This is a genomic window from Kitasatospora sp. NPDC094019, assembly GCF_044764505.1.
Classification (GTDB): Bacteria; Actinomycetota; Actinomycetes; order Streptomycetales; family Streptomycetaceae; genus Kitasatospora.
This window is the reverse complement of record NZ_JBIWIF010000010.1, coordinates 286341-368457: the sequence shown is the minus strand read 5'-3', so window position 1 is coordinate 368457 and position 82117 is coordinate 286341. Positions and strand designations below refer to the sequence as shown.

Below are 82117 nucleotides of genomic sequence, written 5' to 3'. Positions count from 1 at the left end.
CGCTGTTGAGTTCTCAAGGAACGGACGCTTCCTTCAGGCGGCTTTCACACCGGCCCTCCGGGCGCTTCGTTCTTTCGTGTTCCAAGCTTATCAGATGCTTTTCGCTCCGTTTTCCGGAGTTTCATTCATCGGATTTCCCGAACTGGCCGGGATCGCTTTCTTGCGACGTCCTCCACATTAGCGCATTCCGAGAGTTACTCGAAATTCATGCTCCGAGCGACACGCACTCGATGGGATGGCCGTTTCAGCGACTCGTTCAACACTAGTCCACCTGGAGGACACCGTCAAACATCAGGGGTGGGATCCGGCTGGATCCCACCCCTGAGAGTCGAAGCCACAGGTCAGCGGCGTCGGGTTTCGGTCACTCGGCCAGCTCGGCGGCGGCCAGGTTCCGCTTCCCGCGACGCAGGACCAGCCAGCGGCCGTGCAGCAGATCGGCCTCGGCCGGCACTGCCTCCTCGTCCGTCACCTTGACGTTGTTGAGGTAGGCACCACCCTCCTTGATCGTCCGGCGCGCGGCCGAACGGCTCGCGGAGAGACCGACGGCGACCAGCAGGTCGACGATCGACTGGAGTTCGGTGACCGCGGCCTTGGGGACCTCGGCCAGCGCCGCCGCCAGGGTCGGCGCCTCCAGGTCGGCCAGCTCGCCCTGACCGAACAGCGCCTTGGACGCGGCGACCGCGCGCTCGTACTGCTCGGCACCGTGCACCAGTGTGGTCAGCTCCTCGGCCAGCGCGCGCTGGGCGAGGCGGGCGGCGGGGCGCTCGGTGGTCTCGCGCTCCAGCTCCTCGACCTCCTCCTTCGAGCGGAAGCTGAAGATCCGCAGGAAGTTGGGGACGTCCCGGTCGTCCGCGTTGAGCCAGAACTGGTAGAAGGCGTACGGGGTGGTCAGCTCGGGGTCGAGCCAGACCGTGCCGGACTCCGTCTTGCCGAACTTGGTGCCGTCCGCCTTGACGATCAGCGGCGTCGCCAGCGCGTGCACCGACTTGCCGTCCGCCTTGCGGATCAGGTCGGTGCCGGCCGTGAGGTTGCCCCACTGGTCGCTGCCGCCGGTCTGCAGGCTGCAGCCGTATCGGCGGTTCAGCTCCAGGTAGTCCATGCCCTGGAGGATCTGGTAGCTGAACTCGGTGTAGCTGATGCCGGCGTCCGAGTTGAGCCGTCGGGCGACGGCCTCCTTGGCGATCATGTTGTTGACGCGGAAGTACTTGCCCACGTCGCGCAGCAGGCTGATCGCGGACATCCCGGAGGTCCAGTCCAGGTTGTTGACCATGCGCGCCGCGTACGGGCCGTCGAAGTCGAGGAACCGCGAGATCTGCCCGCGCAGGCGCTCGACCCAGGCGGCCACCGTCCCGGGGTCGTTGAGCACGCGCTCGGCGGTGGGCTTCGGGTCACCGATCAGACCGGTGGCCCCGCCGACCAGGCCGAGCGGAAGGTGCCCCGCCTGCTGGATGCGGCGCATGGTGAGGATCTGGACCAGGTTGCCGAGGTGCAGGCTGGGGGCCGTCGGGTCGAAGCCGCAATAGAACGTGACCGGGCCGTCCGCGAACGCCTTGCGCAGTGCGTCCTCGTCGGTGGACAGGGCGATCAGCCCACGCCACCGCAGCTCGTCGACGATGTCCGTCACGGTCACGCTTCTCCTTCGATCGGGCGCCCGCCCGGTGCGGGCCCGGTTCGGCCCGGCCCGGGTGTGCGGGACGGCTCCAGCTCCGTAGAGCCTACGCGGTCCCTGCCAACGAGTTTTCGTCGCACCGGCGCGGACGCGCCGGACGGGTCCGATTCCCGTCGCTCCCGGTCCGGCCGGTTCCGGTGCCCGTCCGCCCCGTCGTGGGCATGCCCCTCCACGACACCGGAAATTCCGTTGTTCGACGGCCCTGTGCCCCTTCAGAGTGGTCCCACCGCCGCGCGGCGGCAGTGACGTGTGTGGAGACGGTCGTGCCGCCGTGGCACGCCCGCGGAAGGGTGGCCGAGGTGCGCAGCACGCTGGTTCTGAACGCAAGCTACGAACCGCTGACGACGGTGTCGCTCCAGCGCGCCGTGGTCCTGGTACTCCAGGACAAGGCCGTGGTCGAGCAGGCGCACCCACTGCGCACCGTGCGCGGGACGGGGGTGACGGTACCGGTGCCGCGGGTGATCAGACTCCAGCGGTACGTCCGGGTGCCGTTCCGACAACAGGCTCCGTGGTCACGCCGCGGGGTGCTCGTCCGGGACCAGCACCTGTGCGCCTACTGCGGGCGGCGCGCCACCACGGTGGACCACCTGCAGCCCAGGTCGCGCGGGGGGACGGACACCTGGATGAACACGGTGGCCGCCTGTTCCGACGACAACCAGCGCAAGGCCGACCGGACGCCGGAGCAAGCGGGGATGAAGCTGCTCCGCCGGCCGTTCGTACCGACGCCGCAGGCCACGCTGATGATGGCGCTGGGCCTGCGCGGCGCCGACCTCCGGGAGCTGGCCGCCTGGCTGCCGGCCCAGGTGGTCGCGGCGGCCGCGCCCTCGGCCGCCTGAGGCGGCACCCGGAACAGGGGGGGAGCGGGGGACTCGGCCGCGCATCGACGGGGGGAAGTCGGTGCGCGGCCGGGCACGGCCGTGAGAGGCCCGCGGCTACTGCTGGGCCCGGTAGGCGGTCGCGGTGCCGAAGTTGGTCGAGTGCTCGGGGACGGCGACGACCCGGCCGCCTCCGATCAGTACCCGCCCGGAGACCAGCAGCGAGCCCGTGCCGGGCGGGAAGTTGCCGCCGACCGTCTGGCGCCCGTCGCCCAGGGCGAAGCGGCTGAGGTGGGCCGGCTGGTCGAGGCGCTCGTCGACCGCGAGCACCAGCGCGCCGCCGTCGACGGCGACCGCCCGGGCCGCGCCCTTCTCGCGCGCGGTGGTGCGCCAACGCTGCTTGCCGCTGTCCAGGTCGTAGCCGACCACCGCGACGGAGCCGCCGGCACCGTTCGCCGGGGCGACCGTGGTGATCATCGTGCGGTCCTGGAAGAAGGCCCCCGGCGCGGCCGAGAACATCCCGTGGGCGGCGTCGAGCCGGCCTCCGGCGCCGGCGACCGGGATCTCGGTGGCGGGGTCGCCGTTGGCGCCCCAGGCGAGGACCCGGTCGTCCTCGGGCTTCTCGCCGGTGGTGAGCACCACCGGCGGCTCGACCGAGAGCACGGTCGCGGTCCTCGGCCGGTTGTCGAGGGGACGCGACCAGGTGACCTTGCCGTCGACGGCGTTCAGCGCGACGGCCTGGTCCACGGGGGTGGAGTCGGCGCAGGAGCTGGCGACCAGGACGGTGCCGCCGGACGCGCCGCCGGAGAGGGTGCAGAACTTGCCCTGCCCGGTGTACTGCCAGAGGTCGGTGCCGCCGGTGGCCTCCCAGGCGACGGCGTGGCTGTCGCCGACCGCGATCACCTTGTCGTCGGTGACGCCGACGGTCGCGCCGTAGGCGCCCTTGGCGTCGGAGAGCGACTTGGTCCAGGCCGTCCGGCCGGTGCCGGTGTCGACCGCCGCGACCAGGGAGCACGGGCTCTTGGGGTCGGCCCGGGGCCGGAACAGCACGGCGCCGAGGCCGGTCAGGTTGACGGTCGGGGAGAGGCCGCAGGGCACGGCCCCGGCGGCGGGCGGCTCCAGCGACCAGGTCGCCCGGCCGTCGGTGAGGTCGTAGGCGCGGACGCCGGTCGCGTCGGCGCGGACCACGGCACCGGCGAGCAGCCAGCTGCCGACCAGGGTGTCGTCACCGCCGGGCTGGGCGGTGACGGCCCCGGCGGCCCAGGTCCGGGTGTGCGCGACGGTGAAGCCGGGCTCGCCGCCGGTTGCGTTGTCGGCGGAACCGCCGCCCTCCAGGCCGACCATGAGGCCGGCCGCGACCAGGACGCCGAGGGCGGCCACACCCGCCCCGGTGCGCACCAGCAGGGCGCGACGGCCGGGGGTGTGCTCGGCGGCGACGACGGCGCCCGCGGCGGCCCTGGCCCTGGCCGCGAGGCCGGACCGGCCGGCGGTGCGGTCCGCCCGCCGCGACGCGGGCGCCGGCTCGGGCTCGGGCTCGGGCTCGGACGCGGGCCCGGTGAAGGGCTCCGGCTCCGGCTCCGGCTCCAGCCGCACATAGCCGTCGGCGGAGTACTCGGCCCCGACGGGGGCGTACAGCTCCGCGCTGTTCGGCTGCTGCGGAACGACGACGTAGGGCGCGTACTGCTGGTGCTGGTCCGGGCCGCCGTCGGCGGGGCCCTCGGCCCACGGCGGCTGCGGGACGTGGCTGTGGCCGTACCCGGCCCGGGAGGTGTACGGGTCCTGGACGGCGTAGCCCTGCTCGCCGTAGCCCTGGTCCGCGTATGCCTGCTGCCCGTACTCCCCCGGCCAGGCGTGCTGGGCCGCGTACCCGGAATGGGCCTGCCCCGTCCCCTCGGGGTACGCCGAGTACCCGGCGTGGTCGACATGCTGGGGGTACTGCGGCTGCTCGGGGTGTCCGCCGGACCACTCCTGGGGCGCCTGCTGCGGGTACCACTGCTGCGGGTGGCCGTCGCCGAGAGGGTCCTGAGCCATCCGTTCCGTCCCTCCCGACCGTCTGCGCTGCGGCAGTCAGCATCTCACGCCCCCGGAGCGGGGCGGAGCGGACGGTTCCGGTGTGCCCGGAGGGCCCTGAACGCACCGGTCCAGCGGTCCGACGACCTGCCGCTCCGCCGCTCTCCGCCGCTCTCCGCGCTACCCCGCGGACTCGGCGGCCAGGGCGGCGTCGATCCGGGCGGCGAGGTCGAGGTCGAGAGCGGTGAGGCCGCCGGCGCTGTGGGTGGAGAGGACGAAGCGCAGGGTGCGCCAGCGGATGTCGATGTCCGGATGGTGGTCCATCGCCTCGGCGGCCTCGGCGACGGCCGCGACGACCCGGATCCCGGCCGGGAAGTCGGGGGCGTCGGCGGTCCGGACGATGCTGTCGCCCTCGCGCGTCCAGTGCGGCAGCGCCGCCAGCCCGGCGGTGATCCTGTCCTCGGTCAGCCGTTCGCGGCTCATCGGCTCTCCTGTCCTGTCGCCGGCGGCCGGTCGGTCGTCAGCCCGTCCGTCGGGGACGGGCGACCAGTTCGCCGCCGCAGTTCGGGCAGGCCCCGGCCATCTCCTCGGTGCACGGCCCGCAGAACGTGCACTCGTAGGAACATATAGAGGCCGGGCCGTCCGGCGTCAGCGACACCTCGCAGCGCTCGCAGATCGTGCGCATCTCCAGGGCCACGGCGGAGTCCCTCCGGTCAGGTGGCGAGCAGCTTGACGACGGCCACCAGGCCGACGACGACGATGACGGCGCGCAGTGCCTGCGGCGGGAGCCGGCGGCCCACCTTGGCCCCGACCATGCCGCCCACCAGCGAGCCGACCGCGATCAGTCCGGCGGCGGTCCAGTTCACGGTCGAGGTGAAGAGGAAGAACAGCGCCGCGACACCGTTGACGATCAGCGCGAGGGCGTTCTTCACGCCGTTGATCCGCTGCAGGTCCTCCTGGAGCATCATGCCCATCAGGGCCAGCAGCAGAACGCCCTGCGCCGCGCCGAAGTAGCCGCCGTAGACGCCGGTGAGGAAGATCCCGACGAGCAGCAGCGGGCCGCCGTGCGGGTCGCCGTCGGGGCGGCGGCGGGCGGCGACGGCCTTGGCGACCCGGGGTTGCAGCACCACGAGGACGAGGGCGAGCAGGATCAGCACCGGGACGATCGCGTCGAAGGCGGCACTGGGCAGGGCGATCAGCAGGTAGGCGCCGAGGACGCCGCCGAGCAGGGAGGCGGTGCCGAAACGGGCGAGCCGGGCGCCCTGGTCGGCCAGCTCGCGCCGGTAGCCGAGCACGCCGCTGGCCGAGCCGGGGACCAGGCCGAAGGCGTTGGAGACGTTGGCGGTGACCGGCGGGAGTCCGACGGCGAGCAGGACGGGAAAGGTGATGAGGGTGCCGGAGCCGACGATCACATTGATCATCCCCGCGCCGACGCCCGCCACCAGGACGGCGATCGCCTCCCAGACCGTCATGAGCCACCTCCCGTTGGGGTCCTGTCGCCGTGATCATGCCGGACGGACGGGTACCGGGACCAGCCTCTCCCAGGATTCGGGACGTAGGACACACCGGGGGCGAACAGCCCCGAGGGCCCGCCCCCGTGCGGTACGGGTGACGGGCCCTCGGCGGAGCGACGGGCAGGCCGCGCGGGCTACTGCTCGGGGTCGTTCTTGCGGTACTCCCGGAGCGGGTCGATCCGGGGACGCGCGGCGCCCTTGGTGTCGGTGTCCAGCGGACGCGGGCCGGCTGCCGGGTCGATCGGCACCTGGGCGGCGGCGGGCGGCGCGGCCGGGGCCGCGGTGGGGGCGGCCATCGCGCTGCCGTTGGCCCCGCCGTTGCCGGGCAGACCGGTGAAGGCGCCGCCGATGCCCTTGAGCGCGTCGCCGATCTCGCTCGGGATGATCCAGAGCTTGTTGGCGTCGCCCTTGGCCAGCTCGGGCAGGGTCTGCAGGTACTGGTAGGCCAGCAGCTTCTGGTCCGCGTCGCCCTCGTGGATCGCCTCGAAGACGGTCCGGATGGCGGCGGCCTCACCGTCGGCGCGCAGCACGGCGGCCTGCGCCTCACCCTCGGCCTTGAGCACCTCGGCCTGCTTCTCGCCCTCGGCGCGCAGGATCTGGGACTGCCGGTTGCCCTCGGCGGTGAGGATCGCGGCGCGCTTGTCCCGCTCGGCGCGCATCTGCTTCTCCATCGAGTCCTGGATCGAGGTCGGCGGCTCGATGGCCTTCAGCTCGACCCGGTTGACCCGGATGCCCCACTTGCCGGTGGCCTCGTCGAGGACGCCGCGCAGGCCGGCGTTGATGACCTCGCGCGAGGTCAGGGTGGATTCGAGGTCCATCGAGCCGATGATGTTGCGCAGCGTGGTGACGGTGAGCTGCTCGATGGCCTGGATGTAGCTGGCGACCTCGTAGGTGGCCGCCCGCGCGTCGGTGACCTGGTAGTAGATCACCGTGTCGATGTTGACCACCAGGTTGTCCTGGGTGATCACCGGCTGCGGCGGGAACGGCACGACCTGCTCGCGCAGGTCGATCCGGTTGCGGACCCGGTCGATGAACGGGACGACGATGTTCAGGCCGGCGTTGAGCGTCCGGGTGTAGCGGCCGAAGCGCTCCACGATCGCGGCGCTGGCCTGCGGGATGACCTGAATCGTCTTGATCAGCGCGATGAAGGCCACCACGACCAGGACGACCAGGACGATAAGGACGGGTTCCACTGACTCTCCCCTAGACGACCAGGGCGGTCGCGCCCTGGATTTCGACGACGTCGACCTGCTCCCCCGGCTGGTACACCTGCTCGGGGTGGAGCGCGCGGGCCGACCAGATCTCGCCGTTGAGCTTGATCCGCCCGCCCTCCCCGTCGACCTTCTCCGCGACGACCGCGGTGGCGCCCTTCAGCGCCTCGATGCCCATTCTGATCTGCGGGCCCTTCCGCAGCGCCCGGTAGGCGATCGGGCGGACGACGACCAGTTGCGCGACCGAGACCGCGACGAAGGTCAGCACCTGCCACACCACGTCGGCGCCCAGACCGGCGACGCCGGCCGCGAAGAGCGCGCCGACGGCGAACATGGCGAGCTCCGGCATCGTGGTGATCACCAACGGTATGCCGAGGCCGACGGCGACCAGAAGCCACCAGATCCAGCTGTCCACGTGTCCATCCTAGGGAGGGAAGGGCCTATGAGGCGGTCAGTTCCCGCAGGTGGAGGGGCGGAAACCGGTCGCACGTGCGACCGGTTCCGGATCGGCCGAGTTCAGCGGAGTTCAGTGGCCCCGGTCGCGGCCCGGGCCGGGCGCGGAAGGGCCCGCCCCGGCCGGTTCGGCCGAGCCCGGTTCAGCCGAGCGGCAGCCCCTGGGCGGACCAGCGGTCGCCGTGGCGCTCCAGGGTCAGCGGGAGGCCGAAGCACTTGGAGAGGTTTCGGGCGGTGAGCTCGGTCTCGATCGGTCCGGCGGTGAGCACCTTGCCCTGACGGATCATCAGGACGTGCGTGAAGCCGGGGGCGATCTCCTCGACGTGGTGGGTGACCATCGCCATGGCCGGCGCGAACTCGTCCTGGGCCAGGGCGCCGAGGCGGCGGACGAGGTCCTCGCGGCCGCCGAGGTCCAGGCCGGCCGCGGGCTCGTCGAGCAGCAACAGCTCGGGGTCGGTCATCAGGGCGCGGGCGATCAGGGTGCGCTTGCGCTCGCCCTCGGAGAGGGTGCCGAAGCGGCGGTCGGTCATGCCGACCATGCCGAGGCGGTCGAGCAGGGCGAGCGCGCGGGACTCGTCGGCCTGCTCGTAGGACTCCTGCCAGGTGACGGTCATGCCGTACGCGGCGGTGAGCACCGTCTGCAGCACGGTCTGCTCGGCGGGCAGCTTGTCGAACATGGCCGCGCCGGCCAGGCCGATCCGCGAGCGGAGCTCGAAGACGTCGATCTCGCCGAGCTTCTCGCCGAGGACGCTGACCTTGCCGGAGGTCGGGAACAGGTACGAGGAGGCGATCTGCAGCAGGGTGGTCTTGCCCGCGCCGTTCGGGCCGAGGATGACCCAGCGCTCGCCCTCGGAGATGGACCACGAGACCTGGTCGACCAGCGCGCGCCCCTCCCGGACCACGGAAACGTCCACCAGCTCCAGCACGTCGCTCATGCCCACGCCTTCCCCAAAAACAGATATACGGCCGTCGGTGCGAGCGGCGTCCCGCCCCGGCGGCCGGTGGGCACGGAGTGGGTGCGCCGCACGCGCATGGGCAAACCTACGCCACCCGGGTGTCCACCGATTCCGTAGGCTGGCCGGATGCTCGCCACACCTGCCGACAATCCGTACGAAGAGCCCCGTTCGGGGCGGCTGGCCGCCTGGGGCAACGCTCTGCTGGCCGGACTGGTGCCGCCCGACGACGCCGCCGCGGCGGTCCTGGGGGCCGACGAGAGCCACCGGGTGACCGGTCTGCCCGGGGACGGCCCGGACGACCGGCACGGGCTCACCTGGGCGCTGGGACGGCTGCGGGTGCTCGGGGCGAAGGGCCTGCGGCTGGCCCTGCCGTCGGCCGGGCACCCGCTGGGCCTGACCGGTCCGGCACCGTTCAACGCGCGCGCGCTGACGGCCGGGGAGGCCGTGCTGGCGGTCGGGGTGCCGCTGGGGCTGGTGCCCGAGGTGGAGGTGTTCGGCCCGCCCGGGGACCGGTCGGCGACCGTCCTGTGGCGCTGCGCCGAGGTGAACGACGCGCCGCCGGCCGATGTGCCCTCGCTGCACGAGGCCGAGTTCGAGCTGGCCGACGGGCTGCGCCGGGCCACCGTGCTGCTGACCCGGCTGGACGTGGCCGGGGCCGGTCCGGAGGCGCTGCGGGCGCTGGAGGCGTACCGACGGCGCGGGCACGCCGAGCTGCTGGCGCCCGGGTACCCGCCCCGGGCGGTGCGGGTGCTGGAGTCGGCCCGGCAGGTGGCGGCGCTGCTCTCGATCGCCTCCGGCGGCCACGGCGCGGCGGTGAGCGCCTCCGAGATGGCGGCCCGGCAGGAGGCGCTGGCGCCGCTGTGGCGCACGGCCCGCCGGGCCCAGGTGGCGGCGTACAACGCGCTGGTGGACGAGCGGGAGCGGTAGCCGCGTCCCCGTGGTGGGGCGGGACGCGCCGGGCGCCCCGGCGCGTCCCGCCCTACCGCGTCTCGCCGTGCCGGACGGCCCAGAGCGCGGCCTGGGTACGGTCGGCGAGGTCCAGCTTCATCAGGATGTTGGAGACGTGGGTCTTCACCGTCTTCTCGGACAGGTGCAGGCTGCGCGCGATCTCCCGGTTGGAGCGGCCGTCGGAGATGTGACCGAGCACCTCGCGCTCGCGCTCGGTGAGGGTGCCGCCGCGGCCCTGCGGCGGGCGCGGGCCGTCGTCGGCGAGCAGGGCCTCGGCCAGCTCCGGCTGGAGCAGGACGTGGCCGGCGTGGACCGAGCGGATCGCGCCGGCCAGGGCCTCCGGGTCGACGTCCTTGTAGACGTACCCGGCGGCGCCGGCCCGCAGCGCGGGGACCATGGTGCGGTGCTCGGTGAAGCTGGTGACGATGAGGATCCGGGCCCGGCTGCCCTCCTCCTTGAGCGTGCGCAGCGCCTCGATGCCGTCGACACCGGGCATCTTGAGGTCCATCAGGACCACGTCGGGGTCGAGCGCGCGCGCCTGGTCGACGCCTTCGGCGCCGTCGGCGGCCTCGCCGACCACCTCGATGTCGTCCTGCACCTCCAGGAAGGTGCGCAGGCCGCGGCGGACCACCTGGTGGTCGTCGACCAGCAGGACGCGGATCGCGGACAGGGTGTCAGGCACCGGGGACCTCCATCTCGACGATCGTGCCCGTTCCGGGGGCCGAGTCCAGGGTGAGCCGGCCGCCGACGGCGGCGGCGCGGTCGCGCATCGAGGCCAGGCCGAGGTGGCGGCCGGCCCGTCGGACGGCTCCGGGGTCGAAGCCCCGGCCGTTGTCGCTGACCCTCAGCACGGCGCCGCGCCCGGGCGTTCCGGCCAGGGTGACGGTGACGCGACCGGCACCGGAGTGGCGCAGCGCGTTGTGCAGGGCCTCCTGGGCGACCCGCAGCAGGGCGGCCTCCTGGGCCTGCGGGAGGGCGCGGACGCGGTCGGCGGCGAAGGCGATGTCGGCGCTGTGGGCGCGGTCGAGGACCTGCACCTGGGAGGCCAGGGTGGCGCTCAGGCCGTCCTCCTCCAGCGCGGCGGGGCGCAGTTCGACGACGACGGCGCGCAGTTCGTCGGCGGCCTCGGCGGCGAGCCGGGCGACCTCGGCGAGTTCGGCGCGGGCGCGGGCCGGGTCGCGGTCGACGAGCTTGGCGGCGGCCTTGGCGGTGAGGCGCAGCGAGAAGAGCTTCTGCGAGACGGCGTCGTGCAGGTCGTGGGCGATCCGGGCGCGCTCGCCGGCCAGGGTGAGTTCGCGGCTGCGCTCGTAGAGGCGGGCGTTGGTCAGGGCCAGCGCGGCGTGCGCGGCCAGTATCCGCAGCAGTTCCTCGTCGTGGTCGGTGAAGCCGCCGCCGCCGCGCTTGTCGGCGAGGTAGATGACGCCGAGCACTTCGGGCTCGTCCTCGTCGTGGTCGGCGTCGACGATGGGCATGCCGAGGAAGGCGCCGAGTTCGGGGTGGGCCTCGGGCCAGCCGCCGAAGGCGGGGGCGCGGCGGACGTCGTCGAGCCGGATCGGGCCGGTCTCGTGGAGCATCGCGGCGAGCACGCCGTGCTGCCGGGGCAGCGGGCCGATCGCCCGCCACTGCTCGTCGGTGACGCCGTCGACGACGAACTGGGCGAAGCCGCCGTGGTCGTCGGGGACGCCGAGGGCGGCGTACTCGGCGCCGAGCAGCCGGCGGGCGGAGGCGGTGATCCGGCGCAGGACCTCGCGCACCTCCAGGTGGCGGCTCATCCCGAGCAGGGCCTGGCTGACGGCCTCGATGCCGGCCAGGCAGGGTTCGCAGGCGGGCAGGGTGCCGTCCGGCGGCGGGCCGACCGGGATCCGGTCGGCGGGCAGCAGTCCGGCGTGCCGGTGGTCGCTTGGCACGGTGGGCATGACGCCAACCTACCGCCGCCCCCGGGGCCGGCGCGTCGGTCCCCGGCCGGGTGGGGCGCAGGTCCAGCGACCTAGGTCGTGCGCTCCGGACGGGCGCGGGGACGGGGCGAGGACGGGGCCGGGGACGGGGCGGGAAACGCCGCGGGGGCGGCCCGCCCCGGTCGGGGTGGGCCGCCCCCGTGGTGGCGGCGGTGCCGGGCGTCAGCCCTTCTGCATGACCTCGGGCTCGTGCCGGCGCTGGAGCCGGGTGACGATGATGCCGAGGACGACCGACATCAGGATGAGCATCCCGGCGTCGAACCAGAACTGGCCCGAGTTGTGGCCCCAGAGCGCGTCGTACTCGGGGTTCTGGAAGTCCTTGTTCCAGGGGCCGAGCAGGTGCGACAGGTCGAGCGTGGTGGCGACCATGCCGGTGCCCCAGCGGGCCGGCATCAGCCAGGCGAACTGCTCCAGGCCGGGCTTGGAGAAGATCTGGAACAGGCAGCCGGTGAAGACGACCTGGATGATCGCGAACATCACCAGCAGCGGCATGGTCTTCTCGGCGGTCTTGACCAGGGCGGAGATCACCAGGCCGAACATCATCGAGGCGAAGCTCAGCAGGATCAGGCCGAAGCTCATCTCCAGGATCGGCAGGTCCTTGATCACCAGGCCGTGCGCGGGCAGCTTGCGCGGCAGGAAGCCGACGGCGGAGATGATCGCGCCCTGGATCACGCTGAAGAAGCCCAGCACGATGATCTTGGACATCATGTACGCCGAGCGGGACAGGCCGGTGGCCCGTTCCCGTTCGTAGATCGCCCGTTCCTTGATCAGCTCGCGGACCGAGTTGGCCGCACCGGAGAAGCAGGCGCCGATCGCCAGGATCAGCATGATCGTCGCGGCGCCGCTGTTCAGGCCGAGCTGCGACTTGGGGTTCGGCGCCAGCCCCGGTTCGTTGGGGATCAGCACGCTGACCGCGCCGAGCACGGCCGGCAGCAGCACCGACAGCGCCAGGAAGCCGCGGTCGGAGGCGAGCACCGAGGCGTAGCGGCGGATCAGCGTCCACAGCTGCGAGGCCCAGCTCTGCGGCTTCGGCGGGCGGACCGCCTCCTGGACGATCTGCGCGGACTGCACCGCGCCGGACTCCACGTCCGCCGAGTACTGCTGGTGGTGCACCGAGCTGCGGTAGCGGCCGGCCCAGTCGTGGTCCGGGTAGTTCTCGAACGCCTGGAAGACATCGGCCCAGGTCTCGTAGCCGAAGAAGTGCAGCGCCTCGTCCGGCGGGCCGAAGTAGGCCACCGAACCGCCCGGCGCCATCACCAGCAGCCGGTCGCAGAGCGCGAGTTCGGCCACCGAGTGGGTGACGACCAGGATCGTGCGGCCGTCGTCGGCGAGGCCGCGCAGCATCTGCATGACCTCGCGGTCCATGCCCGGGTCGAGGCCCGAGGTGGGCTCGTCCAGGAAGATCAGCGAGGGCTTGGTGAGCAGCTCCAGGGCGACCGAGACGCGCTTCTGCTGGCCGCCGGAGAGGGCGGTGATCCGGTTGTCCGCGCGCTTGTCGAGCCGCAGCTCGTAGAGCACCTCGTCGATCCGCGCCTCGCGCTCGCGCGGCTCGGTGTCGCCGGGGAAGCGCAGCCGGGCCGCGTACTTGAGGCCGGTGCGGACGGTCAGCTCCTTGTGCAGGATCTCCGACTGCGGCACCAGGCCGATGCGCGAACGCAGCTCGGCGAACTGCTTGTAGAGGTTGCGGCCGTCGTAGAGCACGTCGCCGCGGTCGGCCGGGCGGTAGCCGGTGAGGGCGCGCAGCAGGGTCGACTTGCCGGAGCCGGACGGGCCGATGACGGCGACCAGGGACTTCTCCGGGACGCCGAAGCTGACGTCGTTGAGCAGGACCTTCTTGCCGCCCTTGAAGTCGACCTCGACGGTCAGGTGGCGGGCGGAGAAGGAGACGGCGCCGGTGTCGACGAACTCCTGCAGCTGGTCGCCGACCAGCACGAAGCTGGAGTGGCCGACCGTCAACCGGTCCTGCGGGCCGATCAGCTGGCGCTCGACCCGCTGGCCGTTGAGGAAGATGCCGTTGTGGCTGCCGAGGTCGACGATCTCGTACCGGCCGTCGGGCAGCTGGCGCAGCTCGGCGTGGTGGCGGGAGACCTGGAGGTCGGAGACGACGATGTCGTTGTCCAGCGCGCGACCGATCCGCATGGTGTTCATGCCGGCGGTCAGGTTGCGGATGATCGTCGGCTGCGGGCCGCCGTCGTGCGCGGCGGGCGCCTGCTGCGGGAACCCCTGGGCGGCGTGCTGCCCCGGGAAGCCCTGCTGCTGCGGGAAGTGCTGCGGCTGGACCTGCGGCTGGGCCTGGGGCTCCGGCTGCCACTGCTGCTGCGGCGGGTAGGGCTGCTGCTGTTGCTGCGGCGCCGGGGGCTGCCACTGCTGCTGGGGAGCGGCGCTCCGGCTGGTGGCGGCCTCGTGCCAGGCCGGCTGGGCGGCCTGCTGGGCGGTCGGCGCGGAGAACGCGAGCCTGGGGCCGTTCTCGGCGTTGCCGAGGTTGACCACGGCTCCCGGGAACAGCTGTGCCTGCATGGTGCGGGCACCACCCGTGAAGGTGCCGTTGGTGCTGCCGTGGTCGTCCAGCTGCCAACCGGCCCCGTTGAAGGAGATGGTGGCGTGCTGCCAGGACACCCGCGCGTCGTCGAACTGGAAGTCCGACTGCGGATTGCGACCGATGGTGTAGGACCGCCCGGGTTCCATGACCCGCTGCTGTCCGTTGATCTCGATGACGAGTTGCGGCACTCTCGCCTGCCCCGCTCTCTCGGTTCCCCCGATGGTGCGCCCCGGCCAGGTGGGGCGAAATGATCGTGAATCTGACGGGGGAATCATTCCAGCCCGCCGGGCACGGGTGAAAGCCGCCCCCGCGGACTGTGACCAGGCGGCAACGATTCACGGACCGCCCTTGTACGACCGGACGGCGGACCGGACAGCGCCGCGCCACCGGTTCGGTCCCGCGACCGGTGGCCACCGGTCCGGTCCGCGGGGACCGGACCGGCGGGCTCGTCCACGAACCGGACGGGTGCCGTCGCGGTGTCCGGCGCCGGGTAGCGTGGGAGGCACCATGAACGCATCGCCCTTGGCCGCCGAGCCGTTCCCCGCCCCGCAGCCCCGGACCGAGGACGGGCGCACCCTGCTCGTCAAGGTGTTCGGCAAGGACCGCCCCGGCATCACCGCCGGGCTCTTCGCCACCCTGGCCGGGTTCGGCGTGGAGGTCGTCGACATCGAGCAGGTGGTCACCCGTGGCCGGATAACGCTGTGCGCCCTGGTCTCCGCCCCCGCCGTACGGGGCGCCGAGGGCGACCTGCGGGCCGTGGTGCACCGCTGGGCCGAGGAGCAGAAGCTCCAGGCCGAGATCATCTCCGGCATCGGCGACAACCGGCCGCGGCGCGAGGGCCGCTCCCACGTCACCGTGCTGGGCCACCCGCTGACCGCCTCCGCCGTCGCCGCGCTCACCGCGCGGATCACGGCCGCGGACGGCAACATCGACCGTGTCTTCCGGCTCGCCAAGTACCCGGTGACCGCTGTCGAACTGGCCGTCTCGGGTGTGGCCACCGACCGGCTGCGGGCCGAACTGGCCCAGGAGGCGGCCACCCAGCGGGTGGACGTCGCGGTGGTGGCGGCCGGGCTGGAGCGGCGGGCCAAGCGGCTGATCGTGATGGACGTCGACTCGACGCTGATCCAGGACGAGGTGATCGAGCTGTTCGCGGCCCACGCGGGCTGCGAGGAGGAGGTCGCCGCGGTGACGGCCGCGGCGATGCGCGGCGAGCTGGACTTCGCGGAGTCGCTGCGCGCCCGGGTCGCGCTGCTGGCCGGGCTGGACGCGGCGGTGACCGAGAAGGTGCGCGCGGAGGTCCGGTTCACCCCGGGCGCCCGCACCCTGATCCGCACCCTGCAGCGGCTGGGCTTCCAGGTCGCGGTGGTGTCCGGCGGCTTCACCCAGGTCACCGACCACCTGGTGGAGCAGCTGGGCCTGGACTTCGCGGCGGCGAACACCCTGGAGGTGGTGGACGGGAAGTTCACCGGCCGGGTGGTGGGCGAGATCGTCGACCGGGCGGGCAAGGCGCGCTGGCTGGAGCGGTTCGCCGCGCAGGCCAAGGTGCCGCTGGAGCAGACGGTGGCCATCGGCGACGGCGCCAACGACCTGGACATGCTGAACGCGGCCGGGCTGGGCGTGGCGTTCAACGCCAAGCCGGTGGTGCGGGAGGCCGCGGACACCGCGGTGAACGTGCCGTTCCTGGACACCGTGCTGTACCTGCTCGGGATCACCCGCGAGGAGGTCGAGGCGGCCGACGTGGTGGACGCGCTGGACCACCCGGAGGCCGACGCGCGGGGCTGACGGCACGCGGGGCCGACCGGACGCACCGAGGGGCGCGTGGACCAGGTCCGCGCGCCCCTCGTCGTGGGTCACCGTCGTCGGTCACCTTGACCCGGTCACCCGTCGCGGGTCACCCGGGTCCGGTCACCCGCCGTCGCTCCGGGCCGCCGCACGCCGCTCAGTCCTGCGGCGTGTAGTACGAGACCAGCTCGCCCACACCCGGCTCGACGTTCTTCCACGGGCCGGAGAAGCTGAGCACCGCGACGGCCGCGGTCGGGAAGCCGCCGAGCCGCAGCCGCTCCAGCGCGTCCCGGTCGCCCTCGTCACCGGCCAGCACCTGGGTCAGGCCCAGCACGCCCGGGTTGTGGCCGACCAGGACCAGGTCGTCGTACTCCTCCGGGGTCTCCTGGAGGACGGTGATGATCTCGCCGGGGCTGGCGTCGTAGACCCGGTCCTCGTAGACCGTCCGCCGCACCCGCTTCGGCAGCTCGTGCGCGGCGAGCTTCCAGGTCTCGCGGGTGCGCAGGGCGGTGGAGCAGAGCACGTAGTCGGGGTTGATGCCGGAGTCGGCCAGCCAGCGGCCGGCTTCCGGGGCCTGGTGGCGGCCCCGGTCGGCCAGCGGCCGCTCGTGGTCGTCGACGCCGTCCGGCCAGTCGGCCTTGGCATGGCGGAGAACGATGATCCTGCGGGGCGTGTCGGCGCTCATACCCAGCAAGCTTGGCAGAAAAGCCGGCCGCGGGCGCGATGCTGCCCGATGGCGCCACCCCCGGGGTCGGGGAGTGCCATCATGCGGGGTTCACCGGGGTGTCGCCCCGGGGTCAGCCGATGTTCCGGGCGACGATCGCGACGATCACCAGCAGGACGACGATGCCGCCGATGATCGCGGCGAGCTGGCCGAGCTTCTTGTGGCCGTCGGTGGGGTTCGGTTCGAGAACGGGCATGCCCGGATTCTCCCACCCCGCACACGCCCGTCCCCCACCGGGACCCGGCCCCGTCCCCGTCGGCCCTGTCCCCGCCGGGCCGGCGGGGACAGGGCAGGGGACCCGTCAGGCCGCGCCGGCCCCGGAGGCCGTCGCCACGGCCTCGTCCTCGATGTGCCGGGCCCGGGCCGCCCGCAGACCGAACAGCATCTGCGGCACCAGCAGCACCGCCAGGAAGCCCAGCGGCAGGTACCACTCGCCGGTGGCCTGGTAGAGCCGGCCGATCAGGATCGGGCCCGGGATCGAGATCAGGTAGCCGACGCCCTGGGCGAAGGCCGACAGCTGGGCCACCCCGCCGGCGGTCCGGGCCCGCAGGCCGATCATGGTCAGTACCAGCGGGAAGGCGCAGTTGGACAGGCCCACCAGGACCGCCCACAGCCACGGCGCACCGGCCGGGGCCACCGCCAGCCCGGTGTAGCCGGCGATGCCGAAGGCCGCCAGGACCACCACGAAGAGCCGCTGGTCACCGCGCCGGGCGGCCAGGTTGGGCAGCACGAAGGACACCGGCACGCCGATCACCATGGTCAGCGCCAGGAGCACGCCCGAGGTGCCCGAGGAGACCCCGGCGTCCTGGAAGATCGTCGGCAGCCAGCCCATCACCACGTACGCGCCGGTGGCCTGGAAGCCGAAGAAGATCGCCAGCGCCCAGGCGGTGCGGCTGCGGGTGATCGGCAGCCGCACCGCGGCCGCCGCGCCGGCCACCGCGCCGGCGGACTCCCGCCGCCGGCCGAGCAGCACCGGGATCCAGAGCAGCAGGGCGACGGCGCCGAGCCCGGCCCAGACCCCGAGGCCGAGCCGCCAGTCGCCGCCGAGCCCCTTGGTCAGCGGGACGGTGACGGCGGCGGCCAGCGCGGTGCCGGCCGAGAGCGCCATCGAGTAGAGGCCGATCATCGGCCCGACCTTCTCCGGGAAGTAGCGCTTGATCACCACCGGGATCAGCACGTTGGAGACGGCCACACCGGCCAGCGCGAGCGCGGTGAGCAGCAGGAAGACCGCGGTGCCACCGGCGAAGGAACGGGCCAGCACGCCCGCGGTGATCGCGCCCATGCCCGCGGTCACCACCGCGACCGGGCCGAGCCGCCGGGCCAGCCCGGGCGCGGCGAAGCCGAACAGGGCGAAGCAGAGCGAGGGGACGGCGGTGAGCAGACCGGCGACGGTCGGGCTCATTCCGAGGTCGGTGCGGACCTGGTCCAGCAGCGGCCCGAGGCTGGTCACCACCGGGCGGAGGTTGAACGCGGCGGCGGCGATCGCGAGGGCGAACAGCCAGCCGAGGTGGCGACTTCTGGGCGGGCCGGGCCGCTCGCTCTGCGGCCGGGCGGCGCCCCGGGGGTCGACCCGGGTGGAAGCGGTGACGGGATCTGCGGTGTCTGCTGCGGACGACATGCGGGCCATCATAGAATGATGGGATGAATTAGCGCATCCTCGAATTGGCATGATGGCCCGACCCACCCGACCCAAGGAGTCCCCCGTGGCGCTGTCCTCGCCGAAGCGCACCCCGCTGTCCGACCAGGTGATCGCCCAGCTGCGCGCCCAGATCACCTCCGGGGAGTGGCCCGTCGGCTCGCGCATCCCCACCGAGGCCGCCCTGGTCGAACAGCTGGGTGTGGCCCGCAACACCGTGCGCGAGGCCGTCCGCGCCCTCGCCCACAACGGACTGCTCGACATCCGCCAGGGCTCCGGCACCTACGTCCTCGCCGCCAGCGAACTCGCCGGCGTCATGCACCGCCGCTTCGCCGACGCCGACCGGGCCCAGGTCGCCGAACTGCGCACCACCCTGGAGACCGCCGCCGCCGGCCTCGCCGCCGCCCGCCGCACCGACCGCGACCTCGACCTCATGGACGCCGCCCTCGCCCGCCGCGAGGACGCCTGGCGCTCCGGCAACGCCGAGGACTTCGTCCAGGCCGACGCCGCCTTCCACCAGTCCGTCGTCGCCGCCGCCCACAACGACGTGCTCGCCGCCCTCTACGCCGACCTGGGCGAGGTCACCCGGGCCCTGCTGCGCCACGACGTCGGCCCCGAGCTCGTCCCCGAGCGCTACCTCGGCCACGACGACATCATCGACGCCGTCCGCGCCCGCGACGCCCAGCGCGCCTCCCGCGAGGCCGGCCGCGCCATCGGCGCCTGCGACCGGGACGGCTGACCGGGACCGCCGACCGGGCCGCGGGCACCGGGGCCCCGGACACCGGGGCCGGGGCGGCCCCGGCTCCGGTGTCCGCACCCGCACGCGCCTTGCGGGAGCCCGCTTTTGGCGTGCTAACGTCCCCAGAAAATTCGCGAACGGCCGGTCTCCGGCCGGGTGTGGACCACAACGGGGAGAAGTGATGGCGGATCCGGACCTGAAGCCGAGCCAGGGACCGGGCGGGGGGCCCACCAAGGTGTCGACGGGCGCGCTGGACAAGGCGGCCACCTCGCTCGACGGCATCGCGACCGACAGCACCGCGGCCGGGAAGACCGCCGACGAGTCGACCGAGGCCGCCGCCGGCAAGCTGAGCGGCTGGGACACCGCCGCCGCCCTGCGCGGAGCGGTCAAGGAGTGGCACGAGCAGGTCTCGCAGCTCAACGGCCGGCTCAACCAGGAAGCCGGCATGATGCGGCAGACCCACACCAACTACCTGAACGTCGAACACGGCATCGCCTCGTCGTTCGGCGGGAACGGCACGCCGTTCGCCACGAACGGAGTGGGCGGATGAGCCTGCTCGGCTTCGAGGACGTCATGAAGGCGGACCCGTCCGCGATGGCCAGGGCCGTCGCCGACTGGACCGAGATGGCCCGCAAGTACCAGGGCGTCCAGCAGCGGCTGGAGAGCGAGGTCCTCTCCGTCACCGGCGGCCAGGGCCTCTGGTTCGGCTCCACCGCCTCGGCCGCCAACCTGCACGTCACCGTCACCCGGCAGCAGAGCGTCGACGCGCAGACCGAGGCCAAGGCCGTCGCCTCGATCATCAAGGACGCCCAGGGCGACTTCGAGTCCGCGCAGAAGAAGCTCAGGCAGACCGTCACCGACGCCCAGGCCGACGGCATGAAGGTGACCGGCACCGGCAACGTCCTGTTCGACGTCGGCGCCCTCTCCCAGGAGGAGCGCGACTACTACCACCACGACCCGGACTACCGGCAGTCCCGGCAGGAGGCCGCCGGCCAGTGGTCCCGGAAGATCACGATCTTCCTGGAGGAGGCGACCGCCGCCGACCAGCGGGCCGCCCTCCAACTGCGCCGCGCCGCCAAGGTCGGCGACACCTCGAACCAGTTCAACGGCCAGGCCGTCGGCGGCGGCGACGAGGCCGACGGCCGCCGCGCCGCCGAACTCGCGGCCCGGCTCAAGGACGGCAAGACCCTCAGCCCGGAGGAGCTCGCCGAGCTCAACAACCTGATGAAGGCGAACTCCGGCAGCCCCGTCTACGGCCAGACCCTGCTCAACACGCTCGGCCCCGAGGGCACCCTGCTGCTCGCCGACGAGCTGGAGGTCCGGCTCAACAAGCCCGACGGCAAGCTCAAGGGCGAGTACGGCGAACTGCAGACCAACCTCGCCAACACCATCGCCGGCGCCACCCGGGACCCGAACAGCAAGTTCTACCAGGACTTCCGCAAGGGCCTCCAGGAAGCCGGCGTCAAGAACATCAACGCCGGCCACTTCGGCGGCAAGAGCGAACCGGTCTACGGCTACCAGACCCTCGCCACGCTGCTCCAGCACGGCAACGCCGGCTACGGCAAGGAGTTCCTGAACGACCTCGGCACCGACATCGTCGCCGCCGAGCGCAAGGACAAGAACCGCTGGTCCGCGCACCAGTTCAACGGCCCGCGCCCGGACCTCGTGTACGACCCCGTGGACGGCGTGCTCAAGCTGATGGGCCAGAACCCGGACGCCGCCACCCTGTTCCTGGACCCGAAGTCGCCCGGCGCCGAGGACCGCCTCAAGTACCTGCTGCGCGACCGCGAGTGGCCCACCACGTACATGAACCCCCTGTACGGCGCGCCGATCGTCGACAAGGCCACCCATCAGGAGGGCCTCGCCGCCGCCCTGGAGGCCGCCGCCACCGGCGACGTCCCCGGCGACGGCACCCACACCGGCGGCCCCCACACCCCGGCCCAGGCGCGGGTGATGCAGGGCGCGATCGACGCCCTGGACGGGGACGGCAAGGGCAGCGAGATCCACGACGACCTGAAGATGCCGCTCGCCAACGCGCTGTCGGACTATGTGGAGGACACGCACCTGATCCTCAGCGAGGATGTCAGTAACGTTCAGCACGACGGTGCCTGGGAGAAGAACGGCGAGGGCCACCTCGGCGGCAGCTCCGACCACCTCGTCCGGGTGATGCGCGGCGTCGCCGACGACCCGGAGGCGTACGCCACGCTGTACGCCGCCGAACGAGCCAAGGCCGCCGATGCTCTGGCCGTCCTCCCCGCCGATCCGCAGCACGCCCCGGAGGACCGGGACATCCCGGCCCGGCAGGTCGGCACGGCACTCGGCGCCTACGACGCGATCCGGACCTCCGTCATCCTGGACGAGAAGGACGACCGGATGGACTGGGCCGAGAAGACCGGTGACTTCGCCTCCACGATGAACGGCACCGTGTCCGGGTTCATCCCCGAGGTCGGAGACATCGCGGGCGGCCTCGTCGACCTCGGCATCTCCGAGTGGACCGACAACATCAAGGAGGACGCCCAGAACGCGGGCAACTCCAAATCCGCCGACGCTCACTACGCCGCACTCACCCAGGGCAAGGCCATGGCGGCGGGCTGGGGCGACGCACATCACGCCGACCCGAAGACGACCAGCGTGGTGGCCCAGGAACTGGGCACCGGCCACACCACCGGTCATGCGAACGCCATGAGCGCCCTCGGACGGAACGGCCAGAAGTGAAGCTTTCCCGACGTACCCGGGCCGTCGTCGCGGGCGTGCTGGTCCTCGCCCTCGGCGCGGGCGGCTTCGCGATCTGGCGCTGGACCAACCTGTTCCTCCCGGGCCGGCTCTGCGACGGCGCCGTCGCGGCCAAGGACGTCCAGCAGGTCCTGGGCAGCGGCAGGATCGAGGTCGTGCAGAGCCGCCTGCCGAAGGACCGCACCGACCCGGAAGGCCGTTGCGTGATCCGGGTCAGGGGCGGCGCCGACCTCACCCTCCAGACCCACGGTGTCCAACGCGCCGACGACCGCAGTCCCGTCGATCCCGCGATGTCGCAGCCGGACCGGGGGCCGCTCGGCGCGTTCGGCAACGACACCGGCTGGCTGGTGCTCCCGGCAGGCTGCCGGAAGGCTCCCGGAAGTACGGACGCCTTCCCGGACCGGACTGCCGACATCCTCGGTGCGGACGTGCGCCATCGCGGCAAGCACGACCTCATGTGGCAGGACCAGCCGTCCAAGGAGACGCCGGACCGGGAGGCCCGCGCCACCCTCGCGCGGCTCGCCGCCGACTTCGGTTCGGCCCTCGCCAAGTCGTCAGGCTGCGGCCCCGCCGACGTACCGGACATGCACCTCACCGCGCCCGGCCCGGCTGTCACTCCGGCGACCGACGGGCAGCTCTGCGGCCTTCCGGGCGTCGGGACCGGCCGGAATCTGCCGGAACTCGCCCAGCGGGTCAGCGATCCGGCGGCGCCACTGCAGTCCTGCTGGGTCTACAGCCAGATCATGTCCGAGCCCGCGCTCCGCTTCACCGTCACCGCCGACAGCCGCTATCCGACCTTCGTCGCCAGGCGGAAGAACCTCGACTCGCCCCTGCCGAGCGGTTGGCGCGGCACGGGCTCGGACGGTGCCGTGCACGCGCAATGCGGCAACGACGACCTCCTGTTCCACCTGTCCGGGCGGTCCGACCTCGTCACTCCCGGCCCCTCGGCCTTCAGCACTCCGCTGTTCACCTCCTGGGTGAACGCCGTGGCCGCGCAGCGCGGCTGCAAGCCGGTCGCGCCGGAGTAGCACCGTCCGGAAACGCCGCTGCCCGGCGCCCCCTCCTGCGAGGGGGCGCCGGGCAGCGGCGTTCGTACCTGTGACCCGCCGGAGGCGTCAGGCGCCGATGGCGTGCAGGCCGCCGTCGACGTGGACGATCTCGCCGGTGGTCTTCGGGAACCAGTCCGACAGCAGGGCGACGACGCCGCGGCCGGCCGGCTCCGGGTCGCTCAGGTCCCACTTCAGCGGGGAACGGACGTCCCAGGTGGCGGCGAGGTCCCCGAAGCCCGGGATGGACTTGGCGGCCATCGAGCCGATCGGTCCGGCCGAGACCAGGTTGCAGCGGATGTTCCGCTCGCCCAGGTAGCGCGCCAGGTAGCGGTTGGTCGACTCCAGGGCGGCCTTCGCCGGGCCCATCCAGTCGTACTGCGGCCAGGCGAACTGGGCGTCGAAGGTGAGGCCGACGACCGCGCCGCCGTCCTGCATCAGCGGCAGCAGCGCCGTGGTGAGCGACTTCAGCGAGTACGCCGAGACGTGCATGGCGGTGGCCACGGACTCCCACGGCGTGTTCAGGAAGTTGCCGCCCAGGGCGTCCTGCGGGGCGAAGCCGATCGAGTGGACGATGCCGTCCAGGGTCGGCAGGTGCTCGCGCACCCGGTCGGCGATGCCGGCCAGCTGCTCCTCGCTGGACACGTCCAGCTCCAGCACCTTGACCGGGTTCGGCAGCTTCTTCGCGATGCGCTCGGTCAGGCTCGGCCGGGGGAAGGCGGTGAGGATGACCTCGGCGCCCTGCTCCTGGGCCAGCTTGGCGGTGTGGAAGGCGATGGAGGACTCCATCAGTACACCCGTGATCAGGATGCGCTTGCCCTCAAGAATTCCGCTCATGACTCAGTGACCCATGCCCAATCCGCCGTCCACGGGAATGACGGCTCCGGTGATGTACGCGGCCTCGTCCGAACCGAGGAACCGCACGGTGGAAGCGACCTCGGCGGGCGCCGCGTAACGGCCCAGCGGCACGCCGGCGACGATCTCCGCGCGGCGCTCGTCGGTGAGCACCGCGGTCATGTCGGTGTCCACGAAGCCGGGGGCGACCACGTTGACGGTGATGTTGCGCGGGCCCAGCTCGCGCGCCAGCGAGCGGGCGAAGCCGACCAGGCCGGCCTTGGACGCGGCGTAGTTGGCCTGGCCCGGGGAGCCGGAGAAGCCGACGACCGAGGAGATCAGCACGATCCTGCCCTTGCGGGCGCGCATCATCAGCTTGGACGCGCGCTTCACCACGCGGAAGGTACCGGTGAGGTTGGTGTCCAGGACGGAGGTGAACGCCTCCTCCGACATCCTCAGCAGCAGGGTGTCGTTGGTGATGCCGGCGTTGGCGACCAGGATCTCGATCGCGCCGCCGTGCGCGGCCTCGATCTCGGTCAGCGCGGCGTCGACCTGGGCACTGTCGGTGATGTCGCAGCGCACCGCGAGCACGTCGTACTTGGCCAGCTGCTCGGGGACCTCACCCGACCGGCTGGTGATGGCGACCTTGTCGCCCGCCTCGGCGAAGGCCAGGGCGATCGCGAGGCCGATGCCCCGGTTGCCTCCGGTGACGAGAACCGAGCGGCTCAACGATCCACCTCTCTCCGTTGTGTGCGCACGCCGTGTGTCCGCGTACCACTCCGTGATGTCCGCGCACGTCGAAACGATGTACGCGGTGCGACGCTATCGGTCGGCCCGGCGCGGCGACGAATCGGGCTCCCACAGCGCAGCACCGGTGGAACTGTCGGTATCCGACAATCCGGCCCGGGGCTGTTTTCCCGCCGTTCGCGCATGTGGCGGGGCCGTATTGTCGTGTCCACTGAGCCGCACGTCCGGGAACCCGGCAGCGGGGCACGCCCGTTGTGCCCCCTGGTGCGGCACGAGCCGGGGCCGCCGCACCGGGGCCGACCCGGGCCCACGGCCGGACACGGGCCCCGGCGACGACGATGCGGAGCGCGGAATGAGCGAGGCACAGGCCGGGACGACCCACCGGCGCGGACGACTGGTGGCCCTGGCCGCACTGGCGGCCGGCGCGGGAGCGGTCGCCTGGGCACTGCGCGACCTGCCGGCGGCCTTCGGGCGGCGGCCGGACGGTGAGCGGGAGGAGCGGCTGCGCAACTCCCCGCAGTACCGCGACGGCGTCTTCCACAACGCGCCCTCCGAGCTGGCCCGGCCGGCCGCCCAGGCGGGCATCGACGTGGAGACGGTGCGCCGGGCGCTGTTCCAGCGCGACGGCCGCACGCCGAGCCGCCCGGTGCCCACGGTCCGCCCGGCGGAGGCCGCCGGACCGGCGGCCGAGGGTGTGGCGGTCACCTGGTACGGGCACGCCTCGGCGCTGGTCGAGGTCGAGGGCGCGCGGGTGCTGCTCGACCCGATCTGGAGCGAGCGGTGCTCCCCCGCCGCGCAGGTCGGCCCGCGCCGGCTGCACCCGGTGCCGGTGGAGCTGGAGGAGCTGCCGCAGGTCGACGCGGTGCTGATCTCGCACGACCACTACGATCACCTGGACATGGCGACCGTGCGGCGGCTGGTGCGCAGCCAGTCCGCGCCGTTCGCGGTGCCGCTCGGCATCGGCGCCCACCTGCGCCGCTGGGGTGTCCCCGAGCACCGGATCATCGAGCTGGACTGGAACGAGACCTGCACGCTGGGCGATCTCACGGTGACGCTGACCTCGGCCCACCACTTCTCCGGCCGGGGTCTGACCCGCAACACCACGCTCTGGGGCTCCTGGGTGATCGCCGGCCCGAACCGCCGGGTCTACTACACGGGCGACTCCGGCTACTTCGAGGGCTACGCGCGGATCGGCGCCGAGCACGGCCCGTTCGACGCGGCGCTGGTGCAGGTCGGCGCGTACGACCCGGCCTGGGCCGACATCCACATGACGCCGGAGGACGCCGTCCTCGCCCACCGCGAGCTGGACGCCGGGCTGCTGGTGCCGGTGCACTGGTGCACCTTCAACCTGGGGCTGCACCCGTGGGCCGAGCCGATCGAGCGGCTGCTGGTGGCGGCCAAGGAGCACGGCGTGCCGCTGGCGGTGCCGCGTCCGGGCGAGCGGGTGGACGTCGACAGCCCGCCGGAGCCGGACGGCTGGTGGGAGGGCGTCGCCTGAACCGGGAGGTCTCCTGAGCCGGGGGCTCTCCCGGACCGGGACGTCACCTGAACCAGGAGGTCGCCCGAACCGGACGCCTCCCGGGCCGGACGGAACGCGAGGGCCGACGGCGGAAGGACCGGGGCGGAAGGGGCCGGCCGGGGCCACGCCGGAGGAATGCGCTGGCCGAAACCCCTCTGACGGGCCATGATGCCGTGCGGGCACCCCCGTTCACCCGGGGGTCCTGCACCACCGTCCCCCCGATCAGGGAGCCCGATTGCCTCCGCTGCCCCCGACCAGCACGTCCCCGGCCCCCGGCGGCGCCGGCCCGCGCGCCGTCGACCCGCTCTTCCTCGGCCTGCCGCTGCGCGCCCTCGCCGACGCCGCCCTCACCCGGGCCCGTGAACTCGGCGTCACCCACGCCGACTTCCGCCTGGAGCGGGTGCGCAGCGCCTCCTGGCGGCTGCGCGACGCCCGCCCGGCCGGCACCTCCGACAGCGTCCAGCTCGGCTTCGCCGTCCGGGTGCTGCTGGACGGCGCCTGGGGCTTCGCCGCCGGGGTGGACCTCACCCCGGACGCGGCGGCGCGGGTGGCCGAGCAGGCCGTCGCGGTGGCCCGGCTGTCCGGCGGGATCAGCCGCGCGGCGGGGTCGAAGGAGCGGGTGGAACTGGCCCCGGAGCCGGTGCACCGGGACGTCACCTGGGTCTCCGCGTACGAGCTGAACCCCTTCGAGGTGCCGGACGCCGAGAAGACGGAGCTGCTCGCCGGGTGGAGCTCCCGGCTGCTGGCCGCCGAGGGCGTCTCGCACGTCCAGGCGACCCTGCTGACCGTGCAGGAGAACAAGTTCTACGCGGACACCGCCGGTACCGTCACCACCCAGCAGCGGATCCGGCTGCACCCGGAGCTGGAGGCCACCTCGGTCGACGGGAGCACCGGCGCCTTCGAGTCGATGCGCACCCTGGCCCCGCCGGTGGGGCGCGGGTGGGAGTACCTGACCGGCCGCGGCTGGGACTGGGACGCCGAACTCGCCGAACTGCCCGTCCTGCTGGCCGAGAAGATGCGGGCGCCGAGCGTCGAACCGGGCCGTTACGACCTGGTGATCGACCCGTCCAACCTGTGGCTGACCATCCACGAGTCGATCGGCCACGCCACCGAGCTGGACCGCGCGCTCGGGTACGAGGCCGCCTACGCGGGCACCTCCTTCGCCACCTTCGACAAGCTCGGCTCGCTGGAGTACGGCTCCGGGCTGATGCACGTCACCGGCGACCGCACCGCCGAACACGGCCTGTCCACCATCGGCTACGACGACGAGGGGGTGGCCGCGCAGTCCTGGGACCTGGTCAAGGACGGGGTGCTGGTCGGCTACCAGCTCGACCGGGCGATGGCCGGCCTCAAGGGCCTCGGACGGTCCAACGGCTGCGCCTTCGCCGACTCCCCCGGACACGTGCCGGTGCAGCGGATGGCGAACGTCTCGCTCCGGCCCGCCGCCGACGGCCCGTCCACCGAGGGCCTGTTCGCGGACGTCGAGAACGGCCTCTACATCGTCGGCGACCGCTCCTGGTCGATCGACATGCAGCGGTACAACTTCCAGTTCACCGGGCAGCGCGCCTTCGCCATCCGCAACGGCGAACTCGCCGGTCAGGTCAAGGACTTCGCCTACCAGGCGACCACCACCGACTTCTGGGGCTCGATGACGGCCGTCGGCGGCCCGCAGACCTATGTGCTCGGCGGCGCCTTCAACTGCGGCAAGGCGCAGCCCGGCCAGGTCGCCGCGGTCAGCCACGGCTGCCCCTCGGCGCTGTTCCGGAACGTCAATGTGCTCAACACCCAGCAGGAGGCGGGTCACTGATGGCCGCGACGCAGCCCCACGAACTCGTCGAACTCGCGCTCGGCCTCTCCCGCGCCGACGGCTGCGTGGTGATCGCCGACGAGGAGTCGACCGCCAATCTGCGCTGGGCCGGCAACGCCCTCACCACCAACGGTGTCACCCGGGGCCGGCGGCTCACCGTGGTCGCCACGGTGGACGGCGCCGAGGGCACCGCCTCCGGCGTGGTCTCCCGGGAGGCCGTCGTCGCCGAGGAGGTGGCCGGGCTGGTCCGGGCCGCCGAGGAGGCCGCCCGCGCGGCCGGTCCGGCCGAGGACGCCCGGCCCCTGGTCAGCGCCGCCGGGCAGGCGCCCTCGCCGGACTTCACCGCGCCGCCCGCGGAGACCTCGATCGAGGTGTTCGCGCGGTTCGCGCCCGCCCTCGGCCGGGCCTTCGCCGACGCCGCCGGGCGGGGTGAACTCCTCTACGGCTTCGCCCGGCACGAGCTGGTCACCAGCTACCTGGGCACCTCCACCGGCCTGCGGCTGCGGCACGACCAGCCGACCGGCACGGTCGAGCTGAACGCCAAGACCGCCGACCTGTCCGGCTCGGCCTGGGTCGGCGCCGCCACCCGGGACTTCGCCGACGTGGACGTCACGGCGCTGCACGCCGAGGCGACCCGGCGGCTCGGCTGGGGCGCCCGGCGGATCGACCTGCCGGCCGGCCGCTACGAGACGCTGCTGCCGCCGTCGGCCGTCGCCGACCTCATGATCCATCTGACCTGGTCGTCCGGCGGCCGGGACGCCGTCGAGGGCCGGACGGTGTTCTCCCGGCCCGGCGGCGGCACCCGGATCGGTGACAAGCTGGCCGGACTGCCGCTGACCCTGCGCTCCGACCCGGCCGAACCGGGCCTGGAGTGCGCGCCGTTCGTGCTGGCGCACGCGAGCGAGGACGAGTCCTCGGTGTTCGACAACGGCCTGCCGCTGACCGCCACCGACTGGATCCGCGACGGCGAACTGGCCTCCCTGGTCACCAGCCGCCACTCGGCCGCGCTGGGCGGCCTGCCGGTCCGCCCGGCGGTCGACAACCTCGTCCTGGAGGCGGCCGACCGGGAGGCCGCGCCGACCCTGGAGGAGATGATCGCCCGTACCGAGCGCGGTCTGCTGCTCACCTGCCTCTGGTACATCCGCGAGGTGGACCCGGCGACGCTGCTGCTGACCGGCCTGACCCGGGACGGCGTCTACCTGGTGGAGAACGGCGAGGTGGTCGGGGCGGTCAACAACTTCCGCTTCAACGAGTCGCCGGTGGACCTGCTCGGCCGGATCACCGAGGTGGGCCGGACGGAGCGCTGCCTGCCGCGCGAGTGGAGCGACTGGTTCACCCGGACGGCGATGCCGCCGGTCCGGGTCGCGGGATTCAACATGAGTTCGGTCAGCCAGGCTTCGTAGCCCGGCGGCCGACGAGGGGGGATCGATGGGGTCGGACGAGAAGCGCGTGGTCCGGACGAGCAAGATGCTGTCGCGGATCCTGCGGCACGAGCCGGAGCGGGCCGGGATCACCCTGGACCCGGCCGGCTGGGTGCGGGTGGACGTCCTGCTCACCGCACTGGCGGCCGGGGGCACCCGGCTGACCCGGGCGGAGCTGGACCACGTGGTGGCGACGAACAACAAGCGCCGCTTCGCCTACTCGCCGGACGGCCTGTCGATCCGGGCCAGCCAGGGGCACACGGTGGCGGTCGACCTCGGTCTGGCCGCCACCGAGCCCCCGCCGGTGCTGTTCCACGGCACGGCGGACCGGAGCCTGGGGGCGATCCTCCGGGAGGGGCTGCGTCCGATGGCCCGGCAGGACGTCCACCTGTCCGCGGAGGCCGACACCGCGACCCGGGTGGGCTCCCGGCACGGCCGTCCGGTGGTGCTGCTGGTGGACGCGGCCGGGATGGCCGCCGCGGGCCACGAGTTCCGGGTGAGCGCCAACGGGGTCTGGCTGACGGACGTGGTGCCGCCGGAGTACCTCTCCCGGCGTCTTTGAGGCGTGTCCGCCGACCCGGTCTCCCCGTACGCCCGGTCCGGGCGTACGGTGAGGAGGCCGGGCGGCGAGGAGGCCGGGCGGCGAGGCGCGCGGGTGCTGGACAAGGGCGGTAGCGACATGGGCAAGAGCACCGGGGCCGGACAGGTCCACCGGATCACGGGGGCCCGCAGCAGCCTCAGCGAGGACGTCCGGGGCCGCCAGCGCCGCTACGTGGCGTCGATGCTGCTGCGGACGGTCTGCGTCCTGCTCGCGGTGGTGCTGTGGGACGTGCAGCGGTGGCTGGCACTGGCGGCGCTGGCGGGCGGGGTGCTGCTGCCGTACTTCGCAGTGCTGCTCGCCAACGCGGGCCGGGAGCGCGCGCCGGGGCTGCCGTCCACCTTCGACGTGCCGCCGGAAACGCCGCTGATGCTGGGCCCCGGCGGCACCGGTGGCCGCGGGGCGAATGTGACGCACGGTGCCGATGGGGCGGGCCGTGTGCCCACCGATTCTTCACAGAGTCGGAGCTGAGCGACCGTTTTACCCTGCTTTCCCCCTCTTGCCGTAGTGGAAAGCTCAAAAGAAGCTCAGATTAATCATGCAAGACCTCCCCATACCCGGCCCGGACCGTGACATACTGCGTACGCGCTCCGCATCCCCCGTCGGAGCGACGGACCGACGCCGGGCGGCTCCCCCCGTGGCTGCCCGGCGTCGCCATGTGTTCTCCGGGTCCGGCCCCGCCGCCCGAGCACCCTCCTCCCGGCGGAGCGGCTGCGGAGCGTGACAGACTGGCGGTGACGAGCCCCCGCCGATCTCCCGCCGATCCATCGCCGACCGCCCGAGGACGAACTCCGATGCTGCTCCCCGACGCCCCTCAGCCGCAGACCCCGATCTGCTCCGCCAAGGGCTGCCGCGCGGACGCCGTCTGGGTCCTGGTCTGGAACAACCCCAAGCTGCACACCCCGGACCGGCGCAAGACCTGGCTCGCCTGCGACGAGCACCGCGAGCACCTCTCCCAGTTCCTGGGCGTCCGCGGCTTCCTCAAGGAGGTCCTCCCCTTCGCCGGGTGGACCCCCGACGCGGACTGAGGAACTGCCGCCGGGCCCGGCGGCAGGGCTCAGCCGCCGATCGCCGACATCGGGCGGACCGGCTGGTGGAAGTCGGGGCCGTCGATCCCGGCACCGGCCTTCTTGCCCCACATCGCCGTGCGCCAGCGGGCGGCGAGCTCGGCGTCGTCCGCGCCGGAGCGCAGGGCGGTGCGCAGATCGGTCTCGCCGGTGGCGAAGAGGCAGTCGCGGACCTGGCCGTCGGCGGTGAGCCGGGTGCGGTCGCAGGCGCGGCAGAACGGGCGGGTCACCGAGGCGATCACCCCGACCCGGCCCGGCCCGCCGTCCACCAGCCAGCGTTCGGCGGGAGCCGCGCCCCGGGTGGCGGAGGGTTCGGGGGTGAGGTCGAAGCGGGCGGACAGCCGGTCCAGGATCTCCTCGGCGGTGATCATCGAGGAGCGGTCCCAGCCGTGCTGGGCGTCCAGCGGCATCTGCTCGATGAACCGCAGCTCGTAGCCGCGCTCCAGGCACCAGGCGAGCAGCGCGGGCGCCTCGTCCTCGTTGACCCCGCGCATCAGCACCGCGTTGAGCTTGACCGGGGTGAGCCCGGCGGCCTCGGCGGCGGCCAGGCCGTCCAGGACGTCCTGGTGGCGGTGGCGCCGGGTGAGGGTGTGGAAGGTGTCCGGGTCGAGGGTGTCGAGCGAGACGTTGACCCGGTCCAGGCCGGCCTCGCGCAGCGCCGCCGCCGTCCGGGCGAGGCCGATGCCGTTGGTGGTGAGCGAGAGTTCGGGGCGCGGGTCGAGCGCGGCGCACGCCTGGACGATGCCGACCAGTCCGGGGCGCAGCAGCGGCTCGCCGCCGGTGAAGCGGACCTCCTGGACACCGAGGTCGCGCACCGCGACCGTCACCAGCCGGACGATCTCCTCGTCGGTGAGCAGGTCGGGCTTGGCCAGCCACTGCAGGCCCTGCTCGGGCATGCAGTAGGTGCAGCGCAGATTGCACCGGTCCGTGAGGGAGACCCGGAGGTCGACGGCGCGGCGGCCGAAGGTGTCGAGCAGCACGGCGGTCCCTTCCCGAGTAGAGGTGCCGCCCGGAGAGCGGCCGGCCCGGCCACCCGTCACGGCGGGGCCGGGCCAGCTTAATCATCACCTGTTCGTCAGTGGGCGCCCAGCCCGGTCAGCGAGCGGACCTCCAGTTCAGCGTACTTCGCCGGGTCGGCCTCCTCACGGGAGAGCACGGTGCCGAGCCAGCCCGCGAGGAATCCGACCGGGATCGAGACCAGGCCGGGGTTCTCCAGCGGGAACCAGTGGAAGTCGGAGTGCGGGAAGAGCGAGTTCTTCCCGCCGGAGACCACCGGCGAGAAGACCACCAGCAGCACCGAGCTGACCAGTCCGGCGTAGACGGAGCTGACCGCGCCGACCGTGTTGAACCGCTTCCAGAACAGCGAGAACAGCAGGGTGGGCAGGTTCGCCGAGGCGGCGACCGCGAAGGCCAGGGCGACCAGGGCGGCGGTGTTGAGCTTGTCGGCGAACAGGCTCAGCACGATCGCCACCGCGCCGATCCCGGCGGCGGCCCACTTGGCCACGTACACCTCCTGGTGCTCGGACACCTTGCCGCGCCGGATCACGTTGGCGTAGAGGTCGTGGGCGAAGGAGGCCGAGGAGGCGAGGGTCAGCCCGGCGACCACGGCCAGGATGGTGGCGAAGGCGACCGCCGAGATCACCGCGAGCAGCACGGCGCCGCCGGTGGTGCCCGCGCCGCCGCCCAGGTTCTCGGCGAGCAGCGGGGCCGCGGTGTTGCCCGCCGCGTTGGACGCCTTGATGGTCTTCGGGCCGACCAGCGCGGCGGCGCCGAAGCCCAGGGCGAGCGTCATCAGGTAGAAGCCACCGATGATGCCGATCGCCCAGAGCACGGACTTCCGGGCCGCCTTGGCGGTGGGCACGGTGTAGAAGCGGACCAGGATGTGCGGCAGGCCGGCGGTGCCCAGCACCAGCGCGAGGCCGAGGCTGAGGAAGTCGAGCTTGCTGGTGCCGGTGGCCCCGTACTTCAGCCCCGGCTCCAGGAAGGCGTTGGCCTTCCCGCTGGCGTCGGCGGCGGCGCCGAGCAGGCTGGAGATGTTGAAGTGGTACTTGGCCAGCACCAGGAAGGTCATCAGCGCGGTGCCGGCGATCAGCAGCACGGCCTTGACGATCTGCACCCAGGTGGTGCCCTTCATACCCCCTATGGCGACGTAGAGGACCATCAGCGCGCCCACCGCGACGATGGTCCAGCGCTTGGCACCGTCTCCGCTGACCCCGAGGAGCAGGGCGACCAGGCTGCCGGCGCCGACCATCTGGGCGAGCAGGTAGAAGATCGACACCACGATGGTGGAGATGCCGGCGGCGGTGCGCACCGGGCGCTGGCGCATCCGGAAGGCCAGCACGTCGGCCATGGTGTAGCGGCCCGAGTTGCGCAGCGGTTCGGCGACCAGCAGCAGGGCGACCAGCCAGGCGACCAGGAAGCCGATCGAGTACAGGAAGCCGTCGTAGCCGAACAGCGCGATGGCGCCGGCGATGCCGAGGAACGAGGCCGCGGACATGTAGTCGCCGGAGATGGCGAGGCCGTTCTGGAATCCGGAGAAGCTCCGGCCGCCGGCGTAGAAGTCGGCGGCGTCCTTGGTCTGGCGGCCGGCCCAGACGGTGATGCCGAGGGTGGTGAGCACGAAGATCCCGAACAGGGTCATCGTGAGGCCGCGGTGGTCGGTGGCGGCTGTGGCGAGCAGGTTCATTCGGCGGCCTCCCTGGGGGCGTGGACGACGGCGCCGCGCGCCTCACGGATGGCGGCCGCGGGCGGGTCCAGCCTCCGGGCGGCGTAGCGCGCGTACCAGGCCGCGATGGCGAAAGTGGTCAAGAACTGCAGCAGTCCGAGCACGAGGGCGACATTGATGTGCCCGACGACCTGGGTGCCCATCAGGCCGGGGGCGTAGCTGGAGAGCAGGACGTAGAGCAGGTACCAGAGCACGAAACCGATGGTGACCGGAAACGCGAAGCTCCGGAACGAGGACCTGAGCGCACGGAACTCCGCGCTCTCCTCGATGAGTTGGGTTTCGGCGGCAGTGGTGTCGATCGGCGGCGATTCCACTCTGACTCCTCACTCGTTCGGCGTAGTGGTCGCACCAGTGGAACGATCGGACGTGAGCGACGTCACAGTCCGGATGCGCGCCGCGCAATGCTAGGAGGGTGGCGCGTAAGCCGAAAGGGTTTGACCGTGACCAGCCAGACGTTCACCCCTCTGCACTAACCGATTGGCCGAAAACCACCGTATCCGGGCAAACGAAAGGGGCGGCACCGGCCATTTCGGTGCCGCCCCGACATCCGTCAGGACCCTTCGTCGGAGGCCCCGCCGAGGGCCTCCGGATCAGAACTCGATCCGCACCTTCAGCGCGGAGCGGTCGGTCATGGCCCGGTAGCCGTCCGGAACACCGTCCAGGTCCACCGTGCGGTCGAAGACCAGACCCGGCTCGATGGCACCGGAGAGGACGTCCTCCAGCAGCTCGGGGATGTAGGCGCGGGCCGGCGCGACGCCACCGTTGAGCGAAACGTTCCGGCCGAACATCTGACCGATGTCCACACCCGCGCTGCCGCCGTGCGGCACGCCCACGTAACCGACCGCGCCGCCGTCGCGGGCGATCGACACCGCGGTGCGCATCGACTCCTCGGTGCCGACCGCCTCCAGCACGGCGTGCGCGCCCTGCCCGCCGGTCAGCTCGCGCACCGCCTCGATCGCCGCCTCGCCGCGCTCGGCGACCACGTCGGTCGCGCCGAACCGGCGCGCCAGGTCCGTCCGGGCGGCGTGCCGGCCCAGCGCGATGATCCGCCCGGCGCCCAGCCGGTGCGCCGCCAGCACCCCGCACAGGCCGACCGCGCCGTCCCCGACCACCGCGACCGTGGAGCCCGCCCGGACCCGCGCCGAGACCGCCGCGTGGTGGCCGGTCGCCATCACGTCCGACAGCGCCAGCAGGCCAGGCAGCAGCTTCTCGTCACCCAGCGCCTCCTTGGGCAGCTTCACCAGGGTGCCGTCCGCGAACGGCACCCGCACCGCCTCGCCCTGTCCGCCGTCCGAGCCGACCTCGCCCCAGAAGCCGCCGTGCGGGCAGGAGGTCTGCAGACCCTCGCGACAGAAGTCACAGGTGCCGTCCGACCAGACGAACGGCGCCACCACCAGGTCGCCCCGGCGGAAGTCCCGGACCTCGGCGCCGGCCTCCTCGACCACGCCGAGGAACTCGTGCCCGATCCGCTGACCGGCCACCCGGGAGGCGACACCGCGGTACGCCCACAGGTCGCTGCCGCAGATGCAGGCGTTCACCACCCGCACCACGACGTCGGTCGGCTGCTGGACGACCGGGTCCGGCACCTGCTCGATCCGGATGTCGTTGGGACCGTGGATGACCGTGGCGCGCATGAGGGTTCGTCCTTCGCAGAGGTGTCCGCAGGGGTGGCGCGGACGACCGGAAAACAATCGACCAGATGTACGACGACTGCACCGTCCACTCTATTCCGGCCGGTCCCGGGCAACATTCCGAACGACGGCCGGCAGCGCCGGAGCGGGACGGACCCGGCCGGACCGCCCGCCGCGGCCGTCGGCGGGCCGTATTCTGTTGCACCATGTACGCGATCCAGCCCGAGACCCCCGGCGCAGCTCCGCGGACCGCCCCCCTCCCGGCTCAGCGGTCCAGCGCGCCCGCCGACGGCTTCGCGGTGGTGGACGTCGAGACCACCGGCCTCGGCCGGACGGACCGCGTCATCTCGGCGGGCGTCTACCAACTGGACGAGGAGGGCGAGGTCACCGACCACTGGTACACCCTCGTCAACCCGGAGCGCGACCCCGGCCCGGTCTGGATCCACGGCCTCACCGGCGACCAGCTGGCCGGCGCCCCCACCTTCCCGGAGATCGCCGGCGAGTTCGCCGAGCGGCTGCGCGGCCGGGTGCTGGTCGCCCACAACGCGCTCTTCGACTGGAACATGATCTCCCGCGAGTTCTCCCGGGCCGGCCTGCACGCCCCGGTCGACCACCGGCTGTGCACCATGGTGCTCGCCCGCGACCTGCGGCTGCCGCTGCCCAACGGCAAGCTCTCCTCGCTCGCCGCGTACTTCGGCGTCCAGCAGCGCCAGGCGCACAACGCGCTGGACGACGCCCGGGTCCTCGCCGAGGCGTTCCGCCCCAGCCTGCACCTGGCCCGCTCGGGGGGCGTTCCGCTGCCGCTCCAGTCCTGTGTGGCCGTCACCGACCTCGGCGACGACACGCCCGCCTCCCCCTCCCGGGCCTCCTGGACCGGCGCGTCCTACCGCCAGGCCAAGAAGCGGCCGCCGTGCCCCTACCCCAACCCGGGGCGCTGGGAGGACGGCAAGCCGCTGCTCCAGGGCATGCGGGTGGCCTTCACCGGCGACACCGCCACCGACCGCGAGCTGCTGGAGGACCGCGCCGTCGAGGCCGGCCTGCACATCGCCACCTCGGTGAGCCGCCTCACCAGCCTGCTGGTGACCAACGAACCGGGCAGCTGGAGCGGCAAGGCCCGCCGGGCCCGCGAGCTCGGCACCCCGGTCGTCGGCGAGGACGCCTTCCTCCAACTGCTGCGCGAGGTCGCCCCGCACCCCGGTGCGTGAGCCGGTTGTGAACAGGGCGTACCGTGCCCATGTGTACCGTTTTCTGCTCTCCCGGCGCTGGCTGATCACCCTGCTGATCGCCCTGCTGCTGATCCCCGCGACCGTCCGGCTGGGGTTCTGGCAGCTGCACCGCCACGAGGCGCGGGTGGACCGCAACGAGCTGATCGCCCGGTCCCTCACCGACCCGCCCGTGCCGTTCGACACACTGTCGGCGGCGCCCGGCTTCGCCGTCCCCAAGGACCTCACCTGGCGGGCCGTGACGGCCACCGGGCAGTACGACCCTGCGCACGAGTTCGTGGTCCGCAAGCGGACCGACTCCAGCGGGGACAAGATCGGCTACTTCGTGATCACCCCGCTGGTGCTCGCCGACGGCGCGGGGACCGTCCTGGTCAACCGGGGCTGGGTGGCCTCCGGCACCTCCGCCACCGAGTACCCCGCGATCCCGGCCGCCCCGGCCGGCCAGGTCGCCCTGACCGGCCGGATGCGCGCCGACGAGGCCGCCGGCGGCAGTCTCAAGGACCGGGCCGGACTGCCGGACCGGCAGTTCAACCTGATCAGCTCCACCCAGCAGGCCAAGGACACCGGCGCCGGTCTGCTCGGCGGCTACCTGGAACTCACCGCCACCGAGCCCGCCCCGGCCGACCAGCCGGAGCTGCTGCCCGAGCCCAACCACTCCGACATCGGGCCGCACATGGCGTACGCGATCCAGTGGTGGCTGTTCACCGCCCTGATCCCGGTCGGGTTCGTGGTGATGGCCCGGCGCGAGGCCAAGGACCGGCGCAAGGAGGCCGCCGAGACCGAGGGCCTCCCGGTCGCCGTCCCGGCCTGACACCGTGAGGTCCGGCCGCCCCGGCCCCCGACGGCACGGACGGCACGGACGCCCCTGAGACCTCTGACACTCCGGCGGTCCGGCGGTCCCGTTGCCCCCGGCGTCCGCGAGCGCCGGCTAGAGCGCGTCCTCCAGGTCCCGCAGCAGCCGGGCCTTGGCCCGCGCGCCGACCACCGACTTCACCGGCTCGCCGCCGCGGAACAGCATCAGCGTCGGCATCGACAGCACCCCGTACGCCGCCTGGGTCTCCGGATTGTGGTCCACGTCCAGACTGACCACCGTCAGCCGGTCCGCCTCCTCCCGGGCGATGTCCGCCAGGACGGGCGCCATCTGGCGGCACGGCGGGCACCAGTCCGCCGTGAAGTCCACCAGCACCGGCCCCTCGGCCGCCAGCACCTCGGTGGCGAAGGTCTCGTCCGTGACCGTCGCCACTCCCGCGATCCGCATCATCTGCTACCTCTCCCCTGTCATCCGGTCGGGGACCGCCGTTGCGGCCCACTCGCACTGCGGCGGCTCCGCGGCCGCCCCGGCCGCCAGCGCGTCGCGCTCCCGCTCGGCCCGGGCGAACTGCTCCGACACCTGGGAACGGACCTCCTGCAACCGGGCGATGCACTCGTCCAGCTCGGACAGCTTCTTCCGGTAGACCTCCAGCGAGGCCGGGCAGGAGTCGCCGTGCGGATGCCCCGCCTGCAGGCACTCGACGAACGGCCTGGTCTCCTCCAGCCCGAAGCCGAAGTCCTGGAGCGTGCGGATCTGCCGCAGCAGCCGCACGTCCTCCTCCCCGTACGCGCGGTACCCGTTGCCGGCCCGACGGGCCGGGAGCAGCCCGAGCTGCTCGTAGTACCGCAGTGCCCGGGTGGTCGTCCCCGCCCGCCTCGCCAGTTCACCGATCCGCATGTCCGGACCCTGCCCTTCCGGCAGCCGTTCGAACGCCGCCGGGACCGACGGTAGACCTTGACGCCGACGTCAACGCCAGCGACGGCGGCCCTCCCCCGCCGCGCCCCCTACCTCCCGCCCGGGCCCACCCGGCAGGATGTCCCCATGGATCTTGGACTGCAGCACAAGGTGTACGTGGTCACCGGGGCGACCCGGGGACTGGGCCTGGCGACCGCCCGCGAACTCGCCGCCGACGGCGCCCGGGTGCTGGTCACCGGTCGCGGCGCGGCGGCCGTCGACGCCGCCGTGGCCGAACTCGCCGCCCTCGGCGGCGGACCGGACCGGGTGGCCGGGCTGGTGGCCGACAACGCCGACCCGGGCACCGCCGAGCGGCTGGTCGCCGCGGCCGTCGAACGCTTCGGCCGCCTCGACGGCGTCCTGATCAGCGTCGGCGGACCGCAGGCCGGGCCGGTCGCCACCGCCCCCGAGGAAGCCTGGCGGGACGCCTTCGAGTCGGTCTTCCTCGGTGCCCTGCGGATCGCCCGCGCCGCCGCCGCGACGCTGGGCGACGGCGGGGTGATCGGCTTCGTGCTCTCCGGCTCGGTCCGCGAGCCGATCGCCGGCCTCGGCATCTCCAACGGCCTGCGCCCGGGCCTGGCGATGGCCGCCAAGTCGCTGGCCGACGAGCTCGGGCCGCGCGGCATCCGGGTGGTGGGCCTGCTCCCGGCCCGGATCGACACCGACCGGGTCCGTGAGCTGGACGCGCTCGGCGGCGACGCGGCGGCCTCCCGCGCCCGCCACAGTGCCGCGATCCCGCTCGGCCGCTACGGCACCCCGGAGGAGTTCGGCAAGGTCGCGGCGTTCCTGCTCTCCCCCGCCGCCTCCTACCTCACCGGGGTGATGGTCCCCGTCGACGGCGGCGCCCTGCGCGGCCTCTGAGCGGCCCGAGCGCCCCGGGGTGGACCGGGCCGGCCCGGGGTGGTCCGGGCGGTTCGGGTGACTCCGGGCGGCCGTGTCCCCGGTCAGACCACGCGCGGCCGCTTGCGCCCGCGGTGCTGACGCCCGGTCACCTCCGGCCGGGCCGCGACCACCCGGATCCGCAGCTCCGCCGGCAGCTCCGGCAACCCCAGGCTGGCCCGCGCCCCGGTGCGCGGGCCGGTCTCGAAGTGCTCGGCGAGCGCGGCCGGATCACCGCCCGGGGCCATCCGGACGGCCGCCCGCAACCGGGGGTGCCGACGCCCGCGCACCAGCCGGACGCCCACCCGCTCGACCTCCGGCAGAACGACCGCGCCGCTCTCCACCGCCTCTTCCAGAGCTCTGGTGCGCAGCCGCAACCGCAGCCCGGACACCCCGGGCGTCGGCAGCAGGACGGTCGTCGGACCGCTGCGGCGCAGCTGCGCCAGCAGCCACCAGCCGGTGCCCAGGACCACCAGCGAGAGGCCCGCGATCACCGCCGGCCACCACCAGGACCGGTCCGCCCAGCGGGTCCGCGCGTGACCGCTCAGCACCGGGCGGTCGGGCGAGGTGAGCGGCCACCAGGACGGCGGGTCCACGCCGAGACGCCGGTACAGGTCGAGGCCGCCGGCCAGTACCAGGACCCCGACCACCAGCAGCACCGCCCCGACCACCCCCAGCAGCAAGCGGTTGACCGCGCTCCGGCTCACTCGCCACCACCGTCCCGCTCCGGGCCGCCCCGCGCCGGAGCCTCCGCCGCGCCGCCCTCGCGCACCTGCCGCTCCCCCGCCCGCCGGTCCCGCACCTGCTGTTCCCGCTGTTCCTGTGCCGGTTCCTCCGGTACCGGGCCGGCCCCGGCGCGCCGTCGGCGGCCCGCCGTCCGCACGTCCAACCGCATCGGCCCGGCCAGGGTGACCGCCGCCAGCTCCGCCCGCAGCTGCCGCTGCACCGAAGCCGGATCGGCCGGGCCGACCAGCGCGATCCGCACCCGGCGCCGGTTGATCCGCACCTTCAGGTGCTCGACACCCGGGAGCCCGGCCGCCCGGTCGGCCAGCAGGGCGGCCACGCCGGACCGGTCGATGACCGCCGCGGTGTCGCCGTGCGGGCGCAGCGGCAGCCAGCGGCCGAGACCGGGGGCGAGCGCGAGCCACAGCAGCCAGCCGCCGAGCAGGGTGACCCCTCCGGCGCCCAGCAGGACCGCGAGATCGTCCAGGTGCCGGGTGGCCAGCTCGTCGGCGAGGTCGGCACGCCACTGCCGGGCCGCGTGCCCGGTCCGGACGGCCACCACGTCGTACAGCAGCGCCACGGCCAGGACCAGCAGCACGGTGGCGACCACCGCGGCCGCCGTGGTGCGCGGTGCACGCAGCCGGGGCACCTTCGGCACCGCCTCGGCCACGCCGGCCACCTCGGCCTCCGGGGCCACCGGGGTGTCTCCCGGCGGCGGCCCACCGCCCCGGCCGGTCATCCCCGTCCCTCCGCGCCCGACCGGCCGGGACGGCGCACCACGAGGTCCGCCCGCCGCGCGGCCGGCCCGGTCATCCAGCAGCCGCCGTGGCAGACCGGTCCGCCGCCCGGCCCCGGACGGCCCCGGCCCCAGCCCGGCCCGTTGCCGCCACCGCAGCGGCCGCCGCCGGTGGCCCAAACGGTCCGCCGGCCCACCCCGGCACTCCGCCAGGTGCTCATCCCGCCGCCTCCGGCACCAGGTGCTCGACCACCACGACGACCTCCGCCACCCGGGTGGCGGTCAGGGCGCGGACGTCGACACCGATCCGGTCGCGGACGGCGCGGGCCAGGGCGGTGAGATCGGCCGGGAAGGGCAGGTCGACGGCGACCCGCACGGTGACCGGGGCGGACGGCGCGGACGGGCCCGTGACCGAGACCCGGGGCGGTTCGCCGCGCGCGGTCCGGCCCTGCCACGCCTCGGCGAGTGCCTCCCGGGCGGCCCGGGCGGCGATCCGGGCGTAGACCCGGTCGGCGATCCGCAGCCGGCCGCGCGCGCCCGGGTCCCGCTGGACGGGCGCGGGGACGAGGGCCGCCATCAGCGGCGCCGGTCGCGACTGCGCAGCAGGTCGCCGAGCTCGCCGAGCTCGATGTCGCCCTCCAGCAGCCGGCCGACCACGAATCCGACCACCCCCAGCGCGGCCACCAGCAGGAAGGCCGCGAACCCGCCGAAATATCCGGCGAAGCCCAGGGCCATTCCCACCACCAGGCCGACGATGGCCAGGTTCATGCGTTCCACCTCGTCTTCCGCTGCGGACTACTTCAGCTTGGGGCGCTGGCCGGAGGAGGGGGGCTCCTCTTCCTCCTCCACGACGTCGGGCTCGTCGGGCAGGTGGACGTCGTTGACGGCGATGTTGACCTCGACGACCTCCAGCCCGGTCATCCGCTCGACCGCGTCGACGATGTTCTCCCGGACCTGGCGGGCGAGTTCGGGGATCACGACGCCGTACTCGACGACCAGCGCGATGTCGATGGCGGTCTGCTTCTCCCCCACCTCGGCCTTGATGCCGCGTCCGATGCTGCTGCGCCCGCCGGGGACCCGGTCGCGCATCGCCCCGAAGGTGCGGGCGAGGCCGGAGCCGAGGGCGTGGATACCGCTGACCTCGCGCGCGGCCATCCCGGCGATCTTCTCGACCACACCGACGGCCAGCGCGGTGCGGCCGCGCTCGCTGGGCGTCGACGCGCCGTCGGCGCCCGTCGAGGACGCGGCGGCACCGGCCGAGGGGTTCTTGTGCAGGGTGGCGGGTGTCGGAGTGTCAGGCATGGCTCATCTCCCGTTGTGCGGCTCCAGCTATATCGCAAATCGCTCCAACTCTGGCATTCCGCCACGGTTCCCGCCCCCGGAGCAGCCGGACGGGCGGACGAACGGACGAACCGGCGGACGCCACGGCACGACACCGAACGACCGGACCGCCGACCGGACCGGGTGGGCCGGTCGGCGGACGGTGAACGGCCGGACGGGCACAGAGAAGGGCGCCCGGGCCCGTGGGAGATCCCACGGGCCCGGGCGCCCTTCGAGCGGCTCTCTTTGCAAAGTCCCGCCGGATCCACAGTGGTTCTGCGAAGTGCGACTTCGCAGAACCGCACCGGTCAGTCGCCGAGGCCGGCCAGATCGCGCAGGCGGCGGGACTGGGCCGCCCGTTCGGCCGAGCGCTGCTCGTCGTAGGAGCGGGCGGCGGCGCCCCGGAGCAGGGCCTTGGTCTCGATGACGGCGTTGCGCGGCGCGGCCAGCAGGGCGGCGGCGAGGTCGCGGGCGGCGGCGTCCAGCTCGACGGCCGGGACGGCGAGGTTGGCCAGGCCGGTCGCGGTGGCCTCGTCCGCGCCGACCCAGCGGCCGGTGGCGCAGATCTCCAGCGCCCGGGCGTAGCCGACCAGGTCGGTCAGCGGCTTGGTGCCGCCGAGGTCGGGGACGAGGCCGAGCGAGGTCTCCTTCATGGAGAACTGCACGTCCTCGGCGACCACCCGCAGGTCGCAGCCGAGGGCGAGCTGGAAGCCCGCGCCGACGGCGTGACCCTGGACGGCGGCGAGGGTCACCAGGTCGGGGCGGCGCCACCAGGTGAACGCCTCCTGGTAGCCGGCGATGGTCTCGTCGAGTTCCTTGTCACCGGCGGCGGCGAGCTGGAGGAAGCTGGGCTCGCCGGGGATGCCCTCGGGGCTGAACATCGCGCGGTCGAGGCCGGCCGAGAAGGAGACGCCTTCGGCCCGGAGCAGCACCACCCGGACGTTCCCGGGCAGCTCGCGGCCGACGGCGGCGAGGGCGCGCCACATCGCGGGGGACTGCGCGTTGCGCCGCGCGGGCTGACAGAGTGTGACGACGGCAAGGTCGCCGTCGAGCTCCAGGCGAACGCCGTCCTGCTCCCGGCTCGGGGTCTGCGGATCGGTGGCGGGAGCGGTCATGGGGGGACCTCCGGTGGCGAGGGTGCTTGGCTACCGGAGAGTAACAAAACTGGCGGCGCGGCGGCAGGGGCCCGTCGGCGATCGTCGTGCGGCGGTCCGCGGCCGGATCACGACCGGGCCGTGGCATGACGATCGGCGGCCGGTTCGCTCGGGCCGGAGGCGGGCGATCGACGGTCGCCTCCCCGGTCCGTGCCCTGCCGCCGAGTCATCCGTCCGATGAAGTGACAGGGCGTCAGGAACCCGCCCCGGCAGCGGCTTTGTTCTTGCCGCGCGTCGCACCGCCGCGGCCCCGGAGGATCACCCCGGATTCGCTCAGCATTCGGTGCACGAAGCCGTACGAGCGACCGGTCTCCTCCGCGAGGGCACGAATGCTCGCCCCGGAGTCGTACTTCTTCTTGAGATCGGCCGCGAGCTTCTCACGCGCGGCACCGGTTACCCGGCTGCCCTTTTTCAGAGTCTCGGCCACCCGTGCCTCCTCGTAGCGTTGCTCGGTCAGATTCCCATGATCACCCATCCACCGCGTCCTGGCCACCCATTCGACAAGGTCCATGTCTGGAATGGGCGGTCCCGCGGTGGTGATCCGAGCGCACAAGGGCGCTCACGCTGAGTGCACGCCCCCGGTGGTCTACCGCCGTTCGGTGCGAATGGGCTGATCAGCAGCGTGGTCCCGATCACGATCGGGTGCTGGGTCGACGGAAGCTCCTCAAACGGAATGCGCGACCCCTTCATTCCCGGACACGCCGAAGGGAGTAGTTTTTCTGGCACAGAGAGTGGAGGAAACGTCTACCGCCGGCCGGACGGGAACGCGAAGGCCCGGTCGTCCGTACGGACGACCGGGCCTTCGCACAACGGAATCAGGCCAGCGTGACCAGGTCGGCGTAGGCCGGGCTCCAGAGGTCCTCGACGCCGTCGGGGAGCAGGATGATCCGCTCCGGCTGGAGCGCGTCGACCGCGCCCTCGTCGTGGGTGACCAGCACGACCGCGCCGCTGAACTCGCGCAGCGCGCCGAGGATCTCCTCGCGGCTGGCCGGGTCCAGGTTGTTGGTGGGCTCGTCGAGCAGCAGCACGTTGGCGCTGGAGACCACCAGCGAGGCCAGCGCGAGCCGGGTCTTCTCACCGCCGGAGAGCACCCCCGCCGGCTTGTCGACGTCGTCGCCGGAGAACAGGAACGAGCCGAGGATCTTGCGGATCTGCACCAGGTCGGTGTCCGGGGCCGAGGAGCGCATGTTCTCCAGCACCGTGCGCTCCGGGTCCAGGGTCTCGTGCTCCTGGGCGTAGTAGCCGATCTTCAGGCCGTGGCCCGGGATCACCTCGCCGGTGTCCGGCTTCTCCACCCCGGCCAGCATCCGCAGCAGGGTGGTCTTGCCGGCGCCGTTGAAGCCCAGCACGACGACCCGGGAACCCCGGTCGATGGCCAGGTCGACGTCGGTGAAGATCTCCAGCGAGCCGTAGGACTTGGACAGCCCGCTGGCGGTCAGCGGGGTCTTGCCGCACGGGGCCGGGTCCGGGAAGCGCAGCTTGGCGACCTTGTCGTTCATCCGGACCTGCTCCAGGCCGGAGAGCAACTTGTCGGCGCGGCGGGCCATGTTCTGCGCGGCCACGGTCTTGGTGGCCTTGGCGCGCATCTTGTCGGCCTGCGCGTTCAGCGTCGCGGCCTTCTTCTCGGCGTTGGCCCGCTCGCGCTTGCGGCGCTTCTCGTCGTCCTCGCGCTGCTGCTGGTACTGCTTCCAGCCCATGTTGTAGACGTCGATCGCGGAGCGGTTGGCGTCCAGGTAGAAGACCTTGTTGACGACCGTCTCGACCAGGTCGACATCGTGCGAGATGACGATGAAGCCGCCCTTGTAGGTCTTCAGGAAGTCCCGCAGCCAGACGATCGAGTCGGCGTCGAGGTGGTTGGTGGGCTCGTCGAGGAGCAGCACGTCCGAGTCGGAGAACAGGATCCGGGCCAGCTCGACGCGGCGTCGCTGACCACCGGAGAGGGTGTGCAGCGGCTGGTTGAGGATGCGGTCCGGCAGGCCCAGCGCGGCCGCGATGGTGGCGGCCTCGGCCTCGGCGGCGTACCCGCCCTTGGTGAGGAACTCGGTCTCCAGGCGCGCGTACTTCTTCATCGCGTTCTCCTGGGTGGCGCCCTTGCCGTTCGCCATCCGGTCCTCGTTCTCGCGCATCTTCTTCAGCACGGTGTCGAGGCCGCGGGCGGAGAGGATGCGGTCCTTGGCGAGGACGTCGAGGTCGCCGGTGCGCGGGTCCTGCGGCAGGTAGCCGACCTCGCCGGAGCGGACCACCGTGCCGGACGCGGGAATGCCCTCGCCGGCCAGCACCTTGGTCAGCGTGGTCTTGCCGGCGCCGTTGCGCCCGACCAGGCCGATCCGGTCGCCGGCGGCGACCTTGAAGTTCGCGGACTCGATCAGGATCCGGGCGCCGGCACGCAGTTCGAGGCCGTTGACGGAAATCATGGCTGGGCACTACTCCTGGGACGTGGGCGGGCGACCGGACGGGCTCGGGCCGGGGCGGCGGGAAGGGGCGTCGTCGACGAGGTTCGGCGGACCGCTCGGGGCGGTACCGCGCACCCGCTAGTGCCCGGAGAGAACAGCCATGACGGCAAGTCTACCGGGCCGCGCGCGCGGCCCCGGAGGAGCTACCCGCCCGGGGTACCGGCAGACCCCGTCCCGGCCGCCCGGGAGGCCCGGCGGCAGCGGCTACCGCGCCTGCGCGCCGTCCGCGTCCGGGGCCGCGCAGCCGCCCGGCGGGGGCACGGCCGCGAACGGCTCGGCCACGCTGCCGCAGGCCGCCTCGGGGGCGGCGGCCCAGGTGTCGAAGACCCGCGGCGCGACGATCGGCCCGTCCGAGATCAGCACCCGGCGCCCGTCCAGCGCCTTCATCGAGACGCCGGGGCCGGCGTTCAGCTGCCAGCCGGTGCTGTCCAGCCGGTAGCCGGAGATGCCGCCGGAGACCTGCTGCCCGGTGCTGTTGGCGCAGCTGCGCGGGACGAGGACCGCGAAGTCGGTGGCCACGGTGCGCTCCGGGTCGTAGACGCAGTTCCCCGCGGGCTTGGAGTTGTAACGCAGGTCACCGTCGGCGTCGCGGAAGCCCATGGTCAGTTCGGGCGTGACCACGGCCACCCAGGGCGTGCTCTGCTGGACGGTGCGCAGCGCGGCCGCGGCCCGCTCGGCCGCCTGCTGCTTGCGCTGCTCCTCGGTCCGCTTGTCGGCGCCGGGCTCGCCCGCGGCGCGCAGCCAGTCGGCCAGGCCGGGGACGGCGCGGTGCCAGCGAACCTGCTGGTCTCCGGGGCGTACGGAGGTGACCAGGCCGTCGTCCCAGATCACCACGGCGTTCTCGCCGGCCATCGACAGGTAGAGCGCGGTGGCGCCCTCCCGCTGGTAGGACCAGGCGTGCTCGCCGGTGACCCGGTGGTACGCCTCCAGGCCCGGGCCGACCCGGAGGTCCAGATCGGCGGCGTCCAGGGTCGCGGTGGCGTCCGCGCTGGGGTCGGCGGTGGTCCGCGCGGCCACCCGGTCGCCGAACGGGACGGGCTTGTTGGCGTGCGCGGCGGCGCCCGCCACAAGGACCAGCAGCACCGCCAGGGCAGGCAGGATCGATCGGGGGCTGAGGGCGCGCGACTTCCAGGACACGGGCGGAGCGTACCTTTCGGCACCCGCGCGAGTCAGCCGCGATTCGCCGTACCGCCGAACGGCGCAGACCCTCGCGGCGGCCCGGCCCGGTTCTCCCGCACCCGCCCGGCGACCTGCGCCGTCGGGCCCGACGGGCCCCCGGGCGGGGCCGCGCGTAGCGCTCCGGGGGCCTCCAGGACTGTTACGGAGGTGATACACGGCACACCGCCGGACGGCGTTCGAATATCGCCCACTTTAGGGTGACATTCGGCTTTTCCCCGGCCGGGCGGCCCTACTGTCGGCAATCGGGACACCACCGTGCGTGCCCCTGCCCGCCTCCGCCCAGCCTGCTCCGCCCAGCCCCGTCCGTGGCACCGTCCGGGGAACCGCCCGAGGAGAGACCATGCGATTCGGCCGCCTGGCGCTGGCCGCCGCCACCCTGCTGCTGCTCACCACGGCCGGCGTCCCCGCCGGGACACCGCTGAGCCAGACGGAGCGGCACGCCCTCTCCTCCGACGGGATCACGCCGCGCGGCGCCGCTCCCCGCCCGGTGGTGCAGCGGCCGCCGCACGAACCGCCGTTCGGTGCCTTCGTCGGCTCGTGGGACAACTACATCCCGCAGATCGGCCGGTACTCGCAGTGGCTGGGCAACGCCAACCTCCAGGTCGGCCACACCTATCTGGCGGGGAACGGCTGGGCGGACATCGAGGGCGAGCCGATGGTGCTCGGTATGTGGTCGCAGTGGCGGCTGGCCGACCCGTCCCGGATGCTGATCCTCGGCGTGCCGATGCTGGTGCCGAACGAGGCGAACGTACCGGACGGCGAGGTGGCCCGGCTGCTCGCCCAGGGCGCCCGCGGCGACTTCGACCGGCACTTCCTGAAGCTGGCCCGGCGGCTGGTGGCGCTCGGCGGCGCGGACACGGTGCTCACCCTCGGCTGGGAGATGAACGGCGTCACCTACACCCACCGCTGCAAGCCCGACCCGGCCGCCTGGAAGACGTACTGGCGGCGGATCGTCACGGTGATGCGCTCGGTGCCGGGGCAGCGGTTCCGGTTCGACTTCACGCCGAACCGGGGGCTGGACGCGATCCCGTGGACCAAGTGCTACCCGGGGGACGACGTGGTCGACATCCTGGGCATGGACAGCTACGACCAACCGGCCGGCGGCACCTTCGACGACTACGTGCGCGAGCCGTACGGGCTGCAGGACCAGGTGGAGTTCGCGGCCAAGCGGGGCAAGCCGGTCTCGTACCCGGAGTGGGGGTTGTTCCGGAACGGGGACAACCCGGAGTTCGTGCAGCGGATGGTCGAGTGGATCCGCACCCACGACACCGCCTACCAGACCGTCACCGACTACTGCCCGCACGGGTTCTGGCAGTGCGACCGGAATCCGCGGGCGGGCGCCCGTTTCAAGCAGCTGATGGCCGGCTCCAAGGGCGCCCCGGCCGTGCCGACGCCGCCGTCGGCACCGGTCGCACCGGTGGCGCCGAGCGTCCCGGCGCAGCCGACGCCGCCCGGCACGCCGACCGCGCCGCCGAGCGCGGCCGCCACCCCGACGGCGCCGCCGAGCCCCGGGGAGCCGGGCGAGCCGTCGCCGTCGGCGGGCCCGACCGCCCCGGCGGCGCCGTCCGCGGTGCCCTCCCCCACGCCGACCGCCCGGCCGGGGTGGCACTGGTGGCCCTGGTGGTAGCGGGGCGGGCGGTCAGCCGCGGCGGCGGGCGGCCAGCGCCTCCTTGAGCCGCGGCATCCGGGTGGTGAGCAGGTGCACCGCCGCCCGCCGGGCGCGGACCGCGCCGCCCCGGGCCGCGGCCGCCGGGGCGGCACCGCGCGGGCCGAACAGCAGCCGCTGGTTCGGCAGTCCGTCCGGGCGCCAGCGCTGCTTGTACGCCTCCTTGCCCCGCAGCAGGCTTATCACCGGGATCCCCGCCGCCAGCGTCTCGTCCAGCGCGGCGCCGAACAGCAGGCCGGCGATGTCCAGCCGCTCCCGCAGCCGGGGGTGCGCGCCGTACAGGTAGAGGCCGCTGTAGGCGGGGCAGAGCAGCACCAGGTTGACCGCGAGCAGTTCGCCGTCGAGCCAGAACCGGTGCACGGCCGCGCCGCCGTCGGCGACCAGCGCGGCGGTGGACTCGGCGAGGTGGCGGGAGAACCGCTCGGTACGGTGCTCCGGCGTCACCCCGCGCTCCTCCCACTGGAGGAAGTGCAGCCGCAGCAGCGCCTCCAGGGCCTCCGGGACCTCCTCCGGGGTGGTCGACCGCACCTCGACGCCGGATTCGGCGATCTTGCGCAGCTTGACCCGGCTGCGCTGGGCGGTCTTGCCCGGCAGCCGCTTGAGCAGCTGGTCCATCGGGACGGCGGGCAGGTACTGGCAGAGCGAGTCGGTGAAGCGGTGGCGGCGGCCGCGCCACTGTTCGAAGACCCGCTGGACGGCCGCGTCCGGGTGGACCTCGCGCAGTTCCAGGTTGTGCCAGGGGCGGGTGAGCGGGAGGGCCGCGGCGAACTCGGCGGCGGCCCGGTCGGCGCAGGCGTCGTCGAGCAGGACGTCGGTGAAGTCGACCAGTCCGGCGCCGAGTCCGGTCAGTCCGCCGAGCGGGCCGCCGCGCCGGCGGAACGCGCCCGCGCCGACCAGCAGGCCCTCGCGGCGCACCAGCACCACCACCAGGGCACCGGGGCGGCCGTAGTGGCGCCACCAGGAGCGCAGCCAGGCCGAGCGCTGGAAGGAGGTGGCGGTGCGGCAGCGGCCGGCCAGGTCGTCCCATTCCCCGGCGAGGGTGTCGAGGACGTCGTCCTCGCGGCGCAGCTCGGTGGTCCAGCGGGGTGAGCGGGCCTGGGCCGGGAGACCCGCCGTGGGGGTGACGGCCTCGGTGCTCATCGACCGCCCCCTGCCGTCGCCTCGGCCCGGGCACCGTTGCCCGGTCCCGCCTTCGCCCCGGCGGGCCCGGCCTTCGCCGACCCGGCCTGCACGGTCTCGGGCTTCACGGTCTCGGGCTTCTCCGCTTCGGCCTTCCCCGCCTCGGGCTTCGCGGGGCCGGCGTTCACGGACCCGGCGTTCACGGCGTCGCCCTTCGCGGCCCCGGCCTTCGCGGTGCCGCCCTTCACCGTGCCGCCCTTCACCGTGCCGCCCTTCACCGGCCCGGCCGGACCGACGGGGTCGGGCTCCGGCTCGGCGGCGCGCGGGCGCGGGGTGGTCGCCGGCCCGGTCCCGGCCGGCACCTCCTCGGCGGCGGTCCCCTCGCCCCGGCGGCGGGTCATCATCACCAGCGCGCCGAGCAGCACCCCGGCCGCGCCGCCCACCGCGACGTCCAGCTTGCCGGAGGGCGTGGTCGGCCGGTCGGGCTCGGCGGCGCCCGCCAGCGGGACCAGCCGGACGCCGGTCTCCTTGCTGCTGCCGTTGGCGAACGCCACCAGCGAGCGCGACACCGCGTCCGCGGCCCGGACGGCCTCCTCGGGCTCGGCGCCGGTGCCGGTGATCTCGATCATCGGGGCGTCCGGCGAGGTGGTGCCGTGCACCAGGGTCTCCAGCTCTCCGCGGCTGTGCCCGGTCTCGGCGGCGGCGGCCGCCAGCACCTGCGGCTGGCCGGCCAGCCGGCCGTACGCCTGGGCGAAGTTGACCGCGGTGGCGGCCTGCCCCTGGGCGTCGGGCACCACGATCACATAGGAGTTGGCGGCGTACGAGGGGTGGGCGACGACGGCGTACCCGGCGCCGGCGGCGGCGCCCAGCGGCACCGCGAGGGCCATCGGCCACCATCGGCCGACGAGCCGACGGGCGCTACGGCGCGATTCGCTCATGGGGACTCCTTGGATATGAGGGCCGCCCGGCCGGCGGCCCGGTGTCTGCGGGGGTGCGGCCGGCTCAAGCCCGGGCCAGCCGGTCGTAGAGCGCGCCGAGGTCGGCGGCCACCCGGACGATGTCGTAGTGGCCGACGGCCGGCGGCCTGGGGAGCGGGTCGGTGCCGAGGTCGTCGAGGTGGCGCAGGTCGCGCAGCGCGGCCGTGTAGGCGGCCGCCTCGGACGGGATCCGGCGGGCCTGCGGGGCCGCGCCGGGCGGCAGTTCGTCCAGCGCCGGGCAGGCGCTGTGGCGCACCGGCAGGCCGGCCGCCAGCCCCTCCAGCACGCCGAGGCCGAAGGTCTCCTCGGTGGAGGGAGCGGCGAGCACGTCCAGCGCGGTGAGCAGTTCGGGGACGTCGTCGCGTTCGCCGGTCAGCACCAGGCGGTCGCGGACGCCGAGTTCCTCGGCCCGGCGCTCCAGGGCGGAGCGTTCGGGGCCTTCGCCGATCAGTACCAGGCGCGCCGCGCCGTCCAGTGCGGCGAGTGCCTCCAGCAGGACCGCGAAGCGCTTGCCGGGGACGAGCCGGCCGATCCCGCCGATCACCCAGCTGTCCGGCGGCAGGCCGAGTTCGGCGCGCAGCCGGGCGCGGGTGCCGGCCCGGGCGGCGGGCGGGTGGTGGTAGCGGGCGGCGTCGATGCCGTTGGGGATCAGCTCGACCCTGGCCGGCGGGACGCCCCAGGCGTGCAGGGTCTGGGCGACCTGCCGGGAGACCGCGACGGTGGTGGTGCCGAGGCGTTCGGCGGCCAGGTACAGGCCCTTGACGCCGCGGGTGACCGGGCGGCCCTCGATCACTCCGGCGTGCAGCGAGTGCTCGGTGGCGACGACGGCCCGGACCCCGGCCAGCCGGGCGGCCAGCCGTCCGTACAGTCCGGCCCGGTAGAGGTGGGTGTGCACCACGTCGTAGCGGCCGGCCCGGACCAGGCGGGCGAGCCGGGGCAGTGCGCCGAGGTCCCGGTTGCCGCGCATGCCGAGGTGGTGGACGGTGACGCCGTCGGCGCGCAGCGCGGCGGCCACGGTGCCGGGGTTGGTCAGGGCGAGCACCTCGCACTGCTGGTGGGCCGGGAGGTGGCGGAGCACCAGGGGGAGCTGGCGTTCGGCGCCGCCGGAGGCGAGACCGGTGACGATGTGCAGGATCCTCACGGCACCCTCCGGAGGCGTCCGGCGCGGGCGGCGAGACGGCGGCGGCGGAGTTCGGTGACGGTGTCGCGCAGGTGGTGACGGCCGCGTTTGGCCCGTAGCCGCCAGGCGCCGTCGCGGTCGCCTACGTAGCAGCGGGGCAGCGCGAACCGGCCCGTGAGCGGGGAGTGCGCGATGGCGCAGGCGTAGTCGTAGCCGGCGTCGCGGACGGCCAGGGTGGCGGCGAGGTCGACGGCGCCGTAGGGGTAGCAGAAGCCGGTGACCGGGCCGCCGACGACGTCCTCCAGGACCTGTCGGCTCTCCCGGGTCTGGGCGGCGAGCACCTCGGCGGGCAGTCCGGGCAGGGCCCGGTGGCCGAGGCCGTGGGAACCGATCTCCCAGCCGGCGGCGGCGAGGTCGGTGACCTCCTGCACGGTGAGCAGGGTCTTGCGGGGGCCTTCGGTGTCCCAGTCGTTGGCGCGGCCGAGCAGGTCGGCGACCACGTAGGCGGTGGCGGTGAAGCCGTACGCCTGGAGGATCGGTACGGCGTGGCGGGCGAAGTCGGCGTAGCCGTCGTCGAAGGTGAGTCCGACCAGGCGGTCCGCCCGTCCGGCCGCCCGGGCCCGCATCAGTTCGCGCACCGAGACGCCGCGCCGGCCGCCGCGGTGCAGCCAGGCGATCTGTTCGGCGAACCGTTCGGGGCTGACCGTGAGCTGGTACGGGTCCTCCTTCTCGACGGCCACCGAGTGGTACATCAGGATCCACGGCGAGGTGGTCCCGGCGGCGGGGAGCTCGGCGAGCGGGCGCCGGCTCCTGGGCAGCCGGGCGGGTGGTCGGCGGACACCGGTGTACGGCGGGTCGGCGCGCGGGGCTTCGGCCCGCGGCGCGTCGACGCGCGAGGTCTCGGCGCGTGGGGCGTCGATCCGCGAGGTCTCGGCGCGTGGGGCGCCGGCCTGCGGGGTTTCGGTGCGCGGCGCGTCGGTGCGCCGGCCGCCGGCCGTCGGCGCGGCCGGGCGCCGTACGCGCGACGGCACCGACCGGACGGTTCCCCGTTCAGCGTCCATGGGGAGGCTTCCCTTCATCGGCGACAGGTGACGGGTCGGGGACCGGTCCCAGGACCCGGACGGCGGCGCGGACCGGGCCCAGCACCTCGCGGGCGCCGAGACCGGTGCCCAGGGCGGTGAAGACCAGCGCGACGGTGAGGCCGCCGAGGACGGTGGAGAGCAGCGGGTCGGCGGTGAGGCCGGCCGCGGGCATGCCGAGCACGGCGGCGCCCGCCGCCGCGGCGAGCAGCCGGGCCTGGCCGCCGAGGACCTTGCGCAGGCGCAGCGGGATGCCGCGCAGGACCAGGCCGCGCAGCAGGAGCACGGCGGCGGCGGTGATGCCGGCGGCGTTGCCGGCGGCGAGACCGAGGGCGCCGAACCGGGGGGTGGCGAGCAGTCCGACGGTGACGGTGACGACGAGGCCGAGGGCCATCGCGGCGGCCGGGTACCAGTCGAGCAGTCGGCGGCCGCCGTCGTCGGGGCTGGGGTCGCCGGCCCGGCGGACGACGGGGCGCAGCGAGAAGTAGGGGCGGATCATCACGCCGATCAGCGCCTGGGCGAGCAGGCCGAAGCTGTAGACCCGGATCACGGCGGCGGTGGCGGCGGTGTCACCGGGACCGAAGGCGCCGCGTTCGAAGAGCAGGGCGACGACGGAGGGGGCGCAGGCCATCAGGAAGGCGGTGCCGAGCAGGACGACGGCCGCCGCCTGGCCGAGGTCCTTCTCGACCCGGTCGCGGGCGGCGGTGAGATTGCCGGCGGCGAGGGCCCGGGCGACCAGCGGGAAGGTGACGGTGCAGATCAGGATGCCGGCGGTCATGGCGAGCTGGGAGACCTTGGCGGCGTAGTTGAGGTGGGAGATGGTGCCGGGCGGCAGTCCCGAGCCGAGGTAGCGCTCGATGAAGACCTGGGCCTGGCGGGTGAGGGTGAACGCGCCGACGGGGAGCAGGGCGAGCGGGATCAGGACCAGGCCGTTGCGGGAGCGGCGGCCGCGGGCGGAGCGGCCGGGGCCGGTGCGCAGGGCGCGCAGGAACGGGCCGATCAGCAGGCCGGCCATGAGCAGGCTGCCGAGGGCGACGCCGATCGCGGCGGAGCGCACGCCCCACAGGGCGTGGCAGCTGAGCAGGACGACGAGGATGCCGAGGTTGTAGGCGACGTAGATGCCGGCGGGGGCGGTGAAGCGGTGGTGGGCGCGCAGGGCGGCGGCGAGGTAGCCGGCCACGCCGAACGGGAGCACGGTGATCGCGGTGATCCGGGTGCAGGTGACGGCGAGGCGGGGGTCGGCGAGGCCGGGGGCGAGCAGGTCGACGAGTCGGGGGGCACCGAGGGCGGCGCCGAGGGAGAGGGTGGTGAGGGCGAGCAGCAGCCAGGGCAGGGTGGCCCGGACGACCTGGCGGACCGGGTCGGGGCCGTCGGGGCGTTCCTCGCGCAGGACCAGGGCGAGGGCGAAGGCGGGCACCATGAGGAAGGACATGGCGTCCTCGATGAGCAGCGGTGCGGCGGTCTCGGGGACGGTCCAGGCGACGAGGAAGGCGTCGGTGCCCTGGTTGGCGCCGAAGTAGCGGGCGAGCAGGAGGTCGCGCAGCAGTCCGAGGGCGGACCCGGCGGCGCTGAGGACGGCGGTGACGCCGAAGGCCCGGGCGAGGAAGCGGCCGCGCGGGGCGGCGGCCGGTCCGGGGCCGGGCGGGGCGGGGCGGGGGGCCGGCAGGGTGGCGGGCACGACCGCGGGCTGGTCCGTGGTCATGGCCGGGCCGCGGGGGGTCGGGCCGCGCGGGCGGCGAGGCCGAGGACGATCGAGGTCAGCACGGTGGTGGTGCCGCCGATGTCGGCGTAGAGGAAGTCGATCAGGACCCAGGTGAGCAGGGCGAGGGCGGCCAGCGCCGGGCCGCGGCCGCGGGCGTGCCGCAGGCAGCCGAGCAGGAGGCCGAGGAAGAGGAGGCCGTAGGCGACGATGCCGATCAGGCCCTGTTCGCTGAGGACCAGGAAGTACATGTTGTGCGGGGACAGCAGCGGTTCGCGCTGGAAGCCGATGGTGGCGTCGGCGGCGTCGCTGCCGGAGGAGAGCCGGAGCGGGGCGTGGCTGTCGCGCAGTTGCTGGAAGGCTTTGGGGCCGGCGCCGGAGACGGGGTGGTCCTGCCAGATCCGGCCGGCGGTGGCCCACAGGTCGTAGCGGTCGGAGACCGACTGGTCGGGGGCGGCGGAGACGGAGCCGATCGAGCTGAGCCGGTCGGTGACGCCGTCGCCGCCGAGGCCGAGTCCGCCGACGAGGACGACGGCGGCGGCCGCGCCGAGCAGGGCGCCGCGGACGGCGAGCCTGGCGTCGGCGCGCAGCAGCAGGACGGTGGCGGCCGCGGCGGTGGCGATCCAGCTGCCGCGGCTGAAGGAGACGGCGAGCGGGAGGGCGAGGAAGGCGGCGGCGGCGAACAGGGCCCGCCGCAGTCGCGGGTCGCCGTCGGGTCCGCGTTCGCCGAGGGCGAGGGCGAGGGCGGCGAGCAGGCCGTAGGCGACGACGGTGGACATCGCCATGATGTCGAGCGCGCCGAAGGTGCCGACGGCGCGGATCGGGCGGCCGGTGTAGGAGGCGCCGGTGCCGGTGAGGAACTGGTGCACGCCGACGACGCCCTGGATCAGCGCGGCGGCGACGAAGGAGCCGAGCACCAGCCGCTGGTCGGTGCGGTCGCGCAGGGAGCAGAGCACGGCGGCGGGGACGAGCACGAACACCTGGGTGAGCCGGACGAAGCCGGTGAGGCTGGTGGCCGGGTCGGTGGAGCCGATGGTGGCGACGGCGGCGGCGGCCACGATCGCGCCGAAGCGGACGGCGTCGGCGCGGCCGACGGCGGGGGTGCGGCCGCGCAGCAGGTTGACGGCGGTGAGGGCGACCAGGGCGAGCGAGGCGAGGTCGGCGGCGGTGACGTGGACGGCGGCGGCGACGTCCTTCTCCCCGGTGGGGACGCAGACCAGCAGCACGGTGGCGGCGGCCAGCAGGCTGGGGCGTTCCTGGAGGACGCCGCCCGCACGCCGTAACAGCCGGGCGGGGTGCGGTGGTGCGGCGAGGGTCAGGGCCACGGCGTCGTTCAGCTCCCGTCCGGGTGGAGCATGAGGGCCGCGGTGCGGCACAGGATCTTGACGTCCTGCCAGAGGCTCCAGCTCTCGATGTAGCGGTTGTCGAAGCGGGCCCGGTCCTCGATCGAGGTGTCCCCGCGAAGGCCGTTGACCTGGGCGAGGCCGGTGAGGCCGACCGGGACGCGGTGGCGGTCCGCGTACTCGGGGTACGCCTGGCCGAACCGCATGACGAAGTAGGGGCGCTCGGGGCGCGGGCCGACCAGGCTCATGTCGCCGCGGAGCACGTTCCACAGCTGGGGGAGCTCGTCGAGGGAGCTGCGGCGCATCAGCCGGCCGACGGCGCCCATCCGGTGGTCCTGGGAGATGTTCCAGCGGGTGGCGGACTCGTGTTCGTTGCTGGGCCGCAGGGTGCGGAACTTGAGGACGGTGAAGACCCGGCCGTCGAGGCCGGTGCGCTGCTGGCGGAAGAGGACGCCGGGGCCGGTGTCGAAGCGGACGGCGAGCGCGCAGAGGGCGAGGACGGGGGCGAGCAGCAGCAGGCCGATCGCGGCGGCGGTGACGTCCAGGGTCCGCTTGACGGCCCAGCCGGGGCGGCGGGTGGCGGCGCGGCCGACGCGGACGCAGGGGAAGCCCCAGAGGTGGTCGGCGCCGGCCAGCCGGCCGGCGGCGAGCGAGCCGTACTCGCGCAGGGCGGGGACCAGCCAGACCTGGCAGCCGAGCCGGGCGGCGTCGCGCAGGGCGGCCGCGGTCTCGGCCTCGTCGGCGGCGCCGGCGGTGGCGACCACGTGGTGGACGCGGTGGCGGCGGACCTCGCGTTCGAGGACTTCGCGGCCGCCGAGCACGGGCAGGTCGGTGTCACCGGCGAGGAGCGGCGGGTCGGGGTCGAGGAAGCCGATCGGGCGCATCCCGTACTCGCCGCGCTCGTGGAGGGCGGCGGCGACCCGGCGGCCGAGCCGGCCGGCGCCGAGGACCAGGACGGGGCTGGGCCGGCTGCGGCGGATCCGGCGCACCAGGTGGTAGAGCAGGGCGCGGCCGAGGACGGCGAGGAGGAGTTGGGTGCCGAGCAGGACGGTCAGCCGGGCCGGGGTGGCGGGGCCGGTGTCGGGCCAGCGGCCTTCGAGGCAGCCGGCCAGGCTGATGGCGAAGGCGGAGGCGACGAGCGCCCGCGCGGTGAGGGCGGGCAGCTCGTCGAGGACGGAGAGGGTGAGGCGGGTGCGGTAGAGGCCCCCGGCGAGGTTGAGCAGGAGCAGCAGCGGCAGCAGGGCGGCGACGCCGAGCAGGGGGGCGACCCGGACGGCGGGGTCGAGGGCGCGGTTGGCGACCCCGGTGGCGGTGCAGAGGGAGAGGGCGTCGACGGCGACCAGGGCGACGGGCAGGGCGAGCCGGGAGCGGACCGGGCGACGGTGCCGGCGGGACGGGGCGGCGCTGCGGGTCTGGGCGGAGCGTGCCGGGCGGTCGAGCAGCCCGGTGGCGGGCCGGGGCGGGCCGGAGAGGGACCGTCCGGGCCTTGGCACGCTGTCGTGGTCAATGGTCATCAGCGCACGAACTCCCCTGCTGTGTGCCCGGGGTGACGGCGGCCCGGCACCGGTTGCCCCGGGGCGGCCGTCCCGGCCCGGTGGGCGCGGTCCTGACAGCACCTGCTGCCGCTGGCGGCTTTCGATTTCCTCTCGAATTTCCGGTGTGAAATCGAAATGAAGCAGGCAAAATCAGACGTTACCGAACGCTGGCTTGAATGCTGGAAGTTGACTTGCCATTTCATTCCAGCCGCCCATTAATAGGTATTTCTGATTTCACCCCTCATCCACAACCGGCTGAGGGTGCGAATACGACGGCGCCGGTGCGGCGGGTCATTCACGGCATGTGAAACGATCAGATTCGCTGCGGGACACGGGCGCGGCGCCGTCCGGCCGCCGGACCCGCCCCCAGCAGGTCGCGGTAGAGCGCGTCCACCTGTTCGACCACCGAGCGAACATCATGGCGAGCCGCGGCGTGCTCGCGCAGGCGCACACCGCGCCGCTCGCACTCGATCGGATCGGACAGGGCTTCGGCCATTCGGGTGATGAGCGCGGCCACGTCGTCCGGCGGCACCACGGCGGACACCCGTTCGACCGGCGGCAGGCTCTCCCGGGCGCCCGGCACGTCGGTCAGCAGTACCGGACGTCCGGAGGCCATCGCCTCCAGCGGGGCCAGCGCCATGCCCTCCCAGCGCGAGGGCAGGACCACCAGATCGGCCGCGGCCAGCCACGGCCTGGGGTCCGCGACGTCCCCGACCAGCCGGACCCGGGACGGCTCGGCGCCCTCCCGGACCGTCGCCGCCAACCGGGCCTCCTCGGGGCCGCCGCCGACCAGCGCCAGCCGGGCGGCCGGCACCCGGCGCCGCACCTCCGGCCAGGCGGCGAGCAGCACGTCCTGACCCTTCTGGCGGCAGAGCCGGCCCACGCAGACCGCGAGCGGGGCGTCCAGCTCCAGGCCGAGCGCGATCCGGGCGGCCCGGCGATCGGCGGGCGCGTAGTGGCGCGTGTCCACGCCGTTGGGCACCACCGCCCAGTCGGCGTGCAGCCCGGCCGCGATGCCGTCGGTCCGCTCCTGGACCGAGACGCAGAGCAACCGGTGGGCCCAGCGGGTCGCGTACCGCTCCCAGCGCAGGGTGGCGGCGGCCACCGCGCCGTCCACGGCGGCGAAGGACCAGGCGTGCGGCTGGAAGACCGTGGGCACCGCGCCGCGCACGGCGAGCCGGCCGGCCAACCCGGCCTTGGCGCTGTGCAGATGGAGCATGTCGGGCGCGGCGGCCCGGACGATCCGGCGCAGCCGCCAGACCTCGGCGGCGGTGGCCGGGCCGGGCGAGCGGCCGGCCGGCCAGTCCTGGACCAGCGCCCCGACGGCCGCGGCCTCCTCGGCCAGCCGGCCGCCGCGCGGACAGGCGACCAGCACCCGGTGGCCGGCCTCGCGCTGGCCCCGGACCAGGTCGACCACGACCCGGGCGACTCCGCCGTCGACGGGTTGGGAAATGTGAAGGATCGTCATATGCACGGCGGCGAGCCTAGGGTGGCCGCACCGTGCCGCGGGGTCGTCGTCACCCGGAGGTGGCGGGGCGTCCACCCGTACGGCGTTCCGCTCGTACGGGTGGACGAACTCCTCGAATTCCTGGACGGGTTCGCGGGCGGCCCCGGGGGCGGCCCGGAGCCCGCCGGAGGGGTCGGCCGGAGCCCGCCCCGGGGAGGGTCAGCGCACCTCGGCGGCCAGGTTGGCGAGCACCTCGTCGTGGATCCGGTTCAGACCCTTGGGCGCGAACGTCCGCTCGAAGAAGCCGCCGATACCGGTCGCGCCCTGCCAGGTCGCCGTGACGGTGACCCGGGTCCGGCCCTCGCCGGCCGCCGCGACGGTCCAGGTGACCACCATGCTGGAGTTGGCGTCCTTCTCCACCAGCTGGTCCGGCCGCGGCGCCGAGACGGTCAGCAGACAGTCGCGGACCCGCTTCTCGGTGGCCTGGAGCTTCCAGTGCACCTGGGTGCCCGCCCCGGTGCCGCCGACCCGGACCTCGTACTCGCTGTACTGCGCGGGCAGCAGCTTGGGGCGGATCACCTGGTAGTCGGCCAGGGCCTCGTACACCCGCTCGGGGGCCGCGTCGTAGACCCGCTCGGTGGTGGCCTGCACCTGTCCCATGGTCCTGCTCTCCTTGTCGGTGGTCCGGCGCCGGGGTTCCCGTCCGGCCGGTGTCGATCAGCCGCAAGCCAATCACAGCGGACCGGGTGCGCCGGGCAGCGGCCTCCGCCCCGGGCCGGGAGTCAGGGGTTGTCCCCGTGATGGGGGCAGATCGGCGGGCGTCGTCGGGGTGCGCGCATCGGCGGCGCCCGCCTGGCTCGATCGAGGAGACAACCCCTAGGGTGGCGGTTGTGCTCGAACAGGTGACAGCAGTGCGCTACGTCGACCCGCTGCGGGACGGCGGTTCCGTGCCCGGCGTGGTGGAGACCGACGACCTGGGCACCTATGTGGTGAAGTTCACCGGGGCCGCGCAGGGCCGGAAGGCGCTGGTGGCGGAGGTGATCGTCGGCGAGCTGGCCCGGCGGCTCGGCCTGCGGGTGCCGGAGCTGCGGCTGGTGGACTTCGACCCGGCGGTGGCCGAGGACGAGCCGGACCGCGAGGTCCAGGACATCCTGCGGGCCAGCCGCGGCGTCAACCTCGGCCTGGACCTGCTGCCCGGCGCCCGCGACTTCCGGCCCGGCATGATCGACGTCGGACCGGCCGAGGCCGGCCGGGTGGTGTGGCTGGACGCGCTCACCGGCAACGTCGACCGGACGGTGCACAACCCCAACCTGATGGTGTGGCACGGACGGCTCTGGCTGATCGACAACGGCGCCGCGCTGGTCTTCCACCACCGCTGGTCCGCGGCCGGGGCCTCGGTCGGCAAGCGCTACGACCTCAGCGCCCACGCCCTCGGCGGGTACCGCCCGGACGTCCCGCGGGCGGACCGGGATCTCGGCCCGCTGGTCACCGCCGGGCTGCTGGAGCAGGTGGTGGCCCTGGTGCCGGACGCCTGGCTGACCGACGAGCCGGGGTTCGGCTCGGTCGGGGAGCTGCGGCGGGCCTATGTGGAGCACCTGGCGGCGCGGGCGGCCCGCTCGGCCGAGTGGCTGCCGGAGGGCTTCCCGACCCCGGAGCAGCTGCGCGACGCGGAGCAGCGACGGGCCGAGCGGACCAGGGCGGGGCGGCCCGCCTGGCTGCGGGAGGTGCCGGACCTGCACGGCAAGCCGTCGGTGGAGACGGTGTGGGAGCACCACGTCGAGTGATCACCGTCGGGTGATCCACATCGGCTGATCCGTACCCGGCGATCCGTCGGGTGGCCCCACGGTCGGCCCCGGAGCCGGACAGGCGAACGGGGGCGGGACCGAAGTCCCGCCCCCGTTCGGCGACTCAGGGGTTCAGCAGCCGGTCAGCCGTGGCTCAACGCCACCACTGGACCGCCTTCTCGGCGTTGATGATGCCCGCGCCGTAGAAGCCGTTGTCGTCCACGCCGCCCTCGCAGGTGGCGGCCCAGGTGCCGGTGCCGCCCGGGTTGTACGGGCCCGACGGGCAGGCGTGCGACTCGGCCTGGTTGGTGAGCAGCTCGGTCAGCTCCTCGGGGCTGGCCCACGGGAAGGTGCTGGCGAGCAGCGCGAGCACACCGGCGGCGTGCGGGGACGCCATCGAGGTGCCCTGCATGTAGCCGTAGCCGCCGCCCGGGATGGTGGACAGCACGCGGCCGTTCTTGTCGGGGGTGTTCGGGATCTGGTAGATGCGGTCGCCACCGGGGGCGGCCACGGTGACCTTGTTCTTGCCGTAGCTGGAGTAGTACGACTTGTCGCCGTTGACACCCACGGAGGAGACCGCGACCACGCCGTCCAGCTCGGTCGGCAGGTTGAGGCAGTCCTGGGTGATCGGGCGCTCGACCGGGGTGGTGTCGTCCGGGCTGGCGACGTCCTTGGTCTTGTGGGCCAGGTCGATGTTCTCGTTGCCCGCGGCGGCCACGTTGAGGACGCCCTTGCGCTGCGAGAACTCGACGGCGCGGCGGACGGCGGTGGTGATCGCCTCCTGGTCCGCGTCGTTCTGGCAGTTGAACATCCACGGGTCGACGAAGTAGCTGTTGTTCGTGACCTTGAACTTGTGCTCGCCGGCCCAGACGAAGCCGCAGATGGCGTACTCCGGGTAGATGAAGCCGCCGTCGTCGACGACCTTCACCGCGGCGAGCTTGACGTTCGGGGCGATGCCCTCGATGCCCTTGCCGTTCTTGGCGGCGGCTATGGTGCCGGCCACGTGGGTGCCGTGGGCGCCGTCGACACCCGGCTGCCACGCGTCCCAGGCGGTGTTCGGCTTGCCGCCGTCGATGCAGGAGACCGACTGCGAGGCGTCGACGTTGGCCGCGAGGTCCTCGTGGGTGCCGTCGATGCCGGAGTCCAGGACGCCGACGGTGACCTTGTTGCTGCCGAGGGACAGCTTGTGGGCCTTGTCGACGCCGATCTGACGCATGTCCCACTGGTTGGCCCAGTACGGCTCCTCGCCGGCGGCGGGGGCGGCGGTCGGGGCGGCGGCGACCTCGGCGGTGCGGTCCTCGGAGGCGGTGATGCCCTTGGTGCGGCTGGCGCCGACCGACTCGACGGCCTTCGCCTTGCGCAGCTTGGCGGCGAACTGGGTGTCGGTCGAGCGGGCGATCACCACGCCGATCTGCTCGTAGGAGTAGACCACGGAGCCGCCGAGGGCCTTGACCGCGGTCTCGACCTTCTGCACCTGACCGTGGTTGGCCTTGGTGTTGACGACGTAGCTGAGCAGCGGACCGGTGGTCGTCTCCGCCCCGGCGGCGAAGGCGGTGCCGGCCGGGAGCGCGAGGGCTCCGGCGGTGGCGAGGACAACGCCCACCGCCGCGATCCGGGTCCGGCTGATCCGAGGAACACTCATAGGGGTTGGCCCTCCCGAGTCGTCATGCTGCAGCTGCGGATAGCAGATGCGCTTGGAATGATCGGGACGCTAGTGAACAAGTGTTGCAATCCGCAAGAGGTAGACATCCAATCGTCACAAGTCGTCCACCGGCGGAAGGTATGCCTCCGGACCTGCTGGGCAGGGATGGTCGGTCGGACGATCGGAAAAGACGCAGACCTCGCTGGCGGGGATCCTAGTCAGCCGGACCGACGGCGGGACAGGCGTCCGGTGCGGCAGAAAGCGGCCAGTGGCGGATGACCGCCACGGCGGCGCGGCGAATACTCAGATCGCGTACAGTCGACGGGCGTTGTCGGCCGCCACCAGACGGGCCAGCCGATCGGCGTCGGCCGCGGTGCAGGCGCCGTCCGCCCGCCAGCCGGCCAGCAGGGCACCCAGACCGTGCCGGAACTGCGCGGCGCCGACCAGATGGAGCTCCGGCAGCCCGTAGCCGTCGGTGGAGAACAGCAGCTTGCCGAACGGCACCAGCTCCAGCATCTCGCCGAGCACCGCCGCCGCCCGGGGGCCGACGTAGGACGTGGTCAGCCCGAGGTCGGTGTGGACCAGCGGGAACGCCTGGGCCAGCCAGGCGGCCTGCCGGTGGTACGGGTAGCCGTGCAGCAGCACCAGCGGGACGCCGGACGGCTCGGCGGCCCGGACGAAGTCGGCCAGCAGCGACGGGTCGGCCCGGTGCAGGGCGAGGTCGGGATCGCCGAAGCCGGTGTGCAGCTGGAGCGGCAGCCGCAGCGCGGCGCAGACCTCCAGGGCGCCGTGGAGCAGTTCGTGCAGCAGGACCGGGTCGGTCAGCCGGCCGCCCCCGGCCCGCTCCCGGGCGGCGGCGGCCGCCGTCACCTCGGCCGCGGAGGGCCGCCGCGCGGGCACCGCGAGGCCGGACCGGTAGGCCACCACGGACTTGACCGCGACGGCGCCGGTGGCCGCGGCGGCCAGGGCCTCGCGCACCGCCCGGGCCCAGCCGCCGGGCGGGGCGGTGACGGCCTCGGCGAGCGGCTCCAGCCGGACCACCTCGCGCACCCGGGCACCGGCGGCCGCGGCGAACGCGTCGAGCGGCAGCAGCGGCCGGCCGGCCGCCGCGGTCAGCCCGGTGTCGACCAGGCAGGTGTCCAGGCCGGCGGCACTCAGCAGCCGACGGGTGGCCTCCGGGGCACCCAGCTCGCGCCGCCGGGCCAGGTAGTCCTCGGCGGGAGCGTGCGCGGGCAGCCCCAGCGCGGGCGGGCACCAGCGGCGGACCGCCAGACCGAGCGCGCTGTCGAACGGCGAGGTGCCGGGCGCGGGCGGGCGGTCGGACTCGGTGAGCAGCCCCGCCAGGGCGTCGTCGTCGAGCTCGGCCGCCACCACGCTGTGGCAGTGGTGGTCGACCAGGGCGGGGACGTCCAGCGGGGGCACCGGGCGGGACACGTCTCTAGTAGCGCCAGCGGGTGGCGGCGGCCAGCCGCTCGGGCGGCACGTCGGCGTACTGCTCGGCCTCGGCCTGCCGGACTGCCAGCACCGCCTCGAAGAGCGGCTCGCCGAGTGCCTCCCGGAGCACGGCGGAGCCCCGGTAGGCGGCCAGTGCCTCGGCCGGGCCGGCCGGCAGCCGGGGGACGGTGCCGGGCTCGGCCCGGGACGGGTCGCCGGTGACCTCCGGCGGCAGCGCGAGCCGCTGCTCCCGGCCGGCCAGACCGGCGGCGATCACGGCGCCGACCGCCAGGTAGGGGTTGGCGGTGGCGTCGAAGCACTTGATCTCGGCGTTGGCGGCGGCGGACCGCTCGCCGGTGGAGCCGGTGACCAGGCGGAGCGCGGCCTCCCGGTTCTCCAGGCCCCAGCACTGGTAGGCCCCGGCCCAGTGCGAGGGGACCAGCCGCAGGTAGCCGGCCGGGCTGGAGCAGCCGAGCACCAGCAGCTCGGGCAGCGCGCCGAGCACCCCGGCCAGGAAGCCCTCCGCCTCGGCGGTCAGCCCGTGCGGGCCGGGGCCGCCGTGCGCGAGGTTGCGCCCCTCGCGCCAGAGGCTGAGGTGGAGGTGGCCGCCGTTGCCGACCCCGCCGGCCTCGACCGCCGGGGCGAAGGAGGCCCGCAGGCCGTGCCGGGCGGAGACGGCGCGGACGGTGTGCCGGACCAGCACCGAGGTGTCGGCGGCCTCGACCGGGCCCTCGGGGGCGACCGAGACCTCGAACTGCCCGGGCGCGTACTCGGGGTGGATCTGGAGCACGGTCAGGCCCTGCTCGCCGAGGGCGCGCAGCACGTCGCGCAGGTAGTCGGAGAGGTCGGTGAGCCGCTGCATGCCGTAGGCCGGGCCGGCCGTCGGGTAGCGGGGCTCCTCCCCCTCCGGGCCGGCCAGCGCGACCACCCACTCGATCTCGATCCCGGCCTTGAGGGCCAGACCCCGCTCGGCCGCGGCGGCCACCGCCCGGCGGGCGAAGAGCCGCTGGCAGCCGGGGTGCGGGGCGCCGCCCTGGGTGTAGCGGTCGGCCGGGGCCCAGGCCCAGCCGGGCTGGGCGGCGAGCGGGACGATCCGCTCGACGTCGGGGTAGAGCCGGAGGTCGCCGGTGGGGCCGCCGATCAGCCGGCTGGTGACGATGGAGTCGTCGGCGAGGAAGACGTCGAAGCAGGGGGCCGCGCCGATGCCCCACTGCGCCGCGTGCACCAGGCCGCCGAGCGGCACCGCCTTGACCCGGGCGATGCCGGCGTTGTCCACCCAGGTGACGGCGACCGCCTCGACCCCGGAGCCGCGCAGCCGGTCGACGGCGGCCTGCGCGCGCTCGCCGCGCTCGGCCCGGTCCGCCCGCGGCGGCAGCACGGCGGCGGCGCCGACGCCGACGCCGGGGTCGGCGTGCCCGCCCGGGGCGGGGGCGGTGCCCGCGGCAGACCCGGCGGCGGGCTCGGGGCGGTCCGTGGCAACGGTTCCAGTGGTCATGCCCTGATGCTTCCCGGCGCCGCCGGGGCGCGTAACGCCCCTATCGGGTGGTCCGAACGGACGTCCGTCCACCGCCTCACCCGCACGGGTGACGGCCCCGCCGCCCCGCCGCGAGCGCCCGAACTCCCCTCCCCCACCCCCTTCCTACCAATCGGTAACTTCGCTACAGTGTCCGCACGCACCACTGCCGGGCTTCGGGAGCCGCACCGGCGGGGCGCCGTCCGCCGCGCCGGGAACCGCGGGGCCGACGGCGGACGACGGTGCGTTCGTTCACCGGCCGGTGCCGCGGATCGCGGCCGGAGCCGGATTTCTCTCCTCTGTGTTCAGAGCCGCTTCCTTCACCTGAGCGCCTGAGTACCACGGCACACCCGCGTCACCGCCGGAGCGGACCGGCGGACGCGTGGTGGCCGCAACCGTCGTCCCCCCGCACCGCGCGCGGACCCTCCTCCTGAGCGCGCGCCCTCTTCCGGGGGCGCGCCCTCCGGAGCGCGCGCGGGCCTTCCATGACAAGGAGTCAGGACAGATGGAGCGTCCCTTCCCCACGGTCGCCGTGGTCGGGCTCGGCACGATGGGCGCCGGCGTCGCCGTCGCCGTCGCCGCCAGCGGCCGCCGGGTGATCGGCATCGAGGCCGACGAACCCTCCGCCGCCCGGGCCCTGGCCCGGATCGAGGCGTCCACCGCGCACGCGGTGGCCCGGGAGCGGCTCACCGCCGAGGACCGGGCCGGGCTGCTCGCCCGGCTCACCGTCGGCCACGCGCTGGACGCGGCCGCCGGGGCGGACCTGGTGATCGAGGAGGTCCCCGAGCGGCTGGAGCTGAAGCGGGAGCTCTTCGCCGAGCTGGACCGGATCTGCCCGGCCGCGACGGTGTTCGCCACCGGCACCACCGCGCTCTCGGTGACCCGGATCGCCGCCGCCACCGCCCGCCCGGACCGGGTGCTCGGCCTGCACTTCTTCAACCCGGTGCACACCATGAAGCTGGTCGAGGTGGTGCGCACCGTGCTCACCGCCCCGCAGGTCGCCGAGGACGCCGCCGCGTTCGCCCGGGACCTCGGCAAGGAGCCGGTGGCGGCCGGCGACCGGGCCGGCTTCGTGGTCAACGGCCTGCTGTTCGCGTACCTGAACCAGGCCGCCGCGATGTACGAGTCCAAGTACGCCACCCGGGAGGACATCGACGCCGCGATGCGGCTCGGCTGCGGCCTGCCGATGGGACCGCTGGCCCTGCTCGACCTGATCGGCGTGGACACCGCGAGGACCGTCCTGGAGGCCATGTACGAGCAGTCCCGGGACCGGCTGCACGCGCCCGCGCCGATCCTCGGCCAGCTGGTCTCGGCCGGGCTGCTGGGCCGCAAGACCGGCCGCGGCTTCTACACCTACGAGGCGCCCGGCTCGTCCCGGGTGGTCGACACCACCGCCGGCGCCTCCCGGCCGGGGGTGTCCGGCCGGGAGGTGCGCAGCATCGGCGTCTGCGGCTCGGGCACCATGGCCACCGGCATCGTCGAGGTGTTCGCCAAGGCCGGGTACCCGGTGCTGCTGGCCGCCCGCAGCCTGGAGAAGGCCGAGCGGGCCAAGGCGCAGCTGGCACGGTCGCTGGAGCGCTCGGTGGCGAAGGGCCGGCTGACCGGGGAGCAGCGGGACGCCGCGCTGGGCCTGGTCACGCCGGTCGGGCAGTACGGCGAACTGGCGGACGTGGACCTGGTGGTCGAGGCGGTCGCCGAGGACCTCGCGGTCAAGCGCGAGCTGTTCACCGCGCTGGACGCGATCGTCAGGCCGGGCGCGGTGCTGGCCACCACCACCTCCTCGCTGTCGGTGGTCGCCTGCGCCTCGGCGACCCGGCGGCCGCAGGACGTGGTCGGCATGCACTTCTTCAACCCGGCGCCGGCGATGCGGCTGGTCGAGGTGGTGTCCACGGTGCTGACCGCGCCGGACGTCACCGCGACCGTGCTGGAGCTGTGCGCGAAGGTCCGCAAGCACCCGGTGGAGTGCGGGGACCGGGCCGGCTTCATCGTGAACGCGCTGCTCTTCCCCTATCTCAACGACGCGGTGCGGATGCTCCAGGAGCACTACGCGACGGTGGACGACATCGACACCGCGATGAAGCTCGGCTGCGGCTACCCGATGGGCCCGTTCGAGCTGCTGGACGTGGTCGGCCTGGACGTCTCGCTGACGATCGAGCAGGTGCTGCACCAGGAGTTCCGCGAGCCGGGACTGGCCGCGGCGCCGCTGCTGGAGCACCTGGTGGCGGCGGGCTGCCTGGGCCGCAAGACCGGCCGCGGTTTCCGCGACCACGCGCGCCGATGACCACCCCGCCGTCCTACGGGGGAGCGCCCGGCCGGCCGCCGCTCCGCCCGGAGCGGGCCGGCTGGGGGGCGGGCTCGGTGTCCGCGCACTGGCCGAGACCGGCGGTCGGCGGGCCGGTCGCGCCGGTGCGCCGGGAAAGGCCCGCTGGCGCGGCGCCGGGGGCGTGTAGCGTTCCGGGCATGGATCGGGTTCAGTCAGTCTCCCCGCAGCAATCCGCACCGGCGCGCGACGGCCGGCCGGCCGGGACGGGCCCGGAGGGGGGCCAGGGCAACCGCCGGGCGGCGGCGCAGCGTCAGCAGATGCGCCAGGACCTGGCCACCGCCGCGATGGAGCTGTTCGCCTCGCAGGGCTACGAGGAGACCACGGTCGACCAGATCGCCGCGGCCGCCGGCGTGGCCCGGCGGACCTTCTTCCGGTACTTCCGGTCCAAGGAGGAGGCGATCTTCCCGGACCACGACGACACCCTGGTCAGGGTCGCCGACCTGCTGGCGAGCGCCGAGCCGGAGGAGCACCCGCTGGACGTGGTCTGCCGGGGCATCAAGGAGGTGCTGCGGATGTACGCCTCCACGCCCGCGGTCTCGGTGGCCAGGTACCAGCTGATCCGCCAGGTGCCGACGCTGCGGGAGCGGGAGATCGCCGTGGTGGCCCGCTACGAGCGGCTGTTCACCCGCTACCTGCTGGGCCGGTTCGACACCGCCGGGGAGATCCCGACGGGCTGGCAGCACGGCGGCGAGGACGACTCGATGCTGGCGGAGGTCTCGGCGGCGGCGGTGGTCGCGGCCCACAACCACGTGCTGCGGCGCTGGCTGCGGGCGGGCGGCCGGGGCGACGTGGAGGCGCAGCTGGACCACTCCTTCGAGGTGATCCGGCAGACCTTCTGGGGGTCCAGCGCGCCGGGGGCGCGCCGGCGCGGTGCCGTGGTGGCACCCGGTGCCATTGCGACGGAGGCGGAGGCCGGGGCCGCGAGCGCACTGAGTGCCACTCCCGGAGGTGAGGTGCTCATCACAGTCGCGCGGACGGACGCCCCGCTGGAGCTGGTGGTGGACGCCGTGCGGGCCGCCCTGGAGGGTGTCAGGCAGGGCTGACTTTCAGTATTTTCGCAGGTCACAAGGGTTCCAAGGGCCCGTGCCGAAGTGTCGGCACGGGCCCTTTCCATGTCCGCGACGGGCCCCCGAACGGCACTCCCGGCCCGTCGGAATTGCTGGCACCGCGTGTCTTTACGAGTGGCACAGGGTGCCACTACCTTGTTACCCACCAGTCGCGGCGCCGCGGCTCCCCACCACGGCGCGCCGTCGTACCGGCGCCCCCCGATCCCGGGGGCGACCCACCGCAGTACCCGGCCCACCAGCCACCCCGGCCCACGAGCCATCGGCTCACGAGCCACCCCGGCCCACCAGCCACCCACCCACCACGCCCGTTCAGCGAAGCCGGTGTCCGCTCCCGGCTCCCCCAGACGCCCTGTGCCCTCACACAGGTACGCCTTCGGAGGCAGCCATGAAGGAAATCCTCGACGCGATCCTCAGCTCCGACAGCACCTCGGCGGACTTCGCCAACGTGAAGCTGCCGGAGTCCTACCGGGCCGTGACGCTCCACAAGGACGAGGAGCAGATGTTCGCGGGCCTCGCCAGCCGCGACAAGGACCCCCGCAAGTCCCTCCACCTCGACGACGTCCCGCTGCCCGAGCTGGGCCCGGGCGAGGCCCTGGTCGCCGTGATGGCGAGCGCGGTGAACTACAACACCGTGTGGAGCTCGATCTTCGAGCCGGTCTCCACCTTCGGCTTCCTGGAGCGCTACGGCCGGCTCTCCCCGCTCACCAAGCGCCACGACCTGCCGTACCACGTGCTCGGCTCGGACCTCGCGGGCGTGGTGCTGCGCACCGGCGCCGGGGTCAACGCCTGGAAGCCGGGCGACGAGGTGGTCGCCCACTGCCTGTCCGTCGAACTGGAGTCCTCCGACGGCCACAACGACACGATGATGGACCCGGAGCAGCGGATCTGGGGCTTCGAGACCAACTTCGGCGGCCTGGCCCAGCTCGCGCTGGTGAAGACCAACCAGCTGATGCCCAAGCCCGCCCACCTCACCTGGGAGGAGGCAGCCTCCCCCGGCCTGGTCAACTCCACCGCCTACCGCCAGCTGGTCTCGCGCAACGGCGCGGGCATGAAGCAGGGCGACAACGTGCTGATCTGGGGCGCCAGCGGCGGCCTCGGCTCCTACGCCACCCAGTACGCGCTGGCCGGCGGCGCCACCCCGATCTGCGTGGTCTCCAGCCCGGAGAAGGCCGACATCTGCCGGGCGATGGGCGCCGAGGCGATCATCGACCGCTCCGCCGAGGGCTACCGGTTCTGGAAGGACGAGCAGAACCAGGACCCGCGCGAGTGGAAGCGCTTCGGCGGGCGGATCCGCGAGCTGACCGGCGGCGAGGACGTCGACATCGTCTTCGAGCACCCGGGCCGGGAGACCTTCGGCGCCAGCGTCTACGTCACCCGCAAGGGCGGCACCGTCGTCACCTGCGCCTCCACCTCGGGCTTCATGCACCAGTACGACAACCGCTACCTGTGGATGTCGCTCAAGAAGATCGTCGGCTCGCACTTCGCCAACTACCGCGAGGCGTGGGAGGCCAACCGCCTGGTGGCCAAGGGCAGGATCCACCCCACCGTGTCCAAGGTCTACCCGCTGGAGCAGACCGGGCAAGCCTCGCTCGACGTCCACCAGAACCGGCACCAGGGCAAGGTCGGCGTGCTCTGCCTCGCCCCCGAGGAGGGCCTGGGCGTGCGCGACGCCGAGCTGCGCGCCAAGCACCTGCCGGCGATCAACCTCTTCCGCGAGGCCGCCGAGGGGACCATCCAGCCGAGCCGCGACATCTAAGGCGACCCGATGACCGACCAGAAGCGCGACCGGCCCTGGCTGATGCGCACCTACGCCGGGCACTCGACGGCCGAGGACTCCAACGCGCTGTACCGGCGGAACCTCGCCAAGGGGCAGACCGGCCTCTCGGTGGCGTTCGACCTGCCGACCCAGACCGGCTACGACTCCGACCACATCCTCGCCCGCGGCGAGGTCGGCCGGGTCGGGGTGCCGGTGGGCCACGTCGGCGACATGCGCACCCTGTTCGACGGCATCCCGCTCGAACAGACCAACACCTCCATGACGATCAACGCCACCGCGATGTGGCTGCTGGCGCTCTACCAGGTGGTCGCCGAGGAGCAGGGCGCGGACATCGCCAAGCTGACCGGGACCACCCAGAACGACATCGTCAAGGAGTACCTGTCGCGCGGGACGCACGTCTTCCCGCCCGGCCCCTCGGTGCGCCTGATCACCGACATGATCGCCTACACGGTCGGGAACATCCCGAAGTGGAACCCGATCAACATCTGCAGCTACCACCTCCAGGAGGCCGGGGCCACCCCGGTCCAGGAGATCGCCTACGCGATGTGCACCGCGATCGAGGTGCTGGACGCCGTCCGCGACTCCGGCCAGGTGCCGGCCGAGCGGATGGGCGAGGTGGTCGCCCGGATCTCCTTCTTCGTCAACGCCGGGGTGCGGTTCGTCGAGGAGATGTGCAAGATGCGGGCCTTCGGCCGGCTCTGGGAGAAGGTCACCCGGGAGCGGTACGGCATCGAGGACCCCAAGCAGCGCCGGTTCCGCTACGGCGTGCAGGTCAACTCGCTCGGCCTGACCGAGGCCCAGCCGGAGAACAACGTCCAGCGGATCGTGCTGGAGATGCTCGCCGTCACCCTCTCCAAGGACGCCCGCGCCCGCGCCGTCCAGCTGCCCGCCTGGAACGAGGCGCTCGGCCTGCCCCGGCCGTGGGACCAGCAGTGGTCGCTGCGGATCCAGCAGGTGCTCGCCTTCGAGTCCGACCTGCTGGAGTACGGGGACATCTTCAACGGCTCCGGGGTGATCGAGGCCAAGACCGCCGACCTGCTGGCCGGCGCCGAGGCCGAGATCGCCAAGGTGCTGGGGATGGGCGGGGTCATCCCGGCCGTCGAGTCCGGCTACCTGAAGTCCAACCTGGTCGCCTCGCACGCCGCCCGCCGGGCCCGGATCGAGTCCGGCGAGGACCGGATCATCGGGGTCAACTGCTTCGACACCACCGAGGAGAGCCCGCTCACGGCCGACCTCGACACCGCGATCATGGTCGTCGACCCGGCCTCCGAGCAGTCCGTGCTGAACGCCCTGGAAGCCTGGCGCGGGCAGCGCGACGAGGCCGCCGCGCTGCGCGCCCTGGAGGAGCTCAAGGCCGTCGCCGGCACCACCGCGAACCTGGTGCCGGCCACCCTGGCCTGCGCCCGGGCCGGGGTCACCACCGGCGAGTGGGCCTTCGCCCTGCGCGAGGTGTTCGGCGAGTACCGGGCGCCCACCGGCGTCGGCGGCGCCCCGGTCGCGGTCGCGGCCGAGCCCGGCGGCGAGCTGGCCGCCGTCCGTGAGGCGGTCGCCGCGACCGCCGCCGAACTCGGCGCCGGCAAGCTGCGGCTGCTGGTCGGCAAGCCCGGACTGGACGGGCACTCCAACGGGGCCGAGCAGATCGCCGTCCGGGCCCGCGACGCCGGGTTCGAGGTCGTCTACCAGGGCATCCGGCTCACCCCCGAGCAGATCGTCTCGGCCGCCGTCGCCGAGGACGTCCACTGCGTGGGCCTGTCGATCCTCTCCGGCGCCCACTCCGAGCTGGTGCCGGACGTCCTGCACCGGCTGCGCCGGGCCGGGGTGGAGGATGTCCCGGTGATCGTGGGTGGCATCATCCCGGCAGCGGACGGCGAGGCCCTCAAGGCCGCCGGCGTCGCCGCCGTGTTCACCCCGAAGGACTTCGGCATCACGACCATCATCGGCCGGATCGTGGACGAGATCCGGCTGGCCAACAGGCTCCAGCCCTGGACGCCCGCCCCGGCCACGACCACCGGCTGACCCGGAAGGAACACCCTCCTGTGACTCTCAACCGCCTCCGCCCGCGCCGCTCCTGCCTCGCCGTGCCGGGCTCCAACCCGCGCTTCCTGGAGAAGGCCCAGGGCCTGCAGGCCGACCAGGTCTTCCTCGACCTGGAGGACGCCTGCGCCCCGCTGGTCAAGGAGAGCGCCCGGCACACCGTCGTCGACGCCCTCAACAACGGCGACTGGAGCGGCAAGACCCGGGTCGTGCGGGTCAACGACTGGACCACCCACTGGACCTACCGCGACGTGATCACCGTGGTCGAGGGCGCCGGGACCAACCTCGACTGCATCATGCTGCCGAAGGTCCAGGACGCCGAGCAGGTGAAGGCGCTCGACCTGCTGCTCACCCAGATCGAGAAGACCATGGGCTTCGAGGTCGGCCGGATCGGCATCGAGGCGCAGATCGAGAACGCCAAGGGCCTCATCAACGTCGACACCATCGCCCAGGCGTCGCCCCGGCTGGAGACCATCATCTTCGGCCCGGCCGACTTCATGGCCTCGATCAACATGAAGTCCCTGGTGGTCGGCGAGCAGCCGCCCGGTTACTCCGCCGACGCCTACCACTACATCCTGATGCGGATCCTGATGGCCGCCCGCGCCAACGACCTCCAGGCGATCGACGGCCCCTACCTCCAGATCCGCAACCAGGAGGGCTACCGCGAGGTGGCCGGCCGGGCCGCCGCGCTGGGCTTCGACGGCAAGTGGGTGCTGCACCCGGACCAGATCGGCGCCGCCAACGAGATCTTCTCGCCCTCGCAGGAGGACTACGACCACGCCGAGATGATCCTCGACGCCTACGACTGGTGCACCTCCGAGGCCGGCGGGTTCAAGGGCTCGGCGATGCTCGGCGACGAGATGATCGACGAGGCCAGCCGCAAGATGGCGCTGGTGGTCTCCGGCAAGGGCCGCGCGGCCGGCCTGAAGCGCACCTCCACGTTCGAGCCCCCGCAGTCCTGAGACCGGTTAGGAACCATCGACCATGCAGTTCGGACGCACCTACGAGGAGTTCGAGGTCGGCGCCGTCTACCGGCACTGGCCCGGCAAGACGGTCACCGAGTACGACGACCACCTCTTCTGTCTGCTCACCATGAACCACCACCCGCTCCACATGGACGCCAACTACGCGGAGCGGACCACCGACTTCGGCCGGAACGTGGTGGTGGGCAACTACATCTACTCGCTGCTGCTCGGCATGTCCGTCCCGGACGTCTCCGGCAAGGCGATCGCCAACCTGGAGATCGAGTCGCTGCGGCACATCGCGCCGACCTTCCACGGCGACACCCTCTACGGCGAGACCACCGTGCTCGACAAGTGGCCGTCCAAGTCCAAGGACGACCGCGGCATCGTCTACGTCGAGACCAAGGGCTACAAGCAGGACGGCACGGTCGTCTGCGTCTTCCGCCGCAAGGTGATGGTGCCGACCGCGACCTACATCGAGGCCCGCGGCGGCGAACAGCCCGCCCGCCCGGTCCCGCTCGCCTGAGCCCTCCCGCAGGTCTCTCCCCCCAGGACCCCGGACGGGCCGGCCGCCGTCATCGGCCGTGCCCCGCACCGGTTCACGGGGGCTCCGCGGAGCCACGCCCGCGGAGCCCCCGTCCACTCCCCCCACCCTCGTTTTCAGGCATGACAGGAGCCGCACGATGGGACGCCTCGCACAGACCGACGGCCTCACCGAGATCCAGCGGGACATCCTCGCCACCGTGCGCGAGTTCGTCGACAAGGAGATCATCCCGGTCGCGACCGAGCTGGAGCACAAGGACGAGTACCCGACGGCGATCGTCGAGGGCATGAAGCGGCTCGGCCTCTTCGGCCTGACCATCCCCGAGGAGTACGGCGGCCTCGGCGAGTCGCTGCTCACCTACGCGCTGGTGGTCGAGGAGATCGCCCGCGGCTGGATGTCCGTCTCCGGCATCGTCAACACCCACTTCATCGTGGCGCACATGATCAACGCGCACGGCACCCAGGAGCAGAAGGACCACTTCCTGCCCCGGATGGCGGCCGGCGAGATCCGCGGCGCCTTCTCGATGTCCGAGCCCGCGCTCGGCTCCGACGTCGCGGCGATCAGCACCAAGGGCGTCAAGGACGGCGAGTTCTACGTCCTCAACGGCCAGAAGATGTGGCTGACCAACGGCGGCACCTCCACCCTGGTCGCGGTCCTGTGCAGGACCGACGAGGGCGGCTCCACCCCGTACAAGAACATGACCACCTTCCTGATCGAGAAGACGCCGGGCTTCGGACCGAACCCGACCGTCCCCGGGCTCACCGTGCCCGGGAAGATCGAGAAGATGGGCTACAAGGGCGTCGACACCACCGAGCTGGTGCTCCAGGACGTCCGGATCCCGGCGGACCGGATCCTCGGCGGCGTGCCCGGCCGCGGCTTCTACCAGATGATGGACGGCGTCGAGGTCGGCCGCGTCAACGTGGCCGCGCGCGGCTGCGGCGTCGCCCGCCGCGCCTTCGAGCTGGGCATCTCGTACGCCCAGCAGCGCACCACCTTCGGCAAGAAGATCGCCGAGCACCAGGCGATCCAGTTCAAGCTCGCCGAGATGGCCACCAAGGTCGAGGCCGCGCACCAGATGATGGTGATGGCCGCCCGCAAGAAGGACAGCGGCGAGCGCAACGACCTGGAGGCGGGGATGGCGAAGTACCTCGCCTCCGAGTACTGCAAGGAGGTCGTCGAGGACAGCTTCCGCATCCACGGCGGCTACGGCTTCTCCAAGGAGTACGAGATCGAGCGGCTCTACCGGGAGGCTCCGATGCTGCTGATCGGTGAAGGTACTGCGGAGATCCAGAAGATGATCATCGGGCGCCGGCTGCTGGAGGAGTACCGCATCGCGGGCTGACCGCCCCGTTGCGGGACTCGCGGCCGACCCGCGAGACCGCCGGCCGACGGGCGTGCGGGCCCGTCCCGGCACCGCGCCGTGCCCCGCCCCGACGGCCTGGTCCGCCCCGGGGCCGGCACGGCCGCTCCGGGGCGGCCGCAGGGCGTACAGCTGCTGTCACGCGCCCCGCGGCCGCTCCGGCCCACCGTCGCGCGCCCTCGACGGGCAGTTCCGCAGGGCCGACCGGGCAGGGTTGAGACAAGAGTCACCAGCTTCGCCCGGTCCCTTGGGAACCGGACCGGGGCGAGCTACGGTCGTATACAAGGAGACGCGTCGGCGCCTCCCGCAGGTCACATGAACGAGCAGGCGGGTTGCCCACCCACCGTGTGCTCCCGATAGCATCCACCGGGACAGCAGACGTCCCTCTATTACCCGATCCCGCGGTGGCCCCCGTCCAGCGGCCATGATCCCCCGCGACAAAGGTCTTCGATGCCCATCAGCCCGTCCCCTCACACCTCCGTCACGGACCGCGATGCCCTCGCCGCCACGACGGCCGGTCGGCGACCCCGCGTGACCATCGCGCGCGGAGCCACCCCCTGGTTCGTCCCCACCCTCGCCACGGCCGCCGTGACCACCGCGCTCACCCGGCGCAGCGGCAAGTGGGCCCTGGCTGCGGTACCCGCCTGTGCGCTCGGCGCCGGCATGCTGTGGTTCTTCCGCGACCCCGAGCGTGAGATCGGCACGGGCAGAGTGATCTCCCCCGCCGACGGCGTGGTCCAGAGCATCGACGCGTGGCCGGACGGCCGGACCCGCGTGGCGATCTTCATGAGCCCGCTCAACGTCCACGTCAACCGGGCGCCCCTGCCCGGCACGGTGACCTCCGTCGAGCACGTGCCCGGTGGCTTCGTGCCCGCGTTCAACAAGGACAGCGACCAGAACGAGCGGGTCGTCTGGCACTTCGACACCGAGCTCGGCGACATCGAGATGGTCCAGATCGCGGGCGCCGTGGCGCGCCGCATCGTGCCGTACGTCGACGCCGGTACCAAGGTCGAGCAGGGCGAGCGGATCGGTCTGATCCGGTTCGGGTCCCGGGTCGACACCTACCTGCCGGCCGGCGTCGAGGTCGGCGTCGAGGTCGGCCAGAAGACCACCGCCGGGGTGACGCGCCTTGACCGTGACTGATCCTGAGACGATCGTCGGCCTGGACGACGAGGAAACGGCCCTGCGCCGTCGTCGCTGGGCCCGCGACCGCGAGCTGCGCGCGCCGCGCTCACCGCAGCACCTGTCCACCGCCGACTTCCTGACCCTGGGGAACGCCGTCTGCGGCTTCCTGGCGATCTACTCGATCACCACCGGGGTGCTGGTCCCGCACATCACCAACCCGGACGCCGCGCCGGACAAGCACAGCGCCGCCACCGCGGTGACGCTGCTGCTGATCGGCTCGATGTGCGACCTGTTCGACGGCCTGGTGGCGCGCAAGCTGCGCTCCTCCGCGCTCGGCGCCGAACTCGACAACCTGGCCGACCTGATCAGCTTCGGCATCGCGCCGGCCTACTTCGTCGCGGTCTGGGGCATGGTCTCGCCGGGATCCAACAGCCGGCTGTCGGCGCTGATCGCGCTGACGGTGCTGCTGGCGGTGGTGCTGCGGCTCGCCCGCTTCTCCGCCGTGAAGATGCGGCCCGGGGTGTTCCAGGGCATGCCCTGCCCGATGGGCGCGATGACGGTGATCGCCATCGTGCTGCTCGACCCGCCGTTCCTGCCCGGTCTGCTCGCCATCTTCGGCGCCGCGTACCTCATGGTCAGCCGGATCGAGTACCCGAAGCCGCAGGGTCTGCTGGCCACCGCCACGCTGTGCTGGATCGTGGTCTCGATCGGCTGCCTGGCGGCCTGGGCGACCGGTCTGCCGGGCGGCGACAACCTGATGCACATCGGCGCGTTCGCGCAGATCGCGCTCGCCGCGATGGCGCCGCTGCTGGTGATCCGCCGCAAGGTGGGGCAGAAGGTCGGCGACGTGCGGGCCCGCCGCGCGGAGTCGCGGATCGGCTGACGAACGCCGCAGGACATGCGGAAGGGCCCGGCTCCCCTCGGGGAGCCGGGCCCTTCCGCATGTCCGCGTGCCGTGCGCGCGGGACCGCTCGCTCAGGCGCCGCCGCGGTGGACGCTGAACGCCGAGCGGCGGGCCGCCCGGGCCACCGCCGGATCCGGGTGGACGCCGGAGACGGCCGTCAGCACCGAGGCCGCCCGCGGGTGCCCGGACTGCCGGGCCCGGGCGAACAGCCGCACCGGGTCGCCGGCCGAGGCGCCCTCGACGTGGCCCACCAGAAGTTCCGTTTCCCCGTGGTCCAGCACGGCCGCGGCGGTGTCCACCCAGAGCCAGGCGGCGTCCTCCGCGCCCAGCACATCGGCCGGGGAGACCCCCTCGTCCGAGCGCTCGGCCAGCCACAGCAGCGCGTAGGGGCGCAGCACCGGCTCGTCGACGGCGGCCCGCACGGCCTGCTCGGCGGTGGATCCGGCCACTCGCAGCGCCTCGAAGGCCAGGCCGCGCACCAGCGCGTCCTCGCCCTGTGCGGCCTCCAGCAGCTCGGCCACCGCCCGGTCGGCGGGGCGGGCGGCCAGCCAGGCCCGGTACTCGGCCCGGGCCGGGCCGGGCGAGTAGTCGGCGCAGGCGCTGAGCAGTTCCATCGCGCTCTGCTCGATGTGGCCGGCGGCGGTCTGCGCGACGGTGCAGATCTCCTCCAGCTTGGCCCGCACCGCCCAGTGCCCGAGCGGGGAGAGCTCGGCCGCGTTGTCCTCGCGGACCAGGGCGCCGACGGCGGCCAGACCGTCGAGCATCCAGTCCAGGACGGCGGCGACGTCGGCGGGCGAGGCCGGGGTGTCGATCTGCGGTTCGCGGCAGGTGCCGCGGACGGCGGAGACGGCGGAGGCCGCGTGCGGGACGGGCGAGAGGCCGAAGGCGCCCTCGCCGCCGCCGACCCGGCGCTCGTCCAGGCCGCGCCGGAGCAGCTCCAGCAGCTCGATGTCGGCGACCGGGCCGTCCACCAGGTGCAGGAACGAGAGCAGTTGGGGTGCCTGGTCGACGGCCTGTCCGGCGAGGACGGCGAACACGCCGCGCAGGGCGGCGGGCGGCACCGGGGCGAGCAGGGTCCAGGCGTCGAACAGGGTCGACCAGCCGCGGATCACCGCCTCGTCGTCGTGCTCCCAGGCGTGCAGGCGCCAGCCGGGGACGGCGCCGCCGTCCCGGGGCTCGACCAGGCCGACCAGCAGGGCCTGGCCCCACGCCTTGGCGGCGGCGCCCACCGTCATGGCGAGGGCGCGGCCGGCGGCGCGGGCGTCGTCGGGGAGCAGTTCGCCGCGCTTGTCGACCTCGTCGAGGTCGCCGGCCCAGCGGGCGATCCGGACGGCGTCGACCAGCATCCGGCGGGCCAGCGGGGCCAGCTCGGCGGGAGCGGGGAAGCCCTCCGGTACGGGGACCCGGCCGCGGCCGGGGGCGGGGGCGGGGCCTCGTCGGCGGGGTACGCCCTGGCTCCCCGGCCTCGCGCCGGCGGGGCGGTGGGCCGTTCCGGGGAGACGGGTCACCGTCGCACCGGAACCGATCGTCGGCGGGAGCGGGGCATCACGGTCGCGCGGATTCCGAGACGTCACGTCGAGCAGTCTTCCCCTTGTACCGGCCTTCTGTCACATCCGGTTGTCCGGGCGGGGCGGGGCGGGGGTGCGGGAGGATCGACAAGATCGGGCAACAGAGCCCAAACCGACTGGCTTGATCTTTGTGGCGGGTGCATGCCAGGTCGGACGGGTGGGCGGGGCCGGTGGTCCGGGCGGGGTCCCGGTCGGCCCGCGCGCCGACCGCCGCCCGTCGGCCGCTCCCCCGGCTCCCCGGCCCCGCGCGCCCCGGACGGGGCCGGGGGCGGGCGGGGCCGGGCGGCGGGACCGGGGGCGGGACCCCGGGGCCGGGCGGCCGGGGAACGGCGGCTCAGCAGAAGGGCGTGAGCCAGCGGCGCAGGGTCTCGGCGTAGCGGTCGGGGTCGGTGTTCCACAGCGCGGCGTGGTCACCGCCGGGGAACGCCTGGAGGTTCACCAGCGACGGACGGCGCGCGGCCAGCCGCTCCGCGGCCCGGAACGGCGCCACCGGGTCGTCGGGTCCGTGCAGCACCAGGGTGGGCACCCGCAGGTCGGTACCGTCGGCGAGGCGGGCGAAGTCGGCCAGATCCACGCCGGTGCGGCCCTCGGCCGCCAGCGCGCCGAGTTCGGCGGCCGCGCCCCGGTACCCGGCCCTGGCCGCGTCCCGGCGGGCGGTGGCCGGCCAGTCCAGCACCGGGGAGTCCAGGACCAGGCTGCTGATCGAGGAGGCGAAGTCGGAGCGCGCGGCGGCCTGCAGCGCCATCGTGGCGCCGAGGGACCAGCCGTAGAGGATCACCCGGCCCGCGCCGCCGTCCAGGGCGAGCCGGATCGCCGCCTCGACGTCCCGCCACTCCGTCTCGCCGAAGTGGCCCAGGCCGTCCGGGGAGACCGGCGCGCCCGCGTCGCCCCGGTAGCTGACCGCCAGCGCGGGCAGGCCGAGCCGGTGCAGCACCGGGAGGGCGGGCAGGACCTGGCTCCGGTCGGCGTCCGGGCCGTGCACCAGGATCACCCAGGTACCGCGCTTGCCGTCGAGCCACCAGGCGGGCAGCGCGCCGAGCTCGCCCTCGACGGCGGTCTCGCCGAAGGTCAGACCGAGCGCCTCGGCCGGGTCGCCGAGGTACACCCGGGGGGTGAAGCGGACCTCGGTGCCGGGGGCGAGGGTGCCCCGGTCGGCCCGGGTCAGCCGGCGGGTGACGCCCCGTTCGTCGCGGTGCAGGACCTCCTCGACGACGGCGTGCCCGTCCTCCCCCCACTCGACCGCCCAGCGGCCGGGGCGCTCGCTCGCCGCGCTCCGGGTGAAGGTGATCCGCCCGGCGCCCAGGCTCTGCACCACCACCGGACCGGTCCGCTCCCGGGCGGCCCCGGCCGGGCGGACCATCCGCTCCGAGGCCCGGCGGCCGATGACCAGGACGGCGGCCCCGGTACCGACCGCGGCGGCGGCCACGGTGGCCGCGATTCCCCAACGCATACTCGCTCCCCGCTGCTCGGTTCTGGGCCTACCGGTGTCCGGACCCACGTCACCGCCCAGTCCACCGGCCGGAGCCCGGCCGGGCCAGCAGGACACGGCCGTACGGGTTGCCACGTGAGGAAGGTCGCACCGGACCGTCGGAACGAGAGTGCCAGAACCGACGGGGGATCACACGGGGATCGCGGGCTCCCGTCCGGCGAGCAGGGCCCAGAAACGCTCGACCGGCGGGACCTCGGCGGCGGACGGCCCGCCCGGGCCCCCGGCCGGCCCCCAGCCGCCGGACCCCCAGTGGGCGGGCACCTGCCGCTCGTCCTGGAGCACCGGCAGGACGGCGTCGAGGTCCGCCCGGTCCACCGGCACGATCCGGCCGATCGCGCCGGCCTGCGGCTGCCAGCGACCGTCGACGCAGCGCCGCAGCCGCCGCTCCAGCTCCGCGCCGCGGCCGGTCGCCGCGACCAGCTCCCGGAGCGTCAGGCCCAGTACGTGCGCGAGCGCGGCGGTCGGGCCCGCGTCGCCGTCCCAGCGCCCGGTGGCCTCGGCCCGCCGGTACTCCCCGGCCGGGACGCCGATCCGGCGGGCCGCGCCGTCCGGGGTCAGCTCGCGGGCGAGCCGGAAGTCCCGCAGGCTCTCCGGGCGGACGCCCATCAGCTGCTCGGGCGGGCACCAGAGCGCCCGGGCCAGGGCGAGGAACTCCTCCTCGCCGGGCGGCGGCCCGCCGTGCTCCCAGCCGATCACGTGGGCCGGCAGCAGCCGGACGCCGTGCGCGGCCATCCCCTCGGCGACCTGCTCCGGGGTCAGGCCGAGGGCGGCGCGGTGGGCGCGGGCGGCGGCGGGCGAGAACGGCACCGGGGGCGGCGGGGCGGAGGGGGCGGACCGGACCGGACGCGGGAAGAGGTGGGGGCGCTGGGGTCGCATGGGTCCCGACGGTAGGCGCGGCGCCGGGTGGCGCCCCAGCCGACGAACGCACGAAGCGGGGCGGGCGCGCCGCCCGGCGGCGGTGGAGGATCGCACAGCGGGGCGCGGTCCGGCGGCGGGCGGCCTCGGAGGTAGCGACGGGGAACGGCGGGCCGCCGGGCGTCGGGAGCGTCCGGCGCCGCGGCCCCGGAGGGGGTCGGCGGGAGGGCACCGGCGTGTGACCAACCCCTCCGCGACCTCGGTTGACTCCCCCTTCGGGCCCGTGATGGGATCCTTCAGCCATTACGGAGGCAAGCAGAGGAAGCCGGTGCGAGTCCGGCGCGGTCCCGCCACTGTCACCGGGGAGCACGACCGGAGTTCAGCCACGGAGGGCCGTCAGCGGCCGCCGGAAGGCCCGGAAGCGCGTCCGACCCGGGAGCCAGGAGACTCTCGCCCCCGGTACGTCGATCCAGGGCGCGGACCCTGAGTGAGGACACGCACGCGATGCAGGCTGCCCCGCCGGGCCGGGACCTCTCCCCGGCCCCGACCCCGACCCCACCGCAGGCCGCGCCGCGCACCTCGTCACGCGCCTCGTCGCGCACCTCGTCGTGCGCCCGCTGACCCGGGCCGCCGCGTTCGGCGCGGGCGCCGTCGCCGGGTACCTGGCCGACGCCCGGTTCGGCGATCCGCGCCGCGGCCACCCGGTGGCCGGCTTCGGCAGCGCGGCCGGCCGGGCCGAACGGCTGCTGTGGCGCGACGACCGCGCCGCCGGCACCGTCTTCACCGCGCTCTGCGTGGGCACCGTCGCGGCCGGGGCGGTGGCCGCCGACCGGCTGCTGGGCCGCCACCCGCTCGGCCGGGCCGCCCTCGCCGCCGCCGCGACCTGGACGGTGCTCGGCGGCACCTCGCTGACCCGGGAGGCCCGCACCGTCGGCCGCGCGCTGACGGCCGGTGACCTGACGGCGGCCCGGGAGCGGCTGCCGCACCTGTGCGGGCGCGACCCGAGCGCCCTGGACGAGCGGCAGCTGGCCCGCGCGGTGGTCGAGTCGGTGGCCGAGAACACCGCCGACGCCGTGGTCAACGCCCTGGTCTGGGGCGCACTGGCCGGCACCCCGGGGCTGCTGGCGTTCCGCGCCGTGAACACCCTGGACGCGATGGTCGGCCACCGTTCCCCGCGCTACGCCCGGTTCGGCTGGGCCTCGGCCCGGCTGGACGACGTGGCGGGCTGGCCGGGCGCCCG

Annotated in this window: 75 protein-coding genes and 1 riboswitch (1 of these 76 running past the window's edge); of the genes, 29 read left to right on the top strand and 46 right to left on the bottom strand. The window is 73.9% G+C overall.

Features of this window, described 5'->3' with window-relative positions:
• Positions 1–181, top strand: a 181-nt coding sequence (locus tag ACIQ9P_RS24260) for a hypothetical protein (protein WP_402359743.1), incomplete at its 5' end; no start/stop codon positions are given.
• A gap of 180 nt (positions 182–361) precedes the next feature.
• Here ACIQ9P_RS24260 and tyrS read toward each other — a convergent pair.
• Positions 362–1624 (bottom strand): tyrosine--tRNA ligase, encoded by a 1263-nt coding sequence (tyrS, locus tag ACIQ9P_RS24255; protein ID WP_402359790.1) that lies wholly within the window; start codon positions 1622–1624, stop codon positions 362–364.
• A 344-nt stretch (positions 1625–1968) separates the two neighbouring features.
• On the opposite strand from tyrS, the gene ACIQ9P_RS24250 reads away from it, so the two are divergent.
• The gene (locus tag ACIQ9P_RS24250; protein WP_402359740.1) at positions 1969–2505 is read left to right on the top strand and encodes an HNH endonuclease; all 537 of its coding nucleotides are present in this window, start codon (positions 1969–1971) and stop codon (positions 2503–2505) included.
• 96 nt (positions 2506–2601) lie between these two features.
• Here the strand turns inward: ACIQ9P_RS24250 and ACIQ9P_RS24245 are convergent, their stop codons facing one another.
• The 7 genes from ACIQ9P_RS24245 to ACIQ9P_RS24215 all read right to left on the bottom strand — a co-directional run bounded on the left by ACIQ9P_RS24245 (position 2602) and on the right by ACIQ9P_RS24215 (position 8607).
• Complete coding sequence (locus ACIQ9P_RS24245) at positions 2602–4515, bottom strand: PQQ-binding-like beta-propeller repeat protein (protein WP_402359737.1); 1914 nt, start codon at positions 4513–4515, stop codon at positions 2602–2604.
• 159 nt (positions 4516–4674) lie between these two features.
• Positions 4675–4977, bottom strand: a complete 303-nt coding sequence (locus ACIQ9P_RS24240; RefSeq protein WP_402359734.1) for a 4a-hydroxytetrahydrobiopterin dehydratase — start codon at positions 4975–4977, stop codon at positions 4675–4677.
• A gap of 37 nt (positions 4978–5014) precedes the next feature.
• Complete coding sequence (locus ACIQ9P_RS24235) at positions 5015–5191, bottom strand: DUF1272 domain-containing protein (protein WP_402359731.1); 177 nt, start codon at positions 5189–5191, stop codon at positions 5015–5017.
• A gap of 16 nt (positions 5192–5207) precedes the next feature.
• The gene (locus ACIQ9P_RS24230; protein WP_402359728.1) at positions 5208–5966 is read right to left on the bottom strand and encodes a sulfite exporter TauE/SafE family protein; all 759 of its coding nucleotides are present in this window, start codon (positions 5964–5966) and stop codon (positions 5208–5210) included.
• 176 nt (positions 5967–6142) lie between these two features.
• Positions 6143–7201 (bottom strand): SPFH domain-containing protein, encoded by a 1059-nt coding sequence (locus ACIQ9P_RS24225; protein ID WP_402359725.1) that lies wholly within the window; start codon positions 7199–7201, stop codon positions 6143–6145.
• A 10-nt stretch (positions 7202–7211) separates the two neighbouring features.
• A complete protein-coding gene (locus ACIQ9P_RS24220; RefSeq protein WP_030398242.1) occupies positions 7212–7634 on the bottom strand; it encodes an NfeD family protein in 423 nt (140 codons plus the stop codon).
• Positions 7635–7815: 181 nt separating this feature from the next.
• Positions 7816–8607 (bottom strand): ABC transporter ATP-binding protein, encoded by a 792-nt coding sequence (locus ACIQ9P_RS24215; protein WP_402359722.1) that lies wholly within the window; start codon positions 8605–8607, stop codon positions 7816–7818.
• Between the two features lie 147 nt (positions 8608–8754).
• On the opposite strand from ACIQ9P_RS24215, the gene ACIQ9P_RS24210 reads away from it, so the two are divergent.
• Entirely contained in the window at positions 8755–9555 is an 801-nt protein-coding gene (locus ACIQ9P_RS24210; RefSeq protein WP_402359719.1) for a hypothetical protein, read from the top strand.
• Between the two features lie 52 nt (positions 9556–9607).
• On the opposite strand, the gene ACIQ9P_RS24205 is transcribed toward ACIQ9P_RS24210, so the two are convergent.
• The 3 genes from ACIQ9P_RS24205 to ACIQ9P_RS24195 form a co-directional block, all read right to left on the bottom strand.
• Positions 9608–10258 carry a response regulator gene (locus ACIQ9P_RS24205; RefSeq protein WP_402359716.1) on the bottom strand — a complete coding sequence of 217 codons (651 nt, stop codon included), beginning with the start codon at positions 10256–10258 and terminating at the stop codon, positions 9608–9610.
• On the bottom strand, positions 10251–11348 hold the full coding sequence (locus ACIQ9P_RS24200) for a GAF domain-containing sensor histidine kinase (RefSeq protein ID WP_402359787.1): 1098 nt from the start codon (positions 11346–11348) through the stop codon (positions 10251–10253). The genes ACIQ9P_RS24205 and ACIQ9P_RS24200 overlap by 8 nt, the downstream gene beginning before the upstream one ends.
• Positions 11349–11693: 345 nt before the next feature.
• Positions 11694–14258: an FHA domain-containing protein gene (locus tag ACIQ9P_RS24195; RefSeq protein ID WP_402359713.1), complete on the bottom strand. Its 2565-nt coding sequence runs from the start codon at positions 14256–14258 to the stop codon at positions 11694–11696.
• Between the two features lie 319 nt (positions 14259–14577).
• On the opposite strand from ACIQ9P_RS24195, the gene serB reads away from it, so the two are divergent.
• A complete protein-coding gene (gene serB, locus ACIQ9P_RS24190; RefSeq protein WP_402359710.1) occupies positions 14578–15852 on the top strand; it encodes a phosphoserine phosphatase SerB in 1275 nt (424 codons plus the stop codon).
• Positions 15853–16009: 157 nt separating this feature from the next.
• Here serB and ACIQ9P_RS24185 read toward each other — a convergent pair whose 3' ends face one another.
• The 3 genes from ACIQ9P_RS24185 to ACIQ9P_RS24175 form a co-directional block, all read right to left on the bottom strand.
• Positions 16010–16537 carry a SixA phosphatase family protein gene (locus ACIQ9P_RS24185; RefSeq protein ID WP_402359707.1) on the bottom strand — a complete coding sequence of 176 codons (528 nt, stop codon included), beginning with the start codon at positions 16535–16537 and terminating at the stop codon, positions 16010–16012.
• A 112-nt stretch (positions 16538–16649) separates the two neighbouring features.
• The gene (locus ACIQ9P_RS24180) at positions 16650–16772 is read right to left on the bottom strand and encodes an SGM_5486 family transporter-associated protein (protein WP_266274030.1); all 123 of its coding nucleotides are present in this window, start codon (positions 16770–16772) and stop codon (positions 16650–16652) included.
• 105 nt (positions 16773–16877) lie between these two features.
• On the bottom strand, positions 16878–18194 hold the full coding sequence (locus ACIQ9P_RS24175) for a CynX/NimT family MFS transporter (protein ID WP_402359704.1): 1317 nt from the start codon (positions 18192–18194) through the stop codon (positions 16878–16880).
• An 85-nt stretch (positions 18195–18279) separates the two neighbouring features.
• Between ACIQ9P_RS24175 and ACIQ9P_RS24170 the strand changes: the two genes are divergently transcribed.
• The 4 genes from ACIQ9P_RS24170 (at position 18280) to ACIQ9P_RS24155 (ending at position 22712) form a co-directional block, all read left to right on the top strand.
• A complete protein-coding gene (locus tag ACIQ9P_RS24170) occupies positions 18280–18951 on the top strand; it encodes a FadR/GntR family transcriptional regulator (protein WP_402359701.1) in 672 nt (223 codons plus the stop codon).
• A 181-nt stretch (positions 18952–19132) separates the two neighbouring features.
• A complete protein-coding gene (locus ACIQ9P_RS24165; protein ID WP_402359698.1) occupies positions 19133–19501 on the top strand; it encodes a WXG100 family type VII secretion target in 369 nt (122 codons plus the stop codon).
• Positions 19498–21666: a DUF6571 family protein gene (locus ACIQ9P_RS24160; protein ID WP_402359695.1), complete on the top strand. Its 2169-nt coding sequence runs from the start codon at positions 19498–19500 to the stop codon at positions 21664–21666. The genes ACIQ9P_RS24165 and ACIQ9P_RS24160 overlap by 4 nt, the downstream gene beginning before the upstream one ends.
• Entirely contained in the window at positions 21663–22712 is a 1050-nt protein-coding gene (locus ACIQ9P_RS24155; RefSeq protein WP_402359692.1) for a hypothetical protein, read from the top strand. Before ACIQ9P_RS24160 ends, ACIQ9P_RS24155 begins: the two co-directional genes overlap by 4 nt.
• Positions 22713–22799: 87 nt before the next feature.
• Here the strand turns inward: ACIQ9P_RS24155 and fabI are convergent, their stop codons facing one another.
• Both fabI and fabG read right to left on the bottom strand, forming a co-directional pair.
• Positions 22800–23567 carry an enoyl-ACP reductase FabI gene (fabI, locus tag ACIQ9P_RS24150; protein WP_402359689.1) on the bottom strand — a complete coding sequence of 256 codons (768 nt, stop codon included), beginning with the start codon at positions 23565–23567 and terminating at the stop codon, positions 22800–22802.
• A gap of 3 nt (positions 23568–23570) precedes the next feature.
• Positions 23571–24293, bottom strand: a complete 723-nt coding sequence (fabG, locus tag ACIQ9P_RS24145; RefSeq protein ID WP_402359686.1) for a 3-oxoacyl-[acyl-carrier-protein] reductase — start codon at positions 24291–24293, stop codon at positions 23571–23573.
• 370 nt (positions 24294–24663) lie between these two features.
• Between fabG and ACIQ9P_RS24140 the strand changes: the two genes are divergently transcribed.
• From ACIQ9P_RS24140 to ACIQ9P_RS24115, 6 genes are all read left to right on the top strand, one after another.
• Positions 24664–25809, top strand: a complete 1146-nt coding sequence (locus tag ACIQ9P_RS24140; protein ID WP_402359683.1) for an MBL fold metallo-hydrolase — start codon at positions 24664–24666, stop codon at positions 25807–25809.
• Between the two features lie 256 nt (positions 25810–26065).
• The gene (locus tag ACIQ9P_RS24135; RefSeq protein ID WP_402359680.1) at positions 26066–27637 is read left to right on the top strand and encodes a TldD/PmbA family protein; all 1572 of its coding nucleotides are present in this window, start codon (positions 26066–26068) and stop codon (positions 27635–27637) included.
• A complete protein-coding gene (locus ACIQ9P_RS24130) occupies positions 27637–29040 on the top strand; it encodes a metallopeptidase TldD-related protein (RefSeq protein ID WP_402359677.1) in 1404 nt (467 codons plus the stop codon). The genes ACIQ9P_RS24135 and ACIQ9P_RS24130 overlap by 1 nt, the downstream gene beginning before the upstream one ends.
• A 25-nt stretch (positions 29041–29065) precedes the next feature.
• Positions 29066–29620 carry an RNA 2'-phosphotransferase gene (locus ACIQ9P_RS24125; RefSeq protein ID WP_402359674.1) on the top strand — a complete coding sequence of 185 codons (555 nt, stop codon included), beginning with the start codon at positions 29066–29068 and terminating at the stop codon, positions 29618–29620.
• Between the two features lie 117 nt (positions 29621–29737).
• On the top strand, positions 29738–30127 hold the full coding sequence (locus ACIQ9P_RS24120; protein WP_402359672.1) for a DUF3099 domain-containing protein: 390 nt from the start codon (positions 29738–29740) through the stop codon (positions 30125–30127).
• A 323-nt stretch (positions 30128–30450) separates the two neighbouring features.
• On the top strand, positions 30451–30684 hold the full coding sequence (locus ACIQ9P_RS24115) for a hypothetical protein (RefSeq protein ID WP_043478631.1): 234 nt from the start codon (positions 30451–30453) through the stop codon (positions 30682–30684).
• A gap of 29 nt (positions 30685–30713) precedes the next feature.
• Here the strand turns inward: ACIQ9P_RS24115 and moaA are convergent, their stop codons facing one another.
• From moaA to ACIQ9P_RS24095, 4 genes are all read right to left on the bottom strand, one after another.
• On the bottom strand, positions 30714–31703 hold the full coding sequence (gene moaA, locus ACIQ9P_RS24110; RefSeq protein ID WP_402359669.1) for a GTP 3',8-cyclase MoaA: 990 nt from the start codon (positions 31701–31703) through the stop codon (positions 30714–30716).
• A 95-nt stretch (positions 31704–31798) separates the two neighbouring features.
• Positions 31799–33409 (bottom strand): cation acetate symporter, encoded by a 1611-nt coding sequence (locus ACIQ9P_RS24105; protein ID WP_402359666.1) that lies wholly within the window; start codon positions 33407–33409, stop codon positions 31799–31801.
• Positions 33406–33762, bottom strand: coding sequence for a DUF485 domain-containing protein (locus ACIQ9P_RS24100; RefSeq protein WP_402359664.1), 357 nt, complete (start codon positions 33760–33762; stop codon positions 33406–33408). The genes ACIQ9P_RS24105 and ACIQ9P_RS24100 overlap by 4 nt, the downstream gene beginning before the upstream one ends.
• Positions 33763–34038: 276 nt before the next feature.
• Positions 34039–35082 (bottom strand): zinc-dependent alcohol dehydrogenase family protein, encoded by a 1044-nt coding sequence (locus tag ACIQ9P_RS24095; protein WP_402359661.1) that lies wholly within the window; start codon positions 35080–35082, stop codon positions 34039–34041.
• Positions 35083–35285: 203 nt separating this feature from the next.
• On the opposite strand from ACIQ9P_RS24095, the gene ACIQ9P_RS24090 reads away from it, so the two are divergent.
• Both ACIQ9P_RS24090 and ACIQ9P_RS24085 read left to right on the top strand, forming a co-directional pair.
• A complete protein-coding gene (locus ACIQ9P_RS24090; protein ID WP_402359658.1) occupies positions 35286–36284 on the top strand; it encodes a DEDDh family exonuclease in 999 nt (332 codons plus the stop codon).
• 31 nt (positions 36285–36315) lie between these two features.
• Positions 36316–37113: an SURF1 family protein gene (locus ACIQ9P_RS24085; RefSeq protein WP_402359655.1), complete on the top strand. Its 798-nt coding sequence runs from the start codon at positions 36316–36318 to the stop codon at positions 37111–37113.
• 117 nt (positions 37114–37230) lie between these two features.
• Here the strand turns inward: ACIQ9P_RS24085 and trxA are convergent, their stop codons facing one another.
• Together trxA and ACIQ9P_RS24075 are read right to left on the bottom strand one after the other, a co-directional pair.
• Positions 37231–37563, bottom strand: coding sequence for a thioredoxin (gene trxA, locus ACIQ9P_RS24080; RefSeq protein ID WP_402359652.1), 333 nt, complete (start codon positions 37561–37563; stop codon positions 37231–37233).
• Between the two features lie 3 nt (positions 37564–37566).
• Positions 37567–38010 carry a MerR family transcriptional regulator gene (locus ACIQ9P_RS24075; RefSeq protein ID WP_402359649.1) on the bottom strand — a complete coding sequence of 148 codons (444 nt, stop codon included), beginning with the start codon at positions 38008–38010 and terminating at the stop codon, positions 37567–37569.
• A gap of 144 nt (positions 38011–38154) precedes the next feature.
• Between ACIQ9P_RS24075 and ACIQ9P_RS24070 the strand changes: the two genes are divergently transcribed.
• Positions 38155–38928 (top strand): SDR family oxidoreductase, encoded by a 774-nt coding sequence (locus ACIQ9P_RS24070; RefSeq protein WP_402359646.1) that lies wholly within the window; start codon positions 38155–38157, stop codon positions 38926–38928.
• Between the two features lie 83 nt (positions 38929–39011).
• Here ACIQ9P_RS24070 and ACIQ9P_RS24065 read toward each other — a convergent pair whose 3' ends face one another.
• The 9 genes from ACIQ9P_RS24065 to ACIQ9P_RS24025 all read right to left on the bottom strand — a co-directional run bounded on the left by ACIQ9P_RS24065 (position 39012) and on the right by ACIQ9P_RS24025 (position 46469).
• Positions 39012–39653 (bottom strand): alkaline shock response membrane anchor protein AmaP, encoded by a 642-nt coding sequence (locus ACIQ9P_RS24065; protein WP_402359643.1) that lies wholly within the window; start codon positions 39651–39653, stop codon positions 39012–39014.
• Positions 39650–40408 (bottom strand): DUF6286 domain-containing protein, encoded by a 759-nt coding sequence (locus tag ACIQ9P_RS24060; protein WP_402359641.1) that lies wholly within the window; start codon positions 40406–40408, stop codon positions 39650–39652. The genes ACIQ9P_RS24065 and ACIQ9P_RS24060 overlap by 4 nt, the downstream gene beginning before the upstream one ends.
• Positions 40409–40622: 214 nt before the next feature.
• On the bottom strand, positions 40623–40982 hold the full coding sequence (locus ACIQ9P_RS24055) for a hypothetical protein (protein WP_402359638.1): 360 nt from the start codon (positions 40980–40982) through the stop codon (positions 40623–40625).
• Positions 40982–41173, bottom strand: a complete 192-nt coding sequence (locus ACIQ9P_RS24050) for a hypothetical protein (RefSeq protein ID WP_030398276.1) — start codon at positions 41171–41173, stop codon at positions 40982–40984. Before ACIQ9P_RS24050 ends, ACIQ9P_RS24055 begins: the two co-directional genes overlap by 1 nt.
• Before the next feature lie 27 nt (positions 41174–41200).
• Positions 41201–41707, bottom strand: coding sequence for an Asp23/Gls24 family envelope stress response protein (locus ACIQ9P_RS24045; RefSeq protein ID WP_402359635.1), 507 nt, complete (start codon positions 41705–41707; stop codon positions 41201–41203).
• A 326-nt stretch (positions 41708–42033) separates the two neighbouring features.
• Positions 42034–42840: an enoyl-CoA hydratase/isomerase family protein gene (locus ACIQ9P_RS24040; protein ID WP_402359632.1), complete on the bottom strand. Its 807-nt coding sequence runs from the start codon at positions 42838–42840 to the stop codon at positions 42034–42036.
• A gap of 232 nt (positions 42841–43072) precedes the next feature.
• Positions 43073–43306, bottom strand: coding sequence for a helix-turn-helix domain-containing protein (locus ACIQ9P_RS24035; RefSeq protein WP_030398279.1), 234 nt, complete (start codon positions 43304–43306; stop codon positions 43073–43075).
• A gap of 388 nt (positions 43307–43694) precedes the next feature.
• Entirely contained in the window at positions 43695–45293 is a 1599-nt protein-coding gene (locus ACIQ9P_RS24030) for an ABC-F family ATP-binding cassette domain-containing protein (RefSeq protein ID WP_402359629.1), read from the bottom strand.
• Between the two features lie 243 nt (positions 45294–45536).
• Complete coding sequence (locus ACIQ9P_RS24025) at positions 45537–46469, bottom strand: hypothetical protein (protein ID WP_402359626.1); 933 nt, start codon at positions 46467–46469, stop codon at positions 45537–45539.
• A gap of 382 nt (positions 46470–46851) precedes the next feature.
• On the opposite strand from ACIQ9P_RS24025, the gene ACIQ9P_RS24020 reads away from it, so the two are divergent.
• Positions 46852–48138, top strand: a complete 1287-nt coding sequence (locus tag ACIQ9P_RS24020; protein WP_402359623.1) for a glycosyl hydrolase — start codon at positions 46852–46854, stop codon at positions 48136–48138.
• Positions 48139–48150: 12 nt separating this feature from the next.
• On the opposite strand, the gene ACIQ9P_RS24015 is transcribed toward ACIQ9P_RS24020, so the two are convergent.
• From ACIQ9P_RS24015 to ACIQ9P_RS23975, 9 genes are all read right to left on the bottom strand, one after another.
• Positions 48151–49317 (bottom strand): GNAT family N-acetyltransferase, encoded by a 1167-nt coding sequence (locus ACIQ9P_RS24015; RefSeq protein WP_402359620.1) that lies wholly within the window; start codon positions 49315–49317, stop codon positions 48151–48153.
• Positions 49314–50234 (bottom strand): hypothetical protein, encoded by a 921-nt coding sequence (locus tag ACIQ9P_RS24010; protein WP_402359617.1) that lies wholly within the window; start codon positions 50232–50234, stop codon positions 49314–49316. The genes ACIQ9P_RS24015 and ACIQ9P_RS24010 overlap by 4 nt, the downstream gene beginning before the upstream one ends.
• A 64-nt stretch (positions 50235–50298) precedes the next feature.
• Complete coding sequence (locus tag ACIQ9P_RS24005; RefSeq protein ID WP_402359615.1) at positions 50299–51414, bottom strand: glycosyltransferase; 1116 nt, start codon at positions 51412–51414, stop codon at positions 50299–50301.
• Positions 51411–52454: a polysaccharide deacetylase family protein gene (locus ACIQ9P_RS24000; RefSeq protein ID WP_402359612.1), complete on the bottom strand. Its 1044-nt coding sequence runs from the start codon at positions 52452–52454 to the stop codon at positions 51411–51413. The genes ACIQ9P_RS24005 and ACIQ9P_RS24000 overlap by 4 nt, the downstream gene beginning before the upstream one ends.
• Positions 52444–54174, bottom strand: coding sequence for a lipid II flippase MurJ (locus ACIQ9P_RS23995; protein WP_402359609.1), 1731 nt, complete (start codon positions 54172–54174; stop codon positions 52444–52446). The genes ACIQ9P_RS24000 and ACIQ9P_RS23995 overlap by 11 nt, the downstream gene beginning before the upstream one ends.
• Entirely contained in the window at positions 54171–55496 is a 1326-nt protein-coding gene (locus ACIQ9P_RS23990) for an O-antigen ligase family protein (protein ID WP_402359606.1), read from the bottom strand. The genes ACIQ9P_RS23995 and ACIQ9P_RS23990 overlap by 4 nt, the downstream gene beginning before the upstream one ends.
• 8 nt (positions 55497–55504) lie before the next feature.
• The gene (locus ACIQ9P_RS23985) at positions 55505–57028 is read right to left on the bottom strand and encodes an exopolysaccharide biosynthesis polyprenyl glycosylphosphotransferase (RefSeq protein ID WP_402359603.1); all 1524 of its coding nucleotides are present in this window, start codon (positions 57026–57028) and stop codon (positions 55505–55507) included.
• A 334-nt stretch (positions 57029–57362) separates the two neighbouring features.
• Positions 57363–58517, bottom strand: a complete 1155-nt coding sequence (locus tag ACIQ9P_RS23980; protein ID WP_402359600.1) for a glycosyltransferase — start codon at positions 58515–58517, stop codon at positions 57363–57365.
• Between the two features lie 198 nt (positions 58518–58715).
• Positions 58716–59156, bottom strand: a complete 441-nt coding sequence (locus ACIQ9P_RS23975) for an SRPBCC family protein (protein WP_030398291.1) — start codon at positions 59154–59156, stop codon at positions 58716–58718.
• A 230-nt stretch (positions 59157–59386) separates the two neighbouring features.
• Between ACIQ9P_RS23975 and ACIQ9P_RS23970 the strand changes: the two genes are divergently transcribed.
• A complete protein-coding gene (locus ACIQ9P_RS23970) occupies positions 59387–60280 on the top strand; it encodes a HipA family kinase (RefSeq protein ID WP_402359597.1) in 894 nt (297 codons plus the stop codon).
• 154 nt (positions 60281–60434) lie between these two features.
• On the opposite strand, the gene ACIQ9P_RS23965 is transcribed toward ACIQ9P_RS23970, so the two are convergent.
• The 3 genes from ACIQ9P_RS23965 to ACIQ9P_RS23955 all read right to left on the bottom strand — a co-directional run bounded on the left by ACIQ9P_RS23965 (position 60435) and on the right by ACIQ9P_RS23955 (position 64851).
• Positions 60435–61922: a S8 family peptidase gene (locus ACIQ9P_RS23965; RefSeq protein WP_402359594.1), complete on the bottom strand. Its 1488-nt coding sequence runs from the start codon at positions 61920–61922 to the stop codon at positions 60435–60437.
• Positions 61923–62225: 303 nt separating this feature from the next.
• Positions 62226–63356 carry an amidohydrolase family protein gene (locus tag ACIQ9P_RS23960; RefSeq protein WP_402359591.1) on the bottom strand — a complete coding sequence of 377 codons (1131 nt, stop codon included), beginning with the start codon at positions 63354–63356 and terminating at the stop codon, positions 62226–62228.
• 4 nt (positions 63357–63360) lie between these two features.
• The gene (locus tag ACIQ9P_RS23955) at positions 63361–64851 is read right to left on the bottom strand and encodes a glutamine synthetase (protein WP_402359589.1); all 1491 of its coding nucleotides are present in this window, start codon (positions 64849–64851) and stop codon (positions 63361–63363) included.
• A 523-nt stretch (positions 64852–65374) separates the two neighbouring features.
• Here ACIQ9P_RS23955 and ACIQ9P_RS23950 point away from each other — a divergent pair.
• The 9 genes from ACIQ9P_RS23950 to ACIQ9P_RS23910 all read left to right on the top strand — a co-directional run bounded on the left by ACIQ9P_RS23950 (position 65375) and on the right by ACIQ9P_RS23910 (position 76944).
• Complete coding sequence (locus ACIQ9P_RS23950) at positions 65375–67150, top strand: 3-hydroxyacyl-CoA dehydrogenase family protein (protein ID WP_402359586.1); 1776 nt, start codon at positions 65375–65377, stop codon at positions 67148–67150.
• Positions 67151–67329: 179 nt separating this feature from the next.
• Complete coding sequence (locus ACIQ9P_RS23945; RefSeq protein ID WP_402359583.1) at positions 67330–68235, top strand: TetR family transcriptional regulator; 906 nt, start codon at positions 67330–67332, stop codon at positions 68233–68235.
• Between the two features lie 409 nt (positions 68236–68644).
• Positions 68645–70015, top strand: coding sequence for a crotonyl-CoA carboxylase/reductase (ccrA, locus tag ACIQ9P_RS23940; RefSeq protein ID WP_402359580.1), 1371 nt, complete (start codon positions 68645–68647; stop codon positions 70013–70015).
• 9 nt (positions 70016–70024) lie between these two features.
• A complete protein-coding gene (locus ACIQ9P_RS23935; protein WP_402359577.1) occupies positions 70025–72052 on the top strand; it encodes a protein meaA in 2028 nt (675 codons plus the stop codon).
• Between the two features lie 20 nt (positions 72053–72072).
• Positions 72073–73032, top strand: a complete 960-nt coding sequence (locus tag ACIQ9P_RS23930) for an HpcH/HpaI aldolase/citrate lyase family protein (protein ID WP_402359574.1) — start codon at positions 72073–72075, stop codon at positions 73030–73032.
• A gap of 22 nt (positions 73033–73054) precedes the next feature.
• Positions 73055–73558 carry a MaoC family dehydratase gene (locus ACIQ9P_RS23925; protein ID WP_402359571.1) on the top strand — a complete coding sequence of 168 codons (504 nt, stop codon included), beginning with the start codon at positions 73055–73057 and terminating at the stop codon, positions 73556–73558.
• A gap of 157 nt (positions 73559–73715) precedes the next feature.
• Complete coding sequence (locus ACIQ9P_RS23920) at positions 73716–74918, top strand: acyl-CoA dehydrogenase family protein (protein WP_402359568.1); 1203 nt, start codon at positions 73716–73718, stop codon at positions 74916–74918.
• 468 nt (positions 74919–75386) lie between these two features.
• Positions 75387–76079, top strand: a complete 693-nt coding sequence (locus tag ACIQ9P_RS23915; protein WP_030398303.1) for a phosphatidylserine decarboxylase — start codon at positions 75387–75389, stop codon at positions 76077–76079.
• Entirely contained in the window at positions 76066–76944 is an 879-nt protein-coding gene (locus ACIQ9P_RS23910; RefSeq protein ID WP_030305816.1) for a CDP-alcohol phosphatidyltransferase family protein, read from the top strand. The genes ACIQ9P_RS23915 and ACIQ9P_RS23910 overlap by 14 nt, the downstream gene beginning before the upstream one ends.
• 92 nt (positions 76945–77036) lie before the next feature.
• Here the strand turns inward: ACIQ9P_RS23910 and ACIQ9P_RS23905 are convergent, their stop codons facing one another.
• The 3 genes from ACIQ9P_RS23905 to ACIQ9P_RS23895 all read right to left on the bottom strand — a co-directional run bounded on the left by ACIQ9P_RS23905 (position 77037) and on the right by ACIQ9P_RS23895 (position 80898).
• On the bottom strand, positions 77037–78473 hold the full coding sequence (locus ACIQ9P_RS23905; RefSeq protein ID WP_234326088.1) for a hypothetical protein: 1437 nt from the start codon (positions 78471–78473) through the stop codon (positions 77037–77039).
• A 394-nt stretch (positions 78474–78867) separates the two neighbouring features.
• The gene (locus ACIQ9P_RS23900) at positions 78868–79983 is read right to left on the bottom strand and encodes an alpha/beta hydrolase family protein (protein ID WP_402359563.1); all 1116 of its coding nucleotides are present in this window, start codon (positions 79981–79983) and stop codon (positions 78868–78870) included.
• A 168-nt stretch (positions 79984–80151) separates the two neighbouring features.
• Positions 80152–80898 carry a helix-turn-helix domain-containing protein gene (locus ACIQ9P_RS23895; RefSeq protein WP_402359560.1) on the bottom strand — a complete coding sequence of 249 codons (747 nt, stop codon included), beginning with the start codon at positions 80896–80898 and terminating at the stop codon, positions 80152–80154.
• Positions 80899–81147: 249 nt separating this feature from the next.
• Positions 81148–81347, top strand: a riboswitch (cobalamin riboswitch).
• A 138-nt stretch (positions 81348–81485) separates the two neighbouring features.
• Between ACIQ9P_RS23895 and ACIQ9P_RS23890 the strand changes: the two genes are divergently transcribed.
• On the top strand, positions 81486–82117 hold the 5' portion of the coding sequence (locus ACIQ9P_RS23890) for a cobalamin biosynthesis protein (protein WP_402359557.1). 340 nt of this gene lie beyond the right edge of the window; only the first 632 of its 972 coding nucleotides appear in the window; the start codon lies at positions 81486–81488; its stop codon lies beyond the right edge, outside the window.

Excerpts from the sequence above, each read along its gene's own strand:
- ACIQ9P_RS24245 (WP_402359737.1), bottom strand. The coding sequence starts at position 4,515 with ATGGCTCAGGACCCTCTCGGCGACGGCCACCCGCAGCAGTGGTACCCG.
- ACIQ9P_RS24240 (WP_402359734.1), bottom strand. The coding sequence starts at position 4,977 with ATGAGCCGCGAACGGCTGACCGAGGACAGGATCACCGCCGGGCTGGCG.
- ACIQ9P_RS24230 (WP_402359728.1), bottom strand. The coding sequence starts at position 5,966 with ATGACGGTCTGGGAGGCGATCGCCGTCCTGGTGGCGGGCGTCGGCGCG.
- ACIQ9P_RS24215 (WP_402359722.1), bottom strand. The coding sequence starts at position 8,607 with ATGAGCGACGTGCTGGAGCTGGTGGACGTTTCCGTGGTCCGGGAGGGG.
- ACIQ9P_RS24210 (WP_402359719.1), top strand. The coding sequence starts at position 8,755 with ATGCTCGCCACACCTGCCGACAATCCGTACGAAGAGCCCCGTTCGGGG.
- ACIQ9P_RS24200 (WP_402359787.1), bottom strand. The coding sequence starts at position 11,348 with ATGAGCCGCCACCTGGAGGTGCGCGAGGTCCTGCGCCGGATCACCGCC.
- serB (WP_402359710.1), top strand. The coding sequence starts at position 14,578 with ATGAACGCATCGCCCTTGGCCGCCGAGCCGTTCCCCGCCCCGCAGCCC.
- ACIQ9P_RS24185 (WP_402359707.1), bottom strand. The coding sequence starts at position 16,537 with ATGAGCGCCGACACGCCCCGCAGGATCATCGTTCTCCGCCATGCCAAG.
- ACIQ9P_RS24180 (WP_266274030.1), bottom strand. The coding sequence starts at position 16,772 with ATGCCCGTTCTCGAACCGAACCCCACCGACGGCCACAAGAAGCTCGGC.
- ACIQ9P_RS24175 (WP_402359704.1), bottom strand. The coding sequence starts at position 18,194 with ATGTCGTCCGCAGCAGACACCGCAGATCCCGTCACCGCTTCCACCCGG.
- ACIQ9P_RS24165 (WP_402359698.1), top strand. The coding sequence starts at position 19,133 with ATGGCGGATCCGGACCTGAAGCCGAGCCAGGGACCGGGCGGGGGGCCC.
- ACIQ9P_RS24160 (WP_402359695.1), top strand. The coding sequence starts at position 19,498 with ATGAGCCTGCTCGGCTTCGAGGACGTCATGAAGGCGGACCCGTCCGCG.
- fabI (WP_402359689.1), bottom strand. The coding sequence starts at position 23,567 with ATGAGCGGAATTCTTGAGGGCAAGCGCATCCTGATCACGGGTGTACTG.
- ACIQ9P_RS24140 (WP_402359683.1), top strand. The coding sequence starts at position 24,664 with ATGAGCGAGGCACAGGCCGGGACGACCCACCGGCGCGGACGACTGGTG.
- ACIQ9P_RS24130 (WP_402359677.1), top strand. The coding sequence starts at position 27,637 with ATGGCCGCGACGCAGCCCCACGAACTCGTCGAACTCGCGCTCGGCCTC.
- ACIQ9P_RS24125 (WP_402359674.1), top strand. The coding sequence starts at position 29,066 with ATGGGGTCGGACGAGAAGCGCGTGGTCCGGACGAGCAAGATGCTGTCG.
- ACIQ9P_RS24120 (WP_402359672.1), top strand. The coding sequence starts at position 29,738 with ATGGGCAAGAGCACCGGGGCCGGACAGGTCCACCGGATCACGGGGGCC.
- ACIQ9P_RS24115 (WP_043478631.1), top strand. The coding sequence starts at position 30,451 with ATGCTGCTCCCCGACGCCCCTCAGCCGCAGACCCCGATCTGCTCCGCC.
- ACIQ9P_RS24105 (WP_402359666.1), bottom strand. The coding sequence starts at position 33,409 with ATGAACCTGCTCGCCACAGCCGCCACCGACCACCGCGGCCTCACGATG.
- ACIQ9P_RS24095 (WP_402359661.1), bottom strand. The coding sequence starts at position 35,082 with ATGCGCGCCACGGTCATCCACGGTCCCAACGACATCCGGATCGAGCAG.
- ACIQ9P_RS24090 (WP_402359658.1), top strand. The coding sequence starts at position 35,286 with ATGTACGCGATCCAGCCCGAGACCCCCGGCGCAGCTCCGCGGACCGCC.
- trxA (WP_402359652.1), bottom strand. The coding sequence starts at position 37,563 with ATGATGCGGATCGCGGGAGTGGCGACGGTCACGGACGAGACCTTCGCC.
- ACIQ9P_RS24075 (WP_402359649.1), bottom strand. The coding sequence starts at position 38,010 with ATGCGGATCGGTGAACTGGCGAGGCGGGCGGGGACGACCACCCGGGCA.
- ACIQ9P_RS24070 (WP_402359646.1), top strand. The coding sequence starts at position 38,155 with ATGGATCTTGGACTGCAGCACAAGGTGTACGTGGTCACCGGGGCGACC.
- ACIQ9P_RS24060 (WP_402359641.1), bottom strand. The coding sequence starts at position 40,408 with ATGACCGGCCGGGGCGGTGGGCCGCCGCCGGGAGACACCCCGGTGGCC.
- ACIQ9P_RS24055 (WP_402359638.1), bottom strand. The coding sequence starts at position 40,982 with ATGGCGGCCCTCGTCCCCGCGCCCGTCCAGCGGGACCCGGGCGCGCGC.
- ACIQ9P_RS24050 (WP_030398276.1), bottom strand. The coding sequence starts at position 41,173 with ATGAACCTGGCCATCGTCGGCCTGGTGGTGGGAATGGCCCTGGGCTTC.
- ACIQ9P_RS24045 (WP_402359635.1), bottom strand. The coding sequence starts at position 41,707 with ATGCCTGACACTCCGACACCCGCCACCCTGCACAAGAACCCCTCGGCC.
- ACIQ9P_RS24040 (WP_402359632.1), bottom strand. The coding sequence starts at position 42,840 with ATGACCGCTCCCGCCACCGATCCGCAGACCCCGAGCCGGGAGCAGGAC.
- ACIQ9P_RS24030 (WP_402359629.1), bottom strand. The coding sequence starts at position 45,293 with ATGATTTCCGTCAACGGCCTCGAACTGCGTGCCGGCGCCCGGATCCTG.
- ACIQ9P_RS24020 (WP_402359623.1), top strand. The coding sequence starts at position 46,852 with ATGCGATTCGGCCGCCTGGCGCTGGCCGCCGCCACCCTGCTGCTGCTC.
- ACIQ9P_RS24015 (WP_402359620.1), bottom strand. The coding sequence starts at position 49,317 with ATGAGCACCGAGGCCGTCACCCCCACGGCGGGTCTCCCGGCCCAGGCC.
- ACIQ9P_RS24010 (WP_402359617.1), bottom strand. The coding sequence starts at position 50,234 with ATGAGCGAATCGCGCCGTAGCGCCCGTCGGCTCGTCGGCCGATGGTGG.
- ACIQ9P_RS24000 (WP_402359612.1), bottom strand. The coding sequence starts at position 52,454 with ATGGACGCTGAACGGGGAACCGTCCGGTCGGTGCCGTCGCGCGTACGG.
- ACIQ9P_RS23995 (WP_402359609.1), bottom strand. The coding sequence starts at position 54,174 with ATGACCACGGACCAGCCCGCGGTCGTGCCCGCCACCCTGCCGGCCCCC.
- ACIQ9P_RS23985 (WP_402359603.1), bottom strand. The coding sequence starts at position 57,028 with ATGACCATTGACCACGACAGCGTGCCAAGGCCCGGACGGTCCCTCTCC.
- ACIQ9P_RS23980 (WP_402359600.1), bottom strand. The coding sequence starts at position 58,517 with ATGACGATCCTTCACATTTCCCAACCCGTCGACGGCGGAGTCGCCCGG.
- ACIQ9P_RS23975 (WP_030398291.1), bottom strand. The coding sequence starts at position 59,156 with ATGGGACAGGTGCAGGCCACCACCGAGCGGGTCTACGACGCGGCCCCC.
- ACIQ9P_RS23965 (WP_402359594.1), bottom strand. The coding sequence starts at position 61,922 with ATGAGTGTTCCTCGGATCAGCCGGACCCGGATCGCGGCGGTGGGCGTT.
- ACIQ9P_RS23955 (WP_402359589.1), bottom strand. The coding sequence starts at position 64,851 with ATGACCACTGGAACCGTTGCCACGGACCGCCCCGAGCCCGCCGCCGGG.
- ACIQ9P_RS23950 (WP_402359586.1), top strand. The coding sequence starts at position 65,375 with ATGGAGCGTCCCTTCCCCACGGTCGCCGTGGTCGGGCTCGGCACGATG.
- ACIQ9P_RS23945 (WP_402359583.1), top strand. The coding sequence starts at position 67,330 with ATGGATCGGGTTCAGTCAGTCTCCCCGCAGCAATCCGCACCGGCGCGC.
- ccrA (WP_402359580.1), top strand. The coding sequence starts at position 68,645 with ATGAAGGAAATCCTCGACGCGATCCTCAGCTCCGACAGCACCTCGGCG.
- ACIQ9P_RS23935 (WP_402359577.1), top strand. The coding sequence starts at position 70,025 with ATGACCGACCAGAAGCGCGACCGGCCCTGGCTGATGCGCACCTACGCC.
- ACIQ9P_RS23925 (WP_402359571.1), top strand. The coding sequence starts at position 73,055 with ATGCAGTTCGGACGCACCTACGAGGAGTTCGAGGTCGGCGCCGTCTAC.
- ACIQ9P_RS23920 (WP_402359568.1), top strand. The coding sequence starts at position 73,716 with ATGGGACGCCTCGCACAGACCGACGGCCTCACCGAGATCCAGCGGGAC.
- ACIQ9P_RS23915 (WP_030398303.1), top strand. The coding sequence starts at position 75,387 with ATGCCCATCAGCCCGTCCCCTCACACCTCCGTCACGGACCGCGATGCC.
- ACIQ9P_RS23900 (WP_402359563.1), bottom strand. The coding sequence starts at position 79,983 with ATGCGTTGGGGAATCGCGGCCACCGTGGCCGCCGCCGCGGTCGGTACC.
- ACIQ9P_RS23895 (WP_402359560.1), bottom strand. The coding sequence starts at position 80,898 with ATGCGACCCCAGCGCCCCCACCTCTTCCCGCGTCCGGTCCGGTCCGCC.